The following is a 115,343-nucleotide window of genomic DNA, read 5'->3' as shown; positions in this document are numbered from 1 at the left end:
ATCCCTACTCGCTACCCAAGTGGTAGCGAGCGACAGTTAATTAAAAAGTTGTTGAACCGAACCGTACCCAGCCAAGGCCTACCGGCAGATGTTGGGGTGCTTTGCCACAACCCCGGCACGCTACTGGCAGCACTTCACGCAGTGCGTGATGGCCAACCGTTGGTTGAGCGCGTGGTGACGCTCACCGGAGAAGCGCTTAACCAACCGGCCAACTACTGGGTGCGCTTAGGAACGTCCATTGAGAACCTGCTGGTTCATGCAGGCCTGGATAATGCCAAGCTTAGTCGCGTTGTTCAGGGCGGCCCGATGATGGGCAGCTCGCTTGAGTCGCTCACAGCGCCCGTGATCAAAACGACGAACTGCCTGATTGCGGCAACGCCTGACGAACTGCCGTCTGCGCCGATGGAATCCCCCTGTATCCGCTGCGGTGCGTGTGAAAGCGTATGCCCCGCCCAGCTGCTTCCTCAACAGTTGCACTGGTACGCCCGCGCCCAGGACGACGACAAGCTAACGAGCCATCACCTGTTTGACTGCATCGAATGTGGCGCCTGTAGCTATGTTTGCCCTAGCCATATTTCGCTGGTCGATGATTACCGCGACGCCAAACGTCGCCTTCGCTACCAACAAATTGAAGCAGCCAAGGCCGAACATGCCAAGCATCGCTTCGAGTTTCGCCAGGCACGCCTGGCCCGGGAAGAAGCAGAAAAACAGGCGCGCCGACAGGCCCGGCTAGCGCACAACAAGCCCACCGACGGCAACGCCAGTAACGAGAGCACCAGCGCACCTCCAGCCGACTTGCGCAGCTTGCGTATTGCCCAAACAGCGGCCAAGGCAGCGGTTAGAAAAGCCGAAAAAGTGCTCGCACGGGCAGCCCAGCAAGAGCCACAGCACTCCCATGAAGACCTGGAAACGCTGCTGGCGACCGCCCAGGAAAATCTTAAGGCCGCCGATTTACAGCTGGCGCAAGCGCGTGAAAGCGCTAAAGCACCGACCGCGGAGGACACCCTATGAGTATGTTTCACGCATCACAAGTAAGCGCATCCTCTGCCAAGTCAACAACACCAGCAACGGCGTTATTAATGCGCTGGGTGGTGGTCGCCACACTGCCTGGCGTGTTGGCCATGACGTATTACTTTGGGTTGGGCGTACTCAGCAATATTGCCTTGGCGGCCATTATGGGCATGTTTCTGGAGGCGGGCATGCTGCGCCTTCGCCGCCGACCCATCGCGCCAGCCTTAACGGATACCAGCGCCCTACTTACTGGCGTACTGCTGGGTGCCTCGCTCCCTCCGGCAAGCCCTTGGTGGCTAATTGGGGTCGGCATGATAGCCGCCGTGGTGATTGCCAAGCAGCTGTATGGTGGCCTAGGGCATAATCCGTTTAATCCGGCCATGGTGGGCTATGCGCTATTGCTGGTCTCATTCCCTACGTACATGACGCTATGGGCGCCGCCTCAGCCTCTCATTAGCGATACGCTTTGGGCGCAAATTCTTGGGACACTGCCTACGTCACAGCTTGATGCGCTTAGCGGTGCAACGCCATTGGATGCATTCAAACATAAAGCCGAAGGGCTCTCTGCCGAGCAGTTCTGGTTAAGCGCACCGCTACCCGAACAAACGCTTGCTGCCTGGTACAGTATCAGCCTGGCTTGGCTTGCGGGCGGGGTACTGCTGCTTTTTAAACGGATTATTAGTTGGCACATCCCCATCGCCCTGTTAGGTAGCCTGGTAGCGTTGGCAACGCTGTTTCATCTACTTGATCCTAACCGTTTTGCATCGCCTCTTTTTCACCTGCTAACCGGTGCGGCGCTGTTTGGGGCTTTCTTTATTGCCACCGACCCGGTATCCGCGGCGACCAGCCAGCGCGGAAAATTGCTGTACGGCATGGGCATGGGGGTGCTGATCATGGTGATTCGCAACCTGGGGGGCTATCCGGATGCGGTGGCTTTTGCCGTTTTGTTGATGAACCTGTGCGTCCCATTGATTGACCTGTACACCGTGCCACGCCCTCAAGGCCACTCAAAAAGCGCGCCAGGAGCATTACGATGACGCCCATTATCGCCATGCGGCGTGGCGCTTTAACGCTGGGTATCTTCGCGCTCGTTACGGCAGGCAGCGTCGCGGTTACCCGGGCCTTGACCTCTGAACGTATTACCCAGCATCAGCAAACCTACCAGCTCCGCCAGCTGCAAGCGGTACTGCCTCAAGCATTAGCTGATACACCGACGGATCAAGTGCTAAACAGTGCCTTCAACTTACCCAATGCCGCCGCTCTGGGCCACCGAACGCCAGTGACAGGCTGGCAAATCAGCCGTGGGGATCACCGCGTTACTGTTCTGCCAGTGATTACGCGCCAGGGTTACAGTGGAGAAATTGATTTACTGGTAGCGATAGATGAGCAGCAGCGTATTAGCGGTGTGCGCGTGACCTACCATCAGGAGACCCCAGGCCTCGGTGACAAGATTGAGCGCCAGCGCAGCGACTGGATTACCCGCTTTAACGGATTAAGTCTTGATGAACTGCCACCAAGTGCCTGGGCCGTTAAAAAAGAGGGCGGCCAGTTTGATGGTTTTACCGGCGCAACCATTACACCTCGCGCCGTTATTGAGGCCGTTCATAACGCTTTAGAGTACGCCGCCGATACGCCGCTACCGGGTAACATTGAGGAGCCGATTCGATGAGCCAATGGCAAGCGCTGACCCGGGACGGGCTTTGGAGCAATAACCCCGCATTAGTACAATTGCTGGGGCTGTGTCCACTGCTGGCCGTCAGCACAACCGTGGTTAACTCGCTAGGGTTAGCCATCGCCACGCTGTTTGTCATGGTAGGCGCCAGCACCGCCGTATCGCTTGTGCGTCACCAAGTGCCGAATGCCGTCCGGCTACCGGCCTTTGTCATGATCATCGCGGCGTTTGTTACCTGTGCTGAACTATTGATGGCCGCCTATGCCTACCCGCTTTATCAACTGCTGGGTATTTTTATTCCGCTAATTGTCACCAACTGCGCCATTTTAGGGCGTGCCGATGCGTTTGCCTCCCGCCAACCGGTAGGGCTTGCAGCGCTTGATGGCCTGATGATGGGCGTTGGTTTCGGTAGCGTTTTAGTGCTGCTTGGCGGGCTGCGTGAGCTATTGGGCCAAGGCACGCTGTTTAGTGATATGGCGCTGCTGCTTGGTCCTATCGCGGCCAATTGGCAACTCACTCTGGTAGACGACTATCAATTTCTGTTTTTCGTGCTGCCACCTGGCGCATTTTTTGTGGCCGGGATGCTGATCGCGCTAAAAAACGTGATAGACCAACGACGCGCCGCACGCGCCTTGCCTTCAGCGGCCACCCTACGAACAGAGCGCCGCGTCCGGGTCACCGGCATCATCAAGTAACCGTAGAGACACGCTATGAATGCCCAAAAGCGTCATGAAATTTTTGCTCGCCTTCAAGCAGCAGACCCGCACCCGACAACAGAGCTCAACTGGACGACCCCTTTTGAGCTGCTTGCGGCGGTTTTACTTTCCGCACAAGCCACCGATGTCGGCGTCAATAAAGCCACCTCACGGCTCTACCCCGTTGCCAATACGCCCCAGGCTATTATTGACTTGGGGATTGATCAGCTTAAAGCGCATATCAAGACCATCGGCCTGTATAACACCAAAGCAGAGAACTTGATGAAGACCTGCCATATTCTGGTCAACCAGCACGGCGGCGTCGTGCCCGACACGCGCAGTGCGTTAGAAGCACTGCCAGGGGTCGGGCGTAAAACCGCCAATGTGATTCTGAATACGGCGTTCGGGCAGCCAACCATTGCCGTCGATACGCATATCTTTCGTGTATCGAACCGTACCGGCATCGCCAAAGGCAAAAATGTCGTTGAAGTCGAGCAGAAGTTAATACGCCATGTGCCCAAGGAGTTTAAGCAGGATGCTCACCACTGGTTGATTCTCCACGGTCGATACACCTGCATTGCGCGCAAACCTCGTTGCGGAAGCTGTATTATAGAAGACCTGTGCGAGTACCCCGACAAAATCGAACTCGCCTAGCTTACGTTAACAGGAGACTCCTATGCCGATGCCTGCCACTTTGCTACATGACCAACCCATTGAGCAGCGTATTGACGCACTATTTGCGCTCTCCCGCCAGCACGCTGACCACTTTGGCAGTGCAGGCGCCTGGCTTTCACGCCAACGCTACCTGGCGCAACACCCTACGTCGATTGTGGTTATGAAATGTATGGATGGACGTATTCATATCCCACACGCCACCCGCACACCGCTCGGCATCATTACCCCGTTTCGTAACCTTGGGGGGATTTTCGATTTGGGTTGGCCGTATTTGGGTGAGTTACTTACCGACACCGTTATTGAAGCCGCCAACGCGGGGCGAGCCACGCTTTTATTGATTACTTACCACTTTTCCGAGGGCAACCCAGCGCGGGGATGCGCCGGATTCGCTTGCGACACCCAAGCCGCCAAAGCACACGCGCATACGATTGCCCACCAGGCCGGCCAGCTATTTGGTGAAGACCATCAGCAGGTGTACCCGCTGGTGTGCGGCTTTGAAACGGATAGTGACGCTCTCATCCTTCACGGTCAGGACGACGCAGTATTGGATGTGCGCGAATGGGTTGGGCAGCCTATAGAAGCGCTCACCGCGCATCTACAGGCTATTTTCCCTGATATGCCTGCGGACATACGCCGGGATTTACTGCCTTTATTGAAAGGTAACCTGGCGCATGTCAACGATCTTCAGGGCGTTGAACGCGAACTGGATATCGAGCATCGCGAGTGGGCAATTTGTATTGGGCGTGGGTTCGACTTTTTGCACTTGCCTAATACAGCACTGATTATTGGGCCTTACGGGCCCGACCTGGCTGAACCGATTGGTACTGCCGCCACGATTATTGAAGCCAATATGCAGGCAGGCAAGATCCCCGATGATGGTTTTATGCTGCTTGCCTCAACGCCGTATCAGCATAGCGGTGTTGATCGTGCCCGGGCGATGCTGAAGTCGCGTTTTTTATCCGAGTTCGCCGAGCACGTCATTCGGCGAGAGCATCCGCACCTTGCCCAAAAAATGCGCCGCCATACGGCTGTCGTTCACTGGCCAACCCGACGGCTAGATTCCCTGGACTAGCGCGGTAGCGATAAGCCTGGCTGTAATAGTGCGCGGTACGCATCACGCCAGGCGGGCCACTCCCAGGCCTGCGTGTTTATCTCCTTTGGCCGTGAATCAGGCGTGCTAAGCCACGCATGCAAACGCTTATAAAGACCGTCTGGCGTCCCATCATAACGGTAAGCATCTGGATATAGCTCAGGAAAACAGAGCCTATCGGGCACTAGCGGTAATGCTCCGCGCTGGGCAGCTTCCATAATGGCCAAGCCCTGAAACTCATGCCAGGTCGTTGAGACTACAATCCCGGCGGTCGCCAACAGCTCGCGGTATTGCGGTTCCGGCTGCGGACCCCAGGCCACACTATGCGCAGCTAGTTTCTCCTGGGCGATATCAAAAATAGGCGGCGTTTGCCGAAAACGCTGACCCAATACGGCTAACTCAAAATCAATGCCCTGCTCGCTTAGCGCTATTAACGTATTGAAAAAGTCATCCGGGTTTTTGTCATACTCCCAGCGATGGTTCCACACAATACGCCGTGAAACCCGGCCATCAGCATGCGTTTCGGCCAGCGGTGAAATCGGCACGGGCAGTACGCGAGCACGTGAGCGTAAGGCCTCAAGCGGCTTGGCCGCGGGCAGGTTTTCGGGCATTTTCTTTAAGAATGCCCGCACGCCGGTAAAAAACGAGTCGCGGTTATAGGTGGTGTTAAAAACAACGGTATCGGCGGCAAGCGCTGCATAGAGATTGACCATTTTTGCCTCTACCTGAGGCATCTGGTCACTCGATTCCGGATAGGCGAACTGGTTTTCGTGAAAATAGACAATTTTTCTGGCCTGACCCAAATGAGGGAAAAGCCCCAGAAGCGTCGCCAAATCCACCATCGACGTTGCCAATACAACGTCATAGGCTTGGCTAAGTGTGTCATGCTCTTTTAGCCACCAGCTAAGCGGGTTTCCACGAATCCGCCAGGCAAAGTGACGCGGCGGCAAGCTTAGCGTTTGCCACGTTATCTCAGGGAGATGGGCCATTAAACTGTCTGCCCAGTAACGGTGGCTCACCGCTTCGTACGCTGAAAGTAATAAAACGCGCATTAAAACCCTTGTTTTAAAAGCTCTGACATTAAAAACCTTGGTATTAAAAACCCTGGTGCTCCAGCTTATCAGCCAGCGATTCTAACACGTCGATCCCTTGTACATCGGTCGCTAACCACGGCAGCGTGGGGCGGGGAAATTGCTTAAATAACGTATCAATGCGTTCAAGATAAGTGGCCTCTTGCGCGCGTCGTGCCTGCAAAAAGGCACCGTCCGCTTCTTTAGGTATCACCCGGTTAACCAGTACGCCCGCCACGTTGATATTAACCTCTTCCAAGGCGCTGACGGCTCGCTGTGTCTCAAGGATAGGCAGTCGCTCCGGCGTCATGACGAATAAAAAGCTGCACGCCTTGGCATCCTCTATACGACGCCGTGCCTGGTGAAACAGCCGCCGACGGTTGATCAGCGTTTCCGCTACCTCGCGGGTACGCTCATCCAGACCGGAAAGCGCATCTTCTGTGGGGTTATCAAAGGGAGTAGCCACATCCTGCCCACGTGATGGAGTAAGATGCTTAAGCACACCGCTCAATTCAGCCGATTTGCGATTATGTGCCAGCAGTCCATCCGTCCAGGCCGCCATAGCTTCGGGCAGGGTTAAAAGGCGCAGCGTATGTCCAGTGGGCGCCGTATCGATAATCACCAAGTCATAAGGCGCATCGTCATCCAGAATCAGCCGCGCCAGCCGTTCAAGCAGGGCCGCTTCCTGAGTGCCAGGGGATTGACGCGTCAGGCGCATTTGCCGCTCTAGCTCCTGCATCATTTCAGGCGCGGCGAAGCGGCGCATTTGCTGGGTAACTCTATTTAAATGCGCTTCAACCTCACTATCAGGATCAATCTCCATGGCATCCAGATTAGGCAGCAAGCGACGCGGCGTATCGCCTAACGTTTGATCAAACACATCGCCCAGGCTATGGGCGGGGTCAGTTGAAACCACCAGCACGCGCTTGTTGCGTCTGGCCGCAAGAATTGCCAAAGAGGCCGCGACGGTTGTTTTACCCACGCCACCTTTACCGCCTACCCACAGCAGGCGGCGGTTGAGAACTGATTGCATAGGTTACCTGTCCATGGGCTTATTTAGGGGGCTAGCAACAGCGAAAATGGTCCAGCGGCGAATGTTCCATGCCCATTCGCGTATGCCAGTCATGAAAACGTTCAAGCAGCAGCGGCTGCAATTCCAGTGTGTAATAGGCGGCGGGGTTGGGTACCCCCATCATTTCTGAAAAAACCAGCAGCATGAACAGGTCATCTTCATCACGGCGCGCCCGCGCAATCGCCCCACGATAGCGCGCGCTATAGACCTCTTCGGTAAAAAAGCGGGCCTGGCCTAGCCAGGCCCGCAACGTATCACGTTTGGATGACATTATGATGCCCTCTTATTTAGTCACCTTGGGCTGCCATTTCAGCACGCGAGCGTTTAAGCGCAGCGGCACACTCCATCGCGACGAGAATGGCCGCCATCAGCACCACAATATCCATCACCAGCAGGAACATGTTGCCTTGGTCCCAGAAAGTGCGAAGCTGAATGAGTAATGCCAATATGGTCATTACCAGCAAAAAGCACAGGGGCGCCAGGGTGTACCACATGGGCCGCCGTAGACGTACCAGCATGACGGTAATAATCAGCAGCGTTAACCCGGCAAGCAACTGGTTGGTGGTGCCAAAAAGCGGCCAGATAATCAAACCGCCAGAACCATCTGCACCACCCGCCCCGAATGCCAACAACAGGCAGGTTCCCACCGCCAGACCTGTCGCAAGTGCCGGTTTTTTCATCCACGGCTGGTTATAAATATCACCCCACTCCTGGAAAATATAGCGCTGCAAGCGTAAGCCAGTATCCATAGTGGTACCTGCAAAAAGCGCGGCCATGACCGTAAGCAGTATCGCGGCAGTAGCCTCAGGCAGCCCAATACCGTTATGAATAATAAATGCGCCCCCTTCCACAAAGGCGTTAACGCCGCCCTGGCCAAAGGCGCTGTACATGGCCTGCCAATCGCCAAATGTCGCAAACCCTGCCGTCGCGGCCAAAATAGCCGCTAGTGCTAGCATCCCCTCGCCTACCGCCCCAAAGTAGCCCACGAACCGCGCATCGGTTTCTTTATTAAGCTGTTTGGACGTTGTACCTGAAGATACCAGCCCGTGGAAACCCGATATTGCCCCACAGGCAATCGTTACAAAAAGCAGCGGAATCATCGAAGGCGTGCCGGCAGGTACATTTCTGTTAAAGGCAGGCGCAACCAGCGTTGGGTTAAGCAGCACCAGCGCTCCATAAAGAATCAGCAGACCGATAAATAGCTGCAAACCATTGATATAGTCTCGTGGCTGCAGCAGCATCCATACGGGCAATAGCGAAGCAATGGCTGCATAGCCAAACAAAATCACAATCCAGATAGCGTTACCCGACAGCCCAGCGACTTCAGCAGGCATTTGAACAGGCACCATCGGGCCAATACCAATAAGCGCATAAAGAGCGATGACGCCTAATACCGATACCACAGTTAGGCTCAGTATCCGCCGGTAGATCAGTTGGCCAATGATCAGTGCCACAAAAATCGCTCCCCAGACCGGTACCACTGCACTAGGAAAGTTCATCATTAATCCGGCAATCACCACAGCAAACACGGCATTAACCATAAGCAGCACAAGGAAAATAACGATCATAAAAATGCTGCGTGCCCGTTTGCCGACTACATCGCCCGTTAAGGCGCCTACCGACTTGGCCTTATTGCGTACGCTGGCCCATATAGCGCCAAAATCGTGTACACCGGCAAAAAAGATGGTGCCGAACACCACCCATAAAAAAGCAGGTGCCCAGCCCCATATCACCGCAATGGCAGGGCCTACTATGGGTGCCGCTCCCGCTACTGAGGTAAAGTGATGCCCCCAGAGCACAAAACGGTTGGTCGGCACATAGTCGATGCCATCCTCAAATTCATGGGCAGGGGTTTTGAAATCGGGGTCTAACTGATAGATCTTTTGAGCAATAAATTTAGAATACAACACGTATCCTAACGCCATTGCCCCAAGTCCGATTAACAGCAAGATAACAGCACTCATATGCGCGGCTCCTTTGGCAAGATTGTTCTTTATTATTAAAACCAAGGCACGTATAGGTTAGGTGTTTCTGTTTATATGTTGGTACGGCTTCTTGATTACGTCTATGTCTAAATCTCTTGAACACCGATTATTCACCCTAAAGTTGTAAACTGGTACCCGCACTCGCTTTCTATTCGGCCAAGGTCGTCTTGGCCTGCCTTGCATCGCTACCTACACTCGTAGTGAGTGAGATAAATGCTTTTAAACAACAACCAGTCGGTGGGCTCCATGACAAAAGTGCTAGTGGTCGATGATGAACCGAACATCGTCCTGTCGATTGAATTTTTAATGGAGCAGGCAGGGTTTGATGTCATCAGCGCGCTGGATGGCGAACAAGCCCTTGAGTGTGTGGCGGCCAACGAACCAGATGTAGTGTTACTGGATATTAGCCTTCCCGGGATTAGCGGATTTGATGTATTGGAAGCACTACGCAGCCATACCGCTACGGCACAACTGCCGGTGATTATGCTCACCGCCCATGGCCGTGAAGCGGAGCGTGAAAAGGGCTTTGCACTGGGCGCTAACGCCTATATTACCAAGCCATTTTCAACACAGGCGCTGGTTGAGAAAGTGCAAACCCTGCTGGGTGAGGAAACCTCATGACACCAAAGGCACTGCCTAAACGGCAGCGTTTGGTGGGTGCCTGGCTACTGCTTAGCGGCTTGAGCCTCTTGGGAGGGGCTTTATTTGCTGCTTGGCTGGAAAGCCAGTTGAACGTGCGTGGTGGCTATCGGCTTATCCTCTGGGCTGGTTGCTTTTCAGGCGGCATCACACTTTTCTTAGTGGGCTTGCTGCTTGAACGTCTGCTTTTTACGCCGCTACGCAGTCTGCAAGCACAGCTTGCCCGACTGGCCGCCAACCCTGATACCGAAGACACCTGGCCCCCGCAAGGCTGGTTGAAGGGCCTGGCACCTGATCTACGCCGTGTGCAAGAGAGCTGGCACTCGGACCGTCATTCATTGCATAAGGCCCGTGCCGAGGGCGCCCAAAGCGCAACCCGTACCCGTAAAGCGCTTGAGGCGCTGCTGCAGGTGCTGGAAACGCCGCTTCTGCTTTACGATAAGCACCGCCGTTTAATGCTGTTCAACCAAGCGGCTGAGCGCTTTTTTGTGAATACGCAAGGCCTGGGCTTGGGTAAGCGTCTGGAAGCCCTATTGCCGCTTGCAAGTTTGCAACAACTCCTTGAGCAACTGCCCGCTAATGGCACTCCGCGTGAGCTTTTGGTGCCGTGTGATCAGCGCTGGTTAAAAGTCATTATCCGTCGGGTGCCTGAAAGCCAAGGTGAAACACTGATAACCTGCAGCGATGCCACGGCGGCCTGGGCCAGTGAACGGGGTGAGCGGGCCGATCTTGCACGTATGCTCACACCTCTGCGCCAACATACTGCAAGCCTGGTAACCGCGACGGATGCACTCAGCCAACTGCGTCAATCAGCGCATGAAAGTGCCTCGCTTGCTCAGCGGCTGGAGCAAGTAGTGCGTGAAGAGAGTAGCGCCCTTGGTGAAACAGTCGCCAACGTCAGTGAACTTGTTGAAGCCATGCAGCAACAGGGTGAGCGGCTTACCTCAATATGGTCCAATGACTTTTGGCAGATGCTGGATGATTATCTGGACCCTGCCCACCGCCTGATCACCCCCATTGGAATGCCAGTCTGGTTTAAAGGCGATGCCCCTGCATTGATGGCTCTTTTTGGATCGCTGGTTAAACACCTGAGTGATTACATCACAGGTAGTGTATTTGAAGGCGAAGTGTCGCTTAGCCCTAAACACACCTACCTCGACCTTGTATGGAAGGGCAAACCGATACCCGAGAGCGAGCTTACCAAGTGGCTGATGCACCCCCTGAACACGCTCCCCTTGAGCCCAAGTGCGGCGGATGTATTGCGCCAGCACGCAAGCGATGCCTGGAGCACGCAAGACACCGACGGCCAGCACGCACGCTTGCGGCTACCACTTCTTGGCGTGGCGCAAAATGCGGCTCCGCGCTCTGCGCCACCTCGGCCAGAATTTCATGATTTTGGTATCGCAGACTTGCCCTCACCCGATACCACGCTCGCTAATTGCGCTCTGCGTAGCTTGGAACTGGTGATTTTTGATACCGAAACAACCGGTCTTGAGCTGCGCAGAGGCGATACGGTGATTAGCCTCGGCGCCTGTCGTATTGTGAATGGGCGCTTATTAGCCAGCGATGTGTTTGATCACTACGTTAACCCACACAAGCCGATTCCTGCCGCCAGTACCGCGATTCATGGCATCACAGATAGCGACGTTAACGAAGCCCCGCGCCTGGAACAGGTGCTACCGCACTTTCGTGATTATATTGGTGAAGCTGTCCTGCTCGCCCATAACGCTTCGTTTGATATGCTCGCGATCAGCCAAAAAGGTGTGCTGTTCGACATGCCCGTACTGGATACATTATTAATCTCCCGTGCGCTTGATGAAGGGCTCGATGGCCATGACCTGGACAGCCTGGTGCAGCGGTATGGTTTGACACTGCCACCTGGCCTTCGCCATACGGCGCTGGGCGATGCTCGCGTAACCGGCGAGCTCTGGCTTGCATTACTGCCGCGTTTGGAAGCACGCGGAATTACCACTCTTGAGCAGCTACTCGCCTTACAAGCCAGTGCGTTTGATAAAGAGGATGCCAGCGCCTCATGATGCCTTCAAATTCACGCTACCGAGAACGCTTACTTGGGCTAGTCACTCTGGCACTGATGCTTTTCTGTCCGCCACTGCTTCTAGTGATTGATCGCCTGCCCTCGGTAGGTATCGGTTGGCTCCCCCTTTATCTTTTCTGCAGTTGGGCGTTCATCATTGGCCTAAGCGCATGGCTGATGGAACCTACTAAAAGGCGATAATCATGCGAACGGATGCGCTGATACTAAGTGCGGTGTTCGGCTATTTAGGCCTGCTTTTTCTAGTAGCGGCCTGGGGCGACCGCCGGGCGGTGCAAGGCCGTTCGATTATTAACTCACCAACGGTGTATGCGCTTTCCATTGCCGTTTACTGTACGGCATGGACGTTCTACGGCAGTGTCGGGCGCGCGGCGCAGTTTGGCCCAAGTTTTTTACTTATCTATTTAGGGCCAACGCTTGCGATGATGCTATCGCCTTTTATCATCCGCAAAATGGTGCGCATTGCCGCACGCCAACGGCTCACCTCCATTGCTGACTTTATTAGTGCCCGCTATGGCAAAAGTGCCAGTCTTGGCGCGCTAGTGGCGCTCATATCGCTAATTACCATTACGCCGTATATAGCCCTACAGCTAAAGGCCATTACGGTGAGCCATGCGGTACTCATTAGCTACCCACAAAGCGCTGAGTCGATTCTCTATAATGAGCGTTTCTGGATGGACCGCTCCTTGTGGGTTGCTTTGGTACTGGCCGTTTTTATTATTTTATTCGGCACACGCCATCTGGATGCCAGCGAGCGTCATGAAGGCATGGTAGCGGCTATTGCGCTGGAGTCTATTGTCAAACTGGTGGCTTTTCTAGCGGTGGGGCTTTTTGTTGTCTTTATCCTGTTTGAGGGGCCAGGTTCGCTGTTTACTCAGGTCGCCCAAACGCCTGCTTTAAGCCAATTAATGCACCTGGAAAGCGTTCCAGGTGGAGCAACCGGCTGGGTAGGCATGTTGGTCCTTGCCTTTCTGGCGTTCCTAACCCTGCCACGTCAGTTCCAGGTGCTGGTGGTTGAAAATATCGATGAGCGCCATCTTGCCAGGGCCAGTTGGCTATTCCCCCTGTATTTACTCCTGATCAACCTATTTGTGATCCCTATTGCACTGGCCGGTTTACTACTCGACGCGGGAGACCCAGACAGCTTTGTGCTGACCCTGCCGCTTTCCGCGGGGCTTGAAGGGCTTCCCCTTCTGGTCTTTATTGGCGGGCTTTCTGCGGCAACGGGCATGGTTATTGTTGAAACCATTGCGCTCTCCACTATGGTCAGCAACCAACTGATCATGCCGCTCTTGCTACGTTTTAAGGCGCTGCATACAGACAGTAAAGGCGGGCTTGCCCGGTGGCTTTTAAGAATACGCCGGGTCGCCATCGTACTTATCTTGCTACTCGGCTATCTCTACCACGCGCTCATCGGCGACTCCTACAGTTTAGTCACCATCGGCCTGGTATCTTTCGTCGGCGCGGCACAGTTCGCACCGGCCCTGCTAATTGGCCTTTATTGGCGTGGCGCCACCCGGCTTGGGGCAGTGTATGGCCTAATCGGTGGATTCTTCATGTGGAGCTACACCCTGCTCCTGCCTGGGTTTGCTCAGTCCGGATGGCTGGATAGCGCACTACTCACCGAAGGCCCTTGGGGTATTAGCTGGCTGACGCCCTATGCGCTTTTTGGGTTGGAAGAATGGGACATTTATACGCACTCCCTTCTCTGGAGCATGTTTGTCAACGCAGGTCTGTTAGTGAGTATTTCACTGTTTACGCGCTCCACCCCGCTTGAACAAACCCAGGCCGCCCTGTTTACCGAGGCGCTGCACCCCAACCTGCCCACCACTTCGCTTCAACGTGGCCAAACAACGCAAGGTGCTCTGCATGAGCTATTGGTGCGCTACTTAGGGCTTAAAGCGGCGCAGCAGGTTTTTTCAACGCACACCCAAACCCTTAGCACATTGCAAAAAGACCAGCCTGCCGCTGATGAACTTATCATGCGCGCAGAACAGGCCTTGGCAGGCTCACTGGGTAATGCGTCAGCGCGCGTATTGATCAACTCGGTGGTTCGCGGTGAAGCACTCGATATTGAGTCATTGCTCAGCATGCTGGACATCACCACGCAAACGCTGGAGTACAACCGTCGTTTAAAACAAAAATCGGATGAGCTGACGCGAATCGGCAAGGACTTACAAAGCGCCAATGATCGACTCCGTGAATTGGATCGTTTAAAGGATGAGTTTGTAGCGATGGTGAGTCATGAGCTGCGCACCCCGCTCACCTCCATTCGCGCGTTTGCAGAAATCCTGTCAGGTTCTCAGGCCGTCCCCGAGGAAAAGCGACAGCACTTTTTGCACGTCATGGTACTTGAGAGCCAGCGCCTTTCACGGCTGATCGATGAAATTCTGGATCTTGCCCGCCTTGAGAGTGGCCGTATGACGTTTGATGCAAAAACGCTGGATCTAGCAGCGCTTACCGACCATAGCCTTGAAGCAATTGCGCGACTACAAGAGCAACGTAATGTCCACCTTGAGGTCACTATTTTAGAACGACCCGCCAACGTTATTGGCGACCCGGACCGGCTGGAACAAATTATTATCAATTTGCTGGATAACGCGAGCAAATTTGCCGACCCGGCAGATCCACACGTCTTGCTGCGCTTGTATAAACAGAATCAACATATTTATTTATGCGTCGAAGATAATGGCGCAGGCATTGAGCCAAGCGCACGTGAACATGTATTCGAGAAATTCCACCAGCTACAGCCGGGTGATACGTCCACCGGTGGTCGCCCTAAAGGCAGTGGTTTAGGCTTGCCTATCAGCCGTGCAATTGCTGTTCACTTGGGTGGCAGGCTTTGGGTAGAGGATGCCCAAGTGCTCAAGGGCGCCTGCTTTGTGTTGACACTACCAGAAGCAGAACCTAACAAAGGCAATCCTGCACCTTAGGCGCTTGGCGTTTGCTGGTTATCCGTCATTGTTGGCTCACTGCCCACATGACGAGGGTCGGGCTTAAACATTTCATCGCCCACTTCATCAATAAAACGCTGTGCCTTGGTCACCATCATGGCGTCGCAGGCATCGCGGCCAGGGAGCATATCGGAACGCTCAAAGCGAAGTTCACGCGGCTCACCATTGCTGTCAGCCTTGCTAATCCAACCGCTGACGCGGTATTGACCGCTTTGTTGATCGGGCTGAGAAACGATCGAATAGCCTTTGTATTCCACCGGTTCCGAGGCATTGGTGACCGCCTTAGTGGCCGACTTACTTTCGCCACCCAACAGTCCTGAAAAGAGCTTTTTAAACATACTGGCTCCTGGCGTTAGAAAAAAAGCGGCAGGAAAACCTGCCGCTTTTGATCGGAATTAGCTCTGCTGACGACCTTTGCCAGCGGCGATCCGTAAGCGTAATGCATTCAGCTTGATAAAACCTTCCGCGTCTTTCTGGTTGTAAGCACCGGCGTCATCTTCAAACGTTGCGATGGACTCGTCGAATAATGACTGCTCGGACTTACGTCCTACTACGGTGGCGTTACCTTTATAGAGCTTCAGGCGCACAACGCCCGAGACGTTTTTCTGCGTCTCATCGATAGCGGCTTGCAGCATGCGGCGCTCAGGACTCCACCAGTAGCCGTTGTAGATCACTTCTGCGTATTTCGGCATTAGCTGATCTTTGAGGTGGGCTTCTTCACGATCAAGCGTCAGCGATTCAATGGCACGGTGGGCACGCAGCATGATGGTGCCGCCAGGTGTTTCGTAGCAGCCACGCGACTTCATGCCCACGTAGCGGTTCTCAACAATATCCAGACGGCCAATGCCGTTATCGCCACCTACTTTATTGAGTTTCTCAAGCACTTCGTGAGGCTTGTGCGCTTCGCCGTCGATGGCAACGATATCGCCTTTCTCGAACGTCAACTCAACATACGTAGGCTGATCCGGGGCGGCTTCAGGCGATACGCTCCAACGCCACATATCGTCCTCAGCTTCGGCCCACGGATCTTCCAAAATGCCGCCTTCGTACGAGATATGCAACAGGTTGGCGTCCATGGAGTACGGCGATTTCTTCTTCTTGCTGGAGAAGTCGACCGGGATATTGTGCTCTTCGCAGTAAGCCATCAGCTTTTCACGAGACGTCAGATCCCACTCGCGCCACGGCGCAATCACTTTAACGCCAGGTTTCAGTGCGTAACCGCCCAGCTCAAAGCGCACCTGGTCGTTACCTTTACCGGTTGCACCGTGAGAGATAGCATCGGCGCCGGTTTCATTGGCGATTTCGATCAACCGCTTGGCGATTAGCGGGCGTGCAATTGAGGTGCCCAGCAAATACTCGCCTTCATAAACGGTATTGGCACGGAACATTGGGAAGACATAGTCGCGTACAAACTCTTCGCGCAAATCTTCAATGTAAATTTCTTTAACACCTAGTGCCTGTGCCTTCGCGCGAGCCGGCTCGACTTCTTCGCCTTGACCGATGTCGGCAGTAAAGGTCACTACCTCGCAGTTGTAAGTTTCTTGCAACCACTTAACGATTACAGAGGTGTCCAGGCCGCCTGAATATGCCAGCACAACCTTTTTGACATCGGACATTCTTTGCTCCTTGTTTATAAAACCGTTTATAAAAACCACGTGTATGAAACTACGCTCACCAGCGAATACGGCGCCTTTAAGCGCACAACATATCAAAGTAAACGCCAAGTATAGCGTTCTCTATGGCTAGCGAATACCGTCAGCGACGCCTTATACAGAAAGCTGCTAGAATCACACCATCCAGGAGGCGGCCTACCGCCCATTTTTGACGATTACTCGCTGTACTTAAGGAGAGCTGCATGAGCGAGGCAATTGCCCGCGAATTAATGGCCCAACGTTTTCGCAGTTATCTGCCGGTTGTCATTGATTTAGAAACGGGTGGCTTCAATGCCCAAAGTGATGCCGTGCTTGAAATTGCAGCCGTCACGCTCACCATGGACCCGGAAGGAAATCTGCTGCCTGATGCGACCTACGCTTATCACATTCAACCCTTTGAAGGGGCCAATGTTGAACAGTCAGCGCTGGACTTTACCGGTATTAATCTGGATGACCCGCTACGCCGCCAGGTAGCGCTCAGCGAAACAGAAGCGCTGGGTGAAATTTTCCGCCCTATACGCAAATCTATAAAAGCCCACGGATGTTCGCGCGCCATTTTAGTCGGCCATAATGCTGCGTTTGATCAGGGTTTTCTTAACGCTGCCGCTAATCGTTGCAACGTTAAACGCAACCCGTTCCACCCTTTCTCAAGTTTTGACACCGCGACACTGGCAGGCCTTGTTTACGGCCAAACCGTACTGGCCCGAGCCTGCCGTGCGGCCGGTATCGAATTTGACAATAAAGCAGCACACTCAGCACGCTACGATACCGAACGCACGGCGGAGTTATTCTGCGCCATGGTTAACCGTTATAAAGACCTGGGTGGATGGCGCCTGGCCCAACGAGAGCAGGACATGGACGACGGTGAATAACCCGTTGGCTGGATGCAGTGACGTGGGCTTTACGCTAAACTTCGCCACTTTACATGCACTGTTGATGAAGGCGTTCAACGCTTTCTGTGTGCTTTATTTTTTCGCTTTTCAAAAGATGAGACGTTTCAATGGCTCAGTATAATGCCTTTTACGCCCAGTCAGGCGGCGTTACCGCCGTTATTAACGCCAGCGCCTGCGGCGTTATCGAAGCATGCCGACAAGCTCCCGAACAAATTGGCAAGGTATACGCGGGCCATAACGGCATTATTGGCGCATTAACCGAAGACCTCATTGATGTTACTCAGGAAAGCGACGAAGCGATTGCCGCATTACGCTATACGCCCGGCGGTGCATTCGGTTCTTGCCGCTATAAGCTAAAAGATATAGATACCCATCGCACTCAGTACGAGCGGTTAATTGAGGTATTTAAGGCACATAATATTCGCTACTTCTTCTATAACGGTGGTGGCGACAGTGCCGACACTTGCCTGAAGATCTCTCAACTTTCAGAAAAGCTGGGCTACCCGCTAACCGCTATTCACGTGCCTAAAACCGTGGATAACGACCTGCCGATTACCGATAACAGCCCGGGTTTTGGTAGCGTTGCCAAATATATTGCCACCTCTACTCGTGAAACCTCTCTCGATATCGCCTCCATGTGCGCAACATCTACCAAAGTCTTCGTGCTTGAAGTGATGGGACGCCATGCTGGCTGGATTGCAGCGGCGGGCGGATTAGCCGGTGAAGGCGAAGGTGAACCGCCTCACTTGATTATTTTCCCCGAGATCGCCTTCAACCGTAAAGCCGTCATGGCGCGGGTTGAGGAAAGCGTGAAACAGAACGGCTACTGCGTCATCGTGGTATCAGAAGGCGCACGTTATGAAGACGGCACCTTCCTGGCCGATGCAGGCAATACCGATGCCTTTGGTCATCGCCAGTTGGGTGGTGTTGCGCCTACGCTTGCCGGCATGATCAAGCAAGACCTGGGCTACAAGTATCACTGGGCCGTCGCTGACTACTTACAGCGTGCAGCTCGCCACCTGGCCTCGAAAACAGACGTTGAACAAGCCTATGCGGTTGGCCGTGAAGCCGTGACGCTCGCGCTGGCAGGTAAGAACTCGATGATGCCCGCGATTCGCCGTATTTCTCAATCACCCTATCAGTGGGATGTCATTTCCGCGCCGTTGGCCCAGATTGCCAACCAGGAAAAGTTCATGCCGCGTGATTTTATCAGTGAAAGCGGCTTTGCGATTACCCAGGCATGCCGTGATTACCTCTCACCGTTGATTCAAGGCGAAGACTTCCCGCCCTTTGAGAACGGCTTGCCCAAAGTGGCTAAGCTGCAACTTGCCAAAGTGGACCAAAAACTCCCCACGTTTACGCTATAAGGTGCCACCCCTTTCGGGGTTGCCAACGGCGGTAACCAAAACGGGCGATGATTATCTCATCGCCCGTTTTTTTAGCTAGCACATCACCTTAATAGCCACGAAAGTACCAATAACAGCAGCAACACTCCGGCGACGCCTTGCCAGAAATGACGACGTGGCTCCTGGCGAGAGTCCTCTTGAACAGGTAAACGGCCTAGCGGAACTCGCAGTGCATGTAGAAACTCTGACTGACGCCTAAAGCGCAGCGCACGCTGTGGGTCCAATGCACGCCGTAAGGCATCATCCAGCTCTTGGGTAATTTCCGGATTATGAGTTCGCGAGCTGCGATAGCTAAGTTCTTCTAAATCCGTATGGCTGCGCAACTTGTTCGGGGTAAGTTGGTAAGGTAGCTCTCCGGTTAACAGCCAGTAGACGGTTGAAGCGAGGGAGTACTGATCGCTGCGGCGGCCAATGCTATCTTCCAATGCATACTCAGGCGCGGTGTGTTCGTTAAAACCAATTTGGCGCAACAACTCACCTGAATGCCGGTGACCGTCCACCTCACGCATATGGCACGCGCTAAAATCGTTGAGCACCAGCTTACCGTGGCTATCAATTAAAATATTATCCGGCGTAATCTGCTGATGAATAATGTCGCGGTGGTGCAGCGCCTGCACGGCCTTACCCAGCTGGTTTGCGATATCCAAGCGCTGGATAAGGCTGGCCTGAGGATGCCGCTCGGCCCACTGGCGCAACGTGTCCCCTTCAACATGCTGCATCAAGTAGTAAAGATAGCGGCGTGGTCTTGAGGGCTTTACGACCTTAGCGATAAAAGGCGAATTAACCCGCTCAACGATCCACTGCTGAAGCAGGAAATGCTCCAGATAGGCATTACGGAGCGATAGCTCAGGGCTTGGCGCCTTCATTGCCATTTCACGCTCGGTATGCACGTCTCTTACCCGATAGACACGAGACTGCGCATTACGCGACAGCACTTCTATCACTTCCAACCCATCAAGCCGCTCGCCTGGCGCAAGTTCAGGCGGAATCGGCAAATCACCGTAAATCAGCCCTGGGTCGTCCGGCGACTCTTCCGGTAACTCATCAATACGCACCAACTGAAAGCAAAATTGATCCCCACCGTAGCCTCGCTCTTGGGCGCGCTGCTTGGCTTCACTGGCCAGGCGTTCGCAAGCTGCATCCAGGTCACTAGCATCCTGGCGAATCAAGCGTACATAGTCGGAAGGCAACAGCGTACCGCGCACGCCACGCGTGGTGAACAGAAAAATATCGCCCTGTTTAAGGCCCAGATGGGTATAGTCGATGTCCACACTGCCATCCATTCCCAGCGCCCGGGACGGATAGTGGTAGCCGCCAATATCGGTCACATGGTCTCGCGTTAGCTGTTCAAACTCAGCGCCCCGTAAGCGAAATACCAGCGTGTCCCCCATATGAAACAGGTGCGCTTCGCACTTACGAAAGACAACCACCGACATTGAGGAAACAAAGCCACCCTCTTTTACATGCTGGCTTTGGCTGTAACACCAGCTATTGAGCGCACGTAGCACGCGTGTTGCTGACGTTTTAGTATCCCAATGGTCTGGCGTAGAAAAGTAATCCGCTAGAAAGCCACGCACACTTAAATCACCCGCCTGTTTGGCCAGCGCATTGCGCGACACAGAGTCGCTGATAACGGCGCAGCCCCCTTTGACCTTTAATAGCGGTGCATCAGGGAAACGCACCGACATGGAGCTGCGATGCAAACGTCGGTCAGGCGCAACAAACGCTTGACCATAACTGATCAGCAACTGGGCATGCCCCACTCATCCTCCTTGGCGAACCGCTCAACATAACTTCATGACAGAATTTCATGATAGAATTTCATGACAGAACTTCATGGTCGCTATAATACACGCAACGGCTTTACTGCGATGCCCACCAAACGTCGCGACCACTGCGATAAAAGCAAATTACCGCTACCATTAAGCGATAGCGTCGGCGCTGCGCCCATGTTGCATTGGCAATCGCCCAGCCATCTTCGTATAATTCCCGACTATTCGTGCAACGCATCAATTGCTTAGCCACTGCAACACCCAAGAACTTCTAAGGACTCAACGATGAACTTCGATAACATCCCAGCCGGAAAGGATTTGCCGAACGATATTTACGTGGCGATCGAGATTCCTGCGAACCACTCGCCTATCAAATACGAAATTGATAAGGATATGGGCGCACTATTGGTTGATCGTTTTATGGCGACCCCAATGTTCTACCCCGCCAACTACGGCTTTATCCCCCATACGCTGGCTGATGATGGCGATGCACTCGACGCCTTAGTAGTAACACCGCACCCGGTAGCGCCTGGCAGCATTATTCGTGCGCGCCCCATCGGCATCCTGAACATGACCGATGAAGCAGGTGAAGATGCCAAGCTGGTATGCGTACCGCACCCCAAACTCAGCACGCTTTATGATGACGTACAGGAAGTTACCGACCTACCCGAGCTTCTGCGTCAGCAAATCGCCCACTTCTTTGAAAACTACAAAGACCTTGAAAAAGGCAAGTGGGTAAAAGTTGAGTCCTGGGAAGGCGTTGAAGCAGCGCGTAAAGCTATTGAAAAATCAGCGGCCGCTTACCAAAAGGCGTAAGTGAACTAAACGCGCTGTTTTGTCTCTATTAAGAAGGCCGCCAATAGGCGGCCTTCTTATTACACCCACTAGCCATTTTTTATCACTGCGCGTGGATCTTTCACAAGTGCTACAAGCGCTCGTTCCATATTATGCGCCATGTTAATGCGGGTGCTTTTCAGCCATATCGCCGTTAAGGATGTATCGTGTTATCCGTCAAACGATTAGGTTTATTCTGGCTACTCTGCTGGCTACCATTATTCGCCCACGCACAATGGTTTTCATCCAGCAGCAACGATCAGTTTCTGCCCGTAATGGAGGCATTTCAGCCTACCGCTTGGCACGATGGCGAAACACTTTATATCGGCATTCAAAGTGCTGAAGACTATTACCTTTACCGACATCAGTTTGACGTTAAAAGCCAAACGCCTTCTGTGGCACTGGGTAGCCCTGCTCTACCCGAAGGCACCTTTACCAATGACGAATTTATGGGCGATGTCTACACCTTTCGCGACATACTGGTGTTTGAGACACCGCTTGAACACGTTTATTCAGGCCCCATCGACATTGAGCTTACCTTTCAAGGCTGCGCCGATGCCGGGCTTTGCTACCCACCTGAACAGGTACCGCTACAGGCCGCTGAGTCACAGCCGCCTGCTCAATATACCCAATGGTTAGCCGAAAACAGCCACCCATCAACTGGCGTTGCCGCGCCTGCCCAAGCGGCGAGCAGCGCTGAGCCGGAAAACCTCAACACTTCTCGTCAAGCGCTGAACACACCGCAAAGTGCCGACAGCCGCTTTAGCGCCTTACTAAGCGAGGCAAGCCTGCCGCTGGCCTTGGGTCTTTTCTTTATTGCCGGGCTGGGTTTAACATTTACGCCCTGCGTTTTACCCATGATTCCCATTCTTTCCTCGATCATCGTTGGTCAAAATCCAACTAAACCGCGTGCGTTTGTTCTTTCGGCAAGCTATGTGTTGGGCATGGCGACGACCTACGCCGTTGTCGGTGTCTTAATGGGACTCTTTGGGGCAGGCCTAAACTTGCAGGCCCGCCTTCAGTCGGCGCCTGTATTAATAGCGTTTGGGTTACTTTTCACGCTGTTTGCGCTCGCCATGTTTGGCGCCTTCGAGTTACGTTTCTCGTCACGCATGACCCACCGCATCGAGGCGTGGCAAGCTCGGGCGCAACGCAGTGGCCCGGGAGGGCTCGCCTTGGCAGGCGCGCTTTCGGTACTGGTGGTATCGCCCTGCGTTACCGCGCCGCTTGCCGGTGCGTTGGTCTTTATTTCCTCTACCGGCGACGCTGCTATTGGGGGCGCGGTTCTTTTTGCGCTGGGCCTTGGCATGGGGTTACCGCTGCTACTGGTCGGCACGCTGGGCGTTACCCTACTGCCGCGAACAGGCGCCTGGATGAACGGCGTTAAGACCGGCTTTGGTTTATTGCTGCTGGGTGTGGCCATTTGGATGATCGAGCGTCTTGTAGCCGGGCCTGTAGGACTCTTGCTCTGGGCAGCACTGGCGATAGGCAGCGCGCTGGCGCTGGGCGCGTTACGTCTGAACCCACCGTTAGGTTGGTCGCGTGCGCGACAAACGCTGGGGTTGATGCTGCTTGCCTGGGGGGTTGCCCTCGTTTTGGGCGCAGCTCAGGGCAATAATAACCCGCTTCAACCGCTGCGCTTTTCCCATAGTGCTACAGCCACTCAAGAAACGGCGCTTGATTTTGTAACCGTGGATAGCCTGGATGAACTACGCTCAGCTCTTGCTCAGGCAGACAGTGCCCATCAACCCGCCTTTGTCCACTTCACCGCTGACTGGTGTATTTCATGCAAAGTGATGGAGCGTGAAGTTTATCCAGACCCACGTGTTATTGAGGCGCTGGAAGGCTTCACGCTAATTGCCGTCGATGTCACCGATACGACCCCTGAAAGTAGGCAGCTACTTAACCAGTACCAGCTTTTTGGGCCGCCCAGCCTGCTGTTCTTTGATCAAGGTGCAGAAATACGCCCAGCGCGGATCCAAGGGGAGGTCACCGCCAACGCGCTTGCAGAGCATCTTTCATCCTTAAAACAGTGGCTATTAAGCTAAAAGCCTGAACTTTATTTGTACCCTGGGGGCAATTGTTGAGTACCGATAACAGCATGCTCTTCGCTAAACGGTAAAGATAGCCATCAAGGCATACCGCGTTTTATGCCTCGGATCTGCACTGGACTAGCGCTGGACATGTTCCGCTTTTTTCGGCAAACTCCGCCTCCACATTAGTTAAATGCTCGATTTTTAAGCTGTTAGAGGGGTAACGTTCGCCATCATGCTGCGTTCTCTTCTTTTCTTAACTTGGTTTACTGCGCGCTAAATATTGCGATACTTAAGCGTTATCACTAGCGTGTTAGGCAGCAACCTTCATCTATCTACGGGGCCCAATATGGATATTCGCAAAGTAAAAAAACTGATCGAACTGCTCGAAGAATCCAACATTAGCGAAATTGAAATTCAGGAGGGCGAAGAGTCAGTACGCATCAGCCGCCATCCTAACGGTGCTACCTGGCAGCCCCAGCCAATGCCCCAGTATTCCCAACCTTTTGCAGCGCCTGCACCGGCTCCCGCAGCACCTACAGCGCCCAGCGTTGATGCGGAGCCTGCCAGCGCAAGCTTCCGCGGTGAAGCCGTTAACTCGCCGATGGTGGGCACCTTCTACCGCAGCCCGGCACCGGGTGCAAAATCGTTTGTTGAAGTAGGCGACACCGTTAAGCAAGGCGACACGGTATGTATCGTTGAAGCGATGAAAATGATGAATCAGATTGAAGCTGATCGCGACGGCGTGGTTGAAGCCATCCTGGTGGAAGATGGTGAGCCGGTGGAATTTGATCAACCCATGATCGTCCTCGCTTAATCTTTCACATCAACACGGGTGGACTCTCCCATGCTGGACAAGGTACTTATCGCGAACCGCGGCGAGATAGCCCTACGTATTTTACGGGCATGTAAAGAGCTGGGCATCAAAACCGTCGCCGTACACTCCAAGGCTGACCGCGAGCTGATGCACGTACGCTTGGCGGATGAGGCAGTGTGCATTGGCCCGGCCTCTTCGGCCCAGTCGTACTTGAATATTCCCGCGCTGATTAGCGCTGCCGAAGTGACCGACTCAAGCGCCATTCATCCCGGCTATGGCTTTTTGTCTGAAAATGCCAATTTTGCCGAGCAGGTTGAGCGCTCCGGCTTTACCTTTATTGGTCCGCGCGCTGAAACCATTCGCTTAATGGGCGACAAAGTGAGCGCCATTGAAGCCATGAAGAAGGCGGGCGTACCTACCGTACCTGGCTCTGATGGCCCCTTGGGCGATGATGAAGCCGCAAGCCTGGCGGCTGGCGTGCGTGTAGGCTATCCCGTTATTATCAAGGCAGCGGCTGGTGGCGGTGGTCGTGGCATGCGGGTCGTGCATTCAGAAGACCAGTTACTGTCCGCCATTAGCATTACCCAAAACGAAGCCCAGGCAGCGTTTGGCGATGGCACGGTTTACATGGAAAAATTCCTTGAGAAACCGCGCCATGTGGAAGTACAAGTTCTGGCCGATGGTCAGGGCAATGCGATCCACCTCTATGACCGCGACTGCTCTTTGCAACGCCGCCATCAAAAAGTACTTGAAGAAGCGCCTGCCCCCGGCCTCGACCCGAAAGCACGTGCCGACGTACTGGAAGCGTGCCGCCAGGCCTGTATTGAAATTAACTACCGCGGCGCCGGTACGTTCGAGTTCCTGTACGAAGATGGCAAGTTCTTCTTTATCGAGATGAACACACGTGTTCAGGTTGAACATCCGGTAACGGAAATGGTCACCGGCGTGGATATCGTCAAAGAACAGCTGCGTATTGCGTCAGGCTTACCACTGTCGATTCGCCAGGAAGACGTTAAGCTTAACGGCCACGCGTTTGAATGTCGGATCAACGCGGAAGACTCACGCACGTTCATGCCATCACCAGGCAAAGTGACGCTGTATCACGCCCCAGGCGGCTTGGGCGTGCGCATGGATTCTCACCTGTATACAGGCTATACCGTTCCGCCACACTACGACTCACTGATTGGCAAGCTGATCACCTGGGGCGAGGATCGTGAGATCGCGTTAACGCGCATGCGTAATGCGCTGGATGAGCTGCTGGTCGAAGGTATCAAAACCAATATTGACCTACAGAAAGACCTGGTGCGCGATAGCCAATTCCGCCAGGGCGGTGTCAACATTCACTATCTAGAAAAGAAACTTGCCGGCTAAACGCTCCATGTGCCAAGCAAGCATTTCATAGTGTTGCCGAGTAATACCCAACGGGGTGGCCAAGCCCACCCCGTTATCGATTATGCCTACCGCGGAGACTCCCCATGCCTTGGCTGCAACTCAAAGCCCACGTAGCGCCTGAACAGGCTGAACTTCTGGAAGAGCTACTGCTTGAAGAGGGAGCTACCGCCATTGGGCTTCAGGATGCCCATGATGACCCCGTCTTTGAGCCAGAACGCGGCACCACGCCGCTTTGGCAGGATACCATTCTGACCGGCCTGTACGATGACCTAGAGGGCGTGGAAAGCATGCTGGCCCGCATCGAAAGCGCTTGGGCGCAACAAATGCCCGATGAATCCTGCCCCACCATTGAGTATGAGCTGCTGGCCGACCGCGACTGGGAACGCGAGTGGATGGATGACTTCAAACCGCTCCAGATGGGCCAGCGCTTATGGATTGTTCCTAGCTGGCATACACCGCCTGAAGCAGGCGCGGTCAATCTGATTCTTGACCCAGGCTTAGCCTTCGGCACCGGCACTCATCCTACTACCGCACTGTGCCTTGAATGGCTTGATCAGTTAGCCGTTGATGGCACGCTTGGCGACAAGAACGTGCTGGATATTGGCTGCGGCTCGGGCATTCTCGCCATTGCCGCGCTTAAGCTGGGTGCTCAGCACGCCGATGGCACGGATATTGACCCTCAGGCGCTGCAGGCTAGCCGCGATAACGCCGAACGCAATCATATTGCAGAGCAAAATCTCGCGCTCTATTATCCGGAGCAGTTAACAGGCGGCCCTTACCCGATTGTCACTGCGAATATTTTAGCCGGCCCCCTGGTGGAGTTAGCGCCAACGATTGCGGGACATGTCGCGCCGAAGGGGCTTCTTGCGCTGTCAGGCATTCTTGCCAACCAGGCCCAGGACGTGCTTAAGGCCTACGAAGCAGAAGGCATAATGATGGATGAACCTGTCATTCGTGAAGGCTGGGTGAGACTAACAGGCCATCGACCCGGTTAATCTTCAAAACAGCCTTCATTCCGCTTCCGAGTAGGCGTATCATACGCCCCCCTGAACGCCTACTCGCTTATCCAGCAGCGCAAACTCCATGACATTAGCCACGCAACAATCGACATCTATCGGCCCTTACAGCTTGCCCAATCAGGTCATACTGGCGCCGATGGCAGGCGTGACCGACCGCCCTTTTCGCCAGCTTTGCCGGCGGCTGGGCGCTGGCTGGGTAGTAGGCGAAATGGTCACCTCAGACCCCAGCCTGTGGCATACCCGAAAGTCCCAACTACGGATGGACCATACGGGTGAGCCCGACCCACGGGTCGTGCAAATTGCCGGTGGCGACGCCCAGATGCTTGCTCAGGCGGCACGGCTTAACGTCGAACTGGGCGCTCAGATTATCGATATCAATATGGGCTGCCCGGCAAAGAAGGTCTGCAACAAGGCGGCTGGCTCAGCGCTACTGCGCGATGAGGCCTTGGTAGCCGATATTTTAGATGCGGTGGTCAAGGCGGTGGATGTGCCGGTTACCTTGAAAATCCGTACCGGTTGGTGCGCCGAATCCAACAATGGCGTGAGAATTGCTCGGTTGGCAGAAGATGCAGGCATTCAGGCGCTCGCCGTTCATGGCCGACATCGCGAACAGCGCTATACTGGTTGGGCAGAGTACGACACGATCGCCGATATCAAATCGTGTCTGTCCATCCCAGTGATTGCCAATGGTGATATTACAAGTCCTGAAAAAGCAGCCGATGTCCTACGCTATACCGGCGCGAATGCGGTAATGATTGGACGTGGCGCCCAGGGTAATCCTTGGATTTTCAAGCAAATAACCCATTACCTACAGCATGGCGAGCAGTTGGCTTTGCCAAGCCTGGAGGAGCGTCGTCACGTGCTGGCCGGGCATGTAGCGGCGCTGCACGCCTTTTATGGCGACACGATGGGTGTACGCATTGCGCGCAAGCATATTGGCTGGTATCTCGAAAGTGATCTGCGCTTTTGCGATACAAAGCGCCGCGAGCTAAAACAGCAATTCAATGCGTTGGCATCACCTGAAACACAATTTGATTGGATTAACGACGCCATGGCGTTTGACGCAGACAAGCGTCTATTAGCCAAAGGAACCCATGCTGCATGAACGAACGCGATCTTCTTTCTAGCGAGTTACCCTCGCGACTAGCGGGTACGCTCGCTGACCCAGCGGCAAGTGCCCCGCCGCAGCCGTTAAGAGAGGCCGTGGAGTCTGCCATGCGCCGCTACTTCGAGCATCTCGATGGCAGTCAGGCCACCGACCTGTACGCCATGGTGATGGCCGAAGTAGAAGCGCCGCTGCTGGCCTGCGTGCTGGAGCATACCGAAGGCAACCAGACACGCGCCGCTGATGTACTGGGATTAAACCGCGGTACGCTGCGCAAGAAACTCAAGATTTACGGTCTTATCGAAGGTGACGCCCCATAACCATGGGGCGTTGTTGTTTTTATTGTTCCACTCTGCACACGAGCTTATTCATGGTTGATAGTACCGCTACTCCTGTTCGCCGCGCGCTGTTAAGCGTGTCCGATAAAACGGGTATTGTTGAGTTTGCCCGCAGCCTTACCGAGCGCGGCATTGAGCTACTGTCCACGGGCGGCACCTTCCGCTTGTTACAGGAAAACGCCATCCCGGTCACCGAAGTATCCGAACATACGGGCTTCCCTGAGATCATGGATGGCCGAGTGAAAACGCTGCATCCTAAAATTCACGGCGGTATTCTGGCGCGCCGTGGTCAGGATGACGCGGTAATGGCTGACAACGATATCACCCCGATTGATATGGTCGTGGTTAATCTCTACCCGTTTGCAGCCACCGTTGCCAAACCTGACTGCAGCCTGGAAGACGCCATCGAAAATATCGATATTGGCGGCCCCACCATGGTCCGTGCCTGCGCTAAAAACCACGCGTACACCACCATCGTAGTTAACGCCGACGACTACACGCGCGTGCTTGAAGAACTGGCCGCCAATGATGGCCAGGTGAGCACCGCCACACGCTTTGACCTTGCGGTTAAAGCGTTTGAGCACACCGCGGGCTACGACGGCGCTATTGCCGAGTACTTGGGCCGTAAAGTCAGCGAGAGCGATGCCACCTTCGCGCGTACCTTTAATCTTCAGTTGCATAAAAAGCAGGACATGCGTTACGGCGAAAATCCGCATCAGCAGGCCGCCTTTTACGTTGACCCTGCGGCGTCTGAACCCAGTGTTGCGACAGCTACCATGCTGCAAGGCAAACCGCTTTCATTTAACAATGTTGCCGATACCGATGCGGCTTTTGAGTGCGTCAAGGCGTTTGATGAAACGGCGTGCGTGATTGTTAAACACGCTAACCCCTGTGGCGTTGCCATCGGCTCTACGGCGCTTGAGGCTTATGACAAAGCGTTTGCAACCGACCCTACCAGTGCTTTCGGCGGCATTATTGCCTTCAACACACCGCTTGAAGCCGATACCGCGCGAGCAATTGTTGACCGTCAGTTTGTTGAGGTTATTATTGCACCCGGGGTAAGCGATGAGGCCGTTGCGATTATCGCTGAAAAGAAAAACGTCCGCCTGCTGGATGTCAGCGCTCATTGGCCTGGCAACCTCCAGCCCGCCTTTGATTTCAAGCGGGTTAACGGAGGTTTGCTGGTACAAGAGCGCGATCAGGGCATGGTGACTCGCGACGAGCTTACTGTGGTCAGCGAGCGTGCACCTTCAGAACAGGAGCTGCGAGATTTGGCGTTCGCATGGCGCGTTGCCAAGTTCGTCAAATCCAACGCCATTGTGTATGCCAAAGCAGGCCAAACCATTGGCGTGGGCGCAGGCCAGATGAGTCGCGTGTACTCCGCTAAAATTGCGGGCATCAAAGCGGCCGACGAGAACCTTTCTGTACCTGGTTCCGTTATGGCGTCTGATGCCTTCTTCCCCTTCCGTGATGGCATTGATGCCGCCGCTGCTGCGGGCATCACCGCCGTTATTCAGCCTGGTGGTTCCATGCGCGACCAGGAAGTGATTGATGCTGCCAACGAAGCGGGCATTGCCATGGTCTTCACCGGGATGCGCCACTTCCGTCACTAAGCTGTGCTTTAGCGCTAGCACCATAAAAACCTCGCAAGCACTGCTTGCGAGGTTTTTTTATGAATATAACGCTCAGAATGCCTTAACCGACACTAGCCAAGGTCAATACATAAATACTTGGTTTCTAGGTACTCCTCCAGCCCCTGATGACCACCTTCACGGCCAAGCCCTGACGCCTTGACACCACCAAACGGCGCCGACGCATTGGAAATAGCCCCGGTATTAATGCCCACCATGCCGTATTCAAGCGCGTCAGCCACGCGCCATACACGAGCAAGATCGCTGGAGTAGAAATAGGACGCCAGCCCATACTGCGTATCATTGGCCATTTCGATAGCGGTCTCTTCGTCGTCGAACGGGAACACCGCCGCTAGCGGGCCAAACGTCTCTTCCTGAGCAACCTTCATGCTGGCATCGGCAAAGCTGATTAACGTAGGCGTGAAGAAGTTACCGCCTAACGGATGCGGATGACCGCCCAGCAGCAACTCAGCACCTTTATCAATAGCGTCCTGAACGTGTTCGCTGACTTTCTTGACCCCATTTTCATCAATGAGCGGGCCAATATTGCTGCCTGGCTGAGCACCATCGCCAACATGCAGCTCACTGTTCATGGCAACCGCGAGCTTTTCGCAAAACGCGTTAATCACACTGGACTGAACTAAAAACCGATTGGTGCAAATGCACGTTTGGCCTGCATTGCGGAACTTGGCTGCCATCGCGCCCTCAACGGCGGCATCAAGGTCAGCATCTTCAAAAACGATAAACGGCGCGTTTCCGCCCAGCTCAAGCGATATTTTTTGCACATGCTGCGCCGCTTTTTCCATCAGCATCCGGCCTACTTCCGTAGAGCCAGTAAAGGTGATTTTGCGCACCTTGGGCGACTGGGTTAACGCTTCAGCAATGTCAGCGGCGCTGCCTGGCACCACATTAAAGACGCCGCGGGGTATCCCTGCTCGCTCAGCCAAGAGCGCCAGCGCCGTTGCCGAGAAAGGCGTTTGGCTAGCGGGCTTAACGATAATGGTACAACCTGCTGCTAGCGCTGCACCTGCTTTACGCGTGATCATCGCTGCGGGGAAATTCCACGGAGTAATCGCTCCTACAACGCCCACCGGCTGTTTGGTTACCACAATACGCTGGTTGGCTTTTGCTGCAGGAATGGTCTCGCCATATACACGCCGCGCCTCTTCGGCAAACCAGCGCAGAAAGCTGGCGGCGTAAGCAATTTCGCCCTCAGCCTCTTTAACCGGCTTGCCCTGCTCATAGGTCATCAGCAGTGCAAGGTCGTGCTGATGCTCAAGCATCAGATCATGCCACTTAAGCAACATGTCAGCCCGCTCTTGAGCGGTCAATGCCCTCCAGGCAGGCAAAGCGGCATCAGCAGCGTCAATGGCACGCTCGGTTTCAGCTTTACCTAATCGCGGCATATCCCCCACCGGTTTGCCTGTAGCGGGGTTAATAACGTTAATTTGTTCTCCACTTTCAGCCGCTACCCAACTGCCGTCGATATAGGCAAAGGGGCAATACAGCTGTGTCTCTTTTAGCGCTTCCATGACAGACTCCTGGCCAAAGGATGGCCCTGTGGGCTCATATTTACGCTTTCATGCTAAGACGAAACGGCGTATTTAACCAAGTGTTTGGCAAATATGGTCATCCTGGCCGTGGAGAAATTCGTTTAGTTAATAAGCGTTAGAAATTCCTGGCGCGTCGCGGGGTTGTCACGGAATCCACCCAGCATTACCGATGACGACATGCTCGAATTCTGCTTCTCAACGCCGCGCATCATCATGCATAAATGGCGCGCCTCAACGACAACCGCTACTCCTTTCGCACCGGTTACCTGCTGGACGGCATCGGCAATTTCACGAGTCAGGCTTTCCTGAATCTGCATACGCCGCGCATACATATCAACGATGCGCGCAAATTTGGAAAGCCCTAACACCTTGCCATCAGGTAAGTAGGCAATATGACACTTGCCAATAAACGGCAATAAGTGGTGCTCACACATTGAGTAAAGCTCAATGTTTTTTACTAACACCATTTCATCGGTCTTCGATTCAAACACCGCGCCGTTGATAATCTCTTCCAGCGACTGCTGATAGCCCGCGTTTAAAAACTGCATGGCTTTGGCTGCACGCTTTGGTGTATCCCGCAGCCCTTCGCGGTCCGGGTTTTCGCCAAGGGCGGTAATAATTTGGCGATAGTGCTGGGCGATATCGTCGGTCATAGTCATTCTCATTAAAGCGGTGCCCGCTCACTCGCTCGTTATTGCTTTATCAAGTAACCAGCACGCAAGCAAAACAACCTTACAAAACAATGCCCAAGCATACAGAAACCACTAAACGTACCAAAGGCGATTTATGCACTTATTTTAACGTACCTGGCCACTCGGTGGCAGCGTCGCAACGACTTTTAAGGCGCTCAACGTATAATTTTTACGACAACAGAGGGGTCAAAAGATCTATTAAGCCAACCAAACAGGACGCTCAAGCTGTAAACACTGCTGTTCTAACTGACGGATATGCTGATCCCAGTAGCCGCTATCTGCCATCCAGGGAAAGGCACGCGGAAACGCCGGATCGTCCCAGCGCGAAACCAACCAGGCGCTATGCCGAATCAAGCGATAAGCCCTTAGCGGCTCAATGAGCGACATCTGCTCATGAGGAAACGCTAGTGACTCCTCATAGCCTTCACTAATCTCACTTAGCTGCGCCCGCCAGCTATCCGGCTCATCAGTGGGCAGCAACATCCATATATCCTGTATGGCGGGCGCCATCGCACAGTCATCAAAATCGACCAGGGAAAAATGCTCATCTCGGCCCAGTACGTTCCCTAAATGACAATCACCGTGGCAACGTATTAACGATGCTGGGTCCAACGCCTTGGGCGCCAACCGATGCTGCAGCTTTTGAATCACCGCGTCATACGCCCGACGCTGAAACTTGTCGAGCCATTGGCTGCCCACAACGCGCTGCCGTGCCTCTTCTATACCGCTTTCCAGCTCCAAGCGCGGGCGGTGTTGAAATACCTTGCGCAGCGATACGTTATGCAGCTGACCTAACACTTCGCCCAGCGCAAAGAGGTGTTCAGGATTATCAAGCTCAGGCGCCTGGCCTGCACACTGGGGGAAAAGAGCAAAGCGAAACGCTGCGTAATGATGCAATGACTGCCCCGCGCTATTACGCCAGGGTGCGACAACCGACACCCCGGCCTCGCTTAATTCCTTTAAAAAATCATGCTCCTCTTGAATCGCAGCATCCGACCAGCGCTCGGGACGGTAAAACTTGATTACCCAGTGACGAGCATCATCATCACGAAACATCAATACACGGTTTTCATAACTGTTGAGCGCAAAAGGCTCGCCTGCGGGCCAAATATCAACCGATTCGGCCGCCGACATAACCGTGTCGGGCGAAAGCGCACTAAAAGGATGTGACATGGATCGCTCCTGCATAACGGGGCGCCTATCTTATCAACTATTGCATGGAAACGTTCTGACGAACGCCCCACTATCGATGCACTGAGCCTTTGCTTTTAGTACACCTTCTTCGGGGAACGCCTGGAGGAAAAGGGCACGAAGATAACAACACATAGCTTTAAACCGTGCAGTCTGGAGAAATTTACATGACAAAAGCAGGCTAATCTGATTTATGTATTTCTATATTTTGTGCCCAACTTAAGACACGTTTACGATCGCGCCTGCTATTCATACGATGTGTATCCACGTCACAAGGGTTGAGCTGTCGAGCGGGCTCAGCCGAAATATCAAGATGAAAATGGCGTGCGGCACCAACCGGCATGTCTTCTGAGCCATAGATGGCAATCACCCGAATTTCAAGCTGAGGTTTCTGCTGTTTAATGGTGTCTTCTTTTAAATCCCAGTGCTGAAGGAGCCGCTTCAGTATCCTGTCAAATGACTGAATATGAATGTAATCACCTGAATTAAGCGGGCCCTGGTGGGTACGGAAAGCGGCTTCATGCTCTTCATCGCCCTGCTGTTGGTATTCAACAATATCGAGTTCGTAATCTCTTTCCTGGGCATGTAGCACAGCCACCAGGTGCTGAATATAGATAGCCTCATTGCTCATATTACTTATTAAGCACAAGGCCTCCAGCCCAACGCCCTTGCCCCGGTTAATAATAATTCGCGGACGTCGCTGCCGAACATAGCCGTTATAAAGAAGCTGAGCATAGAAAACCCAAACAAACAGGGTAAGGACGCTGGCAATAGCAGAAATTGCCTGGGCGTGCTCATTGAGCCATCCCATGATTGAGATCCTTCTCAAAGCAATAATGAAATATCAAGCTAGCGCAACCGCGAGCAAAAGTCAGGCGGGCAGGAAGGAGGGTAGCGAAAAATAGACACAAAAAAATCGGCAAGCAGATGCTGGCCGATTGATATTTAAGCAATAACTATGAGATAACAAGTAATTGGTGCGGATGGGGAGACTCGAACTCCCACACCTTACGGCACTAGAACCTAAATCTAGCGTGTCTACCAATTCCACCACATCCGCAGAAGACGAGACGTATATTATATATATGCGGTGCAAAAGTCAACGCTATCATCCAACATAATTATTCAAAAGCATTCCAGGAGCAGTATGCGTTTAAGGTCAACGTGGCAGCAAGCGGCCCATAAGGAACTTCAAAAGGCATTACCGGGCTACTGCGCCTTTTGTTTAATGCCAGCGGGTCGAGGCTTAGGCTGGTGCCAAGCTTGTTTTACTGAATTACCCTGGAACGTTTCAAGTTGCGAACAATGCGCCGAGCCCCTGGATCATCCAGCACAACGACGCTGTGGGCACTGCTTGCTTGATCCGCCTCTGGTCACTCACGCCCATGCTGCTTTGCTTTTTCAAGCATCGATTAAAGAGCTGCTGCACGATTTCAAATTCAAGGCATCTCCTCGTGCTGGGATGCTGCTGGTAGAGCTTATGCTGGCGAGCATACCCGACGACCTAGGCACTGCCTTGATAGCAGTCCCCATGCATCGCAAACGAGCACGCGAGCGAGGGTTCAATCAAGCGCGATGGTTGGCGGAGCAACTGGCAAAGCGTACAGGCCTTGTCGTGCTGGAAGCTCAATGCAATAAGCTGGTCGCTTCCCAGCGTAGCTTAAACCGACACGAACGGGCGGCTAATTTGCACGGAGCCTTCTCAATCAAAGCACCACTTCCAGCACATATAACGCTGATTGATGATGTAATCACTACCGGTGCGACCATCAATGCATTAGCGAACGTTGCCCAACAAGCAGGTGCCACACGCATCGATAGCTGGGCAGTCGCCAGGACGCCGCTGGGCTAGAGGATGATGCAAAAAAGCCAAGTGATAGCTCAGGCGATACTAAAGCCGCAAGCCGCCATCGCACTCAATAATACGCGCGCTAAAATAGTCGTTATCAAATATAAACGCGACACTTTTGGCAATATCATCCGGCTCCCCCAAGTGCTTTAATGGCACGCTTGAAGAGATCCGCTCTAACATATCAGGGCGCATGGACGCCGTCATTTCGGTCGCTATAAACCCAGGTGCCACGGTGCCGGTGCGGATGCCATAGCGCGCAAGCTCTTTACCCCACGTGACGGTTAACGCATGAACGCCCGCCTTCGCGGCGGCATAGTTGCTTTGCCCCGCATTGCCAGCCCGGGAAATACTCGAAATATTGACAATCACCCCTTCATGTCCGGCTTTGATTATCTGTGTTGCCGCTTCACGGCCGCATAGAAATACACCGGTTAGATTAACATTGAGGACTTTCTGCCAACTCTCTAGCGACATGCGCTTTTCGACCTGGCCATCACGTGCTTTTACCAGCAAGGCATCTTCGGTAATACCCGCATTATTAACGCAACCACTGATGGCACCCATGCGTTTCGCAATATCATCAAACGCCGTGATGACTGACGACTCATCGGCAACATTGACGACAAACGCTTCGGCGTGAATGCCTTGTGACTTAAGGGTTGAGACCGCTTGGTCCAACGCTTCAGCACTCCTATCAAGCAGTGCAAGCGCGGCACCTTGCTGGCCCAAACGCTCTGCAATGGCATAGCCTAATCCCCGCGCCCCGCCCGTTACTGCAATGACTTTATCGGTTAACTGCATCCGTTACTCCTTTAATGTAAGCGTGCATTCAAAATTCGAGTTTATCCAGGAGCGCCCCCTTGTCAGTAAAGGGCTTTCCGGCAAAGACCTTCGGGCGCTTGTTTTTTGCATATTTGACACAATAATGAGCGATTACGCCTGTTACGGAGTCCACCATGCCTATTCTTGTTTTTATTTCCTTGTTTACCTTACTCGATTTTATTTTGCTATTTTCGATTGGTAGTCAAATAGGCTTATTAACCACCCTACTGCTCGTGCTGGCAACCGGTGTTATTGGCCTTCATCTTATTCGTAAAGAGGGTGTGGCCACCTTTTCCCGCGCCCGCCAGCGCATGCAAGCCGGCGAGCTACCGTCCAGCGAGCTCCTAACCGGCGCGGCACTTATATTCGGCGGCGCTTTACTGATGGCGCCCGGCTTTCTCTCCGACCTATTGGGCATCGCTTGCTTGCTCCCCACTGCCCGACAGCTTATGTACAACGCATTAATGTGGCTGGGTTTAAAAACCAGAGTGAATAGCGAGCAAGCAACATCTACCAAAACGCATCGTCGTGAAGGCACGACTTACCACGAAAATAGCCACTCCAATGCTAATACCTCACATAAAGAGACTCCCCTGGAAGGCGATTTCATTAGCCGTGATGAAACTACCCGGTGACGCTAGCCTGCATTAGCAAGAAAAAATCCAACAAAAGACACTTTTTTCACTGCCACCCCCTTGAAAGGGCTACTGAAGCCCCCACTTTTGAACCAGCATACAAATTCGGTGGCGATGGTGACATTGCCACCATTAACAACGAAGGTCGCGAACCTTCATTTCTCGATGGGACATCCTCGAGAATCTTGTTTTAGCTATCTGCCCTATACGGGCCTTGACGATACTCAGGAGAACGTGAGCATGAAAATCCGTCCTTTGCACGATCGCGTCGTTGTTCGTCGCGTGGAAGAAGAACAGAAAACTGCTGGTGGCATCGTTCTGCCAGGCAATGCACAAGAAAAGCCCACGCGTGGCGAAGTTCTTGCAGTAGGCAACGGTCGCATTCTCGATAACGGCGAAGTACGTCCGCTAGACGTTAAAGTTGGCGACAGCGTCATTTTCAAAGATGGTTTCGGCGTTGAGAAGCAAAAAATCGACGGTGAAGAAGTCTTGATCATGAGCGAAGCCGACATCCTGGCGGTCGTTGAAGGCTAATCATCGCCTCGACTACTTACTTTCACCTTTTACAATTCGATTCTAGGAAGTAACGAACATGGCAGCTAAACAAGTTAAGTTTTCTGATGACGCACGCAAACGTATGGCGCATGGTATTGACGTCCTGGCCAACGCGGTAAAAGTTACTCTAGGCCCGAAAGGCCGTAACGTTGTGCTCGACAAATCCTTTGGTGCGCCGACCGTCACTAAAGACGGTGTATCAGTTGCCAAAGAGATCGAACTGAAAGACAAGTTCGAGAACATGGGCGCACAAATGGTGAAAGAAGTTGCGTCTAAAACTTCTGACGCTGCGGGCGACGGTACTACGACAGCTACCGTACTGGCTCAAGCTATTGTTGCTGAAGGCCTGAAAGGCGTAACGGCTGGCATGAACCCGATGGACCTTAAGCGCGGCATCGACCAAGCGGTTACTGCAGCGGTTAAAGAAATCCAGGCAATGTCTGTACCCTGCACCGACACCAAGTCTATCGCTCAGGTAGGTACTATCTCTGCCAACGGCGACAAGCGCATCGGCGAAATCATCGCTGAAGCGATGGAAAAAGTCGGTAAAGAAGGCGTTATCACTGTCGATGAAGGCCGTGGCTTCGAAGACGAGCTGGAAGTCGTAGAAGGTATGCAGTTTGACCGCGGCTACCTCTCGCCCTACTTCGTTACCAACCAGGACACTATGGCGGTTGAACTTGAAGATCCTTACATCCTGCTAGTGGATAAGAAGATCTCCAACATTCGCGAACTGCTCCCGGTACTGGAAGCCGTTGCCAAGCAAGGCAAACCGCTTGCCATCATCGCTGAAGATATCGAAGGCGAAGCGCTGGCAACGTTGGTTGTGAACAACATGCGCGGCATCGTTAAAGTAGCAGCGGCCAAGGCACCTGGCTTCGGCGACCGTCGTAAAGCCATGCTGCAGGACATCGCCATCCTGACTAACGGCACCGTTATCTCTGAAGAAGTTGGCCTGACACTTGAGCAAGCGACCCTGGATCACCTGGGTACCGCCAAGCGCATGACCATGTCCAAAGAGAACACCACCATCATCGATGGCGCTGGTGCAGAGAACGATATCGAAGCACGCGTTAACCAGATCCGCGCGCAAATCGAAGACACCACTTCTGATTACGACAAAGAGAAGCTGCAAGAGCGCGTTGCCAAACTGGCAGGCGGTGTTGCCGTTATCCGCGTTGGTGCTGCTACCGAAGTAGAGATGAAAGAGAAGAAAGCTCGCGTTGAAGACGCGCTGCACTCTACTCGCGCTGCCGTAGAAGAAGGTGTTGTGCCTGGCGGCGGTACTGCGCTGGTTCGCGTAATGGCCAAAGTACAAGGCTTGACTGGCGATAACGAAGATCAGAACCACGGTATCAACATGGCGCTGCGCGCTATGCAGTCTCCGCTGCGTCAGATCGTTACCAACGCCGGTGAAGAAGCCGCTGTTGTGATCAACCGCGTTAAAGACGGCGAAGGTAACTTCGGCTACAACGCTCAAACGGGTGAGTACGGCGACCTGTTCGAAATGGGTGTTCTTGACCCGGCAAAAGTAACCCGTACTGCGCTGCAGTCTGCGGGTTCCGTTGCTGGTCTGATGATCACCACCGAGTGCATGATCGCTGACGATCCGGAAGAGAAAGAAGCTGCACCGGATATGGGTGGCATGGGCGGAATGGGTGGCATGGGCGGCATGATGTGATGCACCCCTGAGCCTACCGCTCTGACGCCTAGCGTCACCAAGAACCCCGCCTTTGCGGGGTTCTTGCCGTTTAACGCCTGCGTAATGCCCACGCGTACCCGGCGTTAAAGCGTGCTACCATCAGCGCCTTTATTAGGCAGCTTTTAGGTCATCATTACCGTGCTTTCCAACATTCGCATTGTACTCGTGCAAACCTTTCATCCTGGCAACATAGGCGCTGCCGCTCGCGCCATGAAAACCATGGGACTAACCCACCTGGTACTGGTTAACCCACGAAGCTTCCCTGATGAAGAGGCCACCCGACTGGCAGCGGGCGCGACGGATGTGCTGGAAAACGCCCGCGTGGTTACTAACCTTGAAGAAGCGGTGCAGGATTGCGTGCAAGTGATTGGCGCAAGCGCCAGATTACGCAGCCTGCCACTTCCCCACTTTGATGAGCCGGATGAAATGGCCGAACAGGTTATTTTAAACGCGGCCAATGCCCCCGTCGCACTCGTTTTTGGCCGTGAGCGTTCGGGCTTAACCAATGGCGAGATTCGCTGCTGCACGCATCAAGTCAGCATACCGGCCAACCCTGAATACGGCATTTTAAACCTTTCTCAAGCCGTACAGATCCTCGCCTACGAAACCCACCGCGCTTGGCGAAAACGCGCTGGTAACGACTTCACTTACCAGCGCCCTCTTGACGCCACCCCACCCAGCCGCGAGCAGTTTGTGCATTTCCAGGACCACTTGGGCCGCTTGATGCAGCAAAGTGGTTTTCTTACCCAGCCGCATGCGCGCACCGAAGAGCAGCTTCAGGCGCTCTTTGCACGTGCCCAGCCAAGCCGAAAAGAGCTTTCTCTGTTGCGCGGGTTATTAAGCGCCTTTGAAGCTCACTTCCCGAAGCAGCCATAAGCGCTAAAACCAACAAGGGCAGCCATTGGCTGCCCTTGTTGTGACTGCTATTACCGTTTTGAGTGCTTAATGGTTGCTGCCCTATAACACTATTAAAGCGTCATGGCCGCCAGCCAACCAAAGGCGATTAATGGCAGGTTGTAATGCAGAAATGTCGGTACAACGCTATCCCAAATGTGGTCGTGTTGCCCGTCCACGTTTAGGCCTGAGGTTGGCCCTAACGTCGAGTCAGATGCTGGTGAACCAGCATCGCCCAATGCCGCCGCCGTACCCACCAGCGCCACCGTTGCCATGGGGGAAAAGCCAAACTGTATCGCCAAGGGTACAAAAATCGCGGCAATAATCGGAATCGTCGAGAATGATGATCCAATGCCCAAGGTAATAAAAAGCCCTACCAGCAACATCACTAACGCTGCGACACCTCGATTATCCCCAAAGATATCAAAAGCCCCCGTCACTAACGTATCGATCTCACCCGTGGATTTCATCACTTCGGCGAAACCTGACGCAGAGATCATAATAAAACCGATCAGCGCCATCATCCGCATGCCGCTGGTAAACAGGTCGTCAGCTTCACGCCACTTAAAAATGCCGCCTAAGGAGAGCAAGCCAATCCCGACCAGGCCACCCAAAATCATCGACCCGCTATAAAGCTGCAAGCCAAGCGCTGCCACAATGGCAACACCAGACATTACCAATCCAAAGAGGTGAGGCTCAGCCGGTGTAGAATCCTGCTGATAAGGAGCCGCCGCCAACTCTTTATCCGCATATTCGCGATTACCGCGGTAGCTAAAGAACAGCGCCACTAATAAGCCAATGGCCATACCACCAACAGGAATGGCCATCGCCATCGGCACCATGCCACGCGTAATCTCCAAGCCAAATGGCGTACCGGCGCTGTTTAAGTTAGCCAACAAAATATCGTTCAAGAAAATTGCGCCGAACCCAACGGGCAATAACATGTAAGGCGCGGTTAGGCCGAACGTTAATGCACAGGCTACCGCTCGACGATCCAACTTCAGACGATTCATAAGGGTAAGCAGTGGAGGAATCAGTACTGGAATAAACGCAATATGCACCGGAATCACGTTTTGCGATGCAATAGCCACTAACAATATGGCGGTGAGCAGCAGCGTTTTCACACGAGCCTGACGCGCGGCCGTTGCCTCCTTGCCCAGCATGGCAATCAATCGGTTCGCCAGCATATCGGGCAAGCCAGAACGCGAGATGGCAACCGCAAACGCACCGAGCGTTGCATAGGCCAGCGCTACTTGCGCTCCCCCGCCAACGCCGTTGTTGAAGGCCTCTAACGTTTGGTCAAGCGTAAGCCCGCCCACCAGGCCACCCACCAGCGCACCTACAACCAATGCAAAAACAACTGAGACACGCACAAGAGACAGCACTACCATGACAAGCACGGCAAGAATAACTGCATTCATGAAGATTTCCAGACCGATGACAAGGTGATTAGGACGTGTACGAAAAACAAGCGAATGCCGGATGGCACACTCAAGAGCCACCATTTCGTACACAGCCTAATATCGAAGGGTGCAAATTTTAGCAGATAGCGCGCTTACAAAAAGCATCCATCAGTTATTTCTCTGCTGTTGCTAATGTTTTGGCATATAGAGGCATCTCTGTACGTTTGCGAGCCCCGCTAATGGCGTCAATGGCCGTACTGCTTTTTGGCCAACTCATGGCGGACTCGGGTGCTCTGTTCGTAAACGAGCCGTTATCCCATCTTCCAATGACGCCACTGGCGCGGCACGATACCCTGCTTGGGCGAAAAGAGCAGCGCCAAAACAAAGAAAGCGAAAGCCACCAGCACGATTGAGCCACCCGATGCCACGTTAAATACTACCGAAAGCCAAAGCCCAATAACCGCAGACAATATGCCAATAGATACTGAAATCAACAGCATTATCGTGAAGCGGTCTGTCAGCAGATGCGCTGTCGCACCTGGCGTGATTAACATGGCAACGACCAATATGATGCCGACAGTCTCAAGGCTTGCAACAATCGTCAGCGTCAGCAAAAGAATGAGGCCATAGTGAATAATCTGCGTATTAAAGCCCAATGCTTGTGCCTGCTGCGGGTCGAAGGCATAGAGCAACAAGGGCCGATAAGCGAGCCATACCGTTAAAATGGCAATGATGCTGGCAACAAAGGTCAGCATTAATGCTGAGTGTTTAACACCCAGTACATTGCCAAACAGAATGTGCATCAGATGGGTACTGGAAGCCAATTTACTGATAATGACCACACCAAGGGCGAAGGAGGCGGTAAACATCAGCCCCATCGCAGCATCTGCTTTAATTCGTGTGTTCCTTTCAATCGCCCCGATGCCTACCGAGGTCAGCGCCCCGGTAATAAACGCCCCTACAAAGAAGGGCCAGCCAAGCAAATATGCAATGGCTACCCCCGGCAGCACAGCGTGAGAGATTGCATCCCCCAGCAGCGACCAGCGCTTTAGCACGACATAACAGGAAAGCATCCCACAAATAGCGCCTACCAGCACCGAGGTGAGTAGCGCTCTTTGCATAAATGCATACTGAAAAGCGTCAGAAACGCTGTCAGGTAGCAGGTTAACTACCACCATTAACGCTGCGATTAAGCCGTTTACCAGTGCATCGCTAAACGTTTCAATCATTAATATGCTGTCAACCACGTAACTTACCCCTGCCCAGAACTATTGGAAGCCACTGGCATCGTTTGGCGATCATTGGCCGTTTGCTCAATTGAACTCACTGCAAGTTCGGCCAGTTTTGTTTCGCTTAGCATCTCTTCAGGCGTACCGGTACCCCGCACAAAGCGATTAATCAGCACGACGTGGTCCACATAGCGGCGAGCACCGGGCATATCATGTGTGACCATAATCACGGTTTTACCCGCTTCACGCTCGCGACGAAGTACCGACAAGATAAGCTTCTCGCTGGGCGGGTCAACGCCAGCCAGTGGCTCATCTAACAACAAAATGCTGGCCTGCTGCGCTAGCGCGCGTGCTAGCAACACACGTTTTTTTTGACCACCGGAAAGCGCGCCAATAGGTCGGTCAGCCAAGTCGAGCATATTGACTGCCACCAAGGCCTCGTGGACCGCTTCGCTATGCCGAGCGTGATGCCAGCGAGCTGGCAATAGTCGGCGCCATAACGCATCGCTGCGCATGTGTCCGTAGCGCCCGCCCATGACGGTGTCCCATACCGAGACAGGAAAATCCCACTCAATCGCCTCGCGCTGAGCCATATACGCGATACGCCCCGCCCGACGATGCTTTGCTATGGGCTCGTCAAAGGCTTTTACACTGCCTTGCAGCGGCTTCATGCTGCCGGTCAATACATGAAAAAGTGTCGATTTTCCGGCACCGTTAGGTCCGACAATGGCCGTCCATTTCCCAGCGGGAAATGTGAGGTGTATATCTTCCAGCACGGTTTGGCGCTGATAAGCAACGTACAGCCCAGTTACTTCAATGGCTGCCATCGTGCTCGGTAAACTGGTTGTCATGATGTACTACTCAACGGCTAAATACTGGCGCAGCAAATCGGCGTTATGCCTCAACATGGCAAAATAGTCCCCCGCCTCGCCCTCTGGCTGGCTTAACGAATCCACGTATAAAGGGCCTGCTATGGGAATCCCCGTATCTCTGGAAAGGCTACTAACGTAACGATCCGACGTTGTGCTTTCCCAAAAAAGCGCTGCAGGCTGGCGTGCGTTAATCAAGTCAATGATGCGCATTAACTGCTGCGGCGAGCCTTCCGTTTCGGCGTTATTCCCCCAGATACCGTCATGTTCAAAGCCATAAGTATCAGAGAAATACAAAAATGCTGCTTCGCTTGAGAGCAAAACACGACGCTCTTCCGGAATATCGCTTAGCGTCTGTTGAAGCTCCAAGTGAAGGTCTTGAAGTTCTGTCACGACGTTATCGGCACGCGCCTGAATATCCTCTGCCTGCTCTGGCAGAAGGTCTTCCAACTCATTCGCTATCACGTGAACATAGGCCATTGCCGCACGCGGGTCTGTCCACAAATGTGGGTCGACATCGCCCTGCATATCGCCAATCATAATATGTTGGGTTGGGTGTTCAGACGCTTCGGCAACGGCGACCAAGGGCACATCGCCTTGGGTAGTCGCTTCCACCTGGCGCATCCACTGCTCCAGTTGATAGCCGTTATAAAAAACAATATCGGCTTCTTCCAGAGCGGCAAAATTATTGGGTGTTAATTCCCACTCGTGCACCTCTGCATTAACAGGGCTCAGCACTGATACGTTGGCGTCGTCTCCTGCCACGCGGGCCACCAAATCGCCCAATACCGTAAACGTCGCCACAACATTAATCGGCGGCGATAGCGTCTGGGCACTGGCCGTCGTAACGCTGCCCGCCGTCGCAAGCAACAAACTTATCATCAAGCATGTTTTTCGTTGGCTCATGGACGTCCCCCGTTGTAAATTTGGTTTGCGCTAATTACAACTTTAGCTCAACAAAAAAGCATTGTGCAAATAGTTTAGCCTTGGCTAACAATTATTCTACAATATGCGCTACCATGATCCATTAGAGTTTTCCATTCACCTCGATATAGTCTGCCAATGAGTGATAACGATCAGCCGCTTCCCCATAACGCCAAATGTATGAGTAAAAGTTACTGCAATGACGCATTGCCGCCCATTGAAGAGCACACACGGCAATATGAAACCGTGCGCAATGCGCATGAAACCGAGCTAATCGAAGATTACGTTGAGCTGATCGGCGACCTGATTCGCCATCGGGGAGAAGCGCGCGCCGCCGACATCGCCAGCCGCATGGGGGTGAGTCAAGCGACCGTATCCAAGATGATCCGCCGCTTAAATGAGCTGGGACTGGTCACCAGCAAGCCTTACCGCTCCCTGTTTCTAACAGCGGAAGGCCAAAAAATGGCAGAAACATCCCGGGCACGGCACGATATAGTGCTACATTTTTTACGCGCGCTGGGCGTTAATGATCATACCGCACGCATTGATGCTGAAGGCATGGAGCATCATGTCAGCAATGAAACTCTGGCGATTATGCAGCACTTTATTGACGAACAAACAACGCGTTAATCACGACCGATAGCCAGCCCGGTGATTAACATCCCTCGCTACTCACTATCCTGAGAAGTGCTATTTAAGTAACACGGTGAGGACGCTAACTCTTGATCTGCTCGGTCCTCTAAATCCAGCGCGTCCAGCACCGCTTCACGCAGAGTGGGCAAATGTGAATGGTCCAGTTGGCGTGAAGCCGTTAATAACGTCAGCTTACCTTGCCTGGCATAACGCATCAGCGGTAGTAATGCCTCATCAGACTCCTTTAACTCCAAACGGTAGCGGGTCTGAAAGGAAGCCTCACTAATTTTGTCCTGGTGGTAGTCACGCCTTAAAGATGATGAAGGCGCGGCATCGCGATACCACTCCGTTAGCGCCAGCGAAGCACGCTCTTTTCCACGTGGCCATAAACGGTCAACCAGGACGCGTGCTCCCTCGTCGTCTTCAAACGCTGAATAGACGCGCTTAAGCACTATTTCGTAGTTCATATGACCTCCCTGATCCGTTTTTTAACAACACCCCATTCACCCCACCCATGCTATACAGGCTACCAGGCAATTACTCTGCCCCATGTTAACGACATTAACGATGAGCAAAAATGATTAATAGCGCTCATTTTCTATAATCAACACCTTCCTTTTATTATCACGGCCCCTAGCCGAATATTCCCCATCCTTTTTAAACCCCGTACAATGCGGTGTTTGGTCCACACTTGGCAAACCATGCACCTAACCCGCTTCACGGATTACTCTATTCGCGTTTTGATTTACTTGGCAGCCAAGGGAGAAGAGCGCGCAACAATCACGGAAATTGCCGAGACATTCTCGATCTCGCGCAATCACTTGATGAAAATTGTCCAGGAACTACATCAAAAAGAGTACCTCAAAGCCATCCGCGGCAAGCATGGCGGACTTTGGCTAAACCGGGCGCCCGAACACATTCGATTAGGGGCGCTGGTGAGAGATACCGAGCAGGAAATGGCGCTCGTCGAGTGCTTTCGAGACGATAGCGCCTGCGTCATTACCCCCGCATGCCGCTTAAAGCCTATCCTTAACGATGCACTAGACGCCTTTTTGGGCGTTCTGGATCAATATACACTGGCCGATTTGCTGCAGGGCCAACACACCAGCCTAGCGTCACTGATGAAAATACCTGCCACAGAACTTTAATTTTTTTTAAAGTCTCCTTCCGAATAAATAAAATTCAATACGATAAATCGCGTAACCTGGCTATTTCACCTCACGTGGAGCATGCTTGAGACTGGCATTACCAAACCACATAGTGCGCAGGAAATGTTGCATCAGGCTTCATTATTTCTGCAAACCTCGGAGCCAAACATGACCACAGCGCCCTTCTCGCCCAATCACATCATGATCCGCAAATTAGAAAATATTTTCGCGCTTACCAGTGAAGAGAAGCAGGCACTGATGGGGTTACCGATTCACACAAAAGAAATCAAGAGCAATCAAGACATTGTTAAAGTGGGCGATCAGCCAAACCAGTGCTGCTTGATGGTTGAGGGCTTTACCTGCGTCAACAAAGTATCCATTGAAGGCAAGCGCCAGATCATGGCCCTGCATGTTCCTGGCGACATACCCGACCTGCAAAGCCTTCACTTGAGAGTAATAGATATTAATATTGCCTCTATCAGCCCCTGTAAGCTCGGCTTCATTCAGCATAAAGATCTGCACCAACTCTGTGAGCGCTATCCCAGGCTTGTTGCTGCTTTTTGGCGCGAGACACTTGTCTACGCCTCTATTTTCCGTGAATGGCTGTTAAATATTGGACAACGCGAGGCTTACTCCCGCATCGCGCATATTATCTGCGAACTCATGGTGCGCTTAAAGACAGTAGGCTTGACTGAGGGGAACACGTTCTATATGCCAACGACCCAAGCAGAAATAGCAGATGCGACAGGGATGACGCCCGTCCACGTAAACCGCGTTTTTCAGGCACTACGCGCAGATGGCTTGATCATCACCGAAAGAAGCCGGATGACCATACCTGACTGGGACAAGCTGCAGCAAGCTGGCGAGTTCGACCCACTCTACCTTCACCTTAAAAACGATGGAAACACATAGCGCTCAGCCTCCAACCGGCAGGTAGGCCGTATGATTATCACACAGCAGTAGCATTAATATAGGGCACAGTAGAACCAGGTTGATGGCGGTAACAGGCACTATCCACTAAATCGTCGTTTATACCTAAGACCAATGTGAGTTTGGGCTTAGGGGGCAAATAAATCATTGGTTTACTACTTCCCGGCACGTCATTGTAAGGGATTGAAGTCGCGCCTATTGGCAGCTTCGAATATCAACAATACTCGCCAGGGAGATTTCTATATGGCTAGACCTAATGTACTGGTGTTAATGGCCGACCAACTCAACGGTACACTGTTCAAGGATGGCCCCGCCGATTTCTTGCATGCGCCTAACCTCAAGAAACTGGCCAAACGCTCGGTCAATTTCAACAATGCCTATACACCTAGCTATCTTTGCGCACCGGGGCGGGCCGCCTTCATGTCGAGCCAGTTGCCGAGCCGCACCGGGGTATATGACAACGCAGCTGAATTTCCTTCAAGCGTGCCGACATGGGCGCATCATTTGCGTCGCGCAGGTTATTCCACCTGCTTGTCAGGAAAGATGCACTTCGTCGGCCCAGATCAGCTCCACGGTTTCGAGAAACGCTTAACCACCGATGTCTACCCGGCTGATTTCGGCTGGACACCTGACTACACCAAGCCCGGAGAACGTATCGACTGGTGGTACCACAATCTGGGGTCGGTAACAGGCGCTGGCGTTGCTGAAATTTCCAACCAGATGGAATACGACGACGAAGTCGCGTTTCACGCCGAGCAGCGGCTATATGACCTATCGCGCGGTCACGACGAGCGGCCTTGGGCGCTGTGCGTCAGTTTCACTCACCCGCACGACCCCTATGTAGCACGTCGCCAATACTGGGATTTATATAACGACTGCGAGTATCTTGAGCCACAGCAAGGGCCCGTACCCTTCGATGAGCTGGACCCGCACTCCCAACGGATCTTCGAAGCCAACGATTACACCAAGTTCAATATCCAGCCCCAGGACGTGCGCAATGCTCGCCAGGGCTATTTCGCCAACATCTCCTATGTCGACGACAAGATCGGCGGCATTCTAGACGTGCTCGAACGCACCCGCATGCTCGACAACACGATTATCGTGGTCTGTGCCGACCACGGCGATATGCTTGGCGAAAAGGGCCTGTGGTTCAAGATGAGCCCCTATGAAGGCTCGTCGCGGGTACCGCTGATGCTGTCTGCACCGGGGATCGAACCGCGCAATGTTGAGGATCCCGTATCAATCATCGATATCAATACCACCATTGCCGACCTGGTCGGCATCGACCTTTCCTCAATCGTGCCCTATACCGATGGCCAGTCGCTGCTCCCCTTGACCAGAGGCGAGAAGCGCGACGCGCCGGTGTACATGGAATACGCCGCCGAGGCCAGTTATTCGCCGATCGTGACCATCCGCGAGGGCAAGTGGAAATTCAACTATTGCGAGATTGACCCACCGCAGCTATTCGACCTGGAGGCCGACCCGCAGGAGCAGCACAACCTGGCGGTGCATCCCGACTACGCCGAGGTGGTGGCCGACTATCAGGCCAAGGTACACAAGCAGTGGGACATGAAAGCCTTCGATGCCGACGTGCGCGCCTCCCAGGCACAGCGTCTGATCGTCTACGAAGCCCTGCGTAATGGCCACTACTATCCGTGGGACTATCAGCCGCTGCAGGACGCTTGCGAGCGCTACATGCGTAACCATATGGACCTGAACGAAGTCGAAGAAGCCCAGCGCTACCCCCGCGGCGAGTAAGCTCATGGCGACTCACCTCATCTGAGTTGAATCGGATTTTCGGGGGGATTACACAAGCAACGCGGACGCCCGTACCTGTTGGGGTACAGGCGTTTTTCTTTCGTGAGGGACAGTAAAACTCCTCCTTGCCGGACATCGCGCCCGGCAAAGGGGTCAACACGTCACTTTCCGTTGCGCATGCGGCGCAGCTCGCCGTTCAGCGCTCGGATGATGCAGTAGCACATCAGCAGCATCAAGATGGAAAATGGGATAGCCGTCGCCGTGACACCCGCTTGAAGCGCCGACAACCCACCACCGATCAATAACACGATGGCAATCAACCCCTCTACCGTCGCCCAGAACATACGCTGGGGCCGAGGTGCTTCGATCTTGCCGCCGGCGGTGATGGTATCGATCACCAGAGAGCCGGAATCCGATGACGTCACGAAGAAGGTGAGCGCCAGAATGATCCCCAGGCTCGACATCAAACCCGTCAGCGGTAGCTCATTGAGCATGCCGAATAGGGCTAGTTCGGGACGGTAGCTATCGATCACGTACTCCTTGACCAGACTGGCGGCGGGATTGGTATAAAGCTGATCCAGTGCAATGCTGCCGAATACCCCCATCCAGATAAAGATAAAAAGGCTTGGCACGATCAGCACGCAGAGCAGAAATTCACGCACCGTACGCCCCTTGGACACGCGCGCGACAAACATGCCGACAAAAGGCGCCCAGCTGACCCACCACGCCCAGTAAAACACCGACCAGTCTTGACGATAGGCGTCATCTTCACGGCCAAAGGGCGCCGAGAGCGGAATGAGCTCCGTCACATAATGGGTGATTCCCGTCCACATGCCGCTGATCGCCATCAGGGTCGGGCCAGCGAATAGCACAAAGAAGAAGAACATCAAGGCCGCGATCATGTTGATCTCGGAGAGTCGCTTTACGCCCCCCTCCAGGCCACGCCACACCGATACCAGCGCCACCGCAGTGACAAGCGCAATGATGATGACCTGTGTCGTGGTATTGATGGCCATACCGAACACAAAATTCAGTCCCGCGTTGGCCTGCTGCGCGCCCAGGCCCAGTGCCGTGGCCAAGCCGAACAGGGTGGAAAACACCGCCAGGATATCGATCCAGTGCCCCCACCAACCCCATACGCGACCCCCCAGGATAGGAAAGAAGATCGAGCGAATAGAAAACGGCAGTTTCTTGTTATAGCTGAAGATCGCGAGGGCAAGCGCCATCACCGCGTATACGGCCCAGCCGTGCAGTCCCCAGTGCAGAAACGTCCCCGCCAGCCCCATGACCGAGGCTTCGTCAACCGCGGCCATATTTAGCGCACCGTCGGCACCAAAGGGCGAAGGAGTGCCTAAGGGCGAAGACACATTTGCATGATAAACCGGTTCCAGCACGCTGAAGAACAGCAAGGCGATCCCGATACCCGCCGTGAACAACAAAGCGAACCACGACAGGTAGCTGTGTTCCGGCCGAGCATCCGGGCCGCCTAGCCTCACTTTGCCATGGGGAAGCACGATCAGCGCCAGACAGAAGACAATGAAAAAATCCACCAGAATCATGAAGTACCAGTCCAGCGTGCGCGTCGAGAAGCCAACGATAGATTGGAACAGCTTCCCTGCCTGCGCCGGGAACATCAGGGTCAACACAATGAAAATCAACGAGGCGAGTGCGGACAGGACAAAGACGCGGTTATGAATGTCAAAACCGATGGGTCCCATACTTCCCTGGATATTGTCCTGCCCTACAACATAATCCGTCTGCATGTCGTTGTCGTCGTACGTCGACGAGGCCCGTTTATTTAATAAGCCCATACGATGTATCTCCTTATTGTAGTGATTGATTTATCATTGTTCTCGCTTGGGCACTGAAGACTGGCTGCAAAGCGAAATGGCTTGCTGCTCGAAGCGTTGTTATGTAGAAAAACGTCATGCAGGAAAACCCTGGCAATGCCTCTCATGAAGTAATGCACCCAGGCAGCTAGCCTCTGCAGGCGCCATAGGGGGATTCCTCCTCACTCTTATGCTAAGCACCCCTCCCTCTCACCAAGACAACGACTACGCTGGGAATAGTCAGTTCTCCTGAGTGGCGCGCCAGGAGGCTGGCTTATCTCTAACTGGGGTGCTTTCATGGAGAAACCTCTCAGGCAGGGGTTACCAATGCTAAAACAATTCATCTAGTCGTCGTGAGTCCATGCACAATGACGTGCTTGTCGCTAACAGACCAATGATTTATTCGCTACCTGAGCCCAAGCACACATTGGCCTTAGGCATCACCGCTACTGAGTTCTTCAAAGCCTTGGATGGATATAAGAAAATGCATGCCATCGCATAAGATAAAGGCGCTACTCGCTTAGTTGCTTAATCGCCATGTTCCCAGTAGTAATAGCACGCGTGCTGATCACAACCCGTCAAGGAAGACTCAACAATGCGAGTACAGCTTGTTTTAAAACTAGCAAATTTGTAGAGGTTTTTAACACGAGGGTGACGGAGCTTGCGCTAAACATGACAACACCCCATTTCGTAGGATTACTACAAAAACAGGTTATGTCACGATAAGCCGCAAATTATGTCATTTTGGCTGGAATTTATATCACAACAGGCTGGAAACGACAGAAATGGAGGCGGCCCCAAAAGCCACATCCCGGCACACGCAGCCACCACTACCGTTGCTCCCTTCCGGGCCTGGCGGGGTTTGCAGTATAGCGTTGCGGGAGGACCTAAGGGGCCACCATAGCAATACACTTGAATATCCATGTACTGCGGCGCTGATTTGGTGGCTACGCCCTGATTTGAACAGGGGACCCCATCATTATGAGTGATGTGCTCTAACCAGCTGAGCTACGTAGCCTTTCCGACATCAGCGGGTGCAGATTATGCCTATTCTCGAAACAAAAGGCAAGCCGAAAACAGGCTTACCTTTCAATGAGACAATGACAGATTTACAGAGCGGTCTGAACCGCTGGCAGTGCAGGCTCGCCATCCAGGGTCGTCACACCTTCAAGCCACGTGGCTAATAAATCGTCGTGCTCTTTTAAATAACGATTGGCGGCAACGCGAGGGTCGACACCCTCATTCATAATGGCGCCCATTAACTGGTTTTCCATTTCCAGCGTAAACGTCATATTGCCAAGTAGTGTACCCACGTTCGGGCACGCTTCGACAAACCCGGCGCGCGTATTGGTGTGCACCGTGGCGCCACCCAAATCAGGCCCAAAGTAATCATCCGCATCGGATAAGTAGGCCATATCAAAGTTGGTATTCATGGGATGCGGCTCCCACCCCAGAAAGACCATCCACTCTTCATTGGGGACGCGTGTTGTCAACTCTGACAGCATGCCTGCTTCACTGGAATCCACCACCTGCCAATCGCCCAGGTCGTAGGCATTATCATCAATCATTTGCTGGATAAGCTCATTGCCATCGTTACCCGCCTCGATGCCATGCACGCGATGGTTAAATTGATCAGCGTGAGCCGCTAAATCATTCACAGAGGTAACACCTGCATCGTACACGTATTGCGGTACGGCCAGCGTGTATTTGGCGCCTTCTAAATTGACAACTAACCGCTCAACATCGCCACTCTCAATATACGGGTCGCTGATGGACGCCATAGAGGGCATCCAGTTGCCTAGAAAAACATCAAAATCATTGTTACGCATGCCCGCATAGGCAATCGGCACTGACACCGTATCGACGGTTGGCGTGTAGCCTAGCGCCTCCAACACTTCGCTGGCCAACGCCGTCGTCGCGGTAATATCGGTCCAGCCCACTTCGGCAAAACGCACACGCGAACACTCATCGGCTTGGGCCATCATGGGCATAGCAGCCCCCAACACCAATGCGCTTAATCCCACCACCTGGACACGTTTCATTACAACTCCCCTTCTATTTTACGTAAATGGGCATGTTTATTCCTTTAACGCCAAGCGCAGCAACATGCACCAGCGTTTATTGATTGAACGTTCAATAAACAACTACTAAGATATACAGATAATCATGACTAACCGTATGTTTCAAGTTAGGCATTCAACGTCATCAGGAGACAGCTGTGCCAAAGCTGGGAATGGAACCGATACGCCGCCAGCAGTTAATCAACGCCACCATGGCGGCCATTGACGAAGTGGGGTTGGCAGAAGCAACCATTATGCGGATTGCCCGTCACGCGGGCGTCTCTGCAGGCATCATCAGTCACTACTTTGGCGGGAAAGATGGCCTTCTTGAAGCCACTATGCGCCAGATCTTGACTGACCTTAGTGACGCTATTTCTGCGCGGCGCAGGGCGTTGAACGATGACTCACCTAAAGCGCACATCAGCGCGATTATCGAAGGCAACTTCGATCGCACTCAAGTGACCGGCCCTGCGGCTAAAACATGGCTTGCCTTTTGGGCCAGCAGCATGCACAAGCCGATGCTCCAGCGCCTACAGAATGTGAACGATAGACGCCTTTACGCCAATTTATGCTGTCAGTTTCGACGCGTGCTCCCCCACGTTGAGGCACGCAATGCGGCCCGTGGGTTGGCCGCCATGATTGATGGTTTATGGCTACGCGGTGCATTAACACCCGAAGGGCTTGATGCCGACAAAGCCCGCCATCTAGCGCTCCACTATCTTGATCAACTCTTGGCCTATCACCAATATCAACACTCAGCACCCGCTCATTAAGGTTATAAAGGAGATCAACATGTCCGCTCAAGATGTACAGCCTCTCTATATTGATGGTCGTCCGGTCGCTGCCACGTCAGGTACTACTTTTACCGTTACTAACCCATTTGATGGCAGCCTGCTTGCGACACTTGGCCAAGCAAGCCAACAGGACGTTGACGCAGCCGTTGAAGCGGCCCAGCGTGGCCAGCGCGAGTGGGCTGCCATGACCGGCATGGAGCGCGCCCGTATTATGCAGCGCGCGGTTGCGTTGCTGCGTGAGCGCAATGACGAGCTGGCAGCGCTCGAGACCCGCAACACCGGTAAGCCGATTAGCGAAACAGCAAGTGTCGACATCGTGACGGGCGCTGATGCGATTGAGTACTTCGCAGGGCTGGCCCCCGCTATTCAAGGTAGCCAAATTCCACTGCGCGAAAGCTCCTTTGTGTATACCCGCCGCGAGCCGCTGGGCGTCATTGGCGCCATCGGCGCGTGGAACTACCCCCTTCAAATCGCCTGCTGGAAAGCCGCGCCAGCGCTGGCGGCAGGTAATGCCGTTGTCTTTAAACCCAGTGAAGTGACACCGCTGAGCGCAATTAAACTGGCTGAGATATTTACCGAAGCTGGCCTGCCAGACGGTGTTTTCAACGTGGTGCAAGGCGATGGCGACGTAGGCGCGATGCTGACGGCACACCCGAGCATTGCCAAAGTGTCGTTTACCGGTGAAGCAGGTACCGGCAAAAAAGTGATGGCCGCAGCCGCTAGCTCATCGCTTAAAGACGTTACGATGGAACTGGGTGGAAAGTCACCGCTGATCATCTTTGCCGATGCGGACCTGGACCGCGCCGCCGATGCGGCCATGATGGCCAATTTCTACTCCAGTGGCCAAGTTTGCACCAACGGTACGCGGGTGTTTATCGAACGCAGTGTGAAAGACGCATTTGAAGCCAAGCTGGTGGAGCGTGTTAAGCGCATCAAAGCAGGCGACCCTATGGACCCTAGCGTTAATTTTGGTCCTCTGGTCAGTTTTGAGCACCAGGCAAAGGTGCTTTCCTATATTGCCTTGGGTAAACAGCAAGGCGCCCGCCTGCTGGTGGGGGGTGATGAGTGGAAAAGCGGCGACTGGGCCAACGGCGCTTGGGCAGCACCTACCGTATTTACCGATTGCACAGATGATATGCGCATTGTGCAGGAAGAAATTTTCGGCCCAGTGATGTCGGTGCTGGCCTTTGATGATGAAGCTGACGTCATTCGTCGCGCCAACGACACCCGGTATGGCTTGGCAGCCGGTGTATTTAGCGAAAGCTTAAACCGGGCGCATCGCGTTATTCATCAGTTGGAAGCGGGTATTTGCTGGATGAATACGTGGGGTGAATCACCTTCTGAAATGCCGGTTGGCGGTTATAAAGAGTCGGGCATTGGCCGTGAAAATGGTATCGATACGCTTAACCACTATACCCAAACCAAGTCGGTACAAATCGAGATGGGCCCCTTTGAGTCGGTGTTTTAAAGCGAAACAGCAAACACGCCAGCTATTCTACTCTCTCAAGGTGTAACTATGCCGCAACCGCATGAATTTGATTACATTATTATCGGCGCGGGCTCAGCGGGAAGCGTGCTGGCTATGCGTTTAACGGAAGACAGCGACGTCCGCGTTCTCTTGTTAGAGGCCGGCGGGCCGGACTACCGGCTTGATTTTCGTACCCAAATGCCAGCAGCCCTCGCCTTTCCACTTCAGGGAAAGCGTTACAACTGGGCATTTGAAACGGACCCGGAACCACATATGGATGGCCGTCGCATGGAGTGCGGGCGCGGGAAAGGGTTGGGCGGCTCTTCGTTGATTAACGGCATGTGCTATATCCGCGGTAATGCACTGGATTACGATAACTGGGCTCAACAGCCAGGCTTGGAAGATTGGGATTACTTAAGCTGCCTACCCTACTTTAAAAAGTCAGAAACCCGCGACACCGGGGCCAACGACTACCACGGTGGCAGCGGCCCGGTCAGCATCACTACTCCCAAAAACGGTAACAACCCGCTGTATCGCATCTTTATTGAAGCAGGCAAACAGGCAGGTTACCCGGAAACAGACGATGTTAACGGCTATCAGCAAGAAGGCTTTGGCCCCATGGACCGGTTCGTTACGCCCAAGGGGCGACGCGCCTCTACCGCCCGGGGTTACCTGGACACCGCCAAACAGCGCACCAACCTGACCATAGAAACCCACGCCGTTACCGACATCATTGAGTTTGACGGCAAGCGCGCTGTAGGTGTGCGCTACGAGCGCAAAGGGCAACAGCAGACCGCCCGCGCCAAGCGGGAAGTGCTGCTGTGTGGTGGTGCTATTGCGTCACCTCAAATTTTGCAGCGCTCGGGCATCGGCTATCCTGAAGTGCTCGAGCCGCTAGGCATCAAGCCCGTTCATGCCCTGCCGGGTGTCGGCGAAAACCTGCAAGACCACTTAGAGATGTACATTCAGTACGCATGTAAAGAACCCATCTCGCTCTACCCCGCTCTAAAATGGTACAACCAGCCCATGATAGGCGCTGAGTGGCTACTCAAGGGTACGGGCATTGGCGCCAGCAACCAGTTTGAAGCGTGTGCGTTTATTCGCAGCCGTGATGAGGAAGAGTGGCCCAACCTGCAGTATCACTTTTTACCCATCGCGATTAGCTATAATGGCAAAAGCGCGGTTCAAGCGCATGGCTTTCAAGCGCACGTGGGCTCGATGCGCTCCAAAAGCCGAGGCCGCATTCGGCTAGCCTCAAAAGACCCGCACGCGGCACCCAGTATTTTGTTCAACTACATGTCGCATGAAAAAGACTGGGAAGAGTTCCGTGATGCCATTCGCTTAACGCGCAACATTATCGAACAACCCGCATTCGATAAGTACCGAGGCCGTGAGATTTCCCCAGGGCCTGATGTACAAAGCGATGAAGCGCTGGATCAGTTTATTAAGGCAAACGCGGAAACGGCGTATCACCCCTGTGGCAGTTGCCGTATGGGAGACGATTCGCTGGCCGTGACAGATGGCCAAGGCCGCGTTCATGGCGTAGAAGGCTTAAGGGTGGTTGACGCCTCACTGTTTCCCCTAATTCCTACCGGCAACCTGAATGCGCCAACCATCATGCTGGCCGAAAAGATTGCCGACCACATCCGTGGACACGAACCGCTGCCTCGCGCGCAAGTTACCTATTTTGTAGCTAACGGCGCGCCTGCCCAACATGGGTGAATGACGTTTTCACACGTGAATCCCCGTTCATCCAAGCGCCACGGCTAACTGCCGTGGCTTTTTTTTACTAAGCTACTATTAATAAGCAGGATAAAAAGACGTAACGACTTGCGCGGGATAGCGTACGTCTGCCAATATTCAAACATCTGTTCGAATGCCTATGGCTTGCGTTCTAATCATCACTTCAAGCGTTACACACGACGGCAAGGCTGCATCGGTGGATCAGACATCAACGTTCTGAGCCAAGCGCAATGCAGACCAGAACTGGACAGTGCCTAATAATACATGGAGACGTTCTATGCTCACCCTACTACTGATTATCCTGGCCGTGGTTGGCCTGCTGATTGTTATGCGCCGCGAAGCAGGCGCCCCAGCAGCCCTGACACTGTTGGGTATATTAGGGCTTGTTGGCCTACTCTTTGACGCCGCCGTTATAGGCGTATTGCTGCTAATCGCTGCTCTGGTCGTTGCTGTGACGGGCCTTGAAGCAGTGCGCAAACAGTGGCTGACACCGCGGATTTTTAAAATTTTCAAAAAGGTCGCGCCAAAGGTCTCCGCCACCGAGCGCACGGCGCTAGAAGCCGGTAGCGTTTCCTGGGACGGGGAGCTTTTCTCCGGTAAGCCACAGTGGAATAAGCTGCTGGCTTACAAGGATGAAGGCCTGCGCGAAGATGAACAGGCTTTTCTCGATATCCAGTGCGCTAAAGCGGCTGGCATGTGTAACGCATGGGACATTGCTCAAGAGCGTGCCGACCTGCCCCAGCAGTTATGGGACTACCTGAAAAAAGAAGGCTTCTTTGGAATGATTATTCCCAAGGAGTACGGTGGCCTAGGGTTCTCAGCAAAAGCCCAGTCCATGGCACTGCAAAAACTCTCCGCTAACGAAACGTTAATGGTGACCGTTGGGGTGCCCAACTCCCTCGGCCCGGGCGAGCTGCTGCTTAAATACGGTACTGAGGAACAGAAAGACCACTACCTGCCCCGTTTGGCCGATGGCCGCGAAATCCCCTGCTTCGGCCTAACAGGCCCGCGGGCGGGCTCTGACGCAACGTCATTGCCTGATACCGGCGTAGTGTGTAAAGAGATTATTAATGGAAAAGAGACGCTAGGCCTGCGCCTGACGTTTGAAAAACGCTGGATCACGCTGGCTCCCATTGCCACGGTTGTAGGTTTAGCCTTCCGTTTATTCGACCCTGAAAAGCTGTTGGGCGACGAAGAAGACCGGGGCATTACCTTAGCGCTCATTCCTCGCGACACGAAAGGCATGGACATTGGCCGCCGCCATCACCCCATCGGCAGCCCGTTTATGAACGGCCCGATTAAAGGTGTGGATGTCTTTGTCCCGCTGGATACCATCATCGGTGGGCAGGAGATGATTGGCCAAGGCTGGCGCATGCTGGTTGAGTGCCTATCGATTGGTCGTTGTATCACGCTGCCCTCCGGCGCGACCGGCACCGCCCGCTACGCACTGGGCTGGAGCGGTGGCTTTACGCGTGTTCGTCGTCAGTTCAACGTGCCTGTCGCCGAAATGGAAGGCGTTCAAGAACCGCTGGCACGTATGGCAGCGATAGCTTATATCTCCCAGGCAACCGTTTATCAAACGGCTAACCTGATTGATCATGGTGAGAAACCGGCGGTTCCTTCAGCGATTTTGAAGAGCCAACTGACCGAGTTTCAGCGTGATTTGTTAAGCGATGCGATGGATGTGCATGGCGGTAAAGCGGTCACATTGGGCCCACGCAACTATTTAGGTATTGGCTATAGCGCCAACCCGGTTGCGATTACCGTTGAAGGTGCCAACATCATGACGCGTAACCTGATGATCTTTGGTCAAGGGGCGATCCGCTGTCACCCCTACGTGCTGGAAGAGCTGGCCGCCAAGGATGCCAACGACATCAACGCGTTTGATAAAGCCTTCTTCAGCCATGCGGGCCTGATTTTTGGTAACGCCGCACGTGCGTTCACCATGGGGCTAGGGTTTGGTAAAGAACGCGTGCCATTTGACGGGCCAGCCGCGGCTTATGCGCAAGATATTGCCCGCCTCTCGGCAGGCTTTGGGCTATGTGCGGATGCCGCCATGGCAAGCCTGGGGTCCGCGCTGAAAAAACGCGAAATGCTCTCTGCCCGTTTGGGCGATGTGCTCTCTAACCTGTATCTCGCATCCATGGTGCTCAAACAGTGGCAAGCAGGTGACAAAGTGGAAGGCGAAGACGCCCTGCTTCACTACAGCTGCCGCTTCCTGCTGCATCGTGCAGAGCAAGCCTTTGTGGAGATTTTCGACAATTTGCCTAATCGGGCACTCGGCCGTGTGCTTAACGCCGTGGTAATGCCAACCGGCCGTCGTTGGGATAAACCCCATGACGATTTGGCACGCGACATTGCTAAACGGGTTTCCACCCACACTGCGTTGCGTACCAAACTGCTTTCCAACACCTGGGATACCGACGACGGCGAACAGCCCAACCCATTGGCGCGCTACAACGCACTACTGGTTGATTATGACCGTGCTGAAGCCATTTATCGCACGGTTAACAAAGCCTACGCCAAAGGTGAGCTGCCCCAAACGGCCCTTCACCCTGAAGCTCGGGTTGAGGTAGCGTTTGAGAAAGGCCTGATTAGTGAAGAAGAAACGATCTTTATGCGCGAATTCGAAAAGAACGTGCTGGAGATGCTAACGGTCGATGACTTTGCCTACGATGCGTTCGCAAAGAATAAAGGCACGCTCATTAACCATAATGCTACGCAGGCAGCGCCAATTAATCCTGAGGAAGCCCACGTCGAATAACACATCCTGGAAACAGGATTGCCATAAGCCGGCTCCACAATGGAGCCGGTTTTTTTATAGGCGCCCAATGTTCGTTTTCAAACTTGAAAGATCGCAAACGATCACATATTCTTCATAAATGAAAATAACTGTGTTTTGCTTTGGTTATCAAACCTAATTTCCCATTAATGAGGCTATCATGACCCTGCGTGAACAAAACGTTAGTCAATTGACAAGTACCACCTTTGACGCGCTGGTAATTGGTGGCGGTATTAATGGCGCGGCCAGCGCGGCGGCACTGGCAGGCAAAGGTGCCAAAGTCGCCTTGATTGATCGTGGCGACTTTGCAGGCAGCACCAGCATGCACTCCTCCAACCTGGTGTGGGGGGGCATCAAGTATATGGAAAGCAATGACTTTGGCCTGGTGCGTAAACTCTGTAAAAGCCGCAATCATCTGATCAAGAGTTACCCTTCCACGGTTGAGGAAATACGTTTTCTCACCACGATTACCAAAGGGTTTCGCCACTCCCCTCGCTATCTTTGGGCAGGCACCTGGCTTTACTGGTTAATGGGTAATGGTTTTACCAAAACGCCCCGCCTGCTTTCGCCAAAAAATATCAAGCAAGAAGAGTCGATCATTAATGTCGATACATCGGTGGGCGGCTTTGAGTATTCGGATGCCTACCTGCACGACAATGATGCCCGGTTTGTGTTTAATTTTATCCGCCACGCGCTCGATTTCGGTGCGACAGCCGCCAACTATGTGGAGTCGCTGGGTGCTGAGCGCAAAGATGGTGTCTGGGTAACGAAAGCCCGCAACACCATGGATGGCAGCACGTTTGAGATACGAGCCAAGGTATTGATTAACGCGGCTGGCCCGTGGGTAGATCATCACAACAAGCTGACCAACCAGCAGACATCGCACCAGCACCTTTACTCAAAGGGCATCCACTTAATCGTGCCGCAGTTAACAGAGTCAAAGCGTGTACTGGCGTTTTTTGCTGATGATGGGCGGCTTTTCTTTGTTATCCCCATGGGCAACCGTACCTGTATCGGCACTACCGATACGCACATGGACCACCCTAATGCGGTGGTGACCGATGAAGACGTAAGCTTCGTGCTGGAGAACATTAACAAGCGCTTAACGCTTGAGAAGCCCCTGACACCTGACGATATTATTTCAACACGCTGTGGCGTGCGCCCCTTGGCCGTCGAGGCCAACCAAGGCAGTGACCGTGACTTCCTGCAGCTTTCACGCAAGCACATTATTGATACACATGACGATACGGCACATATCAGTATCTTTGGTGGCAAGCTCACCGACTGTTTAAACGTCGGTGATGAAATTGCGGATGCGGTAACCCAGCTAGGCGTGACGTTAACCAACCCCAGGTTCCAGTGGTACGGCGAACCTGCTGATTCTGTTAAGCAGCAATTTATGGCTCAGGCCGAGCGTATCGGCCTTGATGCGATGACGCCCAGCACCTCTTCAGAGCTACTGACAAAACGCCTGTGGCGCCGCTACGCGGATAAAGCGTTTGCGATGCTTGAGAAAATCGAAGCAGACCATGACCAGGCCGCCTTGCTTATTGAAGGTACCGAATATATTCGCGTTGAGCTTGAACACGCCCGCGATTATGAAATGATCACTGAACTGGAAGATTTCCTGCGCCGCCGGGCCAAAATATCGCTTGTGGTGCGTCATGAGCAGCTACGCCACTCTGAAGGGCTTAAAGAGGCTTGCCGGATGCTTTTCGGTGACCAGGCCGATGAACGATTTAATGCCTACTTCGAAAATAATTCTGGCGAGGCGATTCAACAAGCAATGGCAGACGCCTAGTGCTTGCTAAAAGCACATAACCAAACGGACATAATCAAACGGACATAACCCAATTATCGTGCTAAAAAAGCTCCCTTAAAATTTTTAAGGGAGCTTTGTGTACATCCACCACCAAGGCTTCTAAGCGTTTAACGCCTTACTCCTCGTTGGCAACCTGTAGCTGCGAGTCGCCTGCCAACACTTCATCCCAGGCTTCATCCAGCGTACAGCCAGACCGACTATCGAGCGTATCGATCACTTCCACGGCACATTGAAGCGATCTCGGGCTATCTTTAAGCGCAAGTACCAGTTTAGCCAGGTCCTGCTTGCTAAATGTACTGGCAATCTGGTTAGCTTGTTGGCTTAGTTCAATACAGTTCATATTCAGTACCTCATGGTATGGTCATCCGTTGCCGGTCTCACAAAGGGCTTTCGTTGGCAAAGCCAGCCGCCCTATACGTATGGTGGCATTGCTACTCATGCCAGGTCGGATAAGCACCTGGTTCGGTGACTGCGAACGGTCAAAAAAACAGATAAAATCTTCGCTCTTTAGCGCCTGCTGTATGCACGCACAAAGGTTATATGGCAAGGTATAGTGCGATGTGTCGGGGTAACGAGGCATCACTCCATCCCATGCCCTGACTATGGTTCATGAACGATCAGCCAACAATGCATCATTGGACGCACGCCCCGTTGTAGCTTGACTACATTGGCCGCCGCCCAGGGTTAAACGTGTTAAAAGCTTACAACAAGAAGAGAATCAAGAAGTGCACGCAGCCACCTTACGATGGCTACGTGATGGCCTTATTCGCCGGAACGTACGCGCGACACGGCATCCAGCCAGCCTTGGTACAGCTGCTCGCGAGACGCATCCTCCATGGTCGGCATAAAGCTCTTTTCACAGTCCCAGAGCTGTTCAATTTCTTCCAAAGAGTCATACCAGCCTAAGCGTAAGCCTGCCAGGTACGCTGCTCCCAGTGCAGTAGTTTCTAAAATAGTGGGACGATCCACCTCAACATCCAGCATGTCGGACAAAAACTGCATCAGCCAGCTGTTCTTAACCATGCCGCCATCCACGCGTAGTTTGCTTGGTGTGGCGTCCATATCGTCGTTCATGCAGTGCTGTAAATCGCGAGTTTGATAACAGACTGCCTGCAAGCCTGCCGCAACGATTTCTGCAATACCGGTGTCCCGTGTCAGGCCAAAGATTGCTCCCCGCGCTTTAGGGTCCCAGTGCGGCGCCCCAAGCCCCGTAAAGGCAGGTACCAAATAGACGCTATGGCCCAGCCGGGTCTCCTTGGCAAGCGCCTCGGTTTCAGCCGCATCCGCAAACAGGTTCAAGCCATCCCGCAGCCACTGTACGGTTGCGCCTGCGACAAAAATACTGCCTTCCAGCGCATAGGTAGGCTTACCGTTAAGCCGATAGCCGATGGTGGTCAACAAGCGATTACGCGAAAGCGCGGGCGTGTCACCGGTGTTTACAATCATAAAGCAGCCGGTGCCGTAGGTGCTTTTACCCATACCTGGCGTAAAGCATGCCTGCCCTACTAGCGCTGCCTGCTGATCGCCCGCCACACCGGCAATCGGTAGCTCAGCCCCTAACCACTCTGCCTCCATCATGCCAAAATCATCGCTGGAGTCTTTCACACTGGGCAGCAGGTTGGCGGGTATGTTGAACAGCGCCAGCAAATCCTCATCCCATTGCTGGGTGTGTATGTTAAAGAGCGCCGTGCGCGAGGCATTGGTGGCATCGGTGACATGCTGCTTACCGTTTGTCAGCCGCCAAATCAGAAAGCTATCTACGGTGCCAAATGCCAGCTCGCCACGCTCAGCGCGTTCACGAGCCCCCTCCACGTTCTCAAGCAACCACGCCAGTTTCGTCGCCGAAAAGTAGGGATCAATTAACAGGCCGGTTTTTGCTTGAACGCTATCGGTATGCCCAGCTTCACGCAGCGTTTGGCAGGTATCAGACGTTCGCCGATCCTGCCATACAATCGCGTTATAAAGTGGCTTACCTGTTGCGCGGTCCCACAGCAGCGTGGTTTCGCGCTGATTGGTAATACCCACACCCGCCACTTGACCCGCAGAAACACTGGCCTTCACCAGCACTTCTTTGCAGGTCGCAACTACTGATTCCCAAATATCTTCAGGATCATGCTCAATCCAGCCATCACGGGGAAAGTGCTGGGTAAACTCTTGCTGGGCAACGGCCGCAATTTCCCCTTGTCGGTTAAACAAGATGGCACGGGAGCTGGTGGTACCTTGATCAATAGAAAGTAGATAACGGGACATTAGATGTTCGCTTTGAGGTGAATATTTTCGCTTTATTATGAATAAGGCTACGCTAAGCCTTATTGATGCTCAAGTACGAAAATACCTCTACAAAGCAGCCTTGGCCCGTTTAGGCGATATAGAGCGCCACATCATATTGGGTTAGCAACTGCTGGATAGACTCGGGAGGCTTACGGTCAGTGAACAACGCATCCAGCTGGGAAAGATTCCCTTGGCGTACCACAGGGTTGCGATGGAATTTGGAGTAATCCGCGGCTAGATACACGCGTCGCGAATTAGCAATGATCGCTTGGGCCACACGTACTTCCTGGTAATCGAACTCCAGCAAAGAGCCATCTTCATCAATACCGCTGATACCAATAATGCCGTAGTCGACCTTAAACTGATTAATAAAGTCGATGGTGGCTTCACCGATGATGCCGCCATCCCGGGAGCGCACTTGGCCACCCGCAATGATGACGTTAAAGTCTTCTTTATGCTGCAAAATAGCGGCAACGTTCAGGTTGTTGGTGATCACTTCCAACCCTTGATGCTCCAGCAATGCCTGGGCAATGATTTCATTGCTGGTACCAATATTGATAAACAGCGATGAGTGATTAGGAATATGCTGCGCCAGACAATGAGCAATACGCTCTTTCTCTTCAAGATGGAGTGTTTTACGTGTGCTGTAGGCCGTATTAACGGTGCTTGACTCAATTCCCACGCCACCATGCACCCGCCTCACTCGGCCCTCATTCGCCAACGTATTGAGATCGCGCCGAATCGTTTGAGGCGTTACTGCGAAATGATCAGTCAGTTGCTCAATGCTCATATAACCGTGCTGACGAACCAGCTCGACAATCGCATCCTGACGGTATTGTTGATTCATAGGCTTAGCCTGTTCACTTTTATTTATCGCCAAGCGTAATAGGGTAACAAAATCTGATAGCCCTGATCCACACGACGAAGCTCAACAAAGCTCGGTGGCCCACAGGGAGCCACCGAGCACTATCTTTTGCTGTCGTTACTTACAGCGGCCATACCCACAAAATAACCGGCAGGGCAACCACCAGCACAACGATCGAAAGCGGCAAACCTAGCTTCCAATAATCACCAAACCGATAGCCGCCTGGCCCCAGCACCAATGTATTGGACTGATGGCCGATGGGGGTTAAAAACGCGCATGAAGCACTCACCGCGACCACCATTAAAAACGGATCAAGAGAGACATTAAAGCCTTGGGCTAAACTGGCGGAAATCGGTGCCATTAACAATGCGGCGGCAGCATTATTGACCACATTTGAAAGTAGCATGGTGAGCAAGAAAAGGCCGATTAAGGAAATAAAGATGGGCCACTGCGCGCCAAAGTCCAGCAAGATGTTCGCTACAATCGTGGCTCCACCGCTGGTTTCCAAGGCCTCCCCTACGGGTATCATGGCGGCTAACAGTACAATCACAGGGCCATCAATGGCCTGGTAGCCATCCCGCAGTGGCAATACCCCAATTAATAGCGAAATAAGCGCGGCACAGCCCATTGCGACCGCTGCGGGCAGAAGGTCCAGCAGCATCGCGACAATGGCCAGCGCAAAAATCCCGATTGAGATAACCAACTTACGCGGCTGGCCTAACTGCAGCTCCCGATTAGCCAACGGCAAACAGCCTAAGGTAGAAAGGCTATCACTAATTTCGTTCTCGCTGCCCTGAAGCAGTAGTACATCGCCGGTTTGAAAACGAATATCCCGCAAGCGCTGCTTCAAACGACTACCGTCACGAGCAACCGCCACCAGATGTAGACCAAACTGTTGATTTAATCGCAGCTGTCGGACACTGCGATTATTCATCATCGAATCATTACGCACGACCGCTTCGATCAGTTGCAGCCCTTCGGTATCCACCGGCTGCCGGCCCTCACTGCTGTCTGCTTCGCCCTCATCCTCTTTTGAGGCATCTTCATCCTTCTCCTCAGGCTCCGCAACCGCACTCAACCCTACTTTATCTTCAAGCAGCTTTAGATCATCCGGGCCCGCCTCAAGCAGTAAAATATCGCCCTCTTGCAAGATCCCATGAAAGGAGTAGCCCGCCCGACGGTTATCGTCGCGCACTACGGCCAATACAGGAATGGTTTCCTCAAGCTCATCGCGTAACTGCGGCAGCGTTAAGCCGTTGGCTTTAGAGTCCTTGGTAACGTTAAGCTCTACCAGATAATTGGCGGTATCAAACATCTCTTCAGTTGATGACTTCGCATTGCGTTTAGGCGTTAAGCGCCAGCCAATTAACACGATAAACACAAGGCCTACAGCAGCTACCGCAACCCCGACAGGGGAAAAGCTGAACATGCCAAAATTTTCCCCGGTTACACTGCCACGGTAGCTGGAGATAATAATATTGGGCGGTGTGCCAATCAGGGTGGTTAAGCCCCCCAGCAACGAACCAAACGCGAGCGGCATTAAAAGCAGGGAAGGAGACGTGTTATGTTCGCGGGCAAGCCGCATGGCAACGGGTAGCAATAGCGCTAACGCCCCCACATTATTCATAATGCCGGACAACACCACCACGGTTCCTACTAGCGCTAAAAGCTGGTGTATCAGTCGGTCACCCACCTTGAGCACTTGGTTGGAGATAATATCCACTACGCCAGAACGCTCAAAACCACGGCTTAACACCAGCACGGCAGCCACCGTAATGACGGCGGGATGACCAAACCCGGCAAACGCTGAATCAGCCGGAACAAGCCCTAGCATCACCGATGCAAAAAGCGCCGTTAATGCCACTAAATCATAGCGGAAACGCCCCCATACGAACGCTACCAACGTTAATCCCAGCACGATAAATATCAGTGTGCTGGGTGCTAAGCCGATTGCTTCCATCGCCATGCGAATCATCCCCTGTAACGCTACCCGGCCTACTTACCCCTTCCGGCTTGCCTTTGTAAACCACAACCCATGTAAAGAATGAGAAGAACCTTCACACATTAGACGGTATCTATACAGACGTATAGCGTGTGCAAACGTTAGAGAATAGCCGACCGGCTGGAACTGCTGATAAAGCCGCATAGGGACGACACATTGGCTGCGCTTCCCAGAACGGTAATCTGAAAAAGGTACAAATAAGCAGTAAAGAGGAGCTAGTCTGAAAGCTAAAATCAACAAAAGCCGCGTTTGCGGCTTTTGTTGCTCGCTACCGATCAGGGCAGCAGTACGGTTGAACCGGTTGTTTTACGGTTCTGGAGTGCATCCTGGGCTTTACCCGCATCGGCCAGCGGATAGCGGTTGGCAACATCAATTTTGATTTTGCCACTCTCGATCATGCTAAAGAAATCTTTGCACATCATTTCCAGGCGCTCGCGCGTGTCGGCATAACCGTTCAGGCTGGGGCGGGTAACAAACAGCGACCCTTTCTGATTCAAAATTCCAATATTAACGCCATCAACCGGGCCGGAGGCATTACCGAAGCTGACCATTAACGCGCGAGGCTTCAGGCAGTTTAACGACATCTCCCACGTGTCCTTGCCCACCGAATCATAAACCACATCGCACATTTCGCCGTTAGTAAGCTCGCGGACGCGTTCAACAACGTCTTCTTCGGTGTAATTAATGGTCGCCCATGCGCCATTTGCCAGCGCCAAGTCGGCTTTCTCTTTAGAGCTAACCGTACCAATCAACTTCACACCTAACGCCTTGGCCCACTGGCAGGCAATCGAGCCTACACCACCCGCCGCGGCATGGAACAAGATGGTCTCGCCACCCTTGAGTTCATGCGTTTGGCGTAACAGATACTGCACGGTTAAGCCTTTAAGCATGCTCGCCGCGGCGGTTTCAAAATCGATGAAGTCAGGCAGTTTGACGACTTTTTCAGCCGGCAGCGTATGGTGCGTCGCATAAGCGCCTAACGGGCCTTGCGCATAGGCAACGCGGTCCCCAACACTGAGATGAGTCACCCCTTCGCCAACCGCATCAACAATACCCGCGCCTTCAGTACCCAAGCCCGCAGGCAGCGACGGTGCTGGGTAAAGGCCGGTACGAAAATAAATATCAATAAAGTTGAGGCCAACGGCTTTATTGGCGATCCGAACTTCACCTGACTTGGGCGCTGCCGGGGTAACCGTCGCTACTTCAAGCACCTCGGAACCGCCGGTACGGGCAAACTCGATACGCTGAGACATATAAACTCCTTGTACTTTATTTTGACAGACAGACATTTTGTAAACGAGCTAACGGCTATCCAAACGCTTTAGGCGTCAGAAATCAAGCCGTTAGTTCTAAGCGAGCGGCATTCACTGCGATTGACCTGACACGCTGATGTCACTTGCGCATGCTAGACTGATTTTACTCAATCTGTGACGCCTTATGGATGTGCGATGACCCACCCTGCTATTACCCTCCCTACCCTAATTGCTCACCGCGGCTATTCCGCCGCCGCCCCTGAAAACACGCTAGCCGCCGTACGAGCCGCGTATGAAGCAGGTGCCCGCTGGGTTGAGCTGGATGTTCAATTACTGGGCGACGGCACCCCCGTGATTTGGCATGACGCAGAAGTGGACCGTTGCTCTGATGGGCGGGGGAACCTCAACACGCTCACTTGGCCACAGGCCAACGTTCTGGATGTCGGCAGTTGGTTTGGCGATGCCTTTGCGGGTGAAAAAATGGCCAGTCTGGAGGCCATGCTGGCGCTGCTCAATGAGCTGGAGATGGGCGTCAATATGGAAATAAAAGTCAATAAAGGCCGCGACCCAATCGAATTGGTCAATCGCGTACTACCAGAAATGCGCGATGCCCTATCGCCAGAACGCATGATTGTGTCTTCGTTTGATGTAGATGCACTTAAACATTGCCGCACGTTGGCGCCAAAAGAAGAGCTAGCGCTGGGAGTCTTGTTTGGTAACACGCCCAGGGAGTGGCGCGCCCTCTGCGAGGCGGTTGATGCGTTCAGCATTCACCCCCACTGGCCACGCTTAAAGCGCGACCAGGCCGATGCCATGCACCAAGCGGGCTATCAACTGTTGTGTTACACCGCGAATGATCCAAGCGCTTTTAATAACCGTTGGGAATGGGGCATTGCTAGCGTGATTACCGACGAACCTGCTATTTTTAAACGTTTTTTGGATAACCAGCGTTCAAAATAGAGTCATCAGGGGGATGTCATGGAATACAAGGGGGGTTCATGAAATACATAGGTGCACACGTTAGCGCAGCGGGCGGAGCCGACCAGGCCGTGCAACGTGCGGTGGAAATAGGCGCTAATGCCTTTGCGCTATTCACTAAAAACCAGCGCCAGTGGAACGGCAAGCCGTTAACCGATAAGGCAATTGAGGCTTTTAAAGCCGCTTGTCGCCAGCATGGCTTTGGCCCAGAGCAAGTTCTTCCCCACGATAGCTACCTGATTAACCTGGGGCACCCGGAAGCCGAGGGGCTTGAGAAATCCCGTGCGGCTTTTTTGGATGAAATGCAGCGCTGCGAACAACTAGGCCTGACGCTACTTAACTTTCACCCTGGCAGCCATCTAAACAAAATTAGCGAGGCGGATTGCTTAAAACGTATTGCGGAATCGGTTAACGAAGCGCTGGTGCATACCCAGGGCGTAACGGCCGTTATCGAGAATACCGCAGGGCAAGGCACTAACCTTGGCTGGCACTTCGAGCACTTGGCGGAAATCATTCGCCATGTCGATGACAAGTCACGCGTTGGCGTATGTATCGATACCTGCCATGCGTTTGCGGCGGGGTATGACTTACGAACCGCCGAAGCGACACAGGCAACCTTAAATGAGCTTGGCAGCATCGTAGGCTTTGAGTATCTGCGCGGCATGCATTTAAACGATGCCAAAAGTGCGTTTGCCAGCCGGGTTGATCGCCACCACAGTTTAGGAAAAGGCAATATTGGCCTGCCTGCCTTTACCACCATCATGCAGGATGCCCGCATTGATGGAATCCCCATGATTTTAGAAACCGTAGAGCCTGACATCTGGCCTGAAGAAATCAGCTGGCTGCGCACTCAAGCAGAAGAGGCCGCCCCCGGCAAATAGTGAATCACATCATGAAAGCGTAAGCGCGTGGCCGTGGCATTGCGCATTGCGTGGGGGCGGTCAGCAAAAAAGCGCAGCCCCTCGCCTACCTTTAGCGTTTGCCAACGGTCATCAATGCGCAGCTCCATCTCCCCTTCAACCACCACAATATGTTCTACCACGCCCTCGGCATGCGGCGCTGACTCGCTGATCGCGCCGGGCGCCAGCTCAATCATGAACATTTCAAAGCCCAACAATGGATCATAAGGGAAAATCAGCCGTGCCTGCATGCCTGCACTGTCATCTCCCCATACCGACTCTCTGCTATCCCGGCGCAGCTCGCCCTGAACCGGTTTTTGGCTGTCGAATAGGGTAGAAAATGACACTCGAAAGCCACTGGCGATTTTCCACAACGTTGATACGGTCGGGCTCGACTCACCGCGCTCAATTTGCCCTAGCATGGCCTTGCTTACGCCCGTTTCACCCGCCGTACGGTCCAGGCTCCAGCCATGTTGAGTGCGTAACTGCTTAACCGTGCTGGCTATATGCTTAGCGATAGAATGCGCTTCACTCGCCATACCCTTCTCCTTTATACGCTTCTTAACACTTCATAAGGCCATCCCAACCGCCATATGACCACTCCAGCAGCATTGTGCGTTATGACGCACAGTGGTAGCCTATTCAACCGTGCGTTATAGCGCACACTATATTACCAACGTTAGTGAGGAGACACCATGGAGGCGCCATCCAGCCAAGGGCATACCACCTCGCCACGGCCACACTACTCGGCCTGGCGGGATGTTAGCCTATCAACGGTGACGGCTGGGTTTGTTGCCGTCGTCATTGGCTATACCAGTTCAGCAGCGATTATTTTTCAAGCCGCAGAGGCTAGCGGCGCATCCGCAGCGCAAATCAGTTCCTGGCTCTGGGCGCTGGGAATTGGCATGGGTGTTACCTCCTTCGGGCTTTCGCTGCGTTACCGTATGCCAATGCTAACCGCCTGGTCGACGCCAGGCGCCGCCTTTCTGGCCACTAGCTTGCCGGGTATTCCACTTGATGAAGCCATTGGCGCTTTTCTATTCTCAGCGCTGCTTATTACGCTATGCGGCGTAACAGGGCTGTTTGATCGCTTAATGCGCTATATACCAGGCGCGATAGCGGCCGCCATGTTGGCCGGCATTCTGCTGCGCTTTGGGCTGGGGCTGTTTAACGTTATCGAGACACAGTGGCTAATCCCACTCGTTATGCTGGCCGCCTGGATAGCAGGCCGTCGCTTATGGCCCACCCTTGCGGTACCCGGCGTACTCGTCACCGGGCTGGGGCTTGCATTTGCGCAGGGGCAAATCAATTTAAACGATATTCCATTGACTCCGGCCATGCCCGTTTTTACTGCGCCTGCATTCTCCTTAACGACCCTGATTGGCGTGGGTATTCCACTTTTTATCATTACCATGGCGACCCAAAATCTACCGGGCGTGGCGGTTTTACGCGCAGCAGGCTATCAACCTGACAGCTCACCGCTTATCAGTTGGACAGGCGGCGCAAGCCTGCTGCTCGCGCCATTTGGTGGCTTTGCGCTCAATATGGCGGCGATCAGTGCCGCTGTCTGCATAGGCCCTGATGCCCACGCTGATCCACGGCGCCGCTACACGGCTGGCATGGCCGCTGGCATTTTTTATACCATTATGGGGATTTTTGGCGCGACGGTGACCGGCGTGTTTAACGCCCTACCCAGCGCACTGGTGATTGCCCTGGCGGGTACCGCGCTGCTTGGCACACTGGCAGGCGGGCTAGCCAGTGCCTTTGCCGATAGCCGACATCGTGATGCCGCCATCGTCACTTTCTTGTTGACCGGTTCAGGCATTACGCTACTGGGTATTGCTGGGCCATTTTGGGGGTTAATCGCGGGTTTAATCACCTTAAAGCTGACGGCGCCCAACCAATAACTAATCATTAATAACCAACAACCAATAAAAAACGAGATCCCCAGGCAGGCTTACAGTACAGCCTTGGGATCTCGTTTTTTTCAATGAAGGTTTGTTGATGTAGGGCTTTAAACGTTACATCGTCGCCAGGCGCTCTTCATCCATCACACCCGACATCCGCACCATTGCCAGCGCTTCTTCAAGGTTGCTCATTTCTTCAATCATTACCAGCTCGCTTTCCAGGCTAACCGGCTGGCCCGCCTTGTCGGACAACAACTTTTCAAGTGACGCCAGGTTTAAGTCACGATCAAGGTGTAGAACATCGACAGAAGCGCTGTTATTACTGGGCAGGTAGATCGTGCCATTTGAAAAGTCGACCGCGTAGGCAATAACACCGGGGACAATGAAAAACAGAAGCCCCACACCGTTGGCAATGGCCACTACCGGGTCAATTTGGCCGCTTAATTGGCCTTTCCGCTCTGGATGAAACAGGGTGCCGCAACCAGTCAATGCAATAATGGAGGCGCCCACAACGGCTCCCGATAACCAACGACGTACAGTTTGCTTCATCAAGGTTCTCTCAAAAATTTAAAACAGCGCGCAGGCAAAAAGGTAGCTTTAAAAGATAGCTTTACAGAAAAACTGCCCGCGAGCACATGTGAAAACGCGTTCATATTAACATAAACAGCCCCTTGGATGACGGGCATGCTGATGGCAGTATTTTGCCGCGCTAACCGCTAAGCCGTACAATAGCCTCATTCAACGCTAAACCAGCGGCTTTTATACTATCAAGGAATGCTATCTCCCATGCGCGCCAGCCAATTATTAATCGCTACGTTAAAAGAAACCCCGGCCGACGCCGAAGTCATTAGCCATCAGTTGATGTTGCGTGCCGGGATGATTCGCCGCCTGACCTCTGGCCTGTACACCTGGCTCCCACTGGGTCTGCGTACACTGCGTAAAGTAGAAGCGATTGTTCGCGAAGAAATGAACCGTGCCGGTGGCCAAGAAGTACTGATGCCCGCCGTTCAGCCGGCAGAACTATGGCAGGAGTCTGGTCGCTGGGAGCAGTACGGCCCTGAATTACTACGCGTAAAAGACCGCCATGATCGTGACTACTGCGTAGGCCCGACCCATGAGGAAGTCATTACGGACCTGGTGCGCAAAGAGATAGCAAGCTATAAGCAGCTGCCGATTAACTTCTACCAGATCCAAACCAAATTCCGTGATGAGATCCGCCCACGCTTTGGAGTGATGCGCTCGCGCGAGTTCATCATGAAAGATGCCTACTCTTTCCATTTGGATGAAGCGTCGCTGCAAGAGACGTACCAGACCATGTACGACGCCTACACGCGAATTTTTACCCGTTTGGGGCTGGACTTCCGCCCGGTGATTGCGGATAACGGCTCTATCGGCGGCACCGGTTCTCACGAATTCCATGTACTGGCAAGCTCCGGCGAAGACGATATCGTGTTCTCGAATGCGTCTGACTACGCCGCCAACATGGAAAAAGCCGAAGCCTTACCGGCACCGTTAGGTAGCGATGTACAGCGCGCAGCGCCCAGTGAAGAAATGCGCGTTGTAGAGACGCCCAACGCCAAAACCATCGCAGCACTGGTTGAGCAGTTTAAGCTGCCTATCGAAAAAACCGTAAAAACATTGATGGTTCATGCTGCTGAAGGCGGATTGATTACGCTGTTGGTGCGCGGCGACCACGAGCTTAATGAAGTCAAGGCAGAAAACCTTCCCCAGGTAGCGACGCCGCTCACCATGGCAAACGAAGAGGAAATTCGTGCTGCTGTAGGCGCGGGGCCTGGCTCACTAGGTCCTATCGGCCTTAAAATGCCGGTCATCATTGACCGCAGCGTTGCCTTGATGAGTGACTTTGGCGCGGGCGCGAACATTGATGGCAAGCACTACTTTGGCATTAACTGGGAGCGCGACGTTGCCCTGCCCCAGGTCGCCGATTTACGTAAAGTGGTTGAAGGCGACCCGTCACCGGATGGTGAAGGCACGCTGTCGATCAAGCGCGGTATTGAAGTCGGCCACGTGTTCCAGCTGGGTCAAAAATACTCTGAAGCCATGAATGCGAGCGTGCTGGGCGACAACGGCAAAACCAGCCATCCGTGGATGGGCTGTTACGGCATTGGCATTACTCGTGTAGTGGCGGCAGCGATTGAACAAAACCACGACGAGTCCGGTATTATTTGGCCTAACGCGATTGCACCTTTCCAGGTCGCGCTGGTGCCCATGAATGCGCATAAATCCCAGCGCGTTCGCGAAGAATCAGAGCGTCTTTACCAAGCGTTAACAGCTGCAGGCCTGGATGTACTGCTTGATGACCGCGATACACGCCCAGGCGTTAAGTTTGCTGATTTGGAACTCATGGGCGTTCCTCATCGTTTGGTAATTGGCGACCGTAGCCTGGATAACGGCGAGCTTGAATACAAGGGCCGCCGTGACAGTGAAGCGACCATGATTCCAGCAGATGACATTGTCGATTTCCTGCTCGAAAAAGCCAGCGCACACCCCACGGCTCAGTAAAGCAGCATCTCGTCCCGCCGCCGTGTTTCAACACGGCGGTGATCCTCGCGACTTAACAAGCGCACAGGCTTAACAACGCTTGTACGTACTCATCGCTATATCGCAGACAAAAAAAACCGGCCCAGTGGGCCGGTAAAAAGGAAGCTTACTTCTTAAAGTAAACCCCCTCCCCTGACGCAAGGCTTAGCAGGCGTTTGCTTGCGTGGCATGCTGCATCAATAACGGGCGTCGCCACGCGCCTACTAACCAAGAAAATGAGTGACAATACTCGCATTTTGGTCACTGACACACCGCTTGGGACTCCCCAGCCTAAAGCGGCTTCTGTGCGCTAACTGGTCATCATCTTATCGAGCCGCAGTCTATCAGTCTCTGACTTGGGTCAAATTTTAAGAAGGTGCCACGAACCTTTTTAAGTCATTTTAATACAGCCTTTAAACACCCACGCTGAGACGCGCTTAACGCAGCTCAACTTAAAGCACTTTACGATCCTCTACCTTGGCATGCTCGGTTCCCGGTGGAAGCGGATGCCCTTTTGCCAGTTCCGCCCGCGTTGCTTCACGCTGCTCCAGAATGTTTACCTGGTAGCTCAGCGTACGCCCTGCCAACGGATGATTGGTATCTACGGTAACTCGGTCTCCTGCCACGCTCACTACCGTTACAATTTGCGGCCCGGCCTCACCTTCGGTTTGAAAGCGACTGCCCGGCGTTAAGTCAGCGTTACCAAACGAGCCACGGCCGACTTCTTGTACCAGGCCTTCATTGCGAAGGCCATAGGCCTCTTCAGGTAAAAGCGTCACCGTTACTTCATCACCGGCCTTTAGGCCAGCTAGTGCGCGCTCAAGCCCAGGCACGATATTGTCGTGACCATGCAAATACTCAAGGGGCTTATTGCGGGCGCGTGAATCATCCAATACCTGCTCACTGTTATCGCTTAAAACATCGCTAAGCACATAGTGCAACGTAACGACCTGATGTGCCGTGATCGACATGGAAAACTCCTCTCCGGTAAGCTATCAACATTGTCATAAACATTGATGCAGTTTATCACTTGGCTCAGGCCAACGTCTTTTCTGGAGTTGAACGATATGCCCACCCCTTTACCCCGGCGTAGCTGGCTAGCCGCGCTGGCGATTTACTTTCGGGCACCTGTTATTACCATGCTGTTTCTGGGGTTTTCCGCGGGTTTACCGTTCTTACTGGTTTTTTCTACGCTGTCGGCCTGGCTACGTAGCGACGGGATTGACGTCGCCGCCATCGGCTTTTTCGCGTGGATAGGAATGCTCTACTCGATCAAGTTTTTCTGGGCGCCCGTGGTAGACAGGCTCGCCCTGCCGGTCCTCACGCGCATATTCGGGCAGCGACGAGGCTGGATGCTGCTGGCCCAAGCAATGATTGCAGCGGGGCTCGTGGGTCTTGCAGGCGTTAATCCCCAAGGTAATCTTGGCGTGGTAGCCGCGTTTGCGCTGCTGGTAGCGTTTGGCTCAGCTACCCAGGATATTGCGATTGATGCCTACCGCATTGAGTCCGCCGATGACGACGTCCAGGCCGCCATGGCATCTACCTACATTATCGGCTACCGGGGTGGCCTGCTGGCCGCAGGCGCCGGGGCGCTCTATGTAGCGTCAGCCATTTCCTGGGACGTGGCCTATTTAACCATGGCGGCGCTCGTCGGCGTGGGTGTACTCACCGTGCTGATTCGCCCCGAGCCCAAGCGGGCGTCGCTCTCGGTGCAGTTAATTCATGAACCCAAAGTACGTGCGTTTATTCGCGCTAGCCGTGGCCAACCTAAAGTGCTACGCCGCATGGGCGCTTGGTTTATCGGCGCCATCGTATGCCCCTTTACCGATTTCTTTCGTCGTTATGGGGTAAAAGCGCTGGGCATTCTAGTGTTCATTGCAGTGTTTAGAATAAGCGATCTTGCCATGGCGTCGATGGCTAACCCGCTCTATATCGACCTTGGCTTTTCACTGGCAACGATTGCCAATGTGACCAATATCTTCGGTATTGCCATGAGTATTGGCGGCGGTCTTCTGGGCGGGTTACTGGTCGCACGTTACGGTATTGGGCCGGTGCTGATACTGGGGGCCGTTGCCGCCACCTTCACCAATTTGCTGTTCTCGGTACTTGCATTGATCGGCAATCAGGTCCCCATGCTGGTGGTCACCATCATCGGCGATAACCTGGCCAATGGATTGGCAAGCGCCGTGTTTATTGCGTTTCTCTCCACGCTCACGTCGCGTGCATATACGGCAACGCAGTACGCGTTGTTTTCATCATTGATGACGCTACCGGGGAAGTTTTTAAGCGGCTTTGGCGGGCTAGTGGTTAGCGCCCAAGGGTATGTCACGTTCTTTATCGTTGCTACGTTGCTGGGGTTACCCGCCATTCTGCTGGCTATCTGGATTAGCCGCGACAAGCAGCTGGTGCCCACCCCACAGCCGCGTTGAGCGGCTGTGGGAAGAGTAAGCTTTCGTACATAAGAAGAGGGTTAGCGGTGGCTATCCAACCACTCAAGCGCACCTGGCGTGGCACGCCACTGATCACGCATCAGCGTACGGTACTGCCACGCCTCAGCACGTGAACCTGGCTCCACCTGGCCATCGGCATAGGGGGTCGCTGGGCGCGGTTTTTCCGCACAGATCATCTCAAGCGCATGACGATTATGCGCGGTGACGTCGCCAAGCGCCCGTTCGGCTGCCTCATGCTCGTTTAAGCGGTAAAGCGCCAACGTGCGCCCCATTAGTAACCCCAGCACCAGTGAGCCATCATCGTCTTCCGACTCCTCAGTGAGTGCCAACGCTTCCTGGTTACGGTCATCGCGCAGTAGCTGGTCAAGCACCAACTCTTTAAGGCCCAGGCTATCCTCCTGGTCGATGGCTAACAACTCTTCAGCCAGCTCCCGCGAATGCTGGCGTGCGCCACGCTCCATGCCGACCACTAGCGCCAACCCTGTGCGCAGCAGCATGGCATTATCAGCATCATCCCAGCACAGGCTGCCGTTACCTGCGGCTCGGGCTTGTTCCAGCCAGCGTGAAAGACGCACCGCCAGCGGCTCCAGCAGGCTTGGCGCCATCCACGGAAGGCTTCCAAAACGGCTGGTAAGCGCGAGAGTGACATCCTGAACGACCTGAGGCGCATCCAGCCACTCAGGGTGCGCGCAGAGCGCTGACATCCACTCCTCTGCATTGCCCCACGGGTCATCGCGAAAGCCCAGGGCCACCTCTTCATCGACCATTACCTGGAACTGCTCATGCCAAGCGGCGAACAGGGTCGCTTCACGGGCGGTGGTCACATACTGCAAATGGCCGCTTTCCGGGTCGCTGCTAATATCAAGTTTGGGCGCTGTCGGAAGGACAGCAAGCAGTGTTTGCAGGGATACCAGCGGCGTGGCCAGATCCTCTTCCGCGCTTAACAGCTGATCCGCAAGCGTCGCCCCGGGGTTATCAGCAAGTGCCGCCAGAAAATCCAGCTGCTCTTCGTCAAGATCCCCCTGGCGCACCAAGCGCCGATACCAGAAATTAGCCCGCGCTTTGGCTTCTTCTTCATGGCCTTCATGAAGCAGCAACATCGCCTCAATATACGCAAGCGTGGGCGAATCAGGCAGGGCCTGCTGAGCTTTGACAAAGGCTGCTCGGGCGCTGTCCAAATCATCATTATCCAAATGCATTAAGCAGAGCCGTTCAAGGGCAACACCGCGTAAAAACAGCGGCCCACGCTCCATCACTTCATCCAGAAGGTCTGCCCGTTTGCGGGTAAAGCCACGCTCCTGATAGATATCCAGCAGGATTTCAAAGGCGGGCTCGGCTTGCTCTGGCAGCCTCGACCAGTCACTGCCATCAAACAGTGACTCCAGAATCTGCATCGCCCGGCCCGTTTGGCCGCTTTCGGCGGCAATAAGCCCCGCTTCCAGCAGCGCCTGGGGCGGCGCTTGGCGGCTCTCCAACGCAGACTTAAGCGTGGCACCCTTCCATTCACGCAGCGACAACATCCACATCATCTGCTCTGGAATGTCGGTGGGGAAATCAACGCGATAACAGCACTGCTTATACTTGCGCCCAGAGTCGCACCAGCAAGCCTCGTTACGCCCGGGCGTCGCCAGCGGTTCACTGGCAAAATCCAGCCTGGCCAACGGCGTTTGTGACCATAAGATAGGGGCCAGCGCCTGGGCGGTGGCGACATCACCGTTAAATGACTTGGCGCCTTCATCGCGCACCCAGGTCATAAAGTCGGGATAGTGTTCTTGCTGCCTGATTGCCGAGAGTGCCCCGGAGGCAAATCCCAGCAGCTGATCGACCCATACCGCTAGCATTGCCGTCTCCACTGTGTTTAAAAGCGCAATAGCTTACCATGAAGGTGGGCATGGCCGCAGCGGTGAACTGCTTATAGGTGGCCTGGGCGCTCAAGCAGCGGCGCAGTCCGTGCGTGCATATCCAGCCGCGCTTTTAAACGCACCAGATTCCAGTAGTGGCCATTCAATGCTCGCGAGAGAAGCAGCGTATCCGCGGGAGGCTGCAAGCGGTCCATCGCCGCCCACACTTTGGGCGACAGCTCACGCAGGCGGCGGTGCACGCGCACATCGCTGAAATCCTGCTCCCCCGGTTCAAACAGTGGAGAAATACTTTCAGCAGCCTCGCGGTAGAGCGCCAGCGGTGCGCCTTGACCTTGACGGCCACCCAAATTGACGAGTGCGTCATCCATGGCCATGGGGTCGTGATCAAGCGTGGCGCTGAGCAATTGCATCATCGCCTCAATTCGCGCTTCGGGCACCGCAATCACAGCACCAAAATCGTAAATAATCAGCCGACCGTGCTCATCTGCCGCGAAATTGCCTGCATGGGGGTCAGCATGCAGCTCGCCGTGGGTGAACAGCTCCTGGGTAATCCAGTCGGCAAGCGTAGTGGCCACCCCCTGGCGCACTGTATCATCGGCGCCTTCCAGTTCACGCAGCGGCGTACCGGGCACGTAAGACATGGCCAGAACATGCTGGCCCGAAAGCTCAAACAGCGGCTTGGGGATGATGATTCGCGAATCGCTCTGATAACGCTCTCGGTACCGCGCCAAGGCATTTGCTTCCGCCTGATAATCCAGCTCATCGCGAAGCCCCGCCGCCAGCTCTTCAAACAGCGCATCCAGGCGCGCCTGAGGCACCTTGAACCAACGCCCCAACCCGATAATGCGGCGCACCTGTTTTAAATCACTTTCCAGCACGTCCGCCAAACCGGGGTACTGCACTTTCAGCACCACCGTTTCGCCCTCAAGGGTGACCGCCTTGTGCACCTGACCCATGGAAGCGCTGGCAAAAGGCCGCTCCTCAATCTCGGTAAAATACTCATGGATATCGCCGTACTGAAGCACCAAGGCTTCATGGATACGCGGCCAAGGCATTGGCTCTGCCTGGCGCTGCAAGCGCGCCAGCTCATCGGCTAAATCGGGCGGCAACAGGTCATCCCACTGCGACATCATTTGAGCAAGCTTCATTGCCGGGCCTTTAAGCTCGGAAAGCCCTTCGAACAGCGCCTCACCTAACGCACGCCAATCCGCCTGGCCGCCCAAGCGCGTTTTGAGAAGCGCACCGCCCGTGCGTGCACCCAAGCCCATCAACCTGCGTGTTCTACCGCGTTCTCGCATATCAATCCCCACTGCCCTGCCCTATAAGTCACCGCTACTGTTACCATAGGCGCATTTCGAACAGACGTTAAGGCCACGCTTCGCATGCGCTTGATTATTGCCGAAAAACCCAGCCTTGCCCGGGCCATTGCTGAAGCGCTGCCGGGAAGCCCCAAACGCCAGGAAGGCGCTATTGTGTGCGGTGATACCACCGTGACCTGGTGTTTGGGCCACCTGCTTGAGCAGTCCCCACCTGAGGCCTACGACCCCGCCGATAAACAGTGGCGGCTGGACCGCTTGCCCATCGTGCCCGGCACCTGGAAGTTGGCACCGCGTTATAAAGCGCGTGGGCAGCTAGCGGTGATTCGCAAGTTAATCAAGCAGGCCACTGATGTTGTTCATGCTGGCGATCCGGACCGCGAAGGCCAGCTACTGGTGCAGGAAGTGATTGAGCACCTGAAGTACCGTGGCCCGGTTCAACGCCTGTTGATCAGCGATTTGAACCGCCCAGCGGTCAGTCGCGCCCTCGCCAAACTGCGCTCCAATCAAGAATTCCAGCCGCTTTTTCAGGCAGCGCAAGCGCGTTCACGCGCTGACTGGCTGTATGGCATCAACTTGACCCGTGCCTGGACGCTCACCGGCCGCCAGGCGGGCCACGATGGTGTACTTTCCGTGGGCCGCGTGCAAACACCGGTACTCGGGCTGATTGTGCGCCGCGATAACGCCATTCGAGATTTCAGGCCGCACCCGTTCTATCCGCTCTGGGTGGACTTACAGGTTGAAAAAGGCCAGCTACGCGCCTGGTGGGCGCCCAAGGAACACCAGCCGCTGGATGATCAAGGCCGCTTGATTGATCGCACGCCGGCCGATGCGCTGGCCGCCCAATTGCCGGGTGCAACCGGCCAGCTCACCAAGCTCGACCAGCAGGAAAAACGTCAGGCGCCGCCGCTGCCCTACTCGCTTTCCGCACTTCAGGTAGATGCCGCCCGACGCTTTGGGCTTTCCGCACAAATGGTGCTGGATATTTGCCAGCGCCTTTACGAGCAGCACAAGCTGATCACCTACCCGCGTTCCGACTGTCGCTATCTTCCCGAAGAGCACTTGGCCCTTGCCCAGCGCAGCTTAACCGGCGCCTGCCAAAATGATGACACGCTCAGGCAATGGCTGAATGGTGCCGATTTCTCGCTGCGCTCAAAGGCGTGGAACGACAAGCAGGTGGGTGCCCACCACGCCTTGGCACCCACCGGAAAGCCTGCTGATTTCAGCCAGCTCTCGGCCACTGAAGGCCACGTGTTTCGGTTGGTGGTGCGCAACGTCATGGCCCAGTTCTATCGCCCTTTGCGCACCTTTGAAGTGAAAGCCGAGTTCACTCTGTTAAACGAGGCGTTCCGTGCCCGCGGCCAAAGCATTCTCGACCCTGGCTGGAAACCGCTTTTCACCACGAAAGAAGAAGCGCCGCCGCTGCCATCGCTTACCCAAAATGAGCACTGCAAAGCGCTGGGTGCAGGCGTAGAGGAAAAGGAAACCCGCCCACCCGAGCCGTTTACCGATGCCAGCCTAATCAAGGCGATGATGAACATCGGCCGCTACGTGGATGACCCGAACGTTCGCAAGACCTTACGGGACACCGATGGCCTGGGTACCGAAGCCACCCGCGCCGGTATCATCGAAACCCTGGTGCAACGCGGCTACCTGGTGCGCCAACAAAAAGCCCTACGTGCCACCAAACTGGGGAACGCGTTAATCACCGCCCTACCCAGCGCCGTCAGCACGCCGGAACGCACCGCCCTTTGGGAGCAGCGCTTGCGCGCCATTTCAGAACAGCAGGATGATGCAGGCGCTTTTCAGCATGCGCTGCTGGAAGACCTTCGCGCCCTGCTCGAACAAAGTGACGCGAACAAACTCAGGCAGAGTTTGCAAACAGCCCAAGGTGCAGCGGGTAGCCCGGCAAAGCCAAGGAAAAGCACTAAAACCAAACGCGCCAGCTATATGAAACGCAAACCTGCCAAGCAACGCTGACTGGGGGTTCAACTTTGGCGACGCCAGCAAGTTAATGAAACACGGCCCCCAACACCTATAAGACACCTTGTTACACTAAAGCCTGTCATGCCTTTTTTTATTAGAGCTAGGCCCCGATTTCATTATCGCCTGAACAGAAAGTTCACGTACGCCATGGATGCTACGCATTGTAAGAAACTGCTTGCGCTCGACCAGTCCAACACCCCCGACGAAGCTGCCGCTTGAATCTTCAAGCGCGATCAGACAAAGTATCACCACATATAAACAAGTGGTGACACTTTGTCTGAATCCTGCTCCACCCGATCTTTTCGGACTCAACTTCAAACCCTGTTCCGCCAGCAAGGCGGTAAGCTTCGCCTGAGTGAGGCCCTGACACTGGGTATCAGCCGGTACCAGTTCTATCGCCTTCGTGATGAAGGGCTGATTGAGCCGGTCAGCCGTGGCCTCTATCGACTGGCGGACCTTCCCCCGATTGATAATCCAGATTTGGTGGCCACCGCCACCCGTTTTCCCCATGCCGTGCTCTGCTTGATTTCGGCGCTAGACTGGCACGGCATTACCACCCAGATTCCTCACCAAGTGCATCTAGCGGTGAAACGGGATGCCCGTCTGCCGGTTCTGGATTATCCGCCGGTGGCCGGTTATCGGTTCTCAGGGCAGGCCTTCAGCACAGGCATCGAGCAGGTAGAAGTAGATGACATCACGCTACAGGTCTACAACCCGGAGAAAACCCTGGCGGACTGCTTCAAGTTCCGTAACCGTATCGGCATGGATGTGGTGCTGGAGGCGCTTGAGCTCTACCGCAACCGTAAAACATTCCGGCCTGGGAAACTGATGGAATACGCCAGCATCTGCCGAGTTGCGAAGGTGATGGCGCCCTATGTAGAGGCCAAGCTTTGAGCGGAATCACTCAGTCAACGAACCAACAAGATGACAGGAGACTACGGTGGCCAAAAACATCGCCGCGTCTGTGCGCCAGAAGTTGCTGAATAAATCCCGAGAAGAAAAACGCCCCTTCCAAGAGTTACTACAGTACTTCGCTATGGAGCGGTTTCTTTACCGGCTTAGCCAATCGACTCATAACCGCAGTTTTACGCTAAAGGGTGCCCTACTGCTTTGGGTTATGCAGGGGCCGGACATTCGGCCGACGCGTGATATCGATATGCTGGGTCAAACAAGCAATCGCCCAGATGCCATTCTGGCCCAAGTGAGCGATGTGTTGGCTACGGGCGTAATGGATGATGGATTATCGTTTGACTTAAATACGCTAAAAGCCGAAACCATTACCGAAGACGCCGACTATCAAGGGATTAGGGTGACGTTTACCGGATTTCTCGATAATGCCAAAATCCCCATGCAATTGGATATTGGTTTTGGCGACATTATTTTTCCGCTGCCTTCCTGGCAGACATTTCCCGGCCTACTAGGCTTCCCTACCGACAGAATTCTTTGTTATACACCGGAATCATCCATTGCTGAGAAGTTTCAGGCGATGGTCCATCTGGGTGAATTGAACAGCCGCATGAAAGACTTTTACGATATTTGGATACTTTCGCGGCAGCACTCTTTCACGCTTTCGAACCTGGATGGCGCTATAACAAGAACCTTTGCTAACCGACATACGGCACTCCCTGAAACTAACCCTTTTTCTACCGCTTTCGTGGACAGCAAGCAGCCACAATGGCAGGCGTTCCATAAGCGCCTTGGCCAAGACCATGTGCCGGAGGCGTTTTCGGAGGTTGTCGTAGCGGTGTTGGAATTTCTTGGCCCCGTCATAGAGAAAACACCCGCTAATCCCGTGCACAAAATCTGGCACCCACCCGGTCCATGGAGTCCGCAGCCCAGCCAAGCGTACGAGCAAGCCAAAAAAGAGCTATACAAAGAGAAAAAGTACCAGTGGGAGTAAGAAGTAGAATAACGATGACGGGATGAACACCTCTTAACCCATATTCTTGCGCCAAGCGGCGCGACTGTCTATACAGAAGGTAGATACGGCATCGCTGCCCTTAAATAGTAGCCAGTGTGGATCGCTCAGCGGCAGAGGCCTTGACCCATTCGACTTAGCTCATTCGAGGAGTTCCAGCATGATACGACGCACGCTCCCCCTCCTTGTTGCCTTGCTAAGCACTGGCGCCACCATCACGCTTCAGGCCTCCGAACCAGCAGCGCCTCAGAATGAAAGCGGCGTACTTCCCAACGCCATGCCCGAGAAGCCGAATATAGATACCGGCACGGCGGGTACCACCAGCGGCATTACCGGGGCGAATATGGATCAGGAGGATGAGACCACCGGTGGTGGTCAATCCCGGGGCGATGCCATGTTCCAGACGTCGGACTCTCAGCCCGATGCTGGGTCCACCTACGAAACCGAGACACCTGAGCGCGAGGAAGCACTTTTGCCGGATGAACCGCTGGGTGCCGACGACAGTGGGCGCCGGGAAGACGGTGAATCTCAGGGCAGCACGTCCGATTCGCCCGAATAAGCCGTTAATAGCAAGCCCTAGTGGCAACCTTCTCATTGGACAAACGACACCGCGACGCACCGACAAACAAGAACAGACGCACTATGCTTAACGGATATGCCATCTCAGGAAGTGACGACATTCAGAACAAATCGATAGGAGGCCGGGATGACTCTGAAGGTTACGCGAAGACAGTTTTTTAAACTCGGGGCAGTCGGCATGGCCACCTCCAGTATGGCCATGATGGGCTTTGCACCTGAGCCCGCGCTCGCCTCAGTTCGCCAGTTCAAGCTTACCGGCGCCAAGATAACCCGCAGCAACTGCACCTACTGCTCGGTGGGCTGCGGCGTGCTGCTCTATAGCCGCGGCGATGGGGCGATCAACAGCATTGATAGCATCTACCATGTCGAGGGCGACCCGGATCATCCGGTCAGTCGCGGCTCGCTGTGTCCCAAGGGTGCGGGGCTGCTCGACTACATCCAGAGTGAATCGCGCCTCAAGTATCCTCAGGTACGCGAACCCGGCACTGATGAGTGGAAACGCATCAGTTGGGACGACGCGCTGACACGTATCGCCCGGCACATGAAGGATGATCGCGACGCCAACTTTGTCACCCAGGACGATGCAGGCAATACCGTCAACCACTGGACCACGACCGGGATGCTGGCGGCGTCCGCCTCGACCAACGAGACGGCGTACCTGACACAGAAGATAGTCCGCAGCCTGGGCATGGTGGTACTCGACAACCAGGCGCGCGTCTGACACGGACCGACGGTGGCAGGTCTTGCCCCAACATTCGGTCGCGGTGCCATGACCAACCACTGGGTCGACATCCGCAACGCTGATCTTGTTCTCGTCATGGGTGGCAATGCCGCCGAGGCGCATCCCGTTGGTTTTCGCTGGGTGATGGAAGCCAAGGAGCACAACGATGCCCGTTTAGTGGTGGTCGATCCCCGCTTCAACCGCACGGCAGCGGTGGCGGACTACTACGCGGAAATTCGTACCGGCACCGATATCGCTTTTCTGGGCGGTCTGATCAGCTACTTGATCGAAACCGATCAGATCCATCATGAGTATGTACGCGCCTACACCGACGCGAGCCTCATCGTGCGCGAGGATTTCGGCTTCGAGGATGGCCTGTTCACCGGCTACGACGCCGAGAATGGCGACTACGACAAAGAGACCTGGCGGTACGAGTACGACGACGAAGGCTATGCCCTGCGTGACGATACGCTCCAACACCCCCGCTGCGTATTCCAATTGATGCGTGCGCATTTCAGTCGCTATACCCCTGATGTGGTCTCTTCAGTGTGCGGTACACCCCGTGACAAGCTTCTGCACGTCTGGGACATGGTCGCCGCGACCGTCGTAGACGACAAGACCATGACGATCCTCTACGCACTGGGGTGGACGCAGCACTCGATCGGTTCGCAGATCATTCGCACTGCGGCGATGCTTCAGTTGTTGCTTGGCAACATGGGCATGCGCGGGGGTGGCGTCAACGCTCTGCGTGGGCACTCCAACATCCAGGGGCTGACCGACCTCGGGCTGCTCTCGGACTTACTACCTGGATACATGTCGCTGCCCGAGGCCGATGAGCAGGATTACAACGCCTATATCCTTGATCGCTCCCGCCCGGACCTCCTGCCTGGTGAAGTGTCCTACTGGCGCTATTACGAGCGTTTTCATGTCAGCCTGATGAAGGCCTGGTTCGGCGATGCGGCCACCGAAACAAACAACTGGTGCTATGACTGGCTGCCCAAGCTCAGCGAGACCCTGTATGACGTGCTGCATACTTTCGAGCGAATGAGCCATGGTGAAATCAACGGCTATATTTGCCAAGGGTTCAATCCGCTAGCCGCCTTTCCACATAAAGCCAAGACTAGTGCGGCGCTTTCCCGCTTGAAGTACTTGGTGGTCATCGATCCGCTGAGAACCGAAACCGCCGAGTTCTGGAAGAACCATGGCGAATTCAACGATGTGAACACCGCCGAGATCGATACTGAAGTGTTCCGCTTGCCGACCACCGCATTTGCCGAGGAAGACGGTTCCATCGTCAACAGCTCACGCTGGCTGCAATGGTTCTGGGCAGCGGCACCGCCCCCGGGCGAAGCGATTCCCGATACCGCCATTCTGGCGGGCATCTTCTTGCGGATGCAGCAGATGTATCGTGACGAAGGCGGCGTCTTTTCAGATGCGCTGCTCAATCTAAGCTGGCCCTATCGCTACCCGGCAGAACCAAGCGCTAACGAAATAGCCCGGGAGTACAACGGTTGGGCACTCGAAGACGTGGTTGATGAGCAGCGCAATATTGTCTGTCGGGCGGGCGAGCAGATCGAGGATTTCGGCATGCTGCGTGCCGATGGCAGCACGGCGAGCGGTTGCTGGATATTTGCTGGCTGCTGGACCGATGAAGGCAACCAAATGACCCGCCGCGACAACTCCGACCCCTACGGCGTCGGCCAGACACTGGGCTGGGCCTGGTCGTGGCCGGCCAACCGGCGAATCCTTTACAACCGGGCAAGCGCACGCCCCGACGGCACGCCGTGGGCTGAGCGCAAGGCGGTCGTCTGGTGGAACGGCAATCGCTGGGTGGGTAATGACGTTCCCGACTTCCCGGTGGAGTCCGCGCCGACAGAAGCTCAGGGGCCTTTCATCATGAACCAGACGGGCAGAGGGCAGTTCTTTGCCCGTGACCGTATGGTCGAAGGGCCTTTCCCGGAACACTACGAACCGTTTGAAACACCCATCGCCAACAACCCGATGCACCCCAATAACCCACTGGCCAAGAACAATCCAGGCGCGCGGGTGTTCGAGCAGGATCGGGCCAATTTCGGCACCTTCGAGGAGTTTCCGCATGCGGCGACTACCTATCGCCTCACTGAACACTTCCACTACTGGACGATGCACAACCGCTTGAACGCCATCGCCCAGCCGGAAAAATTCGTGGAGATTGGCGAAACTCTGGCCAACGAATTGGGCATTGGTAAAGGTGACCGAGTCCGCGTCAGCTCCAAGCGCGGCCATATCGAAGCGGTGGCGGTGGTGACCAAGCGCATTCGTCCATTGCAGGTAGCGGGACGCACGGTGCACCAGATAGGCATCCCGATTCACTGGGGTTATCTGGGCGAAACCAAGCAGGCTCACCTGACCAATACGCTGACGCCCTCTGTAGGTGACGCCAATACCCAGACGCCGGAGTTCAAGTCGTTCCTGGTACGGGTCGAAAAGCTATAACGCAAGGAGGAGAGCATGCGTGGGGAACAAATCAACTCGCAGAATATCATCGCCCGCTCAGCGACCTCAGTACCTTCGCCTCAAAGGCGAAGCGGCAGCGTTGAAACTGTCACCAAGCTGATTGATGTATCCCGCTGCATCGGTTGCAAGGCATGCCAGGTGGCATGCTCTGAGTGGAACGACTTGCGTGACGAGGTGGGTGAATGCGTGGGTGAATACGACAACCCGACTGACCTTACGCCCGACTCCTGGCAGGTAATGCGTTTCAACGAGCACGAGAACGAGCAAGGCAACCTGGAGTGGCTGATCCGAAAGGACAACTGCATGCACTGCGCCGAACCGGGCTGCCTTGAGGCGTGCCCGGCACCTGGCGCTATCGTCCAATACGCCAACGGCATCGTTGACTTCAACTCCGAGCACTGCATCGGTTGCGGCTACTGTGTCACTGGCTGCCCTTTTGATGTTCCACGGATTTCGAAAAAGGATTCCAAGGCCTATAAATGCACACTGTGTTCTGATCGTGTCTCTCATGGCCTGGAACCAGCCTGTGTAAAATCGTGCCCTACCGGTTCGATCATGTTCGGCACCAAGGAGGATATGCTCGATCTCGCTGAGACGCGCACCGATTTTCTCAAAGGGCGCGGCTTTGAAAATGCCGGTATCTATGACCCTCAAGGGGTGGGTGGCACCCATGTGATCTACGTGCTGCAACATGCCGACAAACCGGAGATCTACAGCGGCTTGCCCAAGGACCCGCGCATCAGTCCTCTGGTCGAGGGTTGGAAAGGTATACCCAAGCCGCTGGCCTCAGCAGCTATCGGGCTTGCCGCATTTGCCGGGTTCTTCCACTACCTCACCGCAGGCCCCAAGGAAACACCGGAAGAGGTGGAAGAAGGAGTGGAGGACGAGGAGCCTGAGGAGAAACAGCCATGAATGAGCCGAAACCGCATGCCAAATCCGACCCAGGCATCCTGCGATATGATACGTTTTCACGCATCAATCACTGGCTCGTCGCGATCAGCTTCGTGATGCTGGTGCTCAGTGGGCTGCCCTTTTTTCACCCCTTCTTCTGGTCGTTAACCGGTCTGTTCGGCGGCCCGATCATGACGCGCATCCTGCACCCGTATATTGGGCTGTGTATGACGCTATTTTTCGTGATCATGGTGATCCGCTTCTTCAAGGTGAGCCTGATCAAGCGCCATGACATTCAGTGGCTCAAGCAGATCAAGGACGTGCTGAGTAATCATGACGAGCGTCTGCCGCCGGTAGGTAAGAACAATGCCGGGCAGAAGCTCGTTTACTGGATCATGGTGCTCTGCGTGCCATTGTTGCTGGTAACCGGTCTGCTCATCTGGCAACCCTACTTTGCCGATGCCGTCCCCATCACACTACGTCGGTTGGCCGCCGTTGGGCATGCTTATGTGGCTTTTCTCGCGATCATTACCTTGATCATCCACATTTACTCGGGTATCTGGGTGAAGGGGTCGTTCACCGCCATGATTCGTGGCCGGGTCAGCAAGCCTTGGGCGAAACATCATCATGATTTATGGTACGAGGAGGAAATGGACAAAGAGCGCAAGGAGCGCGAGATGACCAAGCAGCCGCACACGACCATGACAAGAGAGGAGCCCAAGTGAATCACGCATATGGCAATGCCCCGATGGGCGTTATTGATCCCCCCTCCGTGGTGCTGCCCGAGCAGGAGCACTTTGCCCAGCGCGCACAGCGCTTGCGTGGCCTCTCCGAGCGTATCGAACCGCTGCGTGATTTTCTGGCCTTTATGGCACAGCTCTCCCAAGCACAGCAGCGGGCACTCGAGCACAATACCCCAGCGTGGCTGCCCGAGCCGGGCGCCTTTGCGCTGGCCTTTGAGCACGGCATGCCGCCGCTGGGTGCCCAAGCGATTTGCCGCGACATCGATTTTCATAGTGAACTCGCAGCACTTCTCGATGGCCTCGATTTGCATGTCGGTGAGGCGCAGCGGCCGTTGCTCGACACCCTGCGTAAGCTGCCCAGGGAGGAAATCGACCGCCTTGCCCAGGAAGTGCTGGAAGCGCGTCCCGGCCCTGAAGCAAGCCGTGGGCTGATGCCCTTGGTAGCGGCAGCGTTGCAAGTGGCCTGGCTGCGCTTGGCACGCACCTTGCCCCAACCGCCAAAGCGCCCCTCCGCCGAGGCCCGTTCGATCTGCCCCTGTTGCGGCTCACTGCCGGTGGCAAGCATCATCCAGATCGATTCTAAACGCAGCGGGGTGCGTTACCTGCAGTGTGGGCTATGCGCGACACAGTGGTATCTGGAGCGCTCCAAGTGCAGTGTCTGCGATCAGAGCGGTAAGCTTGACTACCTGAGCCTTGAGGACGAGAGCGGCGAGCGCCTGCTTCCTACTCAGGCCGAGACCTGTGGCGACTGTCACTCCTATCTCAAAATCATGCCACATGAGCTCGATGCACATGCTGAACCCCTCGCTGATGACCTTGCGAGCCTGGCGCTGGATCTTCTGCTTGCTGAGGAAAAGCAGTATTTTCGTAGCGGCTTCAACCCGCTGCTGATCGTTGGCGAATAAGGGCATCCCCGAGCGACCATGGACGACCCGCGCTCAGCCATGCTATACCTTGGGATTTGAATCCCGGCATGGATTGAAAACAACAATGGACGTTCGACGCAGCCTGCCCGCCGTAGACACTCTGCTGACCCACCCCACTCTGCAGCAAGCCCAGCAGCGCCATGGTGGGCGCCTGGTCAGGCAGGCCATCCGCCTGACCCTTGAGAGCGAGCGCTCTCGCCTTGCGGGGAGTTCGGAGCTTACCGAGCATCAACTTGCCGCCCTCTCTATCAATACACTCACTGCCCGAGTGCTTGAACGCCTGGAGCAGCTGGTACGGCCTAATAGCCGCAGCGTGTTCAATTTGACCGGTACGGTGATTCATACCAACCTCGGCCGCTCGCCACTTGCCGAGCCCGCCATTGTGGCCATGGTTCAAGCCGCCCGCCATCCCATGGCGCTTGAGTATGATCTGGAGAGCGGCGGCCGTGGCGACCGCGACCGCCTAGTGGAACCCTTGCTTTGCGAGCTGACTGGCGCCGAAGCAGCCACCGTGGTCAACAATAACGCTGGCGCTGTACTTCTGACCCTGAGCGCTCTGGCCAATGGCCGCGAGGCGGTCATATCACGCGGCGAGTTGATTGAGATAGGCGGTGCCTTTCGCATGCCCGACATCATGGCCGCGGCGGGCTGTCGGCTGCATGAGGTAGGTGCTACCAACCGCACCCATGCCAAGGATTTTCAGGCCGCTATGGGCGAGAGCACCGGGTTGATCGTCAAGGCACACACCTCCAACTACGCCATCACCGGTTTTACCAAGAGCGTTCCCGAGCGCGAACTGGCGAGTATTGCACACGCGCAGGGAGTCCCCTTCATGGTTGACCTGGGCAGCGGCGCACTAGCCGACTTCTCCGCGCTTGGCCTGCCTCATGAAGAGCAACCTCGCGAGGCAATCGCCGCCGGAGCCGATGTCGTCACCTTTAGCGGCGACAAGCTACTGGGCGGCCCGCAGGCAGGCATCATTGTTGGCCGCCGTGACCTTATCGATACGATCAAGCGCCATCCATTAAAACGTGCCCTGCGCCTGGACAAGCTGACCCTGGCCGCTCTAGAAGCCACTCTGCGTCTTTATCGTGACAGTGACGCGCCGCAGCGGGACATCCCCACACTGGCAATGTTGACGCGTACTGACGTCGAGATTGCGGCGACCGGCGAGCGTTTACTCTCCGCCGCCCAAGCTTTGCTCGATGACATCGATGTTACCCTAGCCCCCTGCGTGAGTCAGCTTGGCAGCGGCTCGCTACCCATTGACCGGCTGCCAAGCTACGCGCTGGTCTGGCGCCCGCTAAACGGTGACCGCCGCGCCAGGGAACGATGCCTCAAACGCATCGAGACAGCGTTTCGTCAGCTCCCCCGTCCGGTCATCGGCCGCCTTAACGAAGGTGCTCTCTATCTCGACCTGCGCTGTCTATACCGTCCTGAAGACGTGGACGCCTTCGCTGCACAATTCTCGATATTGAAGCAGCGCTACGAGAGCCACCATGACATGTCCCAGGACGGCCAGCCATGATCGTCGGCACTGCCGGCCATGTCGACCACGGCAAGACCGCCCTGATCCAGCGGCTGACCGGTATCGATACCGACCGCCTCAAAGAGGAAAAAGCACGTGGGTTGACCATCGAAGCTGGTTTCGCTTATCCCGAAGTCGCGTCAGGCGTCGAGCTCGGCTTTGTCGACGTGCCCGGGCATCATCGGTTCCTGCATAACATGCTCGCGGGCAGTGCTGGCATCGACACAGCCCTGCTGGTGGTAGCCGCCGACGATGGTGTAATGCCCCAGACAATCGAGCATGTCCAAATTCTCGACCTGCTCGGCGTCGACCGCGGCGTGGTGGCACTGACCAAGATCGACCGAGTCGACAAAACACGGCGTCAGGAAGTCAGACAAGAAATCACACAGTTGCTGGCAGGAACCCAACTCGCCAAGGCGCCGCTGTATGACGTCTCGAGCCATAGCGGTGAAGGCGTAGCGGAACTGCGTGACACGCTATGGTCCCAGGCGGCCGAACAGCATGCGCTCTCTGCTTATGGGCATTTCCGCCTTAGCGTGGACCGCGTCTTTGCGCTGCCGGGAGCCGGCCTGGTAGTGACCGGCACCGCCCTCAGCGGCTGTATTGCCAAGGGTGACATGGTGCGCCTGGTGCCCGACGGCCATAAGGCCAGAGTACGCCAACTGCGGCGCCAGCACCGCGAGAGCGATCAGGCACACCAGGGTGACCGGGTAGCGCTCAATCTTTCAGGCACTGGGGTGGAACGGGATCGCATCCGTCGCGGCGACTGGGTGGTCGCCGATGCACTGGAAACGCCGCCCATCAAACGCCTCGACGTCCAGCTAAGGTTGCTCGACTCTACCCCACCGCTCAAGCACTGGACGCCAGTCCATATACACCTGGGGGCCGCCCATCTCATGGGGCGGGTCTCGCTTCTCGAAGGGCAACGACTCGAACCAGGCAAAAGCATGCTGGGGCAACTGGTCTGTGATAGCCCGGTACACGCCTGCCTTGGGGATCGTTTCGTCATCCGTGATCATGGTGGGCATATTACTCTCGGCGGCGGAATCGCACTGGACGGCGAACCACCCCGCCGTGGTCAGCGCGCTCCCGCTCGCCTGGCCTGGTTGGCGGCACTGGCGGAATGCGCAAACACCAAGCCCCCTTATGATCTTCATGAACCGCTGAGTGCTGCGCTTGATCTCCATCCCGAAGGTCTGGATCTTACTGGCATGGCGCGTAATCTTAATATCAGCGTTCAGGGTCTAGCGCCGCTGGTCGAGGCATCCGCAGGTCAAGTCCTCACTGCCGAAGGCGAAGTTAGTGCTTTCTCCCGGGAAGCCATCGAATCGCTTAGAGAGCGGATTATCCAAGTAGTCGCCAGTAATCACCAGAACGAACCCGCCATGCTGGGGACCGAGCGCGAGCGACTAAATCGCCAGGCCGCTCCTCGATTACCGGCTCCCCTCTTCCGCGGCCTGCTGAAACAACTGATCGAGGCGGGCCAGCTTGCTAGCAATGGGCCCTTCATTTCTCTGCCTGGCCATCGCGCAGCACTTAATGAACACGACGAGGCGCTCTGGCAACGGCTCGAACCTCTTCTCGCGGAAGCCCCCTTCCAGCCACCCCGGGTTCGCGACCTGGCAGCAAGCGGTGGGCTTGATGAACAGCGTGTTCGCCAGGTGCTAACAGCCTGCGCTCGCCTCGGCAGGCTCTACCAGGTACGCAAGGACCACTTCTACCTCGCCTCAGCGACACATGAACTGGCCAATATCGCGCGTAAGCTGATGGACGAGCACGGCACTATTCGCGTCGCAGAATTTCGCAACTGCATCGGTACCGGACGCAAATTGGCCATTCGTATTCTCGAATTCTTTGATAGGATAGGTTTTACACGCCGGGTGCAAGATGAACGCTACATTCGCCGTACTGCCCTGTGGAACTAGGCAACCGCTCAAGGAAGAGGATCGACCCCCGGTGGGGCGGCCAGACTTCAAATCTGGCAGGGGCTGCCAGCAGTCTTTGGTGGGTTCGACTCCCACGCTCTTCCGCCACTCTTTTTGACTCTTCCCCCAGCCTCGCTATTTGAGCCAAATCAGACTCCGCCATGAAACTCACAGACGGCGAAGCATCAGGTCACACAAGATAACGGTATAAAACACGACGTTATCAAGCCGAAGGTGTTGATAGCCTGCCAGGCACTGCCATCACCCAGTCGCGAAGCGCCAACATCGTTGGATCGTTGCGGCGGTTTTCCGGGTAGGCCAAAAAGAAGGCACGGTCTTCAAGTTCAGGGCCAAAAGGGTGTACCAGGCGCCCTTCGGCCAGCTCATCTTCAATCAGTTGACGGCTCATCAGCATGACACCCTGCCCTCCCACAGCCGCTGAAATAGCGTGGCTTTCGTCAGAAAAAGCCAGCCCGGCGCCGACATTCAACCCTGGAATCTGGGCGGTTTTCTGGTAACCCGGCCAATCCATGGGCGATATAAATACGCCCTGAGGTCGAAAGTGAATCAGCGGATACTTCGATAGATCCTCCCCTGCATGCTGAACAAGCTGTGGGCTGCAAGCCGGAATCAACGTGGTATCAAACAGCTTCTCGGCTACTAACCCTGGCCAGCGTCCATCGCCATGCCGAATGGCAAGGTCGGCGGTTACCCCATCTAACGCAACGGGCTCGTGGGACGCATGGATTCGCAGGTCAATGTCTGGGTGAGATTCGCGCAGTATGCAAACCCAGGGCAGCAGCCAGCGTACTGCCACCACTGGTGTGGTCGTCAGCGTAATGCCCCTGCGCTCGGGCATGGTACTCAGGCGCTCAATGGTGTTGCTGATATTGTCGAATGAAGATTCCAGCACCTGCTGCAGCTCGCGGCCTTGCGGCGTCAATTCCAGTTGCCTGGGCCTGCGTACAAACAGCGCAATGCCCAGAGCCTCTTCAAGCCCACGAATCTGGTGACTAATGGCCGTGGCCGTTACCGAGAGCTCCTGCGCTGCCTGTTTGGCACTTTCATGGCGAGCAGCCGCTTCAAAAGCGCGAAGTGCCGAAAGCGAGGGTAATCGTCGAGAATTCATGAATGAATTTTACTCACCTATACCTGCAAGAAAAAGTCGCTTGTTACGGCTCATAATCCAAGTCTAAGCTACGTCTGTCGTTAATCATAGATGAGCTCAACTCAGAACAGGAGACTATCCATGCCGCATATCCTACATATAGACGCCAGCGCTCGCCCGGGGATTGCCGGAACAGACAATCATGGCTCTCACAGCCGTCACCTTACCGATCAGTTTGCCAAACAATGGCAATTACGCCGCCCGCAAGACATGATCACCTATCGCGATATAGGCCAACACCCGCCATCCTTTCTCAACCACGACTGGATCGCGTCGGCTTTCACGCCTGAAGAACAGCGGGCACCCTGGATGAAGGATGCACTAGCAGAAAGCGACCAGCTGGTTGATGAATTAATCGCCGCGGATGTCGTAGTGATCGGCACGCCGTTCTACAACTTCGGCATGCCTGCCGCCCTCAAAGCGTGGATCGACCAAGTAGTACGCCCCGGTCGAACGGTGGATATCGATGAGAGTAACCCGACCGATCCTTACGTTCCAAAGCTTTCTGACCGGCCAAGGCATGCGGTTGTTCTTACTGCCAGAGGCGGGATAGGCTTTGATATCGGTGGAAAGATGGCGCACATCAACCACCTGGAGCCCAATTTAGCCACTGCACTGGCGTTTATTGGCATCACTAAAATTCACTATATCGCCATCGAGGGGCAGGAGGTAAGCGGGGAGGTATTGGCGAAGTCAGTTGCTGACGCAATAAGGAAAGTCGAACGGCTCGTTGATGAGTTGCAGGTGATGACATGGCGAGACACACAAATATCTGAACCGGCTTAAAAGCAGGAAGCAGCTTCTTACTATCAAGGTCGGCGCGTTAGGCGCGGGTATCGCTAGCCCAGGATATCCGCACCTTTATGCCCCTCTGGCACGCCCTGAACCAACAGTACATCGCCCTCGGTATGCCGGATACGAAATGGGCGAATCGTCTTATAAGCATCGGAGTCATACCACCCTTGAGCTTGTTCCATAGTAGGAAACTCAATGACGACCATATCGCCAGCCCACGCGCCCTCAAGTGGCGTGTATGGCCCACCATGCACGAGGTATTTACCTGAAAAAGGAGCGAGCGTTGCGTCGATACGCTCTAAATAGTGTTTAACCTCTGGATCGAATCGAGTTTCTCGAATGAGAGCAACAGCGTAGGCAGGCATCATCCCCCCTTGATTAGACGAAATAATTTTCTAAACAACGAAAGCCTAGAGCAAACACTTTAAATAACGAACCCACTTATCACTATATCAATTTAACTGACAATAACTCTCCAGAAATTTAATTTTGATTAAACCAATGGCGCTTCATTGCTGTATTGGTTAGAGGCCACCATTCAGGGTTTCGCAAATAAAGTCCCTTTTTGCTGCTGTATACGCTTCTCTATCCAACCTATATTTCGCCGCCCAACGCCTATCGATCAGAGAGGCGTTATATTCCATGGAAGTTGAAAAGAGGCAGCAGCCGAGCCCGTTCCTCTTCAAACAGAGTTGGCCAATCAGTACTGTATGAGCAGAGTACTATCTTCTCGTTAGTCGCTCGGTTCAAGGACCCTGCCTCATTCATACTATGGATACTCCCCGCCTTGAGAATGGCGACGCTCAATCACTCTCTATCAACAGCGGCGGCATGGGGCATTCCAGCATATCGGCGATGACGCGAAACAGCTCGGCCTCTGCGGGCTTTATTTGCCCGCTATGCTCAATACAGCGGGCCATGGCCTGCAGAACAGCAGGCTTTTGTTGCGGTCGTAAACGACGCAAGCGGCTAACTGCGGGGCCCAGGGCTTTGATATCAGGGGCCTCTCTTTTTGCGCTTAGTGCAAACGGCAGCTCTTTTTCAGCGGCATCTAGCGCAGCGCTTACCTTTTCGGGGTCACTCTGCCCTGCCCAGGCCAGCACGTTGAGCAGCCGCTGGCACTCCTGCTGTAAATCGCTCAGCTTACGAACAGCAGGGCCACTACCTTTCTTGCCCAGGCCCAGGTGATGAACCAGCCAGTGATACAGCGTCCACTCAAACAGGCTGACCTGACTATCCGCATTGATCAGTTCTACCATGCAATGTCGAAAATGCGTGGCCTGATCCACTGACAGGTTTTTTAACGCAGGCAACGCCAATTCCATCAACGGCAGGCGAAGCTGGTCTCTAAGCATTAACACGTCGCCGGCATGATTCATGACTTCACGATACACATCGGGCAAGGCTGTCTGCTGAAGTGATGCCAGCTGCTGCTTACGCACCTCAATATTCTGGCTCAGCAGCAGTGCGTACATTAATGCGCGCACTGCATAAGGATCGTGGGCGGCATCGACGAGCCGCGTAGGCAATGCACTGAGCATGGTACGTGCCTGGGCCAAATGGCGTGGGCCGGGTTGCCCCATTGAGTCAATCGCCATGCGGGCCGAGGCGCCGTTCATGGTTGCTGCGCTGGAGTGGGCGTGAGCGGAGGGGGTGTCTGCAAAGCCAACCGCTGACTCACCTCCCGCTTTTTCCACGTCACCGTCAAAAGACGCACTGAGCGGCGCGTTAAATTCACCGTTCCAGCTTGGCATAACGCGTTTGATGCGCTGGCGTATCGGCGGGTGGGTCGCCAATAAGCGAGTGAAACCAAGCTTCATGCCCTGGCCGAAAAACAGGTGGCTATATTCGCTCGCTTGGGAGGCTTCTATTCTGGCCCCCTGCGTAAGGGAGCCTATCTTGATTAACGCTTGGCCGATGCCATTGGGGTTACGCGTATATTGAACGGCGGAGGCGTCGGCCAGGTATTCTCGCTGACGGCTCACTGCCGCCTTGATCCAGTTGCCAAAAAACGTGCCCGCATAACCAATGACGGCCAGGGCAACACCCAGGGCAAGTACGACGACAGCGCCTTTGCTATTTGAATTGTTGCGCCGCACAGCTCGACCACGCGACGTCGTACTGCGCAGCAGGATATAGCCTAACAGTCCGATCAGAAGCACACCGTGAAGTACGCTGATCAAACGCATGTTCAAGCGCATATCGCCATGCAGAATGTGGCTAAATTCATGGGCAACCACGCCTTGTAGTTCCTCGCGGTTGAGGTGATTAATCGCCCCCTGGGTGATCCCGATCACGGCATCGCTGGTATCATACCCGGCGGCGAAAGCGTTAATACCCGCTTCCTGAAGCAGATAAACCGGTGGAACCGGCGTGCCCGAGGCAATTGCCATTTCTTCCACCACGTTGAGAATACGGCGCTCGTTAGCGTTTTCGGTGCTGGGGCTGATTTCTCGTCCGCCCAGCGCCTCGGCCACTACTTTACCGCCGCCGCGACGCAACTGAGAGCGCTTGAAAAGCCCGCCGAGACCCACTAACGCCACCACGCCAAGCGCAACCACGGCTACCAGTTCTGGGGATAGCGCAGCCAACAGGTTATTCGCTGTCACGCTGCCTCGGTCATCTCTCATGAAATGCACGACGATTGCGATCACGACAGTGGTGACCGCTATCAGGGCGATTACCGCCGCTATCAATAAAACAACCAGTTGCCCGGTTTTACGCCGGGCGTTGTCCTGAGCCGTAAAGAAATCCATGCACACCTATCCTTGTCGGTTCAAGAACGCTTCAAAACGATATTTTAGGCGCTGACTGAATCTGGGCGCTGTCCTCGAATTCCAGGAAGGAAGCGTCCTCGCCATGCCCCAACAGGCCAGCTACGGCCACCGGAGGGAAGCTCTGGCGGTAAGTGTTGTATTGCATGACAGCGTCGTTGAACGCTTGGCGGGCAAAAGCGACCTTGTTTTCAGTACTGGTAAGCTCTTCAGAGAGCTGCTGCATGTTTTCAGAGGCCTTGAGGTCCGGGTAAGCTTCCATCACCACATTAAGCCGCCCCATCGCTTGGCTTAGCGCACCTTCTGCCCCGCCCAATTCGGCCATCGCTTTGGCGCTCCCTGGGTTGGCAGCCGCCGCTTTGAGCCCCGCCGCTGCTGAATTGCGCGCTTCAATCACCGACTGAAGCGTTTCGCGCTCGTGGCTGAGATACCCTTTGGCGGTTTCGACCAGGTTAGGTATCAAGTCGTGACGGCGCTTTAGCTGCACTTCAATTTGAGCAAAGGCGTTTTGAAAACGGTTTCGCAGTGAGACAAGTCGGTTGTACACACCGATAAGGTAGAACGCGATAACCGCTATTATCGCTACGATAATGATAGTTAAAACCATAATTGATCCTTACTGTGATTAATAAAAAAACTATTACGTATCACGGCCTGACGGCTTTACTTGGCGAGTTTAGGCAAAAACTCTATATCCATGTGATATTTCTGGGGATCATTCTGCTCGATAAAGACAGCAATCGTATTCGTATTGATATAAGACGAGGGATCAAACCAGATATTCTGGCTTTTAAACACATGTACTTGCATGGTAACGGGATTCAACCACTGCGCTATCACCTGATAAGGATGTTTTCCATTGACCGAAAGTTTCAATACGGTACAAATTTGTTGAGTGCAGTGATCTTAATACCTTTGATTTAACACTACGCCACTCCATATGGCGTAGTGCTTATGATACAAGCCTTGCTTACATCACTTCTTCACCATTAACCGTCAGGACACCGTCTTGCCAGGTCAACGTCTGCTCTTCAAAGTCCGGATCGATTAACAGAGCATAAGGCATGGGAATGAGTGAAAGTACCATCTGGGGAGGTGTCGTTACGCCAATATCCAGGCTCAAGCGGTTTTGGAGGTACTCTTGCGCCTCCGGTGTGCTCATCCTATCTTGCGATGTCTGAAGCTGCTCGGGTAACGGCAAACGGTTATCCCATAAAGCGCTGTATAGCGCCTCCTTGGAAAGTTCTTCACCATCAAAGCGGATATCCGCCGTAATGCGGGGATTAAAATCGATACCCAGCATGGGCAGGGTGACGTGCGCTTCCAGCGGCTGGAACGCCATTGAGGGACTCGCAATCAGGACATCATAGCCTCGTTCGATAGACTGAATCAGTAGTTCACGCTCTTCCTGCTCATCGCCGCGTACACCGGTCTCTTCATACTCTGCACGCATGCTTTCCAGCGGTGCATAGGCTTCCTGAAGCGCCTGAAATGCTGACATATCCCAGTTCTTGGCATCGATATCAAGTGACAGGCTGCCCATTGAGGTGCCGTCGGCGCCGATATCGGCTATCTTAAAACGGCCGCCTGAATTGACGATTTGGCTATCACCTACGGATTCAGACTCGGCCTCAAGCTCAATGCCATCTATATAAACATTGACGCCCTCCGCCAAAAACTCAATTTTGGGTATTTCCAGACGTTGATGTATCAGGCTCGACGCTTCCTGGGAGCTATTTTCAAAGCGTGGCGAGACGATCCGAAACGAGTCGTTCTCGTCATTGACAACAATTTCACGTGCCTGGCCGTCTACCTTCCAAACGTCTTCATCTTCAAGATCAAGATCCACTACCAGGTCGTGCAGAGTGCCGTCAAACTCAACGCCGCTTAACGAACCGGCCGTCAACTGCCCCGTGACGGCGCTGCGAGTAGCGACCAAATCAACGTCAATATCCCCGCTTAGAAACTGCTCGTTGGGATGAATCGTGCCGGTAATCGGGCTATTAATAATGCCGTGATCCACCAGCAGATTTACCTGGGCATTGGCATTTTCAACACCTTCCATACCGATCGTTGCCGTCGCCGTTGTATTGAACAACGATTTATCAATCGTTACGTCGCTTGCATACCAGGAAACAGAATCATCCAACTGCGCAAAGGTTTGGGCTAGCGCTTTTTCCACCTCATTACCCACCACCGCTTGGGCGCCTATATATCCCCCAGCCCCGAGCACTACAACACCAGCAGCGGTCAAAATTAACGTCTTGGAAGTTGCGGGCATATCACTATCCTTAATAAAAATGATTATTAATTATCCTGCATTTAAGAATAAAAACCCACTGCTAATTCAGTTCATGGCGAGGTATTAAAGAAAGAAAAAGCGAGGCGAAGACTCATATTCTTCGCCATTAAACCGCATAGTCATAGCATTGCGCTGCTTGCAGTTATTTGCCATCAGGAGGCAAGAAGCACCATGTTACCCATCAACCCAAGCAGAAACCCAGCGACAGCACCGATTGCCGGCATTCCATGTTGTTCGAGCTTGGACCCAGGGGCAATATCCTGAAAAACAAGGTACAAGATACCTGCACTCGCAAATAGCATTAGTGCTCCCATTAACACATCGTACTGTGCCAATACGTAATAGCCGGTTGCTGCTGAGATGGGCCCCACTAATGCCAAACCGCTAAATGCCAGTATGATTTTATTGGAAGATAGTTGAGTATTATTATTGCTCAGCTCTTCGTAAGCGTTAAAACCCTCGGGCAGATTTTGTAAAATCATTAATAGTGCAAGCAGCAACCCTGTGCCTTCGCCTGCTGCAAAGGCAGCACCCAAGGCAATCGCTTCAGGGATAAAATCAGATAACATTGCCACCAGTTGGCCTACCGAGCTATTGAGTTTTTTTAAGTAGGCATCAAGGAAGTAAAAACATACCCCACCAGCAGCAAAACACAAGGCGGCCGGTACAAGCGGTAACTTACTAGCACCTTCAGGTACCAATACCAGAGCGACCGCTGACATCAGCGCTCCACCACCAAAAGCAATAATAAAATGTCGCCAGGAATCCCCTAAAAGGGAGGGATGAACCAGGTCAAACTTAGCTAATAATGCCCCGATGGGCATTGCGGCACCTGCCATTAATGATAAAAGAAGGATAGTGATAATTTCAGCCATAAAATGTCAGATTAGCCTCTTTTCAACCATCGTTGGTTCACCGGTTTATCCGGTATTTCTCGCTGCCTCCTAAGCGTTTCAGAGGACCGAGCCGTGTCTTTTTCGTCCCTTGCGTTTGTTCAGCTTATGAAGGTCCATAAGGCCATGAATGCCGCAAATTAACGGGGTGCGTCTCACGCTTATTTGTTACCAGAATCATCTTCTTTCGATCCTGAAGGTACAGGCCTTTTTTTGGTTATTGCGCGCGAGAAGAAAGGCACCACATACAGCACTGTCCAAGCCAGCACGGTACACAAAACGGCCGTTTGCTCACGCCCAAGACCAACGGCGACACCTATAGCCGCTGTAAACCAAATGCCAGCCGCCGTGGTAAGCCCGGTAGCAAATAGATCATTCTTACGGGTGATAATACTTCCAGCACATAAAAAACCAATGCCGCTAATAACACCTTGAATGACCCGGCTCATCTCTGCATCTGAAATGCCTGCTTGCTGCGGAATTAATATAAATAACGCCGCCCCCATGCACACAAGCATGTGGGTACGTATTCCAGCTGGCTTACCGCTCTGTTCACGCTCAAGCCCCAAGAGGCCACCGAGAAAAGCAGCCATTAGCAATCGAGTCACTACAATAATAAATTCACTTAGGTCATTAAAATCAGAAAATTCAGAAATAACAATATTACTCACTGACTCCATTGCTTCAGCCCTGTCGTTAACGCGCGATGAGTGAACATCTTTTATCTAATTAAACCGTTACGTGCTGCCTCAATGGTGGCAATATCGATTTTTTTCATCTGCATCATCGCTGCAAACGCGCGTTTTGCAGCGGCAGGGTCCGAGGCAGTGATTGCTTCAATCAGCGCCACAGGCGTTACCTGCCAAGACACGCCCCATTTATCTTTACACCAACCACACACGCTTTCTTGCCCGCCATTACCCACTATCGCGCTCCAATAGCGGTCCGTTTCGGCCTGATCATTGGTTGAGACCTGAAAAGAAAACGCTTCGCTATGCGTAAACTCAGGCCCAACGTTAAGCCCCAGGCATGGAATGCCCAGCACGGTAAACTCAACGGTCAACACATCCCCTTCCTTACCGGATGGAAAGTCTCCCGGCGCGCGGTGAACGGCACTAACAAACGAATCAGGAAAGGTATCTGCATAAAAGCGCGCGGCTTCTTCTGCGCTACCATCGAACCAAAGACAAACCGTATTCTTTGCGGGTGTTGCCATGACACTTCTCCAGTGAAAACGAAACAGCCAATAATGGGTATGACATTTTAATGCGGCGCACCCCAGTCTCCTTTAACAGCTCTTTCCAAGGTGGCTGCAGAGGAATCACCAAGTCTTATCAGCACCTGGCGGGCCTATATCGAGCTGCATATCAGGGGCAATATCCACCACTCCGTTGACCTTTTTAAGCCGCTCAACGGTAACGTCATCTGCCGCCCCGGTGATGCACCCAATCTCCTCAAATACATCTCTGATCGTGAGTCCTTCATCACTAAGGCGCGAAGCTATTTCATTGATCGATTGATCTTCAGAAATCGTGATTATCCAAAGCGCTATTGTCGGCATCGATCATCCTCATCTAAGGTGCCTGTACCAACCCGGCCCCAACACGGGAACCAGAGGATGGTAAAGGCTTTGCAGAATCCAACAGCCGTTGCCAGAGCTTCATACCGCGCAGCGAGGCATCTGACTCAGCCCAAAGAGCGGCGCAGCCTGCAACGTGGGGCGTCGCCATACTGGTTCCGCTAATCGTTTTATGATGTACCGGCCGGGGCCAGGACGAAAAAATGTCGCCGCCAGGCGCGGCAATTTCGATTTTGCCTGCGTTGGAAAAGCTCGAAGGCTTTAAGTTGGCGTCAATAGATGCAACCGACATGATAGTAGGCGAGTTGGCAGGCGCTCCCGTATGAGCAGAAGAGTTTCCTGCGGCAGCAATAATCAGACACCCTTTACGCAGAGCCGCGGCACCCGCGTGGGTGTAGGCGGCTTGCACAGGGCTTTGACTGCCCAGCGACATCGAAATGACGTCACATCGATTAGCGATCGCCCAATTCATGCCCGCAAGCACTCCCGCCCCTGTACTGCTACCCGAGTTGGTGAGCACCTTTCCAACGAACACCTGTGAATCGGATGCGATACCGTAGCGCGGAGCGTTCTCGAAAGGCACTCTGGGGCCGCAGGCCGTGCCGATACAGTGCGTTCCGTGGCCATTGATATCTTGAACCGGCTCTCCTACGAATGAGCGGGTAATAAACTCTCTACCTACAAAGTCAGGATGGCCAAGGTCCATCCCGGTATCCAGCACGGCCACTTTAATGCCAGCCCCACTCCACCGGCTTTGCAAAACGTTGCATTGAATCAATCCCCAGGTCGTTTCTGGCTTGCCTGGCTCAAGCTTGTCTTGGGCTTCATCCAGATCAACATCAGCGCCAAGATCGCGAGCAATCGTACTCGCGGCCCGCAAAAAACCTCGCAGATACTCTGAATTTTCGGAAAAGGCAAAATACTCAGGCTCAATAATTTCTATTGGGCTATCTGCTGAAATAGGGTCATTGAGGCTCATCCCATGTAGCTGTAAAGCGTCACTGCCAACAAGCGCAACCCCAAGCTCTGGGAACACCACAACCTCCGCATCACCAGCGTCTTCCAAACTGACGGCCTGGTCAGCAAAGTCACGCGCGTCGGCCACTCGAAACTTTTGAGCCTTGAGAGACTTAATGCCCTCTTCCATTCGCCCTTCACGATAACTGATAAGAAAACGCCCGGTTTCAAGACAATTAACGCCTCGTTCGAGAGCAGCCACAAGCAGCTGTTCAGCCCCGCACGAAATTGTGGCTAATGATTCACTCTTGCCAGAGGGATTGCTTTCGCTTCCGTTGCTTTTAGATTTATTAGCCATCATCGCCTCCTTTCTGTTTGTTTGGCCGCACTAAAAACCAGCTGCACAACACCAGGCTACCAAAAACCGTATAAAGCAGCACAAATACCCACTCCGGCGCCGTGTAGTAAAGCAGGCTTTGCAACCAGTACTGAATGAAGGACCCCGTATAGGTTGCTGTACCAGCCTCTGCTCTCAAGGCCATTTCCCACGTAGTAAGCGGGCAAACCGCGCCCAACCAGGACTGCACCACTACATACCCAATAGCGGACAAATGCAAAATACGAAACCTCTTATTTCGCACCCATCGCCACCTTAGAAAATAACCGACATAAATAGCCAGCAACCCGAAGACGACAAAGACAACAAACAGCACATGAACGACTAATATCGCATCTGCCATGAGTAGAAGTCGTGAAGGGGCCATATCTCTCCCAAGTGAAGCATAGGCAGAGGAGGTAGCCAGTGTTTGCGATGGCCACGAAACCTCTTAATTGCCAGTATGTTGAGCAAAAACCTCCTCGCCGGTTAAGTCTCTGGTAGCTTGAGAAAACGAGTAAAACGCTGGTTTTTGCTCAATAAATATCTGCTCCTCAAGCTGCCACTGGTCGTTATCCTCCAGAAGCCCCACTGGGATAGCATAGTGCCCGCCCTCTTTTAACCGATAAAACAGATGCGTCCCACACTGCTTGCAAAAACCTCGCTCGGCCCACTCTGAGGAACTGAAGATAGCAATATGCTCAGTCCCCTGGAAATCCACCTCGTTTTTGGACTCAACCGCAAACAGTGGCCCTCCACCCCACTTTCTACAAAGGCTGCAGTGGCAAACCGCGACATGATGACTGTCTAAATGAGTTAAAAGCTGCACTTCACCGCAGAGACAGCTACCCCGATTCTCAATGTTGGATTGCATATTATCCTCCGTTAGATGCGTAACTCCGTCTATACATGCTTAATAGAGCGAACCCTAAACCCCACCTTTTCTATATAGACAGTAGCAGGTTCTATATAGACAGTAGCAGCCCGCTTGGCTATGCGCTGTTAACGCGTAAAATTGCGCGATATGGCCTGCAGAGCTGTTATCTGCGGCGGCATAAAACATCGTTGAGCGGGCATTTTGAACCGACCATTTAGCGGCTTTATTGGGTTGCCCGGATACTTCCTTCTGGCTGCCAAGAGCGCTTGCCTAAAATAGAAAACACATTTGATAAATTCACAATTGTTAGCCATGGGCTTCCTTGGTAGGTTGATTTTAAACAACACTAAAGGTGGCCCTTTCACCACGTGCGAGCCAAGCACTATGGACCTTCTAAGCCATTACCTGGAAGTACGTAGGGCTCACTCGTCAAGGTGAGAAAAAACACCACCACCTGATGCTACGCCTCACACTAAACCGCTTCGGCCTACCTACCCCCTCGGCCATGCACACGGTTTACTTGTCGTTGAGCGTTTTAGTTGCACATACTGCCTAGAGTAGCGCCACCAATAAAACGATAACCCTCTGACCGCGAAGACGAATATGACAACGAAGCTGAGTAAAGGCGCGCCAGAAAAGGCACAAACAATGAAGAAAAAACGCCCTATGCCGGATGTGTTCATCATCCTGTTTAGCTTTATGGTACTGGTACTGCTCGCCTCTTATATAATCCCCGCAGGAAGCTACGAAAGAACCAACAACAATGGTCTGACGCAGGTCGCCACCGATAGCTTTCAGTACATTACTGCAGCGCCCCTGAACGTAATGGACCTGTTTACCGCTATTCAAAAAGGCCTGGTGGCGGCGGCTCCGCTGATCTTCTTAATCATGATGGTCGGCGGCGTGCTCAAGGTGATTGAGTCAACAGGCGCCATCAGCGCAGGTATTCACCAACTCATTAGCAAGGCCAATGGTCGTCGAAACGTTCTTATTTTTATCTTTTGCGCTACGTTCTCAACGCTTGCATCGGTTGGGGTAGGTGCCAACCTGGCCATTGCCTTTATTCCTATCGGGCTGTTTCTTGCCCGCTCAATGAAGCTTGACCCCGTTGTAGGCGTGGCCATTATCTTTTTAGGCTCCTACGCAGGCTTCGGTGCAGGCGTTTTTGACCCGACCGTTACCGTTGCCGGGCAAACCATTGCCGAGTTACCGCTGTTTTCCGGATTTATATATCGTGGCGTTATCTTTATTGTCTTTTTGACCGTTACCACGGTGTACATCTGCCGCTATGCCAAACGTATCAAGCAGAACCCGGCTCATAGCGTGATGGGAGCAGACGCCTTTGATAACACCGAAGCCACACATGAGCCTGGCGCCCTGCCGCCCTTTACCTTTTCTCATAAGTTAGTGCTGCTGATATTTGCCGCCTCCTTTGTGTTTTTCCTGTACGGCGGTTTTAACTTCGGATGGGGAATCACCGAACTCTCTGCCACGTTTTTAATGGTGGGGATCGCCACGGCACTGATCGGCAGAATGTCTCCCAATGATTTTGTAAAACGCCTGATGAATGGCGCAAGCGAAGTCATGTACGGTGCATTGGTGGTGGGTGTCGCCGCCGCTGTCATCGTGTTGCTTAGACAAGCACAGCTCATCGACACCCTCGTGCATAGCGTCGCAAGCTCTTTAGATGGCCATGGCAAGATTGTCGCCATGGAGCTTTTATACGTGTTTAACTTGGTATTTAACGGATTGATTACTTCGGGTACCGGACAGGCCGCTATCGTGATGCCAATTATGGTTCCGATTGGCGATATGCTGGAAGTCACCCGCCAGTCGACCTTCATCACCTTCAAGCTGGGCGATGCCGTTACCAATATTATTACTCCGCTTTCTGGCACCTTGATGGCGTGCCTGGCGATCGCCCGCGTTTCTTACGTGGAGTGGTTCAAATTCGTGCTGCCACTAGTATTGATTTGGATTGTCATCGGCGGCGCGTTTGTCGGGGTTGCCGTTGCGATTAACTACGGCCCGTTTTAAGCAGGTTCGCTTTCAAGCCACCCATAATGGGTGGCTTGGCATCTAACGGGTATGCGCTCAACAGACAACGGCCGTCAGCTTCTCTTCCAGAACAACTAAAAACGCCTCGATATGAGCAGGCAGATAGCGTTCAGCCATCACCTGTACCTGAAGGCTTCGCTGAGAAAGCTGGGGCTCGTGTAGCGGCTTTAAAACCAGCCCATCCTTATGCATTTTACCGCTTACCGCCACGGCACTACACAACCCGATCATATTGGGATGCTCGCTGACCATGGTATAGGTCGCGCCCAGTGAATCGCAGGAGAAACTTGGGAATACCTTAATGCCGGACAAGCTACAGGCGACATCAAACAGATAGCGCATTGTCGAGCCATTAAGCGACATGGTAAGCGGGTAGTCGCATAAATCCTTTACATACAAAACGTCATTAACGGCCAACGGGTGCTCACTCGACATAAGGGCACTAATTGCGGCGTTATGGCTTGAAACCACCTTTACGCCAATATCCGGCGAGAGGCTAAAGGTTAAGGCGATATCAGCACTGCCTTCTTTTACCAATTCAGAAGCACGCGCTGAATCGGCCATCTGCAGATCAAACCGAATATCAGGATGCTGAGTAATAAAGCGCGAAATAACACTGGGAAGAAAGTGCCACGCCATGCCATCAGGGCAAGCCACCACAATGGTTTGGCGTTGGCGTGTCATTGCATCCTGCATCTCATCGATAACACTATTAACTTCTAACTGGTTACGCAGTGCATAGGCGTTCAGCAGTTTGCCTGCTTCGGTTAACTGCATCCCTCGCGGCTGGCGGTTGAACAGCTTGATATCCAAGCGCTGCTCAAGATTGGTGATCTGGCGGCTAACCGCTGAAACAGCAACGTGCAACTCTTCAGCGGCAGCGGACAACGAGCCCGTTTTCGCAACGCTTTGAAAGTAGCGCAAGTGGAGATCCTGCATAACGGCCTCATTGATGACCTGCCTGTTAGGCTTTGTACGAAAACTGCTTACGCTCGCCCATACGGCGTTAAAAACCAGCTCGTGCGCGAGTCCGATCAAAATACTCATTTACACATGTAAACTCGTGCGCGAGCCCGGTCCGTTTTTTACTGATTTTTGCCTTGTCTGGCCTTCGCTCAGCGACTTTTCGTACAAACCCTGGCAGGGTGAATAGCGCTATCGGCAGCGGTTCAAACATCTACCGGTGATTTCTAATAGTTAGAAAGGTACTTTGAAATCTTAATGATTGCTGCAAACAAGAGCAAGGGCTAGGCTCATCTCAACGACCACTAAAAGCCCAATGATAAAAAGGCACACCATGACAACACCGCAGCGTTCAAAACGGGAACAGGCGATTCAGCTAGCGAGTGATGAGCTTTCAAACGGTAATTTTTATAAGACGCTGGCAAAACGTATTGCCATGCGCACGGTCAGCCAGGACCCCGCCTGTGCCGATACACTCAACGCGTACCTTGAACAAGAAATTGGCCCGCTGCTTTCAAGGCTAGGCTTCACCTGCCAAATTATCGAGAACCCCAAACCCGGCTTTCCTCCCCTGCTGATTGGGGAGCGCATTGAGGACCCCGCCTACTCCACGCTGTTGCTTTATGGCCATGGTGACGTTACCGATGGCCAGGAAGAGCAATGGGCGAACGGTATTGACCCGTGGGCGCTAACCTTTAAAGAAGGCCGTGTTTATGGCCGCGGCACCGCCGATAACAAGGGCCAGCACAGCGTCAATTTAACCGCGCTGGAAGCTGTGATTAACGCTCGTAAGGGTCGGTTAGGCTACAACGTAAAAATGCTGTTTGAAATGAGCGAGGAGATAGGCTCACCAGGGTTGGAAGAGGCCTGTGCTGCCTATCAGCAAGCGCTTAAATCCGACCTTTTTCTGGCCTCTGATGGCCCCAGAATCCGCCACGATATGCCCACCCTTTTCCTGGGTTCTCGCGGCGTTGTTCAACTCAAGTTATCGCTTAACACCGGCAATGGCGGCCGCCATTCCGGCAACTGGGGAGGTGTTATTACCAACCCAGCGGTTGTGTTGTGCAATGCGCTCGCCACGCTACTTTCCCCAAGTGGCAAAATTCTGGCCGACTTTCTCAAGGCGCCGTCTATTACAGAAGATGCTTCCCGGTTAGTGCGCGACTTGCCGGTAGGCGGCGGCGCCTCCGACCCCACGATTAACCCAGCGTGGGGCGAAGAAACCCTGGCGGATGGCGAGCGTTTATACGGGGCCAATACGTTTGAAATTCTTGGCTTAAGTGCGGGTAGAACCGACAAGCCTGTCGGCGCGATTCCAGAGCACGCGGAAGCGGTATTACAGCTGCGCTTTGTAAAAGGCACCGACTGGCAAGCGGTGGAGAGTAACCTGCGCCAGCACCTGGATACCCATGGCTTTAACGATATCCAGCTGACGTTTTTAGGCGGCTACGCGGCGACTCGGTTGGACCCCAATCACCCGTGGGTGAATTTTGTTGCTCAATCGGCCGAGAACAGCCTGAATGAAGCGCCCCATATTTTACCCAACCTGGGCGGCACGATTCCCAATCACTGCTTTTCAGACGTGCTTAATCTGCCCACCGTTTGGCTGCCCCACTCCTATCCGTCATGCAATCAGCACGCCCCCGATGAGCACTTGCTGGAAACCATTGTCGAGCAAGGGCTAAAACTAGCCGCCGGGATCTTCTGGGATTTAGGCGAACCTCAAGCACAAGCGCTAACCACTCATGACGCGGCAAAGGCATATTAAGTGATGGAAACTCCAAAAAAGAACAGCGTTGATAACGAAGCCATCCACTGGGACCAGGATATCAGCTACGGCCAATACCTTGACCTTGAGCCCTTGCTGGCTTGCCAGAACCCGGCCTCTGAAGAGCACGATGAACTACTCTTTATCATGATTCATCAGGTGTCGGAGCTATGGATCAAGCTCTGCTTGCACGAAGCCCACGCGGCGGCCAGGCATATTGCCGATGACAACCTGAGCCCTGCGTTCAAAATGCTCTCACGCGTCTCCCGCATCCAGGAACAGCTCATCAACGCCTGGGAAGTGCTGGTAACGATGACGCCCGCCGATTACTTGAGCTTTCGGGACAGCCTTGGGCAAAGCTCGGGCTTTCAGTCCTATCAGTACCGGGAAATTGAGTTTTTGCTGGGTAACAAAAACGCCAAATTGATCGAAGCACACCGTTCAAAGCCCAAGCACTACCAAAAACTCCAGCATGCGCTTAATTCGCCCAGCCTTTATGACGTCTCACTGCAGCTACTGGCCCGCCGGGGTTTTGATATTCCAGACAACATCACCCATCGCGACTGGAGCATTCCCTACACCGCGAGTAGCGACGTCGAAGCGGTGTGGATGGAGATCTATCGCAACAGTGAAAAGTACTGGGATCTATACGAACTGGCCGAAAAGCTGGTGGATGTCGAGTTCAACTTCCAACGCTGGCGCTTTAACCACATGAAAACGGTGGAGCGCATTATTGGCTACCGACGTGGCACCGGTGGCTCGTCGGGCGTGAGCTACCTGGTCAAGGCACTCGACTTGCAGTTCTTCCCGGAACTCTGGAGCGTAAGGACATCTATTTAACAGCAAGCGCCCAATAAGCCTTACCCCACTTTTTACCTGTGTGACGACATTTTTTGCTGGAGTACCGATATGCGCGTGAGCCTGGATACCGTTCATGAACTGGACCGCCAAGACCCACTGGCAGATTTTAAACGCCACTTTTCCCTACCAGAAGGTGTTCTCTACCTGGATGGCAACTCGCTTGGTGCGCAACCGGTCGAGGCCAAGCAAGCGGTTAATGACACCATGGAGCAGTGGCGCACCCAGCTGATTAAAGGCTGGAACCAGGGCTGGTTTGATGCGCCCGAACGGCTGGGAAACCTGCTCGCCCCGGTGATTGGCGCTCAGCACGGTGAAGTGGTGGTCACGGACAATATCACGCTCAATATTTTCAAACTGTTGGGCTATATCCTCGACAAGCGCCAGGATGATTGCCGCACGGTACTCAGTGAAGGCGGCAACTTCCCCACTGACGGCTACATTGCCCAAGGCTACTGCCGGGTTAGCGGCTGTGAACATCGCTTTATGCCCGAAGGTGACGACCTGGCTGCGCACCTGGACGGCGTGGCTGTGGTGGTACTTAGCCAGGTCAACTATCGCACGGGCAAACTGCGCGACATGGCAGCCACTACTCAACTGGTTCATGAACATGGCGCCGAGGTCATTTGGGATTTAGCCCACTCTGCTGGCGCGCTACCTGTCGATCTTAACGGCGTGGGCGCGCGCTATGCCGTAGGTTGTACCTATAAATACCTGAACGGCGGCCCCGGTGCGCCCGCTTTTCTTTACGTGCACCGCGACCACTTGGACAGCACGTGGCAACCGCTCTCGGGCTGGCATGGCCATACCTCACCTTTCGCCTTTCAGGCCGACTACGCACCCGCCGATGACATCTCGCGTTTTCGTACCGGCACACACTCAGCGATTATTTACGCCGCCCTTGAAGCGTCTTTAGCTATCTGGGCTGACGTCGATATGCAGGCCGTGCGTGAAAAAAGCCTGGCCATGAGCAATCTGTTCCGCGAGTGCCTGGCAGATATTTTTGAGGCCCACGGTATCGAGGACATTACCCCGGCAGCCGACCAGCGTGGCAGCCAGGTATCACTGGTAGATGCCCAAAACGGTTATGCCATCGTGCAAGCGCTGATCGCGCGTGGCGTGATTGGTGATTATCGGGAACCGGGCTTAATGCGCTTCGGCTTCACCCCGCTCTATTTAAGCTACGAAGATGTGTGGCAGGCCGCGCAGCACTTCCGCGAGGTAATCGAAAGCGGCGAGTATCAAAATCCTGAATTTCACGTGCTTAGCGCCGTTACCTGATAGAGAGCACGCATGACAGAGCTAACGCCGGATCTGGCCTACTCACCGAGCCATTTTGCGTCAGAATTTGAATCCACTCTTACACGTCAGGCGGATGCCGGACGCACGCTAAGGGACCGCCACCCACCGATAACGGTCGCCTATGGCGACCACCCGGCGGCGTGCCTTAACCTGTTTATTCCGCAGGGAGAAGGCCCGTGGCCTTTGATGGTATTCATTCACGGTGGCTACTGGCAGGAGCTTGACCACACTGCCACGGATTTTCTGGCCGAGCGCTATCTGGCACGGGGAATGGCCTTCGCCTCAATTGGCTATGGCTTAGCCCCAACCCACACCATTGAAAACATGATGACTCAGTGCATTCAGGGGCTAGAAGCGGCCTACCACGCGCTGGCAGAAAGCGGAGGTGTGTGGTCCATCACCCTGGGAGGCCATAGCGCGGGCGCCCAACTGGCTTACTGGGTAGCCGTTAGCGGCCGGGTTCCTATTGATAAGCTGGTGCTGGTCAGCGGTGTTTATGACCTTACGCCGCTGGTAGAAACCTACGTTAACGCCCCCCTAAAACTGACCAAAGCACAGGCACGGGCACTTAGCCCTCAGTTTGGCGAGCTGACCGCACTGCCCGCCTGCCAGGTTGTGATTGCCGAAAACGACCCACCCGCGTTTCATCAGCAGGGACACAATTTTATAGCGCTGCTACGCGCAGCCAACGTTCAAGCAGAGCTAATTGAGCTGCCGGGGTGCGATCACTTTGATGTGCTGGAGTATTTGTAAGCGCTAGCCGAGCTCACATTAACCACGCCGTTACTTTCTAGCGACGGCATGGAATTTTAATACCACTGTCTCTCAAAAGCCTGTTTCACGTCCGCCCGGCTAGTTTTCAGATGACTTGTCATAGGTCACCTTGCATCGCCTAACTGGTTAAAATTAAACACGCTCTTCATCACGCAGCGTAAGCACCTCAACACCCTCGGCCGTCACTGCCACTGTATGCTCCCACTGCGCGGATAAGGACTTGTCGCTGGTCACGACGGTCCAGCCATCTTTTTTGATTTTTACCTTGGCTTTGCCTTGGTTAATCATGGGTTCGATGGTGAATACCATGCCCTCTTTCAATACCACGCCGTGCCCTGGCTTTCCGTAGTGCACGACTTCCGGCTCTTCATGCATTTCCTGGCCGATGCCGTGGCCGCAATATTCACGCACCACCGAGTAGCCGTTCTGTTCCGCATGCCGCTGGATCGCATGGCCTACATCACCCAGTGTTGCCCCCGGTTTAACCGCGTGGATGCCCTTCCACAGCGCCTCATAGGTTTTATCGACCAGGCGCTTGGCAATAGGCTTTACCTCACCCAACATGTACATCTTGCTTGAATCGGCAATATAGCCGTTCTTCTCAAGCGTGATATCAATGTTAACGATATCGCCTGATTTTAGCGCGAGTGTCTCGGAAGGAACGCCATGACACACCACCTGGTTCACAGACGCATTCAGCACATATTGATAATCGTATTGCCCTTTGCTGGCCGGGCGAGCTTTTAGCTCATCAACGATATAACGCTCGGCCCAGTCGTTGATCTGCATGGTGGTGACACCCGGCTCGATTAACGTATCAAGATAACCAAACACCTGCGCCAGCAAGCGCCCTGCTTCGCGCATCAGCGTCAACTCTTCTGCACTTTTCAGCGGTACGTTATCCACCGGTCACCTGCCTGACTTCAATGTCTGCCTGTTGCATCTGCTCGCGCATAATGTCGGTGAAGGTCATGCCTGGATTAGCCTCTGCCAGCATGCCCACCTTAATCCAATACTCCGCCTGTGCGTTGATCGAACGCACCATGACCGAGCTGGCTTTACGAATATCTTCGTGTAGCTGGTCGTTGATTTTTACGATACCCATGGAATGCCTTGATATATGAAACGCATATAAAGCATATATTAGAATGAGAATACGCAGCAAGCGACCTGGTTAAGCCGACGTTCTATGGGAGTGATTTTTTTCAACTGTAGGCACATTACTGGCGATGACGAGCAATCAGTGTCGCCAACGGTTGATAGCCTTCTTCAAGCGCAGGGCTCGATAGATTAGTGACGCCCAAGAGCAATCCTTTTCGCGCATTGGCTTGCGTGGCGTACCAAGGAGATAACGGCGCCGGGGCAAGGTTAAAGGCCGCCGCCGCTTCGGCAATGCCAACATCGTCGGTGTCATCAGACAAGGGGAGCAACAGCGACAAGCCCGCCATATGATTGACTGAAACCGTGCTGTCCATGAGTGCAAGCAGCGCATTCCGGCGCTGTATATACAAACGCTTCATACGCCGAATATGGCGCAAGTAATGCCCGTCGCGCAAAAACTCCGCAACGGCTAGCTGGCTAGGCAGTGCAGACGCGGGTGACAATGCAGCTGCCGTATCTCCCGCGCGCTCCGACAACCTCGCAGGCACCACCATGAAACCAAGCCGCAACCGTGGGCTGATGGTTTTACTGAAAGTACCCATGTGAATCACTCTTTCGTCATGGTCCAGCGAGGCCAGTGCGGGCGTTGCCTGGCCGCTTAACTGCAGCTCACTTAAATAATCATCTTCGATGATCCAGCTATCGTTTTCTTTAGCCCATGCTAATAACGCCTGGCGGCGAGCCAGCGACAACTGCATACCCAGCGGTGCTTGTTGGCTTGGCGTCACAATCGCCAACCGGGCCTCCGCCGCAAGCGCTATCCCTTGCTCCACACAAATCCCCTGGTCATCGACCGGAACAGGAACCGAGGTAAAGCCTGCCAAAGACAAAGCGTGCCTATTGAGTGGATAACAAGGGTCTTCAACCCACACCCGCTTTGAATCCGGGCGCAATAAGTGCAATGCCAAGCCCAGCGCCCCCGCATATCCATTGGTGATGATGATCTGGTCTGCAGAGCAAAGCAGCCCGCGAGCCACGGCCAGATAGGCAGCAATTTCCTTGCGTAGTGTCTGCTCTCCGCGTGGGTCAGGGTAACGCAGTGACTCGGCCACCGCCTGGCGTGAACCGCGCAGCATGATGCGCGACCACTGCTTAAAGGGAAAGCCATCTTGCGCAGGCACCCCCACTTGAAAAAGCCTGGGCGCGCTTTCCAGGTCCTGATAGAGATCAGGCAGTGGTAGTCGAGAGGCCTCAACCACCACTTTTGGTGCCGCGGGTAGCACGGTGCTAACGAACGTACCAGCGGCCCCTTTTGAGATGACTAACTGATCATCGCTCAGCCGATCATACGCCGTTTTAATAGTGCCTCGTGAAACGCCCAGTTCCGTGGCAAGATCACGCCATGAAGGCAGCCGTGCGCCCTCATATAAATGCCCTTGTCGAATGGCATCAGCAATGCTCGAACGCACCTGCTCTGACAAAGACTGCTCGCCTTGGCGATTAAGTGAAAAACGAAGTTTACTCATCCCTCCATGGTACATAGAAACCCATCAGTCTTGGTGCTTTTTTTAGACCATGAAGCCTTTCACAATCACTATCTACTCTACACTTTTACCGTTCTAAATCTTTGTGCCAGTTCTCGAGC

The 115,343-nt window shown here is 54.0% G+C and carries 100 protein-coding genes, 3 tRNA genes and 1 other RNA gene (1 of these 104 running past the window's edge); 56 read left to right on the top strand and 48 right to left on the bottom strand.

What is annotated here, in order from left to right; translation table 11 throughout:
• The 6 genes in view from rsxC to ACT3TY_RS01680 are tightly spaced (at most 22 nt apart) and all read left to right on the top strand, a layout consistent with a single transcriptional unit that may run on beyond the window.
• A protein-coding gene (gene rsxC / locus ACT3TY_RS01705; RefSeq protein WP_444627185.1) for an electron transport complex subunit RsxC crosses the window boundary here: on the top strand, positions 1-1,011 show its 3' portion. It extends 663 nt beyond the left edge of the window; only the last 1,011 of its 1,674 coding nucleotides appear in the window; the start codon falls outside the window, past its left edge; its stop codon occupies positions 1,009-1,011.
• Positions 1,008-2,048 (top strand): RnfABCDGE type electron transport complex subunit D, encoded by a 1,041-nt coding sequence (locus ACT3TY_RS01700; RefSeq protein WP_444627184.1) that lies wholly within the window; start codon positions 1,008-1,010, stop codon positions 2,046-2,048. The genes rsxC and ACT3TY_RS01700 overlap by 4 nt, the downstream gene beginning before the upstream one ends.
• Complete coding sequence (gene rsxG / locus ACT3TY_RS01695) at positions 2,045-2,680, top strand: electron transport complex subunit RsxG (RefSeq protein WP_444627183.1); 636 nt, start codon at positions 2,045-2,047, stop codon at positions 2,678-2,680. Before ACT3TY_RS01700 ends, rsxG begins: the two co-directional genes overlap by 4 nt.
• Entirely contained in the window at positions 2,677-3,378 is a 702-nt protein-coding gene (locus ACT3TY_RS01690) for an electron transport complex subunit E (RefSeq protein ID WP_444627182.1), read from the top strand. Before rsxG ends, ACT3TY_RS01690 begins: the two co-directional genes overlap by 4 nt.
• A gap of 15 nt (positions 3,379-3,393) precedes the next feature.
• On the top strand, positions 3,394-4,032 hold the full coding sequence (gene nth / locus ACT3TY_RS01685; protein ID WP_444627181.1) for an endonuclease III: 639 nt from the start codon (positions 3,394-3,396) through the stop codon (positions 4,030-4,032).
• Positions 4,033-4,054: 22 nt separating this feature from the next.
• Positions 4,055-5,125 (top strand): carboxysome shell carbonic anhydrase, encoded by a 1,071-nt coding sequence (locus tag ACT3TY_RS01680; protein WP_193053480.1) that lies wholly within the window; start codon positions 4,055-4,057, stop codon positions 5,123-5,125.
• On the opposite strand, the gene ACT3TY_RS01675 is transcribed toward ACT3TY_RS01680, so the two are convergent.
• From ACT3TY_RS01675 to ACT3TY_RS01660, 4 genes are read right to left on the bottom strand one after another with little or no spacing between them, the layout of a single operon-like run.
• Positions 5,122-6,195, bottom strand: a complete 1,074-nt coding sequence (locus ACT3TY_RS01675; RefSeq protein WP_444627180.1) for a tRNA-queuosine alpha-mannosyltransferase domain-containing protein — start codon at positions 6,193-6,195, stop codon at positions 5,122-5,124. The two genes, ACT3TY_RS01680 and ACT3TY_RS01675, sit on opposite strands and share 4 nt — an antisense overlap.
• A 43-nt stretch (positions 6,196-6,238) precedes the next feature.
• Complete coding sequence (locus tag ACT3TY_RS01670; protein ID WP_444627179.1) at positions 6,239-7,246, bottom strand: ArsA family ATPase; 1,008 nt, start codon at positions 7,244-7,246, stop codon at positions 6,239-6,241.
• 31 nt (positions 7,247-7,277) lie between these two features.
• Positions 7,278-7,556 (bottom strand): cory-CC-star protein, encoded by a 279-nt coding sequence (locus ACT3TY_RS01665; protein WP_087105546.1) that lies wholly within the window; start codon positions 7,554-7,556, stop codon positions 7,278-7,280.
• A 16-nt stretch (positions 7,557-7,572) separates the two neighbouring features.
• Positions 7,573-9,249, bottom strand: coding sequence for a carbon starvation CstA family protein (locus ACT3TY_RS01660; RefSeq protein ID WP_444627178.1), 1,677 nt, complete (start codon positions 9,247-9,249; stop codon positions 7,573-7,575).
• Positions 9,250-9,516: 267 nt separating this feature from the next.
• Here ACT3TY_RS01660 and ACT3TY_RS01655 point away from each other — a divergent pair, with 267 nt between their 5' ends.
• From ACT3TY_RS01655 to ACT3TY_RS01640, 4 genes are read left to right on the top strand one after another with little or no spacing between them, the layout of a single operon-like run.
• Positions 9,517-9,891, top strand: coding sequence for a response regulator transcription factor (locus ACT3TY_RS01655; protein ID WP_172116528.1), 375 nt, complete (start codon positions 9,517-9,519; stop codon positions 9,889-9,891).
• A complete protein-coding gene (locus tag ACT3TY_RS01650) occupies positions 9,888-11,945 on the top strand; it encodes an exonuclease domain-containing protein (RefSeq protein WP_444627177.1) in 2,058 nt (685 codons plus the stop codon). The genes ACT3TY_RS01655 and ACT3TY_RS01650 overlap by 4 nt, the downstream gene beginning before the upstream one ends.
• On the top strand, positions 11,942-12,145 hold the full coding sequence (locus tag ACT3TY_RS01645; RefSeq protein ID WP_172116526.1) for a hypothetical protein: 204 nt from the start codon (positions 11,942-11,944) through the stop codon (positions 12,143-12,145). Before ACT3TY_RS01650 ends, ACT3TY_RS01645 begins: the two co-directional genes overlap by 4 nt.
• 2 nt (positions 12,146-12,147) lie before the next feature.
• On the top strand, positions 12,148-14,895 hold the full coding sequence (locus tag ACT3TY_RS01640) for an ATP-binding protein (RefSeq protein ID WP_444627176.1): 2,748 nt from the start codon (positions 12,148-12,150) through the stop codon (positions 14,893-14,895).
• On the opposite strand, the gene ACT3TY_RS01635 is transcribed toward ACT3TY_RS01640, so the two are convergent.
• On the bottom strand, positions 14,892-15,254 hold the full coding sequence (locus ACT3TY_RS01635; RefSeq protein WP_444627175.1) for an HlyU family transcriptional regulator: 363 nt from the start codon (positions 15,252-15,254) through the stop codon (positions 14,892-14,894). The genes ACT3TY_RS01640 and ACT3TY_RS01635 overlap by 4 nt on opposite strands.
• 57 nt (positions 15,255-15,311) lie before the next feature.
• Complete coding sequence (locus ACT3TY_RS01630; RefSeq protein ID WP_444627174.1) at positions 15,312-16,532, bottom strand: argininosuccinate synthase; 1,221 nt, start codon at positions 16,530-16,532, stop codon at positions 15,312-15,314.
• 239 nt (positions 16,533-16,771) lie between these two features.
• Here ACT3TY_RS01630 and rnt point away from each other — a divergent pair, with 239 nt between their 5' ends.
• Together rnt and ACT3TY_RS01620 are read left to right on the top strand one after the other, a co-directional pair.
• Positions 16,772-17,440 (top strand): ribonuclease T, encoded by a 669-nt coding sequence (gene rnt, locus ACT3TY_RS01625; protein WP_087105554.1) that lies wholly within the window; start codon positions 16,772-16,774, stop codon positions 17,438-17,440.
• A gap of 128 nt (positions 17,441-17,568) precedes the next feature.
• Positions 17,569-18,828: a 6-phosphofructokinase gene (locus tag ACT3TY_RS01620; RefSeq protein WP_444627173.1), complete on the top strand. Its 1,260-nt coding sequence runs from the start codon at positions 17,569-17,571 to the stop codon at positions 18,826-18,828.
• 83 nt (positions 18,829-18,911) lie between these two features.
• On the opposite strand, the gene ACT3TY_RS01615 is transcribed toward ACT3TY_RS01620, so the two are convergent.
• Positions 18,912-20,630, bottom strand: a complete 1,719-nt coding sequence (locus tag ACT3TY_RS01615) for a protein kinase domain-containing protein (RefSeq protein WP_444627172.1) — start codon at positions 20,628-20,630, stop codon at positions 18,912-18,914.
• Positions 20,631-20,924: 294 nt separating this feature from the next.
• On the opposite strand from ACT3TY_RS01615, the gene ppa reads away from it, so the two are divergent.
• From ppa to purH, 8 genes are all read left to right on the top strand, one after another.
• Positions 20,925-21,455, top strand: a complete 531-nt coding sequence (gene ppa, locus ACT3TY_RS01610) for an inorganic diphosphatase (RefSeq protein ID WP_087105558.1) — start codon at positions 20,925-20,927, stop codon at positions 21,453-21,455.
• A gap of 185 nt (positions 21,456-21,640) precedes the next feature.
• Entirely contained in the window at positions 21,641-23,521 is a 1,881-nt protein-coding gene (gene dsbD, locus ACT3TY_RS01605) for a protein-disulfide reductase DsbD (protein ID WP_444627171.1), read from the top strand.
• A 334-nt stretch (positions 23,522-23,855) separates the two neighbouring features.
• On the top strand, positions 23,856-24,323 hold the full coding sequence (gene accB / locus ACT3TY_RS01600; RefSeq protein ID WP_172116519.1) for an acetyl-CoA carboxylase biotin carboxyl carrier protein: 468 nt from the start codon (positions 23,856-23,858) through the stop codon (positions 24,321-24,323).
• Between the two features lie 30 nt (positions 24,324-24,353).
• On the top strand, positions 24,354-25,694 hold the full coding sequence (gene accC / locus ACT3TY_RS01595) for an acetyl-CoA carboxylase biotin carboxylase subunit (RefSeq protein WP_193054359.1): 1,341 nt from the start codon (positions 24,354-24,356) through the stop codon (positions 25,692-25,694).
• Positions 25,695-25,798: 104 nt separating this feature from the next.
• Positions 25,799-26,710: a 50S ribosomal protein L11 methyltransferase gene (gene prmA, locus ACT3TY_RS01590; RefSeq protein ID WP_441679200.1), complete on the top strand. Its 912-nt coding sequence runs from the start codon at positions 25,799-25,801 to the stop codon at positions 26,708-26,710.
• An 88-nt stretch (positions 26,711-26,798) separates the two neighbouring features.
• Positions 26,799-27,839, top strand: a complete 1,041-nt coding sequence (dusB, locus tag ACT3TY_RS01585) for a tRNA dihydrouridine synthase DusB (RefSeq protein WP_441679201.1) — start codon at positions 26,799-26,801, stop codon at positions 27,837-27,839.
• Complete coding sequence (gene fis / locus ACT3TY_RS01580) at positions 27,836-28,159, top strand: DNA-binding transcriptional regulator Fis (RefSeq protein ID WP_087105564.1); 324 nt, start codon at positions 27,836-27,838, stop codon at positions 28,157-28,159. Before dusB ends, fis begins: the two co-directional genes overlap by 4 nt.
• A gap of 50 nt (positions 28,160-28,209) precedes the next feature.
• Positions 28,210-29,790 (top strand): bifunctional phosphoribosylaminoimidazolecarboxamide formyltransferase/IMP cyclohydrolase, encoded by a 1,581-nt coding sequence (gene purH, locus ACT3TY_RS01575; RefSeq protein ID WP_444627170.1) that lies wholly within the window; start codon positions 28,210-28,212, stop codon positions 29,788-29,790.
• Positions 29,791-29,882: 92 nt separating this feature from the next.
• Here purH and ACT3TY_RS01570 read toward each other — a convergent pair whose 3' ends face one another.
• The 5 genes from ACT3TY_RS01570 to ACT3TY_RS01550 form a co-directional block, all read right to left on the bottom strand.
• The gene (locus tag ACT3TY_RS01570; protein ID WP_444627169.1) at positions 29,883-31,340 is read right to left on the bottom strand and encodes an NAD-dependent succinate-semialdehyde dehydrogenase; all 1,458 of its coding nucleotides are present in this window, start codon (positions 31,338-31,340) and stop codon (positions 29,883-29,885) included.
• Between the two features lie 122 nt (positions 31,341-31,462).
• Positions 31,463-32,014, bottom strand: coding sequence for a GTP cyclohydrolase I FolE (folE, locus tag ACT3TY_RS01565; RefSeq protein WP_193054364.1), 552 nt, complete (start codon positions 32,012-32,014; stop codon positions 31,463-31,465).
• A 237-nt stretch (positions 32,015-32,251) separates the two neighbouring features.
• Complete coding sequence (locus ACT3TY_RS01560; RefSeq protein WP_444627168.1) at positions 32,252-33,226, bottom strand: serine/threonine protein kinase; 975 nt, start codon at positions 33,224-33,226, stop codon at positions 32,252-32,254.
• Positions 33,227-33,425: 199 nt separating this feature from the next.
• Positions 33,426-34,055, bottom strand: a complete 630-nt coding sequence (locus ACT3TY_RS01555) for a hypothetical protein (RefSeq protein WP_172116511.1) — start codon at positions 34,053-34,055, stop codon at positions 33,426-33,428.
• A 164-nt stretch (positions 34,056-34,219) separates the two neighbouring features.
• Positions 34,220-34,304, bottom strand: a tRNA-Leu gene (locus ACT3TY_RS01550).
• A gap of 87 nt (positions 34,305-34,391) precedes the next feature.
• Between ACT3TY_RS01550 and ACT3TY_RS01545 the strand changes: the two genes are divergently transcribed.
• Positions 34,392-35,096, top strand: a complete 705-nt coding sequence (locus ACT3TY_RS01545; protein WP_441679326.1) for a double zinc ribbon domain-containing protein — start codon at positions 34,392-34,394, stop codon at positions 35,094-35,096.
• A 39-nt stretch (positions 35,097-35,135) separates the two neighbouring features.
• On the opposite strand, the gene ACT3TY_RS01540 is transcribed toward ACT3TY_RS01545, so the two are convergent.
• Positions 35,136-35,897 carry an SDR family oxidoreductase gene (locus tag ACT3TY_RS01540; RefSeq protein WP_172116509.1) on the bottom strand — a complete coding sequence of 254 codons (762 nt, stop codon included), beginning with the start codon at positions 35,895-35,897 and terminating at the stop codon, positions 35,136-35,138.
• A 155-nt stretch (positions 35,898-36,052) separates the two neighbouring features.
• On the opposite strand from ACT3TY_RS01540, the gene ACT3TY_RS01535 reads away from it, so the two are divergent.
• The 4 genes from ACT3TY_RS01535 to ACT3TY_RS01520 all read left to right on the top strand — a co-directional run bounded on the left by ACT3TY_RS01535 (position 36,053) and on the right by ACT3TY_RS01520 (position 39,686).
• Positions 36,053-36,553, top strand: coding sequence for an FxsA family protein (locus ACT3TY_RS01535; RefSeq protein WP_172116508.1), 501 nt, complete (start codon positions 36,053-36,055; stop codon positions 36,551-36,553).
• A 240-nt stretch (positions 36,554-36,793) separates the two neighbouring features.
• Positions 36,794-37,087, top strand: a complete 294-nt coding sequence (locus ACT3TY_RS01530; protein WP_018916005.1) for a co-chaperone GroES — start codon at positions 36,794-36,796, stop codon at positions 37,085-37,087.
• A gap of 58 nt (positions 37,088-37,145) precedes the next feature.
• Positions 37,146-38,789 (top strand): chaperonin GroEL, encoded by a 1,644-nt coding sequence (groL, locus tag ACT3TY_RS01525; RefSeq protein WP_172116507.1) that lies wholly within the window; start codon positions 37,146-37,148, stop codon positions 38,787-38,789.
• A 159-nt stretch (positions 38,790-38,948) separates the two neighbouring features.
• Positions 38,949-39,686 carry an RNA methyltransferase gene (locus tag ACT3TY_RS01520; protein WP_444627167.1) on the top strand — a complete coding sequence of 246 codons (738 nt, stop codon included), beginning with the start codon at positions 38,949-38,951 and terminating at the stop codon, positions 39,684-39,686.
• Between the two features lie 92 nt (positions 39,687-39,778).
• Here the strand turns inward: ACT3TY_RS01520 and ACT3TY_RS01515 are convergent, their stop codons facing one another.
• The 4 genes from ACT3TY_RS01515 to ACT3TY_RS01500 all read right to left on the bottom strand — a co-directional run bounded on the left by ACT3TY_RS01515 (position 39,779) and on the right by ACT3TY_RS01500 (position 44,111).
• A complete protein-coding gene (locus ACT3TY_RS01515) occupies positions 39,779-41,125 on the bottom strand; it encodes a Na+/H+ antiporter family protein (RefSeq protein WP_172116505.1) in 1,347 nt (448 codons plus the stop codon).
• Between the two features lie 293 nt (positions 41,126-41,418).
• Positions 41,419-42,336, bottom strand: a complete 918-nt coding sequence (locus ACT3TY_RS01510; RefSeq protein WP_172116766.1) for a metal ABC transporter permease — start codon at positions 42,334-42,336, stop codon at positions 41,419-41,421.
• Positions 42,337-42,359: 23 nt separating this feature from the next.
• Positions 42,360-43,187: a metal ABC transporter ATP-binding protein gene (locus tag ACT3TY_RS01505; protein ID WP_444627166.1), complete on the bottom strand. Its 828-nt coding sequence runs from the start codon at positions 43,185-43,187 to the stop codon at positions 42,360-42,362.
• Positions 43,188-43,193: 6 nt separating this feature from the next.
• Entirely contained in the window at positions 43,194-44,111 is a 918-nt protein-coding gene (locus ACT3TY_RS01500; RefSeq protein WP_444627165.1) for a metal ABC transporter solute-binding protein, Zn/Mn family, read from the bottom strand.
• A gap of 198 nt (positions 44,112-44,309) precedes the next feature.
• On the opposite strand from ACT3TY_RS01500, the gene mntR reads away from it, so the two are divergent.
• Positions 44,310-44,759: a manganese-binding transcriptional regulator MntR gene (gene mntR, locus ACT3TY_RS01495; protein ID WP_226911993.1), complete on the top strand. Its 450-nt coding sequence runs from the start codon at positions 44,310-44,312 to the stop codon at positions 44,757-44,759.
• A 38-nt stretch (positions 44,760-44,797) separates the two neighbouring features.
• Here mntR and ACT3TY_RS01490 read toward each other — a convergent pair whose 3' ends face one another.
• On the bottom strand, positions 44,798-45,229 hold the full coding sequence (locus tag ACT3TY_RS01490) for a DUF488 domain-containing protein (protein ID WP_444627164.1): 432 nt from the start codon (positions 45,227-45,229) through the stop codon (positions 44,798-44,800).
• A gap of 234 nt (positions 45,230-45,463) precedes the next feature.
• On the opposite strand from ACT3TY_RS01490, the gene ACT3TY_RS01485 reads away from it, so the two are divergent.
• The 3 genes from ACT3TY_RS01485 to betC all read left to right on the top strand — a co-directional run bounded on the left by ACT3TY_RS01485 (position 45,464) and on the right by betC (position 48,598).
• Positions 45,464-45,910, top strand: coding sequence for an Rrf2 family transcriptional regulator (locus tag ACT3TY_RS01485; RefSeq protein ID WP_193054373.1), 447 nt, complete (start codon positions 45,464-45,466; stop codon positions 45,908-45,910).
• A gap of 168 nt (positions 45,911-46,078) precedes the next feature.
• Positions 46,079-46,822, top strand: coding sequence for a Crp/Fnr family transcriptional regulator (locus tag ACT3TY_RS01480; protein ID WP_193054374.1), 744 nt, complete (start codon positions 46,079-46,081; stop codon positions 46,820-46,822).
• 261 nt (positions 46,823-47,083) lie between these two features.
• The gene (gene betC, locus ACT3TY_RS01475) at positions 47,084-48,598 is read left to right on the top strand and encodes a choline-sulfatase (RefSeq protein WP_444627163.1); all 1,515 of its coding nucleotides are present in this window, start codon (positions 47,084-47,086) and stop codon (positions 48,596-48,598) included.
• Positions 48,599-48,759: 161 nt separating this feature from the next.
• Here the strand turns inward: betC and ACT3TY_RS01470 are convergent, their stop codons facing one another.
• From ACT3TY_RS01470 to ACT3TY_RS01455, 4 genes are all read right to left on the bottom strand, one after another.
• A complete protein-coding gene (locus ACT3TY_RS01470) occupies positions 48,760-50,409 on the bottom strand; it encodes a BCCT family transporter (RefSeq protein WP_444627162.1) in 1,650 nt (549 codons plus the stop codon).
• An 813-nt stretch (positions 50,410-51,222) separates the two neighbouring features.
• An RNA gene (gene ffs, locus ACT3TY_RS01465) (signal recognition particle sRNA small type) lies at positions 51,223-51,319 on the bottom strand.
• Between the two features lie 49 nt (positions 51,320-51,368).
• Positions 51,369-51,445 (bottom strand) — tRNA-Met (locus ACT3TY_RS01460).
• A 91-nt stretch (positions 51,446-51,536) separates the two neighbouring features.
• Positions 51,537-52,469 carry a choline ABC transporter substrate-binding protein gene (locus ACT3TY_RS01455; RefSeq protein WP_444622134.1) on the bottom strand — a complete coding sequence of 311 codons (933 nt, stop codon included), beginning with the start codon at positions 52,467-52,469 and terminating at the stop codon, positions 51,537-51,539.
• 176 nt (positions 52,470-52,645) lie between these two features.
• Here ACT3TY_RS01455 and betI point away from each other — a divergent pair, with 176 nt between their 5' ends.
• From betI to ACT3TY_RS01430, 5 genes are all read left to right on the top strand, one after another.
• The gene (gene betI / locus ACT3TY_RS01450) at positions 52,646-53,260 is read left to right on the top strand and encodes a transcriptional regulator BetI (RefSeq protein ID WP_444627161.1); all 615 of its coding nucleotides are present in this window, start codon (positions 52,646-52,648) and stop codon (positions 53,258-53,260) included.
• 19 nt (positions 53,261-53,279) lie between these two features.
• Complete coding sequence (betB, locus tag ACT3TY_RS01445; protein ID WP_441679330.1) at positions 53,280-54,749, top strand: betaine-aldehyde dehydrogenase; 1,470 nt, start codon at positions 53,280-53,282, stop codon at positions 54,747-54,749.
• A 48-nt stretch (positions 54,750-54,797) separates the two neighbouring features.
• Entirely contained in the window at positions 54,798-56,471 is a 1,674-nt protein-coding gene (gene betA, locus ACT3TY_RS01440; RefSeq protein ID WP_441679331.1) for a choline dehydrogenase, read from the top strand.
• A 298-nt stretch (positions 56,472-56,769) separates the two neighbouring features.
• Positions 56,770-59,256: an acyl-CoA dehydrogenase gene (locus ACT3TY_RS01435; protein ID WP_444627160.1), complete on the top strand. Its 2,487-nt coding sequence runs from the start codon at positions 56,770-56,772 to the stop codon at positions 59,254-59,256.
• A gap of 178 nt (positions 59,257-59,434) precedes the next feature.
• A complete protein-coding gene (locus tag ACT3TY_RS01430; protein WP_444627159.1) occupies positions 59,435-61,075 on the top strand; it encodes a glycerol-3-phosphate dehydrogenase/oxidase in 1,641 nt (546 codons plus the stop codon).
• A gap of 136 nt (positions 61,076-61,211) precedes the next feature.
• Here ACT3TY_RS01430 and ACT3TY_RS01425 read toward each other — a convergent pair whose 3' ends face one another.
• From ACT3TY_RS01425 to ACT3TY_RS01405, 5 genes are all read right to left on the bottom strand, one after another.
• A complete protein-coding gene (locus tag ACT3TY_RS01425) occupies positions 61,212-61,436 on the bottom strand; it encodes a hypothetical protein (protein WP_172116492.1) in 225 nt (74 codons plus the stop codon).
• 422 nt (positions 61,437-61,858) lie between these two features.
• Positions 61,859-63,346 carry a glycerol kinase GlpK gene (gene glpK / locus ACT3TY_RS01420; RefSeq protein ID WP_193054383.1) on the bottom strand — a complete coding sequence of 496 codons (1,488 nt, stop codon included), beginning with the start codon at positions 63,344-63,346 and terminating at the stop codon, positions 61,859-61,861.
• Between the two features lie 109 nt (positions 63,347-63,455).
• Positions 63,456-64,214: a DeoR/GlpR family transcriptional regulator gene (locus ACT3TY_RS01415; RefSeq protein WP_087105625.1), complete on the bottom strand. Its 759-nt coding sequence runs from the start codon at positions 64,212-64,214 to the stop codon at positions 63,456-63,458.
• Between the two features lie 139 nt (positions 64,215-64,353).
• The gene (locus tag ACT3TY_RS01410; RefSeq protein ID WP_444627158.1) at positions 64,354-66,198 is read right to left on the bottom strand and encodes an SLC13 family permease; all 1,845 of its coding nucleotides are present in this window, start codon (positions 66,196-66,198) and stop codon (positions 64,354-64,356) included.
• 311 nt (positions 66,199-66,509) lie between these two features.
• Positions 66,510-67,487 (bottom strand): NADPH:quinone reductase, encoded by a 978-nt coding sequence (locus ACT3TY_RS01405; protein ID WP_444627157.1) that lies wholly within the window; start codon positions 67,485-67,487, stop codon positions 66,510-66,512.
• Between the two features lie 195 nt (positions 67,488-67,682).
• Between ACT3TY_RS01405 and ACT3TY_RS01400 the strand changes: the two genes are divergently transcribed.
• On the top strand, positions 67,683-68,447 hold the full coding sequence (locus ACT3TY_RS01400; protein WP_441679337.1) for a glycerophosphodiester phosphodiesterase family protein: 765 nt from the start codon (positions 67,683-67,685) through the stop codon (positions 68,445-68,447).
• 38 nt (positions 68,448-68,485) lie between these two features.
• Positions 68,486-69,346 (top strand): deoxyribonuclease IV, encoded by an 861-nt coding sequence (gene nfo / locus ACT3TY_RS01395; protein WP_444627156.1) that lies wholly within the window; start codon positions 68,486-68,488, stop codon positions 69,344-69,346.
• Here the strand turns inward: nfo and ACT3TY_RS01390 are convergent.
• Positions 69,316-69,903: a helix-turn-helix domain-containing protein gene (locus ACT3TY_RS01390; RefSeq protein ID WP_444627155.1), complete on the bottom strand. Its 588-nt coding sequence runs from the start codon at positions 69,901-69,903 to the stop codon at positions 69,316-69,318. The genes nfo and ACT3TY_RS01390 overlap by 31 nt on opposite strands.
• Before the next feature lie 156 nt (positions 69,904-70,059).
• Here ACT3TY_RS01390 and ACT3TY_RS01385 point away from each other — a divergent pair, with 156 nt between their 5' ends.
• Positions 70,060-71,271 (top strand): benzoate/H(+) symporter BenE family transporter, encoded by a 1,212-nt coding sequence (locus ACT3TY_RS01385; protein WP_444627154.1) that lies wholly within the window; start codon positions 70,060-70,062, stop codon positions 71,269-71,271.
• Positions 71,272-71,385: 114 nt separating this feature from the next.
• Here the strand turns inward: ACT3TY_RS01385 and ACT3TY_RS01380 are convergent, their stop codons facing one another.
• Complete coding sequence (locus ACT3TY_RS01380; RefSeq protein ID WP_087105633.1) at positions 71,386-71,820, bottom strand: hypothetical protein; 435 nt, start codon at positions 71,818-71,820, stop codon at positions 71,386-71,388.
• A 237-nt stretch (positions 71,821-72,057) separates the two neighbouring features.
• Here ACT3TY_RS01380 and ACT3TY_RS01375 point away from each other — a divergent pair, with 237 nt between their 5' ends.
• Positions 72,058-73,794, top strand: coding sequence for a proline--tRNA ligase (locus ACT3TY_RS01375; RefSeq protein ID WP_172116484.1), 1,737 nt, complete (start codon positions 72,058-72,060; stop codon positions 73,792-73,794).
• Positions 73,795-74,264: 470 nt separating this feature from the next.
• On the opposite strand, the gene ACT3TY_RS01370 is transcribed toward ACT3TY_RS01375, so the two are convergent.
• Positions 74,265-74,783 (bottom strand): FKBP-type peptidyl-prolyl cis-trans isomerase, encoded by a 519-nt coding sequence (locus ACT3TY_RS01370; protein WP_444622145.1) that lies wholly within the window; start codon positions 74,781-74,783, stop codon positions 74,265-74,267.
• 96 nt (positions 74,784-74,879) lie between these two features.
• Here ACT3TY_RS01370 and ACT3TY_RS01365 point away from each other — a divergent pair, with 96 nt between their 5' ends.
• Complete coding sequence (locus ACT3TY_RS01365) at positions 74,880-76,241, top strand: AmpG family muropeptide MFS transporter (protein ID WP_444627153.1); 1,362 nt, start codon at positions 74,880-74,882, stop codon at positions 76,239-76,241.
• A 41-nt stretch (positions 76,242-76,282) separates the two neighbouring features.
• On the opposite strand, the gene ACT3TY_RS01360 is transcribed toward ACT3TY_RS01365, so the two are convergent.
• Together ACT3TY_RS01360 and ACT3TY_RS01355 are read right to left on the bottom strand one after the other, a co-directional pair.
• Positions 76,283-78,103 (bottom strand): SEC-C metal-binding domain-containing protein, encoded by a 1,821-nt coding sequence (locus ACT3TY_RS01360; protein WP_444627152.1) that lies wholly within the window; start codon positions 78,101-78,103, stop codon positions 76,283-76,285.
• Between the two features lie 71 nt (positions 78,104-78,174).
• Positions 78,175-79,422, bottom strand: a complete 1,248-nt coding sequence (locus ACT3TY_RS01355) for an ABC1 kinase family protein (RefSeq protein WP_444627151.1) — start codon at positions 79,420-79,422, stop codon at positions 78,175-78,177.
• Positions 79,423-79,506: 84 nt separating this feature from the next.
• Here ACT3TY_RS01355 and ACT3TY_RS01350 point away from each other — a divergent pair, with 84 nt between their 5' ends.
• The 11 genes from ACT3TY_RS01350 to ACT3TY_RS01300 all read left to right on the top strand — a co-directional run bounded on the left by ACT3TY_RS01350 (position 79,507) and on the right by ACT3TY_RS01300 (position 93,261).
• Positions 79,507-81,420 (top strand): DNA topoisomerase III, encoded by a 1,914-nt coding sequence (locus ACT3TY_RS01350; protein WP_444627150.1) that lies wholly within the window; start codon positions 79,507-79,509, stop codon positions 81,418-81,420.
• Between the two features lie 279 nt (positions 81,421-81,699).
• The gene (locus tag ACT3TY_RS01345) at positions 81,700-82,320 is read left to right on the top strand and encodes a type IV toxin-antitoxin system AbiEi family antitoxin domain-containing protein (protein ID WP_441679345.1); all 621 of its coding nucleotides are present in this window, start codon (positions 81,700-81,702) and stop codon (positions 82,318-82,320) included.
• Between the two features lie 46 nt (positions 82,321-82,366).
• Positions 82,367-83,326, top strand: a complete 960-nt coding sequence (locus ACT3TY_RS01340) for a nucleotidyl transferase AbiEii/AbiGii toxin family protein (protein WP_441679346.1) — start codon at positions 82,367-82,369, stop codon at positions 83,324-83,326.
• A 178-nt stretch (positions 83,327-83,504) separates the two neighbouring features.
• Positions 83,505-83,903: a hypothetical protein gene (locus ACT3TY_RS01335; RefSeq protein ID WP_172116477.1), complete on the top strand. Its 399-nt coding sequence runs from the start codon at positions 83,505-83,507 to the stop codon at positions 83,901-83,903.
• Between the two features lie 153 nt (positions 83,904-84,056).
• Positions 84,057-87,119, top strand: coding sequence for a formate dehydrogenase-N subunit alpha (gene fdnG / locus ACT3TY_RS01330; RefSeq protein ID WP_444627236.1), 3,063 nt, complete (start codon positions 84,057-84,059; stop codon positions 87,117-87,119).
• Positions 87,120-87,134: 15 nt separating this feature from the next.
• A complete protein-coding gene (fdxH, locus tag ACT3TY_RS01325; RefSeq protein ID WP_172116476.1) occupies positions 87,135-88,052 on the top strand; it encodes a formate dehydrogenase subunit beta in 918 nt (305 codons plus the stop codon).
• The gene (locus ACT3TY_RS01320) at positions 88,049-88,756 is read left to right on the top strand and encodes a formate dehydrogenase subunit gamma (RefSeq protein ID WP_441679347.1); all 708 of its coding nucleotides are present in this window, start codon (positions 88,049-88,051) and stop codon (positions 88,754-88,756) included. Before fdxH ends, ACT3TY_RS01320 begins: the two co-directional genes overlap by 4 nt.
• Positions 88,753-89,679, top strand: coding sequence for a formate dehydrogenase accessory protein FdhE (gene fdhE, locus ACT3TY_RS01315; protein WP_441679348.1), 927 nt, complete (start codon positions 88,753-88,755; stop codon positions 89,677-89,679). The genes ACT3TY_RS01320 and fdhE overlap by 4 nt, the downstream gene beginning before the upstream one ends.
• A gap of 85 nt (positions 89,680-89,764) precedes the next feature.
• Complete coding sequence (gene selA, locus ACT3TY_RS01310; protein ID WP_444627149.1) at positions 89,765-91,228, top strand: L-seryl-tRNA(Sec) selenium transferase; 1,464 nt, start codon at positions 89,765-89,767, stop codon at positions 91,226-91,228.
• Entirely contained in the window at positions 91,225-93,153 is a 1,929-nt protein-coding gene (gene selB / locus ACT3TY_RS01305) for a selenocysteine-specific translation elongation factor (protein WP_441680033.1), read from the top strand. Before selA ends, selB begins: the two co-directional genes overlap by 4 nt.
• Positions 93,154-93,165: 12 nt before the next feature.
• Positions 93,166-93,261 (top strand) — tRNA-Sec (locus tag ACT3TY_RS01300).
• Positions 93,262-93,376: 115 nt separating this feature from the next.
• Here the strand turns inward: ACT3TY_RS01300 and ACT3TY_RS01295 are convergent.
• A complete protein-coding gene (locus ACT3TY_RS01295) occupies positions 93,377-94,282 on the bottom strand; it encodes a LysR substrate-binding domain-containing protein (protein WP_441680031.1) in 906 nt (301 codons plus the stop codon).
• A gap of 120 nt (positions 94,283-94,402) precedes the next feature.
• Here ACT3TY_RS01295 and ACT3TY_RS01290 point away from each other — a divergent pair, with 120 nt between their 5' ends.
• Complete coding sequence (locus ACT3TY_RS01290) at positions 94,403-95,107, top strand: FMN-dependent NADH-azoreductase (RefSeq protein ID WP_441680029.1); 705 nt, start codon at positions 94,403-94,405, stop codon at positions 95,105-95,107.
• 53 nt (positions 95,108-95,160) lie between these two features.
• On the opposite strand, the gene ACT3TY_RS01285 is transcribed toward ACT3TY_RS01290, so the two are convergent.
• The 11 genes from ACT3TY_RS01285 to ACT3TY_RS01235 all read right to left on the bottom strand — a co-directional run bounded on the left by ACT3TY_RS01285 (position 95,161) and on the right by ACT3TY_RS01235 (position 104,871).
• Positions 95,161-95,481, bottom strand: coding sequence for a DUF1330 domain-containing protein (locus ACT3TY_RS01285; protein ID WP_441680027.1), 321 nt, complete (start codon positions 95,479-95,481; stop codon positions 95,161-95,163).
• A gap of 438 nt (positions 95,482-95,919) precedes the next feature.
• Entirely contained in the window at positions 95,920-97,872 is a 1,953-nt protein-coding gene (locus tag ACT3TY_RS01280; protein WP_441680025.1) for a M48 family metallopeptidase, read from the bottom strand.
• 31 nt (positions 97,873-97,903) lie between these two features.
• Entirely contained in the window at positions 97,904-98,497 is a 594-nt protein-coding gene (locus ACT3TY_RS01275) for a LemA family protein (protein ID WP_172116468.1), read from the bottom strand.
• A 363-nt stretch (positions 98,498-98,860) separates the two neighbouring features.
• A complete protein-coding gene (locus ACT3TY_RS01270) occupies positions 98,861-100,171 on the bottom strand; it encodes a DUF945 family protein (RefSeq protein ID WP_441680023.1) in 1,311 nt (436 codons plus the stop codon).
• 173 nt (positions 100,172-100,344) lie between these two features.
• Positions 100,345-101,067: a ZIP family metal transporter gene (locus ACT3TY_RS01265; RefSeq protein WP_193056328.1), complete on the bottom strand. Its 723-nt coding sequence runs from the start codon at positions 101,065-101,067 to the stop codon at positions 100,345-100,347.
• Positions 101,068-101,246: 179 nt separating this feature from the next.
• Positions 101,247-101,765, bottom strand: a complete 519-nt coding sequence (locus ACT3TY_RS01260; protein WP_193056327.1) for an MgtC/SapB family protein — start codon at positions 101,763-101,765, stop codon at positions 101,247-101,249.
• Positions 101,766-101,806: 41 nt separating this feature from the next.
• Entirely contained in the window at positions 101,807-102,301 is a 495-nt protein-coding gene (locus ACT3TY_RS01255; protein ID WP_444627148.1) for a VOC family protein, read from the bottom strand.
• 105 nt (positions 102,302-102,406) lie between these two features.
• The gene (locus ACT3TY_RS01250; RefSeq protein WP_087105649.1) at positions 102,407-102,646 is read right to left on the bottom strand and encodes a hypothetical protein; all 240 of its coding nucleotides are present in this window, start codon (positions 102,644-102,646) and stop codon (positions 102,407-102,409) included.
• Between the two features lie 13 nt (positions 102,647-102,659).
• Complete coding sequence (locus ACT3TY_RS01245) at positions 102,660-103,979, bottom strand: S8 family serine peptidase (protein ID WP_172116462.1); 1,320 nt, start codon at positions 103,977-103,979, stop codon at positions 102,660-102,662.
• Positions 103,972-104,385, bottom strand: a complete 414-nt coding sequence (locus ACT3TY_RS01240; protein ID WP_444627147.1) for a DUF2784 domain-containing protein — start codon at positions 104,383-104,385, stop codon at positions 103,972-103,974. Before ACT3TY_RS01240 ends, ACT3TY_RS01245 begins: the two co-directional genes overlap by 8 nt.
• A gap of 63 nt (positions 104,386-104,448) precedes the next feature.
• The gene (locus ACT3TY_RS01235) at positions 104,449-104,871 is read right to left on the bottom strand and encodes a GFA family protein (RefSeq protein WP_444627146.1); all 423 of its coding nucleotides are present in this window, start codon (positions 104,869-104,871) and stop codon (positions 104,449-104,451) included.
• 606 nt (positions 104,872-105,477) lie between these two features.
• Between ACT3TY_RS01235 and ACT3TY_RS01230 the strand changes: the two genes are divergently transcribed.
• Complete coding sequence (locus tag ACT3TY_RS01230; RefSeq protein ID WP_193054139.1) at positions 105,478-106,911, top strand: YfcC family protein; 1,434 nt, start codon at positions 105,478-105,480, stop codon at positions 106,909-106,911.
• 57 nt (positions 106,912-106,968) lie between these two features.
• Here ACT3TY_RS01230 and ACT3TY_RS01225 read toward each other — a convergent pair whose 3' ends face one another.
• The gene (locus tag ACT3TY_RS01225; protein ID WP_193054138.1) at positions 106,969-107,871 is read right to left on the bottom strand and encodes a LysR family transcriptional regulator; all 903 of its coding nucleotides are present in this window, start codon (positions 107,869-107,871) and stop codon (positions 106,969-106,971) included.
• Between the two features lie 358 nt (positions 107,872-108,229).
• Between ACT3TY_RS01225 and ACT3TY_RS01220 the strand changes: the two genes are divergently transcribed.
• The 4 genes from ACT3TY_RS01220 to ACT3TY_RS01205 all read left to right on the top strand — a co-directional run bounded on the left by ACT3TY_RS01220 (position 108,230) and on the right by ACT3TY_RS01205 (position 112,576).
• Positions 108,230-109,663, top strand: a complete 1,434-nt coding sequence (locus tag ACT3TY_RS01220; RefSeq protein ID WP_444627145.1) for a M20 family metallopeptidase — start codon at positions 108,230-108,232, stop codon at positions 109,661-109,663.
• A gap of 3 nt (positions 109,664-109,666) precedes the next feature.
• Positions 109,667-110,503 carry a tryptophan 2,3-dioxygenase gene (kynA, locus tag ACT3TY_RS01215; protein ID WP_444622588.1) on the top strand — a complete coding sequence of 279 codons (837 nt, stop codon included), beginning with the start codon at positions 109,667-109,669 and terminating at the stop codon, positions 110,501-110,503.
• 69 nt (positions 110,504-110,572) lie between these two features.
• Positions 110,573-111,802 carry a kynureninase gene (gene kynU, locus ACT3TY_RS01210; RefSeq protein WP_444627144.1) on the top strand — a complete coding sequence of 410 codons (1,230 nt, stop codon included), beginning with the start codon at positions 110,573-110,575 and terminating at the stop codon, positions 111,800-111,802.
• Positions 111,803-111,814: 12 nt separating this feature from the next.
• The gene (locus ACT3TY_RS01205) at positions 111,815-112,576 is read left to right on the top strand and encodes an alpha/beta hydrolase (RefSeq protein ID WP_441677127.1); all 762 of its coding nucleotides are present in this window, start codon (positions 111,815-111,817) and stop codon (positions 112,574-112,576) included.
• A 153-nt stretch (positions 112,577-112,729) separates the two neighbouring features.
• Here ACT3TY_RS01205 and map read toward each other — a convergent pair whose 3' ends face one another.
• The 3 genes from map to pdxR all read right to left on the bottom strand — a co-directional run bounded on the left by map (position 112,730) and on the right by pdxR (position 115,224).
• Entirely contained in the window at positions 112,730-113,503 is a 774-nt protein-coding gene (map, locus tag ACT3TY_RS01200) for a type I methionyl aminopeptidase (protein WP_441677126.1), read from the bottom strand.
• Positions 113,496-113,702, bottom strand: coding sequence for a ParD-like family protein (locus tag ACT3TY_RS01195; RefSeq protein ID WP_441677125.1), 207 nt, complete (start codon positions 113,700-113,702; stop codon positions 113,496-113,498). The genes map and ACT3TY_RS01195 overlap by 8 nt, the downstream gene beginning before the upstream one ends.
• Positions 113,703-113,817: 115 nt before the next feature.
• Positions 113,818-115,224 (bottom strand): MocR-like pyridoxine biosynthesis transcription factor PdxR, encoded by a 1,407-nt coding sequence (pdxR, locus tag ACT3TY_RS01190; protein WP_441677124.1) that lies wholly within the window; start codon positions 115,222-115,224, stop codon positions 113,818-113,820.
• Positions 115,225-115,343 lie beyond the last annotated feature (119 nt).

The sequence above is a fragment of the Halomonas sp. AOP22-C1-8 genome (genome assembly GCF_052378905.1).
In the GTDB taxonomy this organism is placed as follows: domain Bacteria; phylum Pseudomonadota; class Gammaproteobacteria; order Pseudomonadales; family Halomonadaceae; genus Vreelandella; species Vreelandella citrativorans.
Note: the sequence above shows the minus strand (reverse complement) of the source record. Positions and strands in the feature narration are given on the sequence as shown.

Excerpts from the sequence above, each read along its gene's own strand:
- ACT3TY_RS01480 (WP_193054374.1), top strand. The coding sequence starts at position 46,079 with ATGACCACAGCGCCCTTCTCGCCCAATCACATCATGATCCGCAAATTA.
- ACT3TY_RS01335 (WP_172116477.1), top strand. The coding sequence starts at position 83,505 with ATGATACGACGCACGCTCCCCCTCCTTGTTGCCTTGCTAAGCACTGGC.
- ACT3TY_RS01365 (WP_444627153.1), top strand. The coding sequence starts at position 74,880 with ATGCCCACCCCTTTACCCCGGCGTAGCTGGCTAGCCGCGCTGGCGATT.
- ACT3TY_RS01430 (WP_444627159.1), top strand. The coding sequence starts at position 59,435 with ATGACCCTGCGTGAACAAAACGTTAGTCAATTGACAAGTACCACCTTT.
- ACT3TY_RS01230 (WP_193054139.1), top strand. The coding sequence starts at position 105,478 with ATGACAACGAAGCTGAGTAAAGGCGCGCCAGAAAAGGCACAAACAATG.
- groL (WP_172116507.1), top strand. The coding sequence starts at position 37,146 with ATGGCAGCTAAACAAGTTAAGTTTTCTGATGACGCACGCAAACGTATG.
- ACT3TY_RS01360 (WP_444627152.1), bottom strand. The coding sequence starts at position 78,103 with ATGCTAGCGGTATGGGTCGATCAGCTGCTGGGATTTGCCTCCGGGGCA.
- ACT3TY_RS01510 (WP_172116766.1), bottom strand. The coding sequence starts at position 42,336 with ATGATTGAAACGTTTAGCGATGCACTGGTAAACGGCTTAATCGCAGCG.
- ACT3TY_RS01425 (WP_172116492.1), bottom strand. The coding sequence starts at position 61,436 with ATGAACTGTATTGAACTAAGCCAACAAGCTAACCAGATTGCCAGTACA.
- ACT3TY_RS01535 (WP_172116508.1), top strand. The coding sequence starts at position 36,053 with ATGCCTATTCTTGTTTTTATTTCCTTGTTTACCTTACTCGATTTTATT.
- ACT3TY_RS01665 (WP_087105546.1), bottom strand. The coding sequence starts at position 7,556 with ATGTCATCCAAACGTGATACGTTGCGGGCCTGGCTAGGCCAGGCCCGC.
- ACT3TY_RS01250 (WP_087105649.1), bottom strand. The coding sequence starts at position 102,646 with ATGCCGACAATAGCGCTTTGGATAATCACGATTTCTGAAGATCAATCG.
- ACT3TY_RS01390 (WP_444627155.1), bottom strand. The coding sequence starts at position 69,903 with ATGGCGAGTGAAGCGCATTCTATCGCTAAGCATATAGCCAGCACGGTT.
- ACT3TY_RS01490 (WP_444627164.1), bottom strand. The coding sequence starts at position 45,229 with ATGAACTACGAAATAGTGCTTAAGCGCGTCTATTCAGCGTTTGAAGAC.
- mntR (WP_226911993.1), top strand. The coding sequence starts at position 44,310 with ATGAGTAAAAGTTACTGCAATGACGCATTGCCGCCCATTGAAGAGCAC.
- ACT3TY_RS01415 (WP_087105625.1), bottom strand. The coding sequence starts at position 64,214 with ATGAATCAACAATACCGTCAGGATGCGATTGTCGAGCTGGTTCGTCAG.
- ACT3TY_RS01485 (WP_193054373.1), top strand. The coding sequence starts at position 45,464 with ATGCACCTAACCCGCTTCACGGATTACTCTATTCGCGTTTTGATTTAC.
- ACT3TY_RS01275 (WP_172116468.1), bottom strand. The coding sequence starts at position 98,497 with ATGGTTTTAACTATCATTATCGTAGCGATAATAGCGGTTATCGCGTTC.
- ACT3TY_RS01245 (WP_172116462.1), bottom strand. The coding sequence starts at position 103,979 with ATGGCTAATAAATCTAAAAGCAACGGAAGCGAAAGCAATCCCTCTGGC.
- ACT3TY_RS01235 (WP_444627146.1), bottom strand. The coding sequence starts at position 104,871 with ATGCAATCCAACATTGAGAATCGGGGTAGCTGTCTCTGCGGTGAAGTG.
- ACT3TY_RS01260 (WP_193056327.1), bottom strand. The coding sequence starts at position 101,765 with ATGGAGTCAGTGAGTAATATTGTTATTTCTGAATTTTCTGATTTTAAT.
- ACT3TY_RS01295 (WP_441680031.1), bottom strand. The coding sequence starts at position 94,282 with ATGAATTCTCGACGATTACCCTCGCTTTCGGCACTTCGCGCTTTTGAA.
- fis (WP_087105564.1), top strand. The coding sequence starts at position 27,836 with ATGAACGAACGCGATCTTCTTTCTAGCGAGTTACCCTCGCGACTAGCG.
- ACT3TY_RS01500 (WP_444627165.1), bottom strand. The coding sequence starts at position 44,111 with ATGAGCCAACGAAAAACATGCTTGATGATAAGTTTGTTGCTTGCGACG.
- pdxR (WP_441677124.1), bottom strand. The coding sequence starts at position 115,224 with ATGAGTAAACTTCGTTTTTCACTTAATCGCCAAGGCGAGCAGTCTTTG.
- ACT3TY_RS01660 (WP_444627178.1), bottom strand. The coding sequence starts at position 9,249 with ATGAGTGCTGTTATCTTGCTGTTAATCGGACTTGGGGCAATGGCGTTA.
- ACT3TY_RS01195 (WP_441677125.1), bottom strand. The coding sequence starts at position 113,702 with ATGGGTATCGTAAAAATCAACGACCAGCTACACGAAGATATTCGTAAA.
- ACT3TY_RS01225 (WP_193054138.1), bottom strand. The coding sequence starts at position 107,871 with ATGCAGGATCTCCACTTGCGCTACTTTCAAAGCGTTGCGAAAACGGGC.
- selA (WP_444627149.1), top strand. The coding sequence starts at position 89,765 with ATGGACGTTCGACGCAGCCTGCCCGCCGTAGACACTCTGCTGACCCAC.
- ACT3TY_RS01255 (WP_444627148.1), bottom strand. The coding sequence starts at position 102,301 with ATGGCAACACCCGCAAAGAATACGGTTTGTCTTTGGTTCGATGGTAGC.
- ACT3TY_RS01375 (WP_172116484.1), top strand. The coding sequence starts at position 72,058 with ATGCGCGCCAGCCAATTATTAATCGCTACGTTAAAAGAAACCCCGGCC.
- kynA (WP_444622588.1), top strand. The coding sequence starts at position 109,667 with ATGGAAACTCCAAAAAAGAACAGCGTTGATAACGAAGCCATCCACTGG.
- ACT3TY_RS01285 (WP_441680027.1), bottom strand. The coding sequence starts at position 95,481 with ATGCCTGCCTACGCTGTTGCTCTCATTCGAGAAACTCGATTCGATCCA.
- ACT3TY_RS01700 (WP_444627184.1), top strand. The coding sequence starts at position 1,008 with ATGAGTATGTTTCACGCATCACAAGTAAGCGCATCCTCTGCCAAGTCA.
- ACT3TY_RS01670 (WP_444627179.1), bottom strand. The coding sequence starts at position 7,246 with ATGCAATCAGTTCTCAACCGCCGCCTGCTGTGGGTAGGCGGTAAAGGT.
- nth (WP_444627181.1), top strand. The coding sequence starts at position 3,394 with ATGAATGCCCAAAAGCGTCATGAAATTTTTGCTCGCCTTCAAGCAGCA.
- ACT3TY_RS01410 (WP_444627158.1), bottom strand. The coding sequence starts at position 66,198 with ATGGCGATGGAAGCAATCGGCTTAGCACCCAGCACACTGATATTTATC.
- glpK (WP_193054383.1), bottom strand. The coding sequence starts at position 63,346 with ATGTCCCGTTATCTACTTTCTATTGATCAAGGTACCACCAGCTCCCGT.
- accC (WP_193054359.1), top strand. The coding sequence starts at position 24,354 with ATGCTGGACAAGGTACTTATCGCGAACCGCGGCGAGATAGCCCTACGT.
- ACT3TY_RS01545 (WP_441679326.1), top strand. The coding sequence starts at position 34,392 with ATGCGTTTAAGGTCAACGTGGCAGCAAGCGGCCCATAAGGAACTTCAA.
- nfo (WP_444627156.1), top strand. The coding sequence starts at position 68,486 with ATGAAATACATAGGTGCACACGTTAGCGCAGCGGGCGGAGCCGACCAG.
- betA (WP_441679331.1), top strand. The coding sequence starts at position 54,798 with ATGCCGCAACCGCATGAATTTGATTACATTATTATCGGCGCGGGCTCA.
- ACT3TY_RS01265 (WP_193056328.1), bottom strand. The coding sequence starts at position 101,067 with ATGGCTGAAATTATCACTATCCTTCTTTTATCATTAATGGCAGGTGCC.
- dusB (WP_441679201.1), top strand. The coding sequence starts at position 26,799 with ATGACATTAGCCACGCAACAATCGACATCTATCGGCCCTTACAGCTTG.
- ACT3TY_RS01370 (WP_444622145.1), bottom strand. The coding sequence starts at position 74,783 with ATGTCGATCACGGCACATCAGGTCGTTACGTTGCACTATGTGCTTAGC.
- ACT3TY_RS01400 (WP_441679337.1), top strand. The coding sequence starts at position 67,683 with ATGACCCACCCTGCTATTACCCTCCCTACCCTAATTGCTCACCGCGGC.
- ppa (WP_087105558.1), top strand. The coding sequence starts at position 20,925 with ATGAACTTCGATAACATCCCAGCCGGAAAGGATTTGCCGAACGATATT.
- folE (WP_193054364.1), bottom strand. The coding sequence starts at position 32,014 with ATGACCGACGATATCGCCCAGCACTATCGCCAAATTATTACCGCCCTT.
- purH (WP_444627170.1), top strand. The coding sequence starts at position 28,210 with ATGGTTGATAGTACCGCTACTCCTGTTCGCCGCGCGCTGTTAAGCGTG.
- betC (WP_444627163.1), top strand. The coding sequence starts at position 47,084 with ATGGCTAGACCTAATGTACTGGTGTTAATGGCCGACCAACTCAACGGT.
- ACT3TY_RS01650 (WP_444627177.1), top strand. The coding sequence starts at position 9,888 with ATGACACCAAAGGCACTGCCTAAACGGCAGCGTTTGGTGGGTGCCTGG.
- ACT3TY_RS01635 (WP_444627175.1), bottom strand. The coding sequence starts at position 15,254 with ATGTTTAAAAAGCTCTTTTCAGGACTGTTGGGTGGCGAAAGTAAGTCG.
- ACT3TY_RS01270 (WP_441680023.1), bottom strand. The coding sequence starts at position 100,171 with ATGCCCGCAACTTCCAAGACGTTAATTTTGACCGCTGCTGGTGTTGTA.
- ACT3TY_RS01505 (WP_444627166.1), bottom strand. The coding sequence starts at position 43,187 with ATGACAACCAGTTTACCGAGCACGATGGCAGCCATTGAAGTAACTGGG.
- rsxG (WP_444627183.1), top strand. The coding sequence starts at position 2,045 with ATGACGCCCATTATCGCCATGCGGCGTGGCGCTTTAACGCTGGGTATC.
- selB (WP_441680033.1), top strand. The coding sequence starts at position 91,225 with ATGATCGTCGGCACTGCCGGCCATGTCGACCACGGCAAGACCGCCCTG.
- ACT3TY_RS01455 (WP_444622134.1), bottom strand. The coding sequence starts at position 52,469 with ATGAAACGTGTCCAGGTGGTGGGATTAAGCGCATTGGTGTTGGGGGCT.
- accB (WP_172116519.1), top strand. The coding sequence starts at position 23,856 with ATGGATATTCGCAAAGTAAAAAAACTGATCGAACTGCTCGAAGAATCC.
- ACT3TY_RS01290 (WP_441680029.1), top strand. The coding sequence starts at position 94,403 with ATGCCGCATATCCTACATATAGACGCCAGCGCTCGCCCGGGGATTGCC.
- ACT3TY_RS01220 (WP_444627145.1), top strand. The coding sequence starts at position 108,230 with ATGACAACACCGCAGCGTTCAAAACGGGAACAGGCGATTCAGCTAGCG.
- ACT3TY_RS01355 (WP_444627151.1), bottom strand. The coding sequence starts at position 79,422 with ATGCGAGAACGCGGTAGAACACGCAGGTTGATGGGCTTGGGTGCACGC.
- ACT3TY_RS01280 (WP_441680025.1), bottom strand. The coding sequence starts at position 97,872 with ATGGATTTCTTTACGGCTCAGGACAACGCCCGGCGTAAAACCGGGCAA.
- kynU (WP_444627144.1), top strand. The coding sequence starts at position 110,573 with ATGCGCGTGAGCCTGGATACCGTTCATGAACTGGACCGCCAAGACCCA.
- ACT3TY_RS01205 (WP_441677127.1), top strand. The coding sequence starts at position 111,815 with ATGACAGAGCTAACGCCGGATCTGGCCTACTCACCGAGCCATTTTGCG.
- fdxH (WP_172116476.1), top strand. The coding sequence starts at position 87,135 with ATGCGTGGGGAACAAATCAACTCGCAGAATATCATCGCCCGCTCAGCG.
- ACT3TY_RS01350 (WP_444627150.1), top strand. The coding sequence starts at position 79,507 with ATGCGCTTGATTATTGCCGAAAAACCCAGCCTTGCCCGGGCCATTGCT.
- ACT3TY_RS01540 (WP_172116509.1), bottom strand. The coding sequence starts at position 35,897 with ATGCAGTTAACCGATAAAGTCATTGCAGTAACGGGCGGGGCGCGGGGA.
- ACT3TY_RS01640 (WP_444627176.1), top strand. The coding sequence starts at position 12,148 with ATGCGAACGGATGCGCTGATACTAAGTGCGGTGTTCGGCTATTTAGGC.
- prmA (WP_441679200.1), top strand. The coding sequence starts at position 25,799 with ATGCCTTGGCTGCAACTCAAAGCCCACGTAGCGCCTGAACAGGCTGAA.
- ACT3TY_RS01680 (WP_193053480.1), top strand. The coding sequence starts at position 4,055 with ATGCCGATGCCTGCCACTTTGCTACATGACCAACCCATTGAGCAGCGT.
- ACT3TY_RS01555 (WP_172116511.1), bottom strand. The coding sequence starts at position 34,055 with ATGGGATGGCTCAATGAGCACGCCCAGGCAATTTCTGCTATTGCCAGC.
- ACT3TY_RS01630 (WP_444627174.1), bottom strand. The coding sequence starts at position 16,532 with ATGTCCGATGTCAAAAAGGTTGTGCTGGCATATTCAGGCGGCCTGGAC.
- ACT3TY_RS01645 (WP_172116526.1), top strand. The coding sequence starts at position 11,942 with ATGATGCCTTCAAATTCACGCTACCGAGAACGCTTACTTGGGCTAGTC.
- ACT3TY_RS01570 (WP_444627169.1), bottom strand. The coding sequence starts at position 31,340 with ATGGAAGCGCTAAAAGAGACACAGCTGTATTGCCCCTTTGCCTATATC.
- ACT3TY_RS01530 (WP_018916005.1), top strand. The coding sequence starts at position 36,794 with ATGAAAATCCGTCCTTTGCACGATCGCGTCGTTGTTCGTCGCGTGGAA.
- rnt (WP_087105554.1), top strand. The coding sequence starts at position 16,772 with ATGAGCGAGGCAATTGCCCGCGAATTAATGGCCCAACGTTTTCGCAGT.
- ACT3TY_RS01405 (WP_444627157.1), bottom strand. The coding sequence starts at position 67,487 with ATGTCTCAGCGTATCGAGTTTGCCCGTACCGGCGGTTCCGAGGTGCTT.
- ACT3TY_RS01380 (WP_087105633.1), bottom strand. The coding sequence starts at position 71,820 with ATGAAGCAAACTGTACGTCGTTGGTTATCGGGAGCCGTTGTGGGCGCC.
- ACT3TY_RS01435 (WP_444627160.1), top strand. The coding sequence starts at position 56,770 with ATGCTCACCCTACTACTGATTATCCTGGCCGTGGTTGGCCTGCTGATT.
- ACT3TY_RS01385 (WP_444627154.1), top strand. The coding sequence starts at position 70,060 with ATGGAGGCGCCATCCAGCCAAGGGCATACCACCTCGCCACGGCCACAC.
- ACT3TY_RS01675 (WP_444627180.1), bottom strand. The coding sequence starts at position 6,195 with ATGCGCGTTTTATTACTTTCAGCGTACGAAGCGGTGAGCCACCGTTAC.
- ACT3TY_RS01320 (WP_441679347.1), top strand. The coding sequence starts at position 88,049 with ATGAATGAGCCGAAACCGCATGCCAAATCCGACCCAGGCATCCTGCGA.
- betB (WP_441679330.1), top strand. The coding sequence starts at position 53,280 with ATGTCCGCTCAAGATGTACAGCCTCTCTATATTGATGGTCGTCCGGTC.
- ACT3TY_RS01240 (WP_444627147.1), bottom strand. The coding sequence starts at position 104,385 with ATGGCCCCTTCACGACTTCTACTCATGGCAGATGCGATATTAGTCGTT.
- ACT3TY_RS01655 (WP_172116528.1), top strand. The coding sequence starts at position 9,517 with ATGACAAAAGTGCTAGTGGTCGATGATGAACCGAACATCGTCCTGTCG.
- ACT3TY_RS01470 (WP_444627162.1), bottom strand. The coding sequence starts at position 50,409 with ATGGGCTTATTAAATAAACGGGCCTCGTCGACGTACGACGACAACGAC.
- ACT3TY_RS01560 (WP_444627168.1), bottom strand. The coding sequence starts at position 33,226 with ATGTCACATCCTTTTAGTGCGCTTTCGCCCGACACGGTTATGTCGGCG.
- ACT3TY_RS01620 (WP_444627173.1), top strand. The coding sequence starts at position 17,569 with ATGGCTCAGTATAATGCCTTTTACGCCCAGTCAGGCGGCGTTACCGCC.
- ACT3TY_RS01515 (WP_172116505.1), bottom strand. The coding sequence starts at position 41,125 with ATGAATGCAGTTATTCTTGCCGTGCTTGTCATGGTAGTGCTGTCTCTT.
- ACT3TY_RS01690 (WP_444627182.1), top strand. The coding sequence starts at position 2,677 with ATGAGCCAATGGCAAGCGCTGACCCGGGACGGGCTTTGGAGCAATAAC.